We start from the raw sequence: 113305 nt of genomic DNA, 5'->3' as shown, positions 1-113305 counted from the left end.
CAGCCGTCGCGCCAACTGGTAGGCCGTGAACGTCTTGCCGAAGCGCATCTTCGCGTTCCACAGGAACTCGGGCACGGCATCCGAATCCTCTATCCAGCGGGACTGGAAATAATTGTAGGTCTTGTCGACTGCCGCTCGTTGCTCGGCGCGCATCCTGAAATCGAGGTGGTGGGTTCCCGAAAATGTCACGCCCGTCCGCAGTTCGGTTATCGCGGTCTTGACGTCCTCAACGCTGCAAGTCATCCACTCGAGCGTCGGGTTCGCGAAACCCTTCTCCGTAAGTCGACCGCGCACCGCGAAATCGCTAAACGTACTTCCGTCTTCACGATCGGCGAATTCAACCAACTCGATTGTGAAGTTCTCGATCGCGGCAGTCTTGAGCTGTTGTGCGACGCGCGTCTTGGCGTCTTGCGTGGTCTGTCCGACCTTCAGCTGGCCGGCGTGCGGTTCGTCGTCGATCGAGTATGCGTAGATGCGGAGGCGCGAATCGGCCTTCGGCACGAAAAGCTGCTCGTCGGTCTTAGGCATCAGCCTCGTCCCGCCCGATGCCGTCGTGATTAGCGACCTGAGATTTGATGAACGCGACCTCATCGCTGGTCAGGTTGTAGCGTGCGTAGAGCTTGCCATCGTCCCAAACCTGATCGGCATCGAGGTCGGGGACAAATGCATAAACGTCTCTATTCGCGTGCTGGGTCGACTTGCGCAGAGACACCAGGAATCGAACAAAACGCGATCGGAGGTAACCCGCATACCGCGTTGCCTCTTCCTCGGTGGCGAATCGCCCAGCCACGAGATAAGTCTCGGTGCAAGCGGTTCCGGGGCCGGCGATGATCGGCTTGCTGAGGAACTTTGTCTCCACCGCGGCGCTGGTGCCCTGCACCGCTGTCATCAAGACCTTCCAGTCGTCAATCCACGCGCGGTGGTGCGGAACATCCTCACGTTCGACCCAACTAATTTTTTGCGAGCCATAGAGCTTGGTCGCTTCTTTCAGCCCATCCGGCGATGACTTACCGTGGAAGAAAGTTCGCAGACCGAAGGGCTTGCCAGCCGAGACACGAGCGTCCAGCGTCGGTTCGTCTTTGTCGCGAACTTTCTCAAGGATCGACACGGCCTCGTTTCGGCGAACGAGTATGTCGAATGCGTCAAGTTGCCTGGCTACAGACGGCCCAACGGGGGTGCCGTCCCACATCGTCTGGATCGTGCAGCTACCTTCATGTTCACGATCCCACAGGAAGTAGGAGATTCCTCCTCTGATCTTGACGCCGGGAAACGCGTCGTACAGCTTGGGGTAATCGACCAGGTGACGCAGCCTGTGCGAAGTGAGCATCCGCTCGCGGAATTTATCGAGGCCGCGACCTCCGGCAAACCATCGCGACGGAGTGACCATCACTATGAAGCGTGGATCGAGCGCAATGGCGCTGTCGACGAAGTGCTGGTAGATCGGGGCAGCGGAATTATTGTGACCGCCGTCGTCAAGTTGGTAGGGCGGGTTCCCGATGACCACATCGAACTGCACGTCAGCTCCAAACATGCGCGCGAGAAGCGCTTTGATATCGGTTGTGTGGATAAAGGCGTAGGCGTGCGTCTCAAGGTCAGGCGAACGAGAGAACTCCGCCTTGCCCGCACCGCAATAGGCACACTTCGTGCCGACCCACGTGTGCTCCGTGCGCTCAAACCAGATATTGCCCCAGTCTCGGTTGAACGACTTCGCGATCGAATGGACGCCGTTGGCGTACTTCGAGCAGTAGACGCTGCGTCGGGCGAGCAGGCTGGTCAGCGTCGTTATCCCGACACCGAATACCTGCCTGGTGAGGATGTGATCGACGCGCTCCTGCAGGTCGGGGATCTCGTCGGCGAGTCCCACCGCCAGCCGCGCGACGATCTCCCGAAGGAAGACTCCCGACTTGGTGAACGGGTCGAGGAAGGTGACCGCGGAGTCCGACCATATCGAGGCGCCATCGTTCGACTCGGCCCAGGCGAGCTCGAGAGTGTCGAGCATCTGGTTGGCGAAGGCGGGCGGTGTGAAGATCTCATCATTCGAGAGGTTCGCGATGCAGGTGAGCACATCGGGGTTATGACCCGCGAGCGCGAACGTCGCCTGTGCGACCGTCTCGCTCATGCGGCAAGCTCCTGTACCGACATAGCGGGGAAGGTGCGCACCGGCACGAAGACCTCGTGCTCCTCCAGATGAGTGAAGAGCCCGATGCCGGCCGAAGAACGCTGAGTCAGGTCGTCGAACCGGAAGTCTCTGCGCTGAAACTTTCCGCGCCCGAGGTAACCCCACTCGGGAAAAGTGATGTGTTCTCCCGAGGCACCGGTCATCGACAGCGCATCACCTTGCACGATGCCGAGGGCGAGCACACGTTCGGCCGCGTGCCAGAACGCATCCTCCTGGCGGACCTTCACAAATTCGGAGAACACACTTAGGAGCCGCGCGCGACATTCGATGACGTTGTCGGGCAGCAGTTCGATGCCGTAGATACACATGAGGGCGAGGAGCGCGTAGTTGCGTGTCTCGAAGTCGCTGCTGCGGTAGCGACGCTTGACCACCGCGAGTTTGCGCTCGAGTACAGGAACCAGGAAGTTGCCTGAACCACAGGCGGGCTCGAGAAAGCGCGAGTCGATGCGTTCCGTCTCCGACTTGACGAGGTCGAGCATGTCGTTGACGAGCGAGGTTGGCGTGAAAACTTCACCATGATCCGCGACGCGCTGACGCGACCGAACGAGGCGCTCGACTGCTGCCTCAGATATCCGCATAGGTTAGAGAGTACAAGTACCCGGTGACCATCGCTCTGGCACACGACCCCGGGCACCATGAGGCTTGTGGGATGCCCCGAGTCCCATCTGAAGCCGCCACCTTCGTTGGCCGGCGGATCGGCGATCGCAGGCGAATGCTGGCGGTTACGCAAGACGAGTTGGCAGCAAGGAGCGGAATCGATTCGTCGAATATTCGCGCGTACGAAAATGGCCGCACATTGCCGAGTGTTCACTCCCTGGTGAGGATTGCGATCGCCCTCCATGTCGAGCCGGGCACGTTCATCGACGGGCTCTCCATGGATCTGTTCGTGGCGCCCGAAGGCGATCGTCGCCGCAGGACAGCGCAGTAGCTCTGTGATTCGTTACCTCGCCCTAACCGCATCATGAACTAACGGCGCGTCGCCCGAAGGTGACGCGCCGTTAGTGTGGCCGATCGCTGATTGCTATGGCTGGAGTGCGCCGCGCCCGACGGCCGCCGAATACAGTTCCCGCGCGACGCGCTCAGCCTTCGCTGCGTCGGCGGCCCCCACGGTCTTCGCCTCGTATCTATCCTGATTGCGTGCGCGTCGAAGACGGTCGAACTCGCCCGCTGCCCTCTCTGCGGGCGGAAAGTCGAGCACTGCACGAAGGAACCGCCCGAGCGCCTCGTGCTGACCGGGCCCAGTGGTCGTGCGGTAGCCGTAAGCGGCGAGCAGTGCCTCGCCGACGTCATGAGCGGCGTCGTAGGCGACCCCGTACTTGACCACAGCACTGCTCAATCGTTCGAGTTCGGCGAGGCGCTCATCGGCTTGACGGAGGAACGCGGCGGCCCGCTGTGCGTCCGAAGGAACCGAATCGATTCGCCTCGCTGTCACGAGAACGTCGACCGCCGCCTGCTCTGCAGAAGTGAACCGGATCCGTGCCACGGCAGCTCTCCGACGACAGGCACCGCAGGGCTCGCTCGAACACTATTGAGAAAGCCGGAATCCTGCCCGAACTCGTCGAGCCGAAGGATCGTGGGGTTCACCGGTCGATGCACCTCGACCTCGACGCTGGTACATGCGTCGTAGATCGCGTCGACATCCGGCGAACCGATCACCATGACATCGATGTCGTTCGGCGCGGGCCCGTCAACGCCGCGCATCCGGGCCGCGAAGGACCCGTAGATGAAAGCATTGTCGATACCAGGGATGTCCGCGAAGGACGCGGCAAGCAACACGGCTGGACCCGCGCTGACGGTGAGAATGTCGCGCAACGGCCCGACGAGGGGGCTGTCAGCGTTGGCGCGGACGAGACGAGTGCGCCCGATCTCGCGTTGAACGAGGATCCCGGCGTCAACGAGGCGGGCAACCTCGCGGTGCGTGGTCGTATACGCGAGGTCAGAGCGCTCCGCGAGGTCGGTGAGACTCAGTTCCTCGCCGGCAAGCAGCAGAGTGGCGAGAAGGCGCGCCTGACCATCCGACCGAAAGATCGGGGCGAGGAGTGGCGCCTCAGTTCTCATATAACGGAGTTTATCCTCCATTACATCGACACCCAAGAGCCGACGCGCTTCTCGCGGATGCAGCGCGGGCTGACGGTTCACGACCGCGGATGACCCGGCGACCGGCATAACATCCGCTCAGTGACAAATCGGCGCGTCACCCGAGAGGGACGCGCCGATTGTCGAGCCCACTACTAGTTAGAGCTTCGTGACCTGCTCGAAGCTGAGCTCGACCGGCGTCTCACGCTCGAAGAGTGAGACGAGCACGGTGAGCTTGCCGCTCTCGGGCTTGATCTCGCTGATCGAACCGGGAAGGCCCGCGAACGAACCCTCCTTGATCGTGATGGTCTCGCCGATCTCGAAGTCGACTTCCTGCGGAATCGAACGGTTGACGACCTTGCCCCCCTTGGCACCGGTCTTGACCGGGGCCTCCACGATCTGCACGAGGCTCTTCAGCATGTTGAACGCCTCTTCGAAACGAAGCGGCGTCGGGTTGTGCGAGTTGCCGACGAATCCGGTGACGCCAGGGGTGTGACGCACGACAGACCAGCTGTCTTCGTTCAGGTCCATGCGAACCAGAACGTAGCCGGGGATGCGCACGCGGTTGACGAGCTTGCGCTGACCGTTCTTGATCTCGACGACATCTTCCATCGGCACCTCGACCTGGTAGACGTAGTCCTCCATGGCCATGGAGACCTTGCGGTTCTCGATGTTCTGCTTCACACGCTTCTCGAAGCCCGCGTAGGAGTGGATGACATACCACTTACCAAAAGCGGCCTTCAGCTCGCGGCGGAACTCCTCGTAAGGGTCGACCTCGGCCGGCTCTCCGTCGGTGGCTTCATCCGCGGCGCTCTGCTCGGCGAGCTCGGATTCGATCTCGGCCTCGAAAGCGTCGTCGAAGGAAACGACCTCAGCCTCTTCAGGCTCGACGAAACCGACCTCGTCATCCGTCGCCTCGACGGCGGCTTCCGCCTCATCCGACGAATCGACGTCCAGTGCGTCTGTGACGACGGCGTCGGCTTCTGGATCGACAGAAGACTCGACAGCGTCGAGAGCGGCTTCGAGGTCTGCCTCGACGTCGCGCTCGCCATCCTCGTCATCGTCGCCCTCATTGATCACGTGGAGTGCGCGCTCCTCGGAGGACTCGACCGACTCTTCGTCGGCTGCGAGCTCGTTGCCCTCCTGGGCTTCGTCCTCCTCAGAGGACTGTTCCGCGGCAGTCGCGAGGTCGATATCGTCGCGCTCTGTTCCAGACACTGAATCTCATTCCATTTCTTGGGTGGTGCTCTGACGCTTTGCGCCAGCACGTTTCGGGAGTCTCGCCCCCTGGGCGACCCTCCCTGCGAGAGAGCCACATCGGTTGCTAGGTAGGTTTACCGAACGTGAAATTCACCACGAAGGCGAAAACCAGGTCGAGGCCGTAGACCAGCGCCATCATGATGACGACGAAGACCAGAACGACCCCGGTGTAGCTCACCAACTCCTTGCGGGTCGGCGTGACGACTTTCCTGAGTTCGTTGATTACCTGTCGGATGAACAGGGCGAGTCGACCAAAAGGACCACGGCTGTTACCGCGATCCGTTCTGGCGTTCGCGACGATATCCTCACTGGGTTCGTCGATGACTTTTCGCGCCACTGTCACTACCTTCCGGAAACTGTCCTCGTTGTCATCGCTTGCGCTCAGACTTCGAGTCCATCTGCCGATTCGTGCAGGGATGCACGAACCGAGCTGCAGGGCGGACAGGACTTGAACCTGCAACCTGCGGTTTTGGAGACCGCTGCTCTACCAATTGAGCCACCGCCCTTCGGAGCCGAAATAGCCACACTTCGTACGCTCACACGGGGTTGTGCCCCGGGCCCGATCCGCAGATCCGACCACAAATGGGCATACGAAATGATGGCAGATTTCAACTACCTCGAACCAGTGTAGGTCACCGTTTGGCGGACCGCAAAGCTGGGTGCGGGCAGCTCCACCCGGAGCATCCACGCTATCGCTTTAAGCTTGGCTGGTGACTGAACAGCTCCCCCGAATCTCCCGCCGCATCGCGGCCATCGCCGAATCCGCGACCCTCAAAGTGGATGCCAAGGCGAAAGCCCTCCAGGCCGCCGGACGGCCGGTAATCAGTTTCGCGGCGGGCGAGCCCGACTTCGCCACACCGGACCACATAGTGGATGCCGCGGTCGCAGCCGCACGCGACCCGAAGAACCACCGCTACACGCCGGCGGCCGGCCTCCCCGAGCTTCGCGAGGCAATCGCTGCGAAGACCCTCAAGGACAGCGGGCTCACGGTCTCCCCGAGCCAGGTCGTCGTGACCAACGGCGGCAAGCAGGCCGTCTACGAATCTTTCGCGTCGTTGCTCGACCCCGGTGATGAGGTGATCCTTCCGACCCCCCACTGGACCACCTATCCGGAGGTCATCAAGCTCGCCGGCGGAGTGCCCGTCCAGGTGTTCGCTGGCGCTGACCAGAACTACCTGGTCAGCATCGAACAGCTCGAAGCCGCGCGCACCGACCGCACGAAGGTGCTGCTGTTCGTGTCGCCCTCCAACCCGACGGGCGCCGTCTACTCGCCGGAGCAGACCAGGGCGATCGGCGAGTGGGCGCTCCAGCACGGACTCTGGGTGATCACCGACGAGATCTACCAGAAGCTCGTCTACTCTTCGACAGGCTCAGGGCAGGCGACCACCGCTGTCTCGATCGTCGAGGCCGTTCCAGAGCTGGCCGACCGCACGATCCTGGTCAACGGCGTCGCGAAGACCTACGCCATGACTGGATGGCGCGTCGGCTGGATGATTGGACCCGCCGATGCGATCAAGGCCGCAGGCAACCTGCAGTCGCACCTCTCGTCCAACGTGTCCAACGTGTCGCAGCGCGCCGCGATCGCAGCCCTCACCGGCTCGCAGGACAGCGTCGAGCAGATGCGGCAGGCCTTCGATCGGCGTCGCCAAGCCATCGTCGCGGGGCTCAACGCGATCGACGGCATCCACTGTCCGACCCCGCAGGGTGCCTTCTACGTCTACCCGGATGTCTCCGGCCTGCTCGGTCGGGAATGGGGCGGGGTTGTCCCCGGCTCCTCCCTCGAACTCGCCGACCTCATCCTCGACCAGGCCGAAGTGGCCGCCGTGCCCGGTGAAGCCTTCGGACCGAGCGGATACCTGCGCTTCAGTTATGCCCTCGGCGACGATGCACTCGCCGAGGGTGTTGCGCGGCTGCAGCGGGTGTTCGGCTAGCTGCCCTCCCTTCGAGTTGCGCCGTGTGGTGGTTCGTGCGGCGGATGAACCACCACACGCCGCGACTCGACGGGATTCCGGCTGGCTGTGGACGGATGCAGCGAAGCCCCCGGGCAACGGAGCATCCTGTGTCGGATGAAACCGCGCATACCGCTACCCGAGCCCTTCATCACCGCACCATTCACCTCGGAAGAGGCGATCGCGACCGGAATCACGAGAAATCGTCTCCGGGGAGCGGACCTGCAACGCCCATTTCGCGGTGTGCACGTGCCGACCCGTGAGCAGCTCGGAATCGTCGAACTGTGCCGCGCCCTGCAGCACAAGCTGCCGAACCACGCCTACTTCTGCGGCGTCACCGCGGCGGTGATCATGGGCGTGCCACTACCATCGCGACACGAGCGATCGAAAGTAGTTCACGTGGCCGTGCCGCCACCGCATCGCGCGATCTCCGGCCGGAACATCCGGGGGCACACTTTTCACACCTCAGCCATGGAGGTGCGCGAATGGCATGGCCTCCGGATCAGCACCCCCGAACGGACCTGGTGCCAGCTCGCGATGTCGCTCACGGTCGCCGAGCTCGTCGCCGCCGGCGACTTCCTCATCCACTGGCGGCTTCCCTCGACGAACGAAGCGGCTCTTCGGAATGCCGTCGACCGCTTCTCGAATCGTCGCGGCATCCGAACTCTCCAGCTGGCTGTTGGCCTACTCGACGACCGATCGGAGTCACCGCGGGAATCACACCTGAGAGTGATCTTCGTGACGGGCGGATTGACCGGGCTCGCGGTCAACCTACCGATCACGACGTCGGAGGGATTCCGCTACCGCGCGGACCTCGCGTTTCCGGACAAACGGGTGATCGTCGAATATCAGAGCGATTTTCACCGTGATCCGGCTCGGTATCGCGCCGACATGACCCGCATTTCACGGCTGGAGGCGGACGACTGGTACGTCATCCTGGTCAACTCTGACGACCTGGGAAATCCGGCTGAGCTGCTCCAACGCGTGCGCTCCGTTCTCAGCCGACGCTGATGCAGGAATCGAGTTGCGCCGTGTGGTGGTTGGTGCGGCGGATGAACCACCACACGCCGCAACTCGACGGGAGACGAACCGCAATCAGAGCAGTTTGCGCTCCAGCGCCCAGGCCGTGAGTTCGTGGCGCGAGGAGAACTGCAGTTTGCGCAGCACGGCCGAGACGTGGGATTCGACGGTCTTGATCGAGATGAAGAGGTCGGCCGCGACCTCCTTGTAGGCGTAGCCGCGAGCGATGAGTCGCATCACCTCGCGCTCCCGCGCCGACAGCCTGTCGAGTTCGTCACTCGTCTCGGCCTGTTCTCCAGCCACCGCGCCGAAAGCGTCGAGCACGAACCCCGCGAGCCGCGGCGAGAAGACAGCGTCTCCCGCAGCCACGGCTGCGATCGCGCGGCTGACCTCCGCGCCCGAACTGCCTTTGGTGATATACCCGCGGGCGCCGGCACGGATGACACCCACGACGTCCTCCGCGGAATCCGAGACGCTGAGCGCCAGGAAGCGGGTGCTCCCGAGGATGCCGGAACTGCGGCGCAGCACCTCCGATCCGCCACCGCCCGCACCGCCGGGCAGGTGCACGTCGAGCAGCACGACTGTCGGCAGAAGAGAGGCGATCATCGTGACGGCGGAGTCGACATCCGCGGCTTCGCCCACGACCCGCACAGAATCGTCGAGATCCGAGCGCAGCCCTGACCGGAAGATGGAATGGTCGTCGACGATGACGACGGTGGTCGGCTCAGGCATCGGTGCGCTCCGTTTCGAGGTGCAGGTGGATCTCGGTGCCGGTGTCGCCGAGCCCGGGGGCGACCGTCGCGAAACCGCCGGCTCGCGACATCCGTCCGATGATGGATTCACGCACGCCGAGCCGGTCGGCGGGGAGGGCGTCCACGTCGAAGCCCGGCCCACGGTCACGCACGTAGACATCGGATGCCGCGGCCGAGAGCTCGAGATAGACCGAGATCTCCCCGCCGACGTGCCGTGCGGCGTTGACCATGGCCTCGCGAGTGGCAGCGAGCATCGCGGCGTTGGACGGCCCGGTGGACTCCCCGGCAACCACGACCTCCACCCTGGCCGGATAGTCGAGCTCGATCGCCGCGGCGACCTCCCTCACCTCGGCGGCGAAGTCGTCGCCGACGGGAGTGGTGCCGGCGAACAGCCAGTCGCGAAGCTCACGCTCCTGCGCGCGGGCCAACCGGGCGACCTCGCTCGAGGCTCCGGCCCGATTCTGGATGAGCGCGAGGGTCTGCAACACGGAGTCGTGCAGGTGCGCGGCTATCTCCGCCCGCTGAATCTCGCGCACCCGTGCGGCGCGCTGGCCCATCTGGTCTTTCCAGGTGCGGGCCAGCTGGGGCGCCACGAGGATACCGATCGCGAACAAAAACATGAACACCGCAGATACTGTGGTCGCCGCCCTGGGCGGCCAGGCGGCCAGAAGCAGCGCCGTAGCCGTCACCATCAGCAGGAGTGCACTGAGGAACCGGATGACCACGCCGGTGCGCTCGGTGCGTCCGAGGTCCCGACGGTCGAACACAACCGTCCAGAACACGGCGGCAGCCGCCAGCAGCACTGTCGCCGGAATACCCGGATTCAGCGCGAAGCTTTGGTACGGCGTCGCAAAGGAGGCGGCGGTGAAGGTGGCGAGAGTCTCGAATCCCAACAGGATCGCCGCCACCGGGAGAAGCCGCTGCACGCGCGACGACTCCTTCGACTCGGCAGGGGTGAGCGGCGTGAACGCCCACAGCCAGAGGTAGAGCAGGATTCCGGCACCCCCGCAGGCTGCGAGCGCGACAGCGAGTAGTCGGATGCGCCACACCGGCATGTCGAGATGTGCGGCGAGCCCCGCGCAGACTCCGCTCAGCAACACCCGACGCGGACGCGTCAGGTGCGGGCGGAGAATCTCGGTGGTCACCAGTGCATCCAAGCAGACTTCCGTCGTCGCTGACGTGAGACCGATCAAAGCTCAGGGTCGGGTCAGGGGAAAGCCTGATAGCGGCCACGGCCTCCGACACGGGACTATCGATCCATGCCTGCAACAGAAACACCGGATCCGGTACTCGAACCAGATGCGAAGGCCCGCAACCGCTTCTTCGACTGGATGCGCGACCTCGACGTGCCACGCCAGCCTGGCTGGATCGGTGGGGTCTGCGCCGGGATCGCCCAGCGCATCGGCATCGACGCTGTCATCGTGCGCGGCATCGTCGTGGTGGTCGGCGTGCTCGGAGGGCCGGTATTCCTCCTCTACGCGGTGGCCTGGCTGCTGCTGCCCGACCTCGAGAACCGCATCCACCTCGAGCGGATGCTGCGTGGCGTCTTCGACCGGGCGATGCTCGGAATAGTCGCCATCTTCCTCATCGGCTTCCTGCCGGTAGCGCAGGGCTTCTGGGCCCTCGCTCTGTCTTATTGGCCCTACAGCGACTCGGGCATCGCCGCTGTCGGGCGCTCGCTGTGGACTCTCTTGCTCATCGGCGTCGGCATCTGGTTCGCCATATGGTTCGTGCGGCGTGCACATCGAGCACGCACGATGGTTCCGGAGACGATTCCCGCGACGACGGACGACCGCCCCGACACGGTTCCCGACCTGCCAGAGGATGCGCTCGCGTCGGATGCCGCTCTCCTCACCCTCGGCTCGACAGCGGTCGAGGAGCCGGTCGCGCCGCCTGTGCAGCCGGCGTTCGGAGCCCAGGAGGACGAGCTCGCGGCCTGGCGTGAGCAGCAGGCCGAGTGGAGAAGCCAGCACGACGCGTGGAAACGGCAGCAGGCGGCATCCCAACGCGAACTGCGGATGCAGCGATGGGCCGAAGCCCGCGAACGCTCAGCGGCCAATGCTGTCGCCTGGGCCGAGCGGCGACGCCAATATCGTCGTGCCAATCCGCGGATACCGGCCGCCTATGTCGCCATCACGCTCGGAGCCGCCCTCGTCATTGGGGGCGCCGTCGCGGTGATGCTGACCGGCAACGGCGACTGGCTCGGTGCCGAAGCCGTGGTCGGTCTCGGCGCCGCAACCCTCACTGTCGGTGCCGTGATCATCGTCGCTGGGGCGCTCCGCCGGCGCAGCGGGTTCCTGGGGTTCGTCGCGGTGGTCCTGGTGCTGGTCACCGTATTGACGGCATTCGTGCCGCGGGATCGAGAGCTGTTGCCCGCAGTCGCTTATACCCGCCCTCTCTCAGAGCCTGGGCGATATGCGCAGGTGATCGGCAGCATTTATCTGACCGACGATGGTCGTGGAGCGAGGGACGGAGAGGTCATCGACATCTGGCAGGGAAGTGGCACCATCACAATCGACGTGCCGACGACCATGACAGTGCACGTCGAGGCGACGATGCGAGAGGGTAACCTGCAGAAAACGCACTACGTCAACAAGAACGATGGCAGCGTGGAGGTGAAACTCGACCCGACGACATCAACCATGCTTGCCACCGGCGAGAAGCTCTATCGCACAACCGTCGGATCCGGTGGCAGGGATGTGACGGTAAGAATCTGGCAGGGCAACGGCACCGTGAATCTGGCAGCCCAGCCGCCCATCACCACCGACGGAGGAGCGACACAGTGAGCGACACCGAAATGATTCCCGTAGCCTCCGATGCATCCCTGGCGAAGCCGCGCATCCGCTGGGGTGCGATCGCCTGGGGTCTGATCGCGATCGCGATCGCGGTGACGGTGATGGTGATCGTCGGCTCCGCTGACAACCGCCTCGCTTTCGTGGCCTGGATGTCGCGGCTCACGCCCGCGAGCTTCGGACTGCTGGCGGCCTTCGTGGTGGGCGGCCTGGTGCTGCTGCTCGGACTCCTCGCGGTGCTCCGCCGAGGTTCCGCCTCCCGCTAGCCGGTGAGTTGCGGAGTGCGCATCCACCGATCGGTTGATGCAGTTCCAGCCGATACACCGTTGTCGCACCGACCGGCGTGCGCGCACTATGAGTGCATGACATCCTCCGAGTCGCACGTGAGCGTGCGCGACCTTCGCAAGCAGTACGGCAGTTTCGCCGCCCTCGACGGCGTGAGTTTCGATATTCAGCGCGGGGAGACCTTCGCGCTCCTCGGCCCGAACGGTGCAGGTAAGAGCACCACCATCGAGATCCTCGAAGGCTATCGCGATCGCACGAGTGGAGAGGCGAGCGTGCTCGGCATCGACCCGCAACATGGCGGTCTCGGTTGGAAAGCCCGCCTCGGCATCGTTCTGCAATCGAGTGGCGAGAGCGGCAATGTCTCCGTCAGGGAGCAGCTCGCGCATTTCGCCGGCTTCTACCCCAACCCGCGCGACGTGGACGAGGTCATCGCAGCCGTCGGCCTGACCGATAAGGCGAAGACCCGTATCAAATCCCTGAGCGGCGGCCAACGTCGTAGGGTCGATGTCGCGCTCGGGGTGATCGGGCGGCCGGAGCTGCTGTTCCTCGACGAGCCGACCACCGGATTCGACCCGGAGGCCCGACGCGAATTCTGGGAGCTGATCCGTTCGCTCAAACGTGAGGGCACCACCATCCTGCTCACCACCCACTATCTCGACGAGGCCGCGCAGCTCAGCGACAGGGCCGGGGTGATCGCGAGCGGCAAGCTCATCGACATCGGCACGATCGACGAGATCGGTGACGCGGATGCCCGCACCCCCGTAGTCCGCTGGCACGACCAGAACGGTCGGCACGAGGAACGCACCACCGAACCCGCCGGCCTCGTCGCGCGACTCTACGCGGAGACCGGAACCGAGCCGAGCGGCCTGGAGATCATCCGGCCGAGCCTCGAAGACGTGTATCTCGAACTGGTGGGTGCACACGATGCTTCGACAGGCTTGTCTAATGAAACAGGCTCAGCAAACACGACAGCCGCAGCAAAGGAACTCGCATGAACGCCATCGCACTCGGCCTGAGCCGCGCCCGCTACGAGACCCGCATCTATTTCCGCCAGGGCGACACCATCTTCTTTACCTTCCTTTTTCCGATAGTGATGCTGTCGATCTTCTCCGTCGCCTTCAGTGCGGCCGGCAATTTCGGTACCAATCCGGACGGCTCGGGCGGCATCAGCGCCGCGGCCTTCTACGTGCCGGGCATGATCGCTGCCGGCATCCTGCTGAGCGGCGTGCAGAACCTCGCCGTCGACATCGCGGTGGAACGCGGCGACGGCACGCTCAAGCGTCTCGGTGGCACGCCGCTTCCTGTCGTCTCGTATTTCATCGGCAAGTTCGGCCAGGTGTTCCTCACCTCCCTCGCCCAGATCGTGCTGCTGCTGCTCATCGCGCGCTTCGCCTTCAACGTTGCGCTGCCGACCGACGGCGGCAGGTGGCTGACCTTCGTCTGGGTATACCTGCTCGGCATTACGACCTCCGCGGTTCTGGGGATCGCGCTGTCGCGTATCCCGCGCTCCGGCAAGAGCGCGACAGCCGTGATCATCCCGATCGTGCTCGTACTGCAGTTCATCAGCGGGGTGTACCTGCAGTTCTCACAGTTGCCGACCTGGTTGCAGAATGTGGCATCCGTATTTCCGCTGAAGTGGATGGCCCAGGGCATGCGCTCGGTCTTCCTGCCGGAGTCGTTCGCCAAGGTCGAGCAGAACGGTACATGGGATCTCGGACTCGTCGCCCTGGTACTGGCGATCTGGCTGGTCGGCGGACTCGTCGCCGCGCGCTTCACCTTCCGGTGGATCCGTAAGGACTCCTGAACACATCGCACGGATCGAATGGGAAGCTAGGACTGTGAGCGGCAATCGCTGGTGGGACGTGTTCGTCGGAACGGCCATCGTCGTGCTCGCACTGCTCGCCGGACTGACCTTCGCCCCGACGGAAGGCCAGCGGATCGGCGCATGGGTAACGCTCGGAGTTCTCACTCTCGCCTACCTGACGATGGGCCGCACGGCGTTGAGAACAGGACGGTTCGCCGTTCCGTTCTCGCTGCTGCTCATCGTCGCTTCCGGTGTGGTCGTCGGATGCTCGCCGAAAACTGCCGTCATCCAGGCGATCAGTTTTCCGCTCATCTGGACTCTCATCGAATCGACCCGGTTTGCGATCGTCGCAAACGTCGCCCTCGCCCTCGCCGTGAGCGCCGGATTTATCGTCAGCCTCGGTGCGACCGCGGACAACTATCTTCAGACCGCGGTGATCGAAAGCATCTCGCTCGTCGGCAGTCTCGCCCTCGGCCTGTGGATCAGCCGCATTGCGGAGCTGAGCAATGAGCGCAAACTGTTGCTCGAGGAACTGACCGCCGCCCAACAGCAGCTCAGCGCGCTCAGCCGCGACTCGGGCGTGATGAGCGAACGTGAGCGGCTCGCCCGCGAGATCCACGACACGATCGCGCAGAGCCTCACCGGCGTCGTGATGCTGTCGCAGCGAGCGCAGCGCGAACTGGCCGGCGGCAACCTCGCGCCCCTTGCCGAGCAGCTCGAACTGCTCGAGGAAAGCGCGCGGGATGCCCTGGTCGAGACCCGTTCTCTGGTGGCGGCGAGCGCACCGATCGAACTCGGCGCCGGCATCGCGCCAGCCCTCGAACGACTCGCAGCACGTTTTCAGCGCGAAACCGGCATCGCCGTCAGCGTGAGGGCGGATGCCGCTGCCGACCTCGATCGCGACACCGAGGTCGTGCTGCTCAGGAGCGCACAGGAGGCCCTCGCGAATGTGCGCAAACACTCGGGCGCTGTCAGCGCGAGCCTCGACCTCCACACGCTGGACGGGCGAACAACTCTCACGGCGCGCGACGACGGTGACGGGTTCGACCCCACGACGCCGACTTCAGGCTTTGGCCTGCCCGGTATGCGCGACAGGCTCGCACTGGTCGGCGGCGGCCTGGAGATAGTGAGCGCCCCGGGTTCTGGCACCACGCTCAAGGTCTCGCTTCCTCTGGTCGTGACCACGTGATCCGGGTGCTCGTCGCCGACGACCACCCCATCGTGCGCAGCGGAATCGTCGCACTGCTGGAGGCAGCGCCGGATATCGAGGTAGTAGGCGAGGCTGCCAACGGCGCGCAGGCCGTCTCGCTCGCCGCGGAGCTCACGCCCGACCTGGTGCTGATGGACCTGCGGATGCCCGTACTCGACGGGGACGAGGCGACCGCCAGGATCCTCGCCGACCATCCGGACATCCGCATCGTCGTGTTGACCACCTATGAGACTGACGAGAACATCCTCACCGCGATCGAAGCGGGTGCGAGCGGCTACCTGCTCAAGGCGGCGCCGCAGGAGGAAATACTGGCCGGCATCCGCTCGGTCGCCCGTGGTGAGGTCGCGCTCGCACCATCGATCGCCGCCTTGCTCGTGCGCAGGGTGAAGAAACCCCCGACCGCGACGCTGAGCGAACGGGAGACCCAGGTGCTCGCCCTGGTCGCCAGGGGCAACAGCAATCCGTCGATCGCAAAGGCGCTGTTCCTCAGCGAGGCCACGGTCAAAACGCATCTGCTGCACGTCTTCGAGAAGCTGGGTGTGGGCGACCGCACGCGTGCGGTCACCCTCGCGATGGAGCTTGGCCTCCTGCCTCGCTGATCGCCGCTACGCGTTCTGCCGACGAAAGGTGCGCGTCCCGATCCAAATGCCTGCGACCACCAGAACGATCGTCCAGATCACGGCCCACAGCGTTCCGGCGGTCCAGACGCTTCCGACGAACAGGTCGCGAATGCCCTGCACGATGTGCTTGACCGGGATCACGTCCGAAAGCGTCTGCAGCCACTGTGGAGCGAGCGTCATCGGCAGCAGGATGCCACTGAGCAGCAGCAGCGGCAGCGAGACACCGTTCGCCACCGCGGCCAACGAGTCCTCGGTCTTCACCGTGAGGGCCAGGGCGTACCCGGCGGCAGCGATCGCCCCGGTGAGGATCAGGGCCAACACGTAGCCGAGGATGATGCCGAAACCGGATCCGGTCATCCCGAAGAGCAGTCCAAGACCGAGGAGTATCGCGCCCTGCACAGCGACCTGCAGCACATCGCGGAGTACTCGGCCGAGCAACAGCGCGGTGCGCGAGGCCGGGGTCACCCGCTCGGCTTCGATCACACCGTCGCGGTATTCGCCGATCAGCCCGAAGCCCACGAAGAGGGCGCCGAAGATGGCGAGCTGCACCAGCAGCCCCGGAACGAAGAGCGTGTAGGCGTTGGTGGTTCCGAGCTGTGCCGCGATCGGCTTGAGCAGCGGAGCGAAGAGAACGAGGTAGAGCACCGGCTGCAGCAGCCCGATGGCGACCCAGGCCGGCTCGCGCAGTGAGAGCCGCAGTTGGCGGCGGAAGACGATGGAGGTGTCGCGGAAGAAGGTCATGGCAGTCCTTAGGCGTTTTCGCGCAGTGAGCGCCCAGTCATGGTGAGGAAGACATCGTCGAGAGTGGGGCGCCTGACCTCGATCGACTCGAGGGAGACACCGGATGCGTCGAGCGCTCGCAGCAGGTCGGGCATCGCCTTGCCGCCGTCGCGCACCCGAGCGCTCACCAGCAGGCCGTCGGTGGAGGTCTCGCCCTCCGCGACCCTGGACAGCGTGTTCGCCGCGGCGGCGGCATCCGCTACATCGTTGACGACCAGTGAGACCAGGTCGCCGGAGACGCCGCGCTTGAGTGCGTCGGGGGTGTCGCTCGCGACGATCACACCGCAGTCGATCACCAGGATGCGATCGCAGAGAGCGTCGGCCTCGTCGAGGTAGTGCGTGGTGAGGAAGACGGTGCTTCCGCGCTTTTCTCGGAGGTCGGAGATGTGCATCCAGAGGTTGGCGCGAGCCTGCGGGTCGAGACCCGTGGTCGGCTCATCAAGGAAGACGAGCCGCGGGTCGTGCACGAGACCCATTGCAATGTCGAGGCGTCGACGCTGTCCCCCGCTGAGGGTCTTCGTTTTGCGCAGCCACATGCCGTCGAGATCGAGCTGGTCGAAAAGCTCCTGGCCGCGATCCGTCGCCTGTTTCTGGGAGACGCCGTAGAGCATCCCGTGCGAGACAATCTCCTCGCCTGCGATCGCGTTGCTGCTGGTCGAGCCGCTCTGCGAGACGTAGCCGATGCTCTGGCGCACGGCCACCGGATCGGCCAGCAGGTCGTGACCGGCGACTGTCGCACTGCCGGAGGTGGGCTTCAGCAGCGTCGTGAGCATCCGCAGTGTCGTGGTCTTTCCTGCGCCGTTCGGGCCGAGGAAGCCCACGATCTCGCCCTCAGCCACGTCGATGTCGACACCGGCGACAGCCTTGACCTCTGACCTGTCTTTTCCGCGCTTAGTCTGGAATGTGCGCGCGAGTGCAGTTGCGTGAATCATCGCATCTCCTTGTTCAACATTGATTATTCAACTTTGAATATGGCAATGTCAAGTGCTGCCGCTCCCCCGACCGAAGTGACAAGAGTGCCAAATGAAGGCAGTGCCGCCCATTGTGAAGATGTGCGCCAATGATTCAGGGAGTCGAGGACCGTCGGTGCCTTCATTTGGCACTAACCGCAGTGCACGGACCGCGGATGCGGCACCGACGGCGAGGCACAGACGTCGGGCTACTGGTGTGGCCGTCCGGACTCCACGTCTGTGCGATCCAGCTGCGCGAGATAGGCCGCTTGCTCGGCGACCATCTCCCAGCCGGGATCGTTCGCCAGCGGTTTCCATTCGTTCATCCCGCTCTCCCCGCTGAAGATCATCTCGCCGGCGCGAAGTCGTTCGATGAAGGACTGCACCCAGGCAGCCTCCGCCTCGCCCAGCACGGCGGCCATCCCGACGAGGGGTGCGACGTGAGGCGGCGCGCTTCCGGTCTCCTCGAGTATCCGCACCTTCTCCCTCGTCTGGTCAGCGCTTTCCCTCAAACTCGCGACCCTCTCGCTAAGCAGCCCGATCACGTCCTGACGAGTGAAGAAAGGAACCATGAGACTCAGCGCCGCATAGACGGTCGTCTGGTCGAAAGGCAGCACGGTGGTGAGACCACGGCGGATGAGCTGCAGCAGTTCTCTACGGCCTGCTTCGGTCGTCGAATACACGGCGACGGGTCTCGCGCCCTCGTGATGCACGAGGTCGGCTCTATCGAGCATCCTTTGCTTGGTGAGGGTGGTCAGCATCGAATAGATCGATCCGGGGTTCACGTTCGCCCAGGTCTCGATCTGCCAGGAGAGCAGCTCACGTCGCAGCTGATAGCCGTTCACCGGCTCGAAGAGCTGGGCCGCGCCAAGCACCAGAATGCGGGTCGTGTCAGAGGAAGACATGCCCCGATTCTAAATCGTCACACGTGAACACCAACGAGAATCGGCTCCGGCTGCAGGATGACGCCGAAGGCTCCGAGCACCCGCGTCTGCAGGTAGCGCGCGAGTTCGGCGATCTCCGCAGCTGTCGCTCCCCCGGTGTTCACCAGTGCGAGACTGTGTTTGCTCGACACGGCTGCACGCGAACCCGGCAGGCTGAATCCGCGGGTGACCCCGGCGTGCTCGATCAGCCAGGCCGCGCTGAGCTTGATACGGCGATCTGTCGCGGATGCGCGCGCCGGCAGGTCCTGCGGCCGGTAGGCATCGAGCAGGCTCACCACTGGTTCAGCCTCGTTCGACTCGATCGGCCAGCGCGGGGCGTCCGCGGAAAGCTCCCGGGCGAACTCCGCGCTCACGATCGGGTTGGTGAAGAAGGATCCGGCGCTCACCGAATCGGGGTCGGCCGCATCGAGCAGCATTCCCTTCGCAGCCCGCAGCGCGAGAACGGCGTCGCGCACCTGCGACAGCGGCAGGCGATCGCCGAGCCTGGCGCCGAGAGCGGTCGCGAGCTGCGGATAGGCGATCGGGTCGCTGAGGGCATCCGCGTTCTCGGTGAGCCGCAGTTCGATCGAGACGACGAGCCCACGCCGTCCATTCTTGAGTGCCGAGGTGCGATAACCGAGTTCGAGTTCTTCCGCGGGCAGCCGGTGTAGCTCGCCACTGAGATAGTCGAGAAACTCGACGGCGACGAGGCTCGAGTCGAGCTCCTGTCCGTAGGCGCCGATGTTCTGAATCGGGGCGGCACCGCTTGACCCGGGAATTCCGGAGAGCGCCTCGATGCCTGCCCACCCGTGGTCGACAGCGTAGGCGACGAGCTCGTCCCATGGCTCGCCAGCCTGCACTTTCAGGCACACGGTTCCCGCTTCGCCGTCAAGGCGCTCGATGCCACGTGTCACCACGCGGATGACGCTGCCGTCGAAGCCGTCGTCGGCCACGACCACGTTCGAGCCTCCGCCGAGCACGAGCCAGTCGTCGCCGGTCGCCCAGACCCTGAGCGTGGTCTCAACGAGTTCCGCGGCATCCGTCGGGGCGAGAAGTTCGGCGGCCGGCCCTCCGACACGGAGCGTCGTGAGTTGCGACAGATCCACGGCTAGTCCAGGCTCACGCGAACCTGCGCCTTGCCGAGCACCGTCTCGCCCCCGAAAGTGACGGTGAGGTCGATGCGGGCGATACCCGCTTCGATATCGATAGTTCCCACCTTCGCGACCACGTTGACCGTCGCGCCCTCGGCTGCATCGACCGGCACAGGCCGGGTAAAACGCACCTGGTAGTCGACGATCTTCGCCGGGTCACCCACCCAGTCGATCACGGGTTGCACGGCGATGCCCATGGTGAGCATCCCGTGCGCGAGCACCCCGGGCAGCCCGACGGACTGCGCGACATCGTCGCGATAGTGAATCGGGTTGAAGTCCCCGGATGCCCCCGCATAGCGCACGAGAGAGTCGCGCGTCAGCCGAAACTCGGCCTCCGCCACCACCTCGCCCACGCTGATCGAGTCTGTCGAGATCATGCGTCCCCCCTCACCACGAGCGTCGAGATCGCAGTCACGACATGGGCTCCGGCGGCATCCACGATGCTCGATTCGGCAGTGACCATGGAGTGACCGCCGAGCGATTTGGCGCTCGCGACGGTGAGCGTGGCGGTGAGTTCGTCGCCGGCCACGATCGGGCGGGTGGAGGTGAAGCGCTGCTCGCCGTGCACAACACGGGAGAAGTCGATGCCCGCATCCGGTTCTGAGAGCAGTTGGTGGAGGGTGAGTTCCTGAATGACCACGGCGAAGGTTGGCGGTGCGACGACGTCGGCGTACCCTGCAGCCCTGGCTGCGGCGACATCGGTGTTGATCGGATTCGTCGCGAAGACGGCCCGTGAGAATTCACGGATCTTCTCGCGGCCGACGAGATACGGCTCGGTGGGCGGAAAGACACGCCCCTGTAGTTCAGAGTTCACTGGCACCATCCGAGTTTAACGACAAAGCCCCGGTGGCCTGCTGGCCGTCCGGGGCTTTGTGGGAATCCTACGGACTCCTTCAGTACTGCGTGCCTACTGACAGCTGTCGCACTGCAGGTCGTCCATCGGGTCGACGGGAACTGCGTAGCCGCCGACGAAGTCGTTGTCGTTGTCCATTCGGACCTCCGTAAGTCTCTAGTTATTGATCTAAATCCGTTTGCCCCCACGTCACCGGATGTTCAGCCGGCGCCGTCGTGAGTTCCCACTATATAACCCGAATGACACTCCTGTCATTCCACTACATCTAGTGTTTCGGCGTGTCGCCAACTTTTTTTAAGATAGGGCGCACCTCCGACATTCCAGGGCAGAAACGGGTCAAATAGACCGGCTGTGCGGCTCGCCCGTTATCCAAATGAGACTTTTGGCCTATAGTCCACTACTCTGATCGGATGCCTTCTCTACCCGCGAAGCTCGGAGCCATTCTTGGCGCCGGGGCACTTGTCGCGACGATCGCCATTCCCGCCTATGCGAGCGTGCAGACGACAGAGGTTGCACAGCCCCAGTCGACCGACGTGCAGACGGTCGCTCTTGCCTCGACGGTGACGGTGTCCGCGCCGACCCGGGATGGTTATGCGGTGACCGCTCCGCAGCCGGTGATTGTCGCCAGGACTGCGTCATTCGCTTCGGTGAAGTCAATTAATAGGTACACCGGCATCGCGCCGCCCGCGCAGGCTTACAGTGGCGCCGCACTTATCGCCTACGCCGCACAGTTCGTCGGGGTCGTTCCCTACGGCATGGGAAACAGCCCAACCACGAGTTTCTCCTGCGACGGTTACACCCAATACGTGTTCGCCGGCTTCGGCATCAGCCTGCCGCGCGGCGCCGACCATCAAGCTCGTCTCGGCGTGCAGATCGGCCAGGCGCAGGCGGTTGCGGGAGACCTGGTCTACTGGCCGGGGCAGCACATCGGAATCTACGACGGCGCTGGCGGCATGTACAACTCGCCCAACTGGGGCCGCTACGTCGAGCATGTGGGCAGTCTCTGGGGCAGCCCGCAGTTCATCCGCCTGAAGGTCTAGCCTCTTTTCGCAGAACGCTACACCCAGTTAGACCACTCCACCAGGCAGGACCGCTTCCGAAGTCGCATACTGGATTGATGGGCAAATACTGGTTAACGCGACGGCCCGTCCGCGAACGGGTCGATACCGATGGGGGCTTGAGGGTATCCCCAGACGGTCCGGCCTAGCGGCGAGTTCAACACGATGTGGCCGACCTCTCTGGGAGTTGAAAGCTCTCGGGGGTTTCTAGAGGTCCAAGCAAGGTTTTCGAGCTCGTATGTTGGGTCCCGTAGGTTGGTGTGCCCAACTAGCCGAGTCCTCGAGCGGTCGGTGCCATCCGTTAGCCGGTGGGCCGAGGTCGCAGCGAGTCAACGAGCAGATCTAGCAGCCGGTGGATCTGTGCTTCGGCACCAGTTGACCCGGTCGAGAGAAAAATTCCTAGCAGCATCGTCGTGACGTCGTCAGCCGGGATGTTCGTGCGCAGTGTGCCCGAGCGCGCACCTTCTTCCAGGTACGAAGCGATCACGGCGGTTATACGCTCGCGTGTTGTCGGCGTCGCCATCCTTCCCGTGGCCCAGCCTGCTCGAAGGGTATTGATAATTCCACGTTTATGTTCGGCGAATTGGGCGTATCGGTTCATCCACTCACGCAGCGCGACGTCGGCCGGCAAGGTAATCGACCGCTGGAGTGAGTGGGAAATTAGCTGATCCAGTTCGGCCGAATATACGGACTCGATGAGAGCCTCGCGAGTAGGGAAGTGGCGATACAGTGTGCCGATGCCGAGCTCGGCGTCCCGCGCGATCGACTCGAGGGGAACGGAATCGTCTGCGGAGGCGAAGGCGGCTTGCGCGGTCGCAATCAGTTTTTCGCGATTTCGTAGAGCATCAGCGCGAAGGGGAGGAGATTTCTTCGCTTTCTCAAGCTGCGGATCAGGAGATCTAGCGTCAGCGGGACTCGAAATGGAGGTACCTCCGTTAAGTGCTATCGTTGAAGGACGGAGGAACCTCCGTTTGATCGATCTTCGCACATCAGTAGGAGAAAAAATTGACTTCCAACCCCTCCTCGACTACCGCCACCGGCGCACCGCGCGCGGGCGGCGCCGGACAACTCGGTGACCGCAGCGTTTCTCGAGTGGGCTACGGCGCCATGCAACTCGAACGCCTGCACGGAGACCGTCCGGCCGCTATCGCCCTGCTGCGCCGAGCCGTAGAACTCGGCGTCGACCACGTTGACACCGCCGAGTTTTACGGTGACGGGTTTGTCAACGGACTCATCCGGGAGTCGATTCATCCTGAAGACGGTGTGGTCGTGGTGAGCAAGGTCGGAGCGGATCCCGCCTCTGGCCCCATCCCTCTTCGGCCGGCGCAGCGTCCTGAGCAGTTGCGAGCCAGCGTCGAAGCGAATTTGCGCAGTCTTGGTGTGGATCGACTGGCCGTGGTCAACCTGAGGCGCCTCGACAGCGGCCCAGGGCTTCGCGCCGACGGAGACCAGGTCGTCGACCTCGATGACCAGCTCGCGGAAATGGTAGCCATGCGCGATGAAGGAATGATCGACGCGATCGGCCTGAGCAGTGCAGACCTTGACGGGCTGCGCCGAGCCATCCCGGCCGGGATCGTCTGCGTCCAGAACGCCTACAGTCTGGTTGCACGCGCCGACGAGGACATGCTGGCTCTCTGCGCCTCCGAGGGCATCGCCTGGGTGCCTTACTTTCCACTCGGCAGCGCCTTTCCCGGAATGCCGAAGGTGACAGAAGCGCCCACCGTTCGCGCCGTAGCCGAGACTCTCGGCTGCACTCCGTCGCAGGTCGGCCTTGCCTGGCTTCTCCAACACTCCCCCGAAGTGCTGCTCATCCCCGGCACGGCAGATATCAGCCACCTCGAGGCGAACGTCGCCGCAGGCTCGCTCGCCCTTGATGAAGAAAGCCTCGTCGCGCTTGGCGCAGTGCCGTCCCGCTCTGCAGACGTTCCGCTTGGCTGAGGGGAGTCCGACAAGTGTTGAACACAGAAGAGATGAACAGAACCAGCGAAGAGTTGACACGCAACCTGTCACTGTCGGGGCTGACCGCGACGCAAGCCGCCACCGACCTCGGCTTTAGTGAGCCGCGACTGAGCTCATGTCTGGCAGTTGACGGGCAGGCCGACCCGGTGGAGGTGTGGCAGTTGCGCGACTACCTTGACCAAGCCGTGCGTGATGCCGGCAGTAGGCCGGTGCTGTTCACTGTTCTGACCGAAAAGTCTCGGAACAAGGCTCGACTCTGGTTTCGGATGCGCAAGACTCCTCGACATACGTTTCCGGCATCCTGATCTACCAACACGGGGCGGTTGGGAAATGACTCGGTACGGCGGGACCTATCGCAATCGTGTCGGATGGTTCACGATCGTTCGGAGGGATTCTCTGAGCGCTGTTGCCGCCTCGGGCGAGAGTGAGCCGAGCAACGTATGCTCGGCTTGATTGCTTGCCAGAACGCCGTTCTCCAATGTGTTGTTGCCCTTGTCGGTGAGTTCGACGATGTTACGACGTCGGTCATCGGAGTGGGGGTGCCGGGACACGATCCCTTTCCCCTCCAACATATCGAGCAGGGCGACCATCGTGGTGCGATCGACACCGAGGCGCTCAGCAAGTTGCTGTTGCGAGGTCGGCTCACCGCCGGCAATTGCGATCAGAACGGCCAGTTCGCGGCTATTGATCCCGATTGGAGCAAGCGCCCGGTCGTTCAGGTTCTCCATCTGCGCCTGCGTGCGCTTAAGCAGGTAGATCAAGCGGCTCGCCAGTTCTGAGTTCTGCGCGTTCGACATCGTCAAACTATAACGCTAGTGTGATCATCAGGATTGCTGATGATCACCAGTAGCCGCATTTTGATGCAGAAGGAGATTTCATGACGGACAAGCCTGTTGCTGTGATTACAGGAGCGAATCAGGGAATCGGACTCCAAGTCGCCAAAGAACTGGTGGCCAAAGGGTTCATTGGGTTGGTTGGATCTCGCGACCTGGCGCGTGGCGAGATCGCAGCCACACAGATCGGGCCGGATGCCGTCGCCCTCCAGCTCGACGTCACAGACCAGGCCTCGATTGCCGCAGCGGCCGCCCGCATTCGGTCAGAGTTTGGCCGCCTCGACGTCCTCGTCAACAACGCCGGTATTTCACACACCTCACGGCGACCGGGGGAGACCCTCGAGGAATTCAACAAGACGAATCTGGCGAGTAACGTCTCGCTCGACGAGTTGCGCGCGGTATTTGAGACGAATGTTTTCGGTGTTGTTGCTGTGTTCCAGGCGATGCTGCCACTCCTGCTCGAGGCGCCCGCGGCACGTGTTGTGAACGTCTCGAGCGGCGCAGGCTCGTTAACAATGCAATTCGAACCCAGATTTTCCCCACCGTGCCGGCTTCCGCCCGATGTATCACGGGTCCAAGACGGCTCTGAACGCCATGACTGTCGCTATGGCGATAGAACTGGAATCGACAGGAATCAAAGTCAATGCCGCCTCCCCGGGACCCACCAAGACTTACCTCAACAACTTCGAAGGAGTCGAGACCGTCGAGCAAGGAGCGCGCGAAATAGTGCGCCTCGCCCTGATCGGGCCGGATGGGCCAACCGGTACGTTCTCCCATGCAGATCTGGGTACGATCCCTTGGTAGAGATCTGGCAAGCAAGAAACCCATGGTCAACTCTGATTGCCCTTCGGAAGACCACATCTCCGCCAGTGAAGGTGCCGATAATTATCGTCCCTCGTGAGATAAGGATCTCTTCATGATCGACCCAAGAACCTATTCGGCTGGCCTCCCGGTCAGCGCCCCGACGCCAGTGGTTTCCTTCAACCCGGTGACCATTCCTGTGCCTGGCCGCCCCATAGCGCTACAGCTGAAAGTCTCCGCGCCGGCCACCGGGGATGCCCTGCCCGTGGTTGTGCTCTCGCATGGCCACGGCTCCTCGAACTTCCTCGCCTCGAAGTACGGCTATGGGCCAATCGTGGAATTCCTTGCAGCACACGGATTCGTCGTCATCCAGCCAACCCACTTGAGTTCAAAGATGCTCGCGCTGTCTCCCTCGGCAGACGCGCCGCTCTTTTGGAAGTCTCGCGGCGAGGACATCCGCCACATCATCGATCACCTCGGTGACATCGAGGCGACCGTTCCGGGCCTCGCCGGCCGGATAGATCATTCACGGATCGCGGCCGTTGGCCACTCGCTCGGCGGCCACACCGTCGGGTTGGTCTCCGGAATGACCACGACCACCCCAGACGGGTCCGTCGTAAACCTCCTCGACGAACGGATCACAGCTCGGGTGATGATCGCAGCTCCCGGACGCGGGGACGATCTCGCCGCAGCGGCCCTGGAACGGATGCCGGCCCTTGGCACAGTCAACTTCGACACGATGACACCACCGGTACTTGTCATCGTCGGCGGAAAGGACCACAGCCCGTTCTTCTCCGAACGATCCGACTGGCGCTCAGACGCCTACCTCGCCAGCCCCGGACCAAAGACACTTCTGACCGTCACTGGCGCCGAGCACCTGTTCGGTGGTATCTCAGGCTTCGATGCAGACGAGACCACCGACGAGAACCCGGAACGGGTCGCGCTGCTCCGGACCGTGATCTGGGCCTACCTCCGCAGCTCTCTCTACCCACAAGACCTTGCGTGGGAACAGGTAGTGAGGGCTGTTCAAGACTCCGCCACGCCATTCGCCCACGTTCACAGCAAAAAGTAACCCCTCACAAACAACACCGCCCCACACACAGGAGTACCTCAATGTCCCCACTTGCACTCGTCACTGGCGCTTCTTCAGGAATTGGCAAGGCCTTCGCTGAGCGCCTCGCCGCCGACGGCTACGACCTCATCGTGGTGGGGCGGCGCCGAGATCGCCTCGCCGCCCTGGCAGCGTCGCTTCCGGAAGTAGAAGTGCAGGTCGTCGTCGCCGACCTCTCCACGATGGAGGGAGTGGAGAGGGTTGCTGGCCTTGCCACGTCTCAGCCCGTCAGCATGCTGGTGAACAACGCGGGTGTCGCCCACTACATGCCCTTCGAAGAACTCCCTGCGAGCAAGGCACTCGAGCTCACACACGTGAAAGTCATCGCGCCAACGATGCTGACCCGAGCTGCAGTGCCCGGGATGATCGAACGAGGAACAGGAACCATCATCAATGTCGCTGGCATGATCGCATTCGCCGGACCGGCACCCGCATCCCCGCCACAGGGCCGCCGCGCCATCTACGCCGGAACCCTCGCCTACACCGTCGCCATGGCCCAGACGCTGCACGCCGAACTCGCCGACACTGGGGTGAACGTCCACGTCGTGTGCCCCGGCATCGTCGCCACAGAATTCCACACAGTGCAAGGAATGGACCTCTCCGCGGTACCGCGAATGGCTGCCGAAGATGTCGTCATTGCAGCGCTAGCGGGGATTGAAATGGGCGAAGTCGTCAGCGCTCCCGGCGTTGAGGACTACAGCCTTCTCGAGCGTGTCTTTGGCGCGGATGTCGACGCGTTCCACGGTCAGAGCCCTCACCTCGCGACTCGTTATCAGAAGAAAGTGGAGTAGCGGAAACGCACGGGCGAGGCCACGAGGAAGTCCACTATAGGAAGACAAGCGGGCTCGCTCATGGGTTGGCTCGCTCGCGCACGCAATGACCCAGCAATGAGAAATGTGAAGGAGAAGATGCATGGATGTCGATGGCAAAGTGATTGTGGTAACAGGGGCATCAAGCGGCATCGGTGAGGCAGCGGCGAAGTTGCTTGCCAGTAGAGGTGCACAAGTAGCGGTCGCAGCTCGTTCGCAGGACAAGCTCAATGAATTGGCTTCATCGCTGAAAGACGCGTTTGCCGTCACGGTTGACATGACCGACGAAGCATCAATCAAGAACATGATTCAGGAAACGTTGAACCACTACGGTCATATCGATGTTCTGGTCAACAATGCCGGTCAGAGCGTCATCGGTCCTGTTGCTGAGATCAATGTCGAGGACTTCACGACGATCATGGATCTCAACGTCTATGGTCCGCTCCGCGCTTTACAAGCCGTACTCCCTTCAATGAGGGAAAACGGTGGCGGGATGATCCTCAACATCAGCTCGAGAGTGTCGAAGATGACGATCCCCGGCATCGGCGCATACGCAGCCACAAAGTGCGCGCTGAACGGACTCATGCTGACTGCACGGAAAGAACTCGCAGAATCGAACATCATCGTGAGCGTCATGCACCCGGGCGCGACGCAAACCAACTTTGGCAAGAACGCGATCCGCAACACGGACACACCGTTCGGTGGCGGTAGCGGTCAGTCTGATACACCAGAGATGGTCGCCGAAAAGATCGCGGAGGCCATTGAGAGCGAAAAAGCAGAGCAGTACATGAGCGATGAGATCGAACAGGAATACGGTACGAAGAACTAGTCGGCAACTGTCCGTTTGAACGGTCCCGCCATTCATGCGGCTGCGACGACGAAGGTGCTGTATTGGGTGCGGTCCTAGGTCTTGAGCGGCTGCCTGCGAAAGTAGCGTTAGCGGTGGTCGAGTTCGCCACAATGATGCTCCCGGTGAATCCAGAGCGGATGAGTAAGCCGCTACGTAACGAGCTCGACGTCCTTCGTTCCGCGCGACGCGGCGATTACTGCGGCGTGTTCTCGCTCGACGATCAAACGGCGACTCTGCTTTATCGTCAGGATCGCGCGCCGCGCCGATGTCTACCGATGAGATTCAGACAGATCATGGCCGCGTGTGTGCAGGCTCTCCGGTGGCAAAGCTCCGTGTTTCCGGGCCTCTTCTGGGTGCAGCTTGAAGGCAATCTCCCCTCTCGGTGATTTCGGATTACCTGGTGCGGGCTAGACGCAGGTTGCAACACTGAGATTGACGACAAGGTGGTGGTGATGACTTCAAACTCGCTCATGTCACTCAGGTGGACGTGCTCAGCCAGGCAGTGGTTGAGCCTGGAAGTAGTCCGTCGTCGAGCGGCGCGCTAGAAAGCAATAAATCACCCTCCGGTAAAATTACAGGCGAGACTCCGAAATTGGTGATTGACACCCATCCGTTTGGTCGCCGAAACGCTAGCACCGTATCCGCAAACCCTGACGCACTACCCTGAAGCCACTCCAGGGACTCCTCGCTTTGAAGCTCGTGTCGCAGAGCAAGCGCACGTCGGTAAAGAGAAAGGGTGGACTCGGCGTCAACGTCCTGCGCCTCAACCGAAAGCTGACTAAACCACGTGGGTTGCGGTAAGTGCGCAGCGCCACTACTAAAGCCGAACGATGGGCCTGTCTCGGTCCAAGGCAGCGGTACTCGGCAACCGTCACGACCCATATCGGCACCCGGGTTGCGGTGGAACGCAGGGTCTTGACGTCTCGAAGCCGGAATTCTGGCGACTTCGTTCAGGCCGAGCTCTTCGCCCTGATATAGGTACGATGAGCCCGGCAAAGCTAGCTCGAACAGCGTAGCGGCACGGGCCCGACGCAGGCCCAACTCGGAATCAAGGATCGGCTCCTCGCCTCCGGCCAGTAGCCATTCGCGACCCTGCTTAACTGGGCGCCCTTCGAGCGGAGGCAAGCCATACCGGGTCGCGTGGCGCACAACGTCGTGGTTCGACAGTACCCAAGTTGTCGAGGAACCCGACTCGGCGGCGAGCTCAAGGTTGAATGTCACGATGCGTCGGAACGCCTCGGCTTCGAAGTCCGCCTCGAGTAGGTCAAAGTTAAAGGCCTGACCGAGACCCTTAGCACTAGCGTAGCGAGCGCGACGCGACGACTCCACCCATGCCTCAGCGACTGCTGTACGAGGTGGGTCATAGGCATTAAAGACTTCGCGCCACTCTGCATAGATGGCGTGCACATCGTCGCGGTCCCACAAGGGATGTAAACCGTCCCTTGGCATAGCATCGAGTTCGACCTGCGACGGCAATTCCGACGGCAATTCTTTAGCCAGGCCGTGGGCGACGTCAATGCGGAAGCCATCAACCCCGCGATCCGCCCAGAACCTCAGAGTGCGCAAAAAATCATTGCGCACCTCCCGGTTTTTCCAGTTGAGGTCGGGCTGCTCTGTCGCAAAGTAGTGCAAGTACCACTGGCCATCACCAACGGCGGCCCATGCTGGACCGCCAAATACGGAGGTCCAGTCGGCGGGCGGCAACTGCCCGTTCTCGCCGAGCCCATCGAGAAATATATAACGACCACGCGCAGCAGAACCTTTAGGCGACACGATCGCCTCTCGAAACCACTCGTGCCGGTTCGAGGTGTGATTCGGCACTATGTCAACGATAAGGCGAATACCCGCAGCATGCAGCGCGGCAACCATTTCGTCAAAATCGCTGAGCGTGCCAAGTTTGGCGTCGACGTTACGGTGATCGTCGACGTCGTAGCCGCCATCGACCAATGCCGATGGGTAAAATGGGCTGATCCAGACTGCATCAACCCCAAGATCATGTAGGTACGGCACCTTTGTGGTGACACCGGCAAGGTCACCGATTCCATCGCCGTTCGAATCGGCAAATGAGCGCGGATAAATTTGGTACACGGCGGCCTGGCGCCACCAGACGTCTCCATCCGAACGGTCCGCAATGTCGGGGTCAGTATTGGACAAGTTAGTCATGGTGCCTTTCGATTACTGTGCGCCACTGTCCGTCAGTAGTGACGAGCTGGAGCGCGCTGACCGCCGTGGACAGAGGTGCGGTTACCCGAACCGCGGGGCAGCGATCCTCTTTCACATCGCTCTACCCCGACGACACGCCCTCCTGCACGGCTAACTACTCTGCAGACTCATCGCGGTAGGTGGCGAGACGCATCGTTGCCGTGGCGCTGTGCGCGGCCATCCCCTCGGAATCGGAGATGATCTGCACTGCGTTTGCGAGTTCGGGTGTGGCCTCACGGGAGATGCGCTGATAGGTGAGCGGCTTGAGGAAGCGCGACACCGAGAGCCCGGCGCTGTGCTTGGCGCCACCGGCCGTGGGCAGCACGTGGTTCGTACCCGCCATACCCTTATCTGAGTACGCGACCGTGCTCCAATGGCCCAGAAAGATCGATCCGTAGTTGCGGAGGGCATCGTGGTACCAGTCGTCGTCTGCGGTCAGAACCTCAAGGTGCTCCGGGGCAAGGTCGTCCATGAGCGCGACGGCCGTCTCGCGGTCGTTCGCCACGGTCACCACCCCGAAGTCGCGCCAAGCCGGACCGGCGATCGGCTCGGTCACCAGACCAGCTAGCTGACGCTCCACCGCTTCGATCACAGCTCGACCCTGCTTCTCCGACGTCGTAACGAGCGCGGCAGGCGAATTAGGACCGTGCTCAGCCTGACCCAGCAGGTCTGCAGCGACGATCTCGGGATCTGCCGTCTCGTCGGAGATAACGGCTACCTCCGAGGGGCCAGCCAGCAGGTCGATCGCAACGGCACCGAAGAGCTGACGTTTCGCCTCGGCGACGTAGGCATTGCCGGCCCCCACCAGCATGTCGATGGGAAGCTCCCCCAGCAGGCCATAAACCATAGCAGCGAGCGCCTGGACACCGCCGAGCACGAACACGCTGTCGACGCCAGAAAGATGCGCTGCGTACACAACGGCGTCGTTCGCGCCGCCATTCGGCTGCGGTGGCGTACAGGCGATCACCGTGGGAACACCGGCCGCCTTAGCAACGCCCACGGTCATGAAAGCGCTGGCGGTCAAGGGGAAGCGACCGGCGGGAAGGTAGGCGCCTACTCGCGAGACGGGCACGTAGCGGGCACCGGTGATAAGGCCGGGAACGAGCTCGGTCTCAAAGTCGAGGAGATGCGAGCGCTGCTCGGCCGCGAAGGCCGCGGTGCGCTCGGATCCCAGCTCGATGGCCTCGCGCAGGTCTGCCGGCAGGCGGTCGCCGCTCGTCGCGATCTGCTCGGCGCTGAGCTGGATGTCGCCGCCTTGGTAGTTGTCGAGCCGGCGGGCATAGTCGAGAATCGCGTCGATGCCACGGCTCTGGATGTCGGACAGCATGGACGATACGGTCGCGATGACGGCCGGGTCGCGTTGTGCGGCTGGAGCATTTATGAGCGGGGTCTTGAGGTGGCGGAAGGAGCCTTCGAGGCTCTGGAGGAGGGCGGGGCTGTATCGCATGACTGATAGCTAAGCTCGGCCTCTGCTACACCACAAGCCCAGTGGATACGATGCTTGCCATTGGGTTTACCATTGGGTTGTGACGATCGTCCAGCTCGCGGCGTTTCTCGCCGCATTCCGGTGCGGTTCCTTCACCGCCGCGGCCGTCGAACTCGATTCGACCCAGGCGTCAGTCTCGGAACTCGTGGCTCGGCTGGAGCGCGAGTTGGGCGTCCGGCTCTTCACCCGCGGCGCCCGGCGACTCACCCCCACAGAAGCGGCGGCCGCCCTGCGCCAGCACGCCGAGCTTGCCCTGAGCGCGATAGCCAACGGCATCGAGACCATTGCCGCCATCAACTCCCTCGAAGGTGGGACCTGCACGTTCGGAGTGCTGCGCAACGCCGCCTACTATGATTTGTCCGACCTGGTGCAGCGGTTCCACCGCCAGCACCCGAACGTGAAGGTGCGACTGGTCGGTCTCAACTCCGCGCTCGTCGCCGAGTCGATCGCCGCGGGCGAGATCGAGGCGGGACTGCTCGTACTGCCGGTGGACGAGGCTGGCCTGCGCATCACCCCGCTATTTCGCGACGAGGTGCTCTACGCTTCCACCCATCGTTCGCCGAGCGATGGCCCCGTGAGCATCGGCGAGGTGGCCCGGGCGAAGCTCGTTCTTTACGACGCCTACGCGGGGTGGAGCGATCCCACCCGCCGGCAACTGCTCGAGCGCGCCCGTGTGCAGGGCATCACTATTGACCCCGCCATCGAGGTCGAGCACGTCGAGACCGCCCTGAGCCTCGTGGCGACGGGCGCCGCCGACACCATCGTGTCGCGCACGATCGCTGAGTCGTCGACATTTCCGTCAGACATCGACGTGACGCCCTTCGCGGATCCGCTCTACGACACGATTGCCCTGGCCCAGCGAGAGGGCGCCTACCTCTCCCCCGCGACGCAGCGCCTGGCGGAGCTGGCCGAGCGCACGCTTCTGGCTGCTGTCGGCGATCACGTGGGTCGCTCGCAAGCGCACTGACCGCTCAGTCGTTACCTCTCAATACAAGTGGGGCCGTCGGTCGCCGAAGAGATCGTTGTGAGGCGGGAGCGACTTGTCCCCGCGCGCACGAAAGGCGAGAGTGGCGACGGCGCAGCCATATGCATCGGGCACGGCGGCCAGCCAACCATCGTCGTTGATGATCGCGGTCCCCTCCGTCCACTCCACGCCGCGCTCGGTGCCCGATCTGTCGGCGATGACCGTGGCGAGGCGGGAGGAGCGCGCCGCCGCCATCGCCTGGATGGTCTCCGGGGGCCGCTCGCCGTCTGGTCGCGGTACGCGCGGCCAGTTCACCGGCAGCGCGAGCATGTCGGCGCCACACAGCGCGAGCCGGCGGGGCACCTCGGGAAATTCGTTGTCGTAGCAGATGGCAACGGCCAGGCGGCCGAAGGGAACCTCGAAGATCGCCCCGGCACTATCTCCGCTCTCGAATAGCAGGGCCTCGGCACCCCACAAGTGTGATTTGCGGTAGTCGCCGATTCGTCGATCGCGGGTGAACACCGCGGCTGTGTTGTAGAGGTGCTGTCCCGCGCGTTCGGCATAACCGACGACGGCCGTGACCCCTGGCACTAGAGCCGAGGCGAGGTCGGCCCACGCGGGGTCGTCGCGGGCGATGGATGCCTTGGCGGCTTCACCGCGCTCGGTGAAGACATAGCCGCTGGTGGCGAGTTCGGGAAGCACGATGAGTTCGGCGTCGTCGGCGACGGCACTTTCGAGCGCAGCCCGGATGCGCTCAACGTTGCTCGCGACCTCGCCCAGGCGAATCTTAGGCGAGGTCGCGGCGACGCGTAGTGACCAGGTCATACCGGGTGGCGAGGCGATCGGATCAGTCGTCTTCGGTGGCGGTGACCATTACTCCGACGGGAGCGAGGTAGCCATTCGGGTCGATCATCCAGTCGGCTTGGCGGGCCGCCTCCACAACCTCGGGGGCCCAGTCGAGGTAGACCCGGTCGTCTCCCCCGTTGATCACGAGAAGCTCGCCCGAGCCCGTCTCGCCAGCCTCAACGCAGCGGAACTCGCGCCAGCTGCCTTCGGGTACCGAGAACGAGTCTGCCGGTCCGAGCTCGACTGTCGTCGCCGGGTGGCCGTTCAGCGTGATCTCCCACCGGCCCGACTTCACCAGTATCGCCTGCGTGCGGTCGTGGCGGTGGCGCAGTAGCCCTTCGCCCGCCGCGGCGCGAATCCAGGCGACGTTGAAGGAGTGTGGTTCGTGGATGCGCGGTACCTGGCGGCGGTCCTGTGTCATGCCGTAGCCGATCACCAGGCTGAGCTCGCCGCCGCCGCCGGGAAGCGCGGCGCACAGCACCGCATTGCGGCTGTAGACGCGGTCGCCGGTCTGCACCACGCGGGTGCGCAACTCCTCGACCGAATAGTCAGTGAGCTCGTCGATGTAGCGCTGCTGCATCGGCGTGATGAGCGGAACGTTCTCAGGGACGACATCGCCGGCGACGGTGTCGATGAGCTGGTTGTCGGCGGTGAGGTGCAGGCCGTATGACTCTGCCTCCTTGAGCACCGACGGGCCCCAGATGATGCCGCCGGGAGCGTCTCGACCCAGCACCGTGTAGAGGATTCCCTCATCCGGGCCCTCATTGGTGAAGCCGCGGAAGATCCAGGTAGGGATCGAGATGATGTCGCCGTCGGTACTGATGTATTCGCCCTGTTTACCGTCGACGCCCCAGCGCAGCCGGAATTCGCCGCCCAGGTTGATGAAGACCTCTGCGGTGAAGTGCAGATGGAGGTTGTTGGAGATTCCGTTCGGCATGCCGGCCGCCCCGGTGTTGAAGCCGTGGTTCTCGGTAAGGTTGACGACCTGGCTCGCGTTCTGAGAGACCCCCGCCCCGATGAATGCGTAGTTTTCTTTTCTGTCCGATCCCGGGGTGCGGCAATCGATGAATGCCGAGTTGCAGGGGACCCAGTCGCTCTTGCGAATCGTGCGGCGTTCCACTTCGGCCTGATCGATGATCACATCAGTGCGCATTATTCTTCTTCTTTCCGTACCTAGATTGTCAGTAAATATTGGTGGGGCGGACCGGCTCGTCGCCGCGCATGCCGGCGATCTGGGCCCTCAGCGCGATGTCGTCCCAGAGGCGCACCTCTTTGACGAGAACTCCCTTGTGAAAGGTGAACTGGGACATACCGAGCACGTCGACCGGCTTGTTGGTGATGGGCCCGTAGTTCGGCTGGCCGTTATACGAGCCGAGAAATTTCCAGGTGATGGCCACCCGGAGTCCGGCATAGCGCACGTCATAGTTCGTTTGTATGTCGCGCACCTCGAACTGTCCCGCGGGGAATGCTTCGAGGAAACGGAGCAGGGCGCGTCGGTAGCCTTCGGGGCGGATGATCGTTCGGTTGCCGACGGTCTGCAGCACAAGGTCGCGGTTGAAAAACGATTCGACCCTCTGCAGGTCGCGGTCGTTCCAGACCGTCTGGATCATCTCGATTACCGTTTCGACCTCGGAATGGTAATCGTCGGGCCGGGGTCCAGAATCGCCGAGCGCGATCGGATCGACCGGCGCCGGTTCCAACCACGATCCGGTGTAGCCGCGGAACGCCTGGGCACGGGCGAGGGCGTCGAGATCATCCCCGCGTTCAAGGGCACCGGCGAGGGAGTCGCGCACGACCCATTCCTCGACCATGCGGCCTCGGCGGTAGAGACAGTTCGCGATCGTGCGGCTCACCTCGGGCGCCCGCAGATGCCCTGAGAGAACGAGGTGCGAGCTGAGGAACGCATCGTCGCCCCGTGCTTCCCAAATCACATCTTCGGCTTGGCCCGTGCGGTCGGGGGTCGCCGAGATGCGCATCAGAGTGCCCTCGATCACCTCGGCGCGGTTGTCCAAGGTTCCATAGCCGCCGTGCACGATGGAGTCTGGCTCGTAATTCTCGCGGATATAGCTAATCGAGCGATCCACCCAGATGAGGTCGGTGACCTCGCGGATGAAATCGTCGGGGTCGGCATACGGTTGGTAAGCGACCGGATCGAGAGGCACGCTCGCGCTCCTTCTGTTCGTGGCCAAGGCACTGATGTGTCTCAAACGGTGCGGTGATGATCAGCAGTGTATGCGTATGCACAGGACGAACGCAAGGAGCGCAAGTCCGAGGTGGGCGATCAGGCTGAGGGGGATGCCAAAGCGAGCGTTCGACGCTCGACGAAAGAGGTCTCGTACTTGACATGCAAGACGGGAGCGTCGGGCTGCTCGATACGGCGCGCTATCAGCCGGGCCGCCTCGCGCGCCATCGTGGTGAGGTCGTACGCGATCGTCGACAGCTCGATGATCGGCCACGAGGCCGCTGGTAGGTCGTCGAAGCCGATGATCGACACGTCGCCCGGAACTGCCGCGCCCAGTCGGCGTGCGGCGTTCAGCGCCCCGTACGACACGACGTCGTTTGCACAGAAGATAAGAGTGGGGGGCGACAGCTGTCCGAGGAGCGAGGTCGTCGCGTCGTCTCCTGTGCGCGTATCGAACGGTCCTCGCCGAATGTTATGCGGGCTGAGATCGAGCCCGTTCGCCGCCAGCGCCGCGCGAAGTGCGACTTCACGCGACTGCGCCGTGCTCGTGTTGCTCGGACCGAGGATGGCGCCGATGCGGGAATGCCCAAGCGCGACAGCCCGAGAGGCGGCCGCGGCGAAACCGGAAGCTGGCTCGACAACAGTGGCGTCGGCGTCGGCGAAGGATGCCGTGCGGTTGAAGTAGACGAAAGGGAGGCCGCGGTCTCGAAGCCGAAGCGGCACCACCGAATCGACGGTCGTGGTCGCGAGGATCACGCCGTCGACGCCGTTCGCGATCAGCCTCTCGACGATCGTTTCGTTGTCTGCCGTCTCGGTGTGCAGCATGAGCTGGTAGCCCAGCTGCTCGAGCTGGAGGTGCGCCGGGGCGATTATGTGCGCGTAGAACTGGTTCTCGAGATCGGTGACGAGAAGGCCAATGCGACGGGTGCGGCCGGATGAGAGCGCTCGGCCGGCCTCGCTGGGCACGTAGCCCAGGCGGTCGACTGCAGCACGCACCTTGGCCTTGGTCATTTCGGAGACACGCGGATCGTCTCGCAGCGCGCGAGAGACAGTCGGCTGCGACACGCCTGCCAGTCGCGCGACGTCCCGGCTCGTAATGGCCATGCCCACCCTCGAAGTCTATTGGAGGGTTGACCCTCCATGCATACGAAAGCATAATGACAGCATACGTATGCACATCGAAAGGAAGCAGCGATGCCTTTATATCTGAAGAGTGCGCCGACGAAGTCGTTCACCGACAGCACTCAGAGCGACGTGGCCGAGCGAGTGAAGTCCATCATTGCCGGTATCCGCGAGGACGGTGACAGTGCGGTGCGTCGGTACTCCGAACAATTCGACACGTGGTCCCCGGAGGCCTTTCGCCTCGATGATGCCCAGGTCGAGGCGATCATGGAGACGCTCGACCAGCAGGTCATCGACGACATCGTGTTCGTGCAGAAGCAGGTGCGCGCCTTCGCGCAGGCACAACGCGACTCACTCGTCGACATCGAGGTCGAGACACTGCCGGGCGTTTTTCTGGGGCAGAAGCACGTGCCGGTGCAGGCTGCAGGCGCCTACATCCCCGGCGGTAAATACCCGCTCACCGCATCCGCGCACATGACGATCATCACGGCCAAGGTCGCTGGCGTGCCTCGCGTCGTCGCCTGCACCCCGCCCATCCGGGGCGAGATTCCCGCCGCCACCATTGCGGCCATGAAGCTCGCCGGTGCAGATGAGATCTACGTGCTCGGAGGAGTTCAGGCCGTCGCGGCCATGGCCCTCGGAACCGAGACAATGCAGCCGGTAAACATGATCTCGGGCCCCGGCAACGCCTACGTGGCGGAGGCCAAGCGTCAGCTGTTCGGTGAGGTCGGCATCGACCTGTTCGCCGGCCCGACCGAGATTATGATCGTGGCCGACGATGAGGCCGATCCGTTCCTCACCGCCGTAGACCTGCTCTCGCAGGCCGAGCACGGTCCGGAGTCACCCGCCGTTCTCATCACAACGTCGCGCTCTCTCGGCCAGCAGGTGCTAGAGCACATAGAGCAGCTGCTGCCTGGCATGTCGACGAGGGACTACGCCGAGCCAGCCTGGCGCGACTGGGGCCAGGTCATCGTCGTCGACGACATCGACGAGGCCTACGCCCTCGCCGACTTGTTCGCATTCGAGCACGTACAGATCTTCACGAAGGAACCGCGTCTCGCTCTGGAGAAGATGCACGACTATGGCGCCCTGTTCCTCGGCGAGAACACCTGCGTGTCGTACGGAGACAAGGTGATCGGCACGAACCATGTGCTGCCAACCCTCGGCGCGGCCCGTTACACGGGTGGCCTGTGGGTGGGCAAGTACCTGCGCACGGTCACCTTCCAGCAGATTAAGGACACCGCGTCGTCTGCGATGCTCGGCGAGGTGTGCGGCCGGGCCGCTCGCGTCGAGTTGTTCGAGGGCCACGCCCGATCGGGAGATGTCCGCGCCTGGATGCATAGCGGACGAACTTTCCCGTGGATTGAGGAGAACCTCGCCTCACGAGTGCCTGCTCGATGACCGGGCTCGTCGGGCGCACCGCACTCGTGACGGGTGGCGGAAGCGGCCTCGGAGCAGCTATCGCCACCGCGCTGCACGTCGCCGGCGCAGACATCGTGGTCGTTGGCCGCAACACTACCAAGCTCGATGACGTTGTGGGCCGCCTCGGCAGCCGGGCACGATCCATCGCCTGCGATGTGAGCGACCCCGCGTCGGTCGACAGGCTGGCGACAAGCCTCGCCGGCACACCAGTGTCGATCCTGATCAACAACGCCGGCGTTCCCGGCCCGGTCGCCTCGCTCACCGAAATCTCGGTCGAAGATTGGGACTCCGTCTTCACTGTCAATGTGCGCGGCGTCTTTTTGCTCTGCAAGGCGTTCCTGCCGCCCATGGTCGAACGCGGGTTGGGAGATGTGATCAACCTTGCCTCGGTATCGGGCAAACGGCCTCTCCCCCATCGCACGCCTTACTGCGCCTCCAAGATGGCGGTGATCGGGTTGACATCAGCCCTCGCCTTCGAGGTGGGGCGGGCCGGTGTCAACGTGAACACGTTGTCGCCCGGGCCGGTTGACGGTGCGCGCATGCAACGAAACTTCCGGCTCGAGGCCGAACGCGCTGGAACATCGATTGACGAGGCCGAAGCGTCGTTCGTCTCGCGGTCTGCGCTCGGTCGGATGGTGACTGAGGAGGAGGTTGGCCGGGCCGTGGTCGCGATGCTCGGTATGCCAGGGCTCTCCGGCGCCGACGTCGACCTCTCTGCGGGGATGGTCGCCTGATGCGCGTGTCTTTACGCGCGCGGGCCGAGTCGGGCGAGCGTCTGCTGGGCGTCCTGCTGAGGATCCCGGCCGAAGAACTGGTCGAGATGGCAGCCGTCGCTGGCTTCGACTTCGTGCTCGTCGACTGCGAGCACGGTCCCGCCGACATCGTGGCGCTCCGCCAGCACATCGCGGTGGCCGCAATCCACGGGGTTCCCGTTGTTGTTCGCGTCGGCGCGAACGATCCGGGCATGATACTGCGCGCCCTCGACCAGGGCGCAGAAGGTATCCTCGCGCCCCATGTAGACACCGCCGCCGACGCCGTGGCCCTGGTCGCTGCCACCCACTATCCGCCGGTTGGCAGCCGAGGTTTCGCGACCTACAGCCGGGCTGGTCGGTTCGGTGGAGCCGACCCTACGCAACACCGCGACTGGTATCTCAGAAACACGCTCCTCATCGGCATGATCGAATCGCCCGCTGGAGTGGCGGCGGCGGACGCCATCGTGGCTACCGCGGGACTCGACGGCGTGATGATCGGCCCCGCAGATTTGGCCGCGTCATCTGGCCCCGCCGACCTGCCCGTCGCCGAGGCAATCGCGCGCGTAAACACGGCGATCGCATCAGGCGGCGCGCTTCGGATGGATATTGTGAACACCACCGCCGTCGCGAGCAGGGCTTTTGACGACGGGGCGCAGCTCGTGGTCTACAACCTGGCGTCATCGTTGATGGCGCACCTGGCGGGGTTGCTGGCACCGCGCGACTGATTAAGGCGCGGCCAACCCTCGGTCAGGGATCGCCGTCGCGCCATGCGCGCAAAACATCGCCAATGACATCCGCTCGTTCGAGGGGTAGCAGGTGGCCGCTATCGACGGAGATGAGTCGCGCACGCGGCATCGCGGCTACGATTTCACGATGGGACTCGGGCGGACAGATCGTGTCCCGGGTGCCCGAGACGACGAGCGTCCGGATCTGGATGCGGCGCAGTGCCGGCCGCAGATCGGAGCGTGTGCCCTGCATCGCCAGTTGGGCGCTGAGATTCACGGCCCTCGTCGCCGCCCCCATCCGACGAGTCCTCCGCACGAGGTCGGGCCGGTGGGCCAGCGCGTCGGGCGACAAGAGCGCGGAGAGGATTTCGTCCTGCAGGTTTTCGGGACTCTCGCTTGCTTCGATTCGATCGGCCCAGGCCTTCCACGATTCCTGCTGCGCAGGCGTGGGGCCCTTGGCATTGGTCGACATCAAGCACAGGCGCTCGACCCGCTCGGGCACCCGGGCGACGAGCGCCATGGCCACGATGGCCCCGAGGGACAACCCACAGAGGGCGAAAGTCGGGGGGAGGTCGGCGAGCAGCCGATCGACCTGTGCGTTGATCGACCGCTCGCCGAGCACGGGCGTCAGGGTGTTGCCGAGTCCGCAGTCAGCCCAGAGATCGGCCGTGCAGTTCATGCCGGCCAAAAGAACGAGCGGCGTCACCTCACCCCTTGACGGCGCCGTCACTCAACCCCGCGACGAGATATTTTTGGGCGATAAGCGCGATGAAGATCACTGGGATGGTCAGGAGCAGCGCGGCCGCGCCCGACTGTTGCAGCATCGGCAGCGTCTGCCCGAGTTGCGTTGCGATGAAGACGGGAACGGTCTTTGATGAGGTGTCGGTGAGTACCAGGGCGGTTAGGTACTCCTGGAACGCGAAGAGGAACACGAAGATGCCAGCCGTAAGGATGCCGGGTCCCATCAATGGGATCATCACTCGGCGCAGCACCCCAGTTCTAGTGCAGCCGTCGAGCATCGCCGCCTCGTCGAGTTCTTTCGGAATGTCAGCGAAAAAGTTTCGGAGAAGCCAGATCGTGAACGGTTGGTTGATCGCGACCAGTGCTATAGCTAGCGCGAACGTGCTGTCGTAGATGCCGAGCGCCCGGCTGATGTCGTACATCGGCAGCACCACGGCGAAGCGGGGCAGTGCTCGGAAGATGAGCGCGAGTACTAGCAGGATGGCCGATACGTAGCTCGGGAACCGCGAGAGAGCATAGGCGGCGGGGATGCCGATAATCAGCGCGATCACGGTCGAGACTACGGCCACCACGAGGGTATTGGTCAGGTAGTCGGCGAAGTAAGTAGTCTCCCACAGGTCGACGAATGCCTGCAGTGTGGGCTGGTAGCCCCCGAACACCGGCGGATTCGCGAACGCCACGTTTGTGGGTTTTGTCACCGATAGCGTCATCCAGATGATCGGGCTCAGGGTCAGCAGGCAGAGGAGCCCGAGCAAGGTACCTGTGATGATGGGCGGCTTGCGCTTTGACCCGTTCTTGCGGCTCCGGCCCTTGCCTTCGATATCGGCGGTGGCTGTCGTGCCCGTGGAGAGCGACCGTGCGTTGAGCGTCATCGTAGGGCCTTCGCTTCTTTGAAGATCCCCCTGATGAAGGGGATGAGCATGATGAGAATGATGATGATTGTGAGCACGTTGATCGCGCTGCCCAGGCCGAGCTGCTGGGCCCATTAGCGAAGGCCACCGAATAGACGTAGAGCATGATTGACTCGTTTCCGATCGTTTCCGCCTGCGGCGAAAGGGGGATCAGGTTGTCGAACATGCGCAACACATCCATGATCGAGATGAGGGTCACAAAGCCGAGCACCCCGCGGATCGTGGGTATGATGACGTTAAGGTGCGTCTGCAATGGCGACGCCCCATCGATGTTCGCCGACTCACGCAGCTCGATCGGCACGCCCTGCAAGCCAGCCAAAATGATCAGCATCGCGAACGGCAGCATGTGCCACACCGTGTTCGCGATGATGAGGGCGGCGTTGGGCACTTGGTCGGTGAACCACAGCACCTCGCTTCCGCCCATAAGCCCGATGAACCTGTTGACGATGCCGCCAAAGTTGTCGTCGAATAACCAGGAGAAGGCAACGGCGCCCACTAGGTTCGGGAGTACGTAGGAGACGAGCAGGATCCCCAGCACAATCGGGCGCGATTTCGTGAGCCTATCGATTCCGGTCGCGACGATATAACCGAGAACGAGCAGAATCGCCGTCGTGATAATTGTCACGGCGACAGTGAAGAGGACGGCCTTGCCGAACCTCGGATCGGTGAGGGCCCCGATGTAGTTGCCGAGCCCGACGAAGGTTCCGGGCGTCCCGTAGCGGACGTTCTCGAAGCTCCACTGGATGGTGCGGATGAGAGGGAGGACGAGAAGTCCGCCCATCACCAGGAAGCTCGGTGCAAAGAGCATCCAGAATTCACGCGTCTTCATTGGTTCATCTCCATTGATGATGGATCACCGGATACTGCTGCGGGACTCAGCCGGCGACGGCCTCGCCGGCAGCCTGCATCTGCGTCAGTCCGACATCGACCGAGACGGCGCCCGTCAGGACCTGCATCAGGATGGGACGGATCTTGTTGGATACGTCGGACAGGTTCGCCGCCACGACCGGTGGCATCGCCGCTGCGATCGAGTCGTTCGCCGCCTTGCCGTAGGGTGAGTTCTTCGCGGTGACCATGCCCTCGCGAGCCGGATATGCGGCGGGAACCGATGCCTTCGACGCGTCTTCGCTGACGGCCGATGCCATCATCACGAAGAGCATTTTGGGGTCGAGTTTTGTGTTAGAGGGAATCGACCATCCGTCGATCGACAGGCGGTCGTAGGCGTACTTGGCGTTGTCGCTGACCTTGGGCGGGGCGGCGAAAGCAAACGATTTGGCCAAGGTGCTGTTGTTCTCAAGCGTGAGGTCGTTCATACGACCCGAGAACATTATCGACATAGCTGCAGTGTTGTTGTACATCTGCTGTTGAACCTTGGGCTGGTCGAAGGTGGTGACCTGCGGGTCCATATACGGCTGCAACGATTTCATCGCCTGAAGAGCCTGCTTCGCCTCAGGGGTATTCAACGTCACCTTTCCGTTCGACGTGACGAAGTCGGCGCCGAGCGAATTCATCGCGGCTTGGAAGCTCGTTGAGACGTCCGACGTGGCGAGCCAGGGAAGCGCGATCGGATACTGCATGACTCCAGCTGCTTTGATCGCATCGGCCGCCTTGGTCATCTCGGGGAAGGTCGTAGGCACCTTGAGGCCGAGCTTTGTGAAGATGTCTGCACGGTAGGCCATCACGAACATTTGTGTCTGCATCGGCAGGGCGTAAAGCTTGCCATTGAAGGACATGCCCGTTCGCATCGACGCGCTGATCTTATCCAGGCCGTAGTCGTTCGCGTACTTCTTGTAAAGATCGTCGAGCGGACGCAGTTTCTTAGCGGTCGCCAGACTGGGAATCACGAAGCCGTAGGTCTCGACGATGTCGTAAGAGCCGGTATCGCCCGCGAGCGTCGCGGTCGTCTTCGTGACCTGACCGCCGAAGTCGATGGGATCGTGCTTCACCGTGACCTTGCCTTTGGTGCAGCTCGACACCATCGTGTTGGTGAACGGGTCAATAGCGGATGAGTTGTAGGCGAGGACGTTGACCGTCGTCGCGGAACTGGGTGCTGTGTAGTCACAGGTAACCTTTGTGGCATTCGCATTGCCGGTGCGGCTGCCTGCGCTGCATCCGGTGAGAGCGAGTGCGCCGACGGTACCCACAACAATGAGGGCAAAGACGCGCTTTCTAAAAGTTGACATGGCCATACCGTATACGTATGCACTGGGCTAAGGGAAGTCTTCCGTGCGCCTTTGTTGGAAGCGCGAGAAAAAATTGCATACGCATTCCCGGGCGGCTTCACCATATTTGCCCGCCTGAGTCGACCTTCATCCCCATGCCGAGTCACTCCCCGACGCGAATAGTCAATGTGCCTGAAGTGTTGAGCGTGCCGTCCGAGGCCTCGAATGGATACTCACTCCTTGAATCACTGTCCAGGCCGCGATGATCTCGCAACCGGACTCAGCGCACCGACTTCCGCTCGTAGAGCGCCATCGACCAGGCGTATCCGGCGACCGCGATCACGATGGCCCACCCGGTCGCAAACCACACGTCCCCGTCGAGCGGAGTGCCGAGCAGCAGGCCGCGCACGGACTCGATGAACGGCGTGAACGGCTGGTACTGGGCGAACCACTGAAGCCAGTCCGGCATGGAGCCGGTCGGCACGAAGCCGCTGCCGAGAAGAGGCAGGAAGGTCAGGATGAGCGGCAGGTTGCTCGCCGTCTCGACCGACTTCGCCTGCATCCCCATGGCGACTCCGAGCCAGTTGAGCGCGAATGCGAAGAGCGCGATCACGCCAGCGGTGGCGATCCAGTCGATGAGCCCGCCTGAGGGGCGGAAGCCGACCAGGAGGCCGACCCCGAGTACCAGCACAACGGCGATCAGGCCCTGGATGGCATTGCCGAGCACGTGCCCGGCGAGCACCGCAGCCCGCGAGATCGCCATCGTGCGGAACCGCGCGGTGATCCCCTCGGTCATGTCCATCGCGACAGTGATGGAGGCACCGCTCGCACTACCCGCGACCGTCATCGCGAGGATGCCCGGCATGACGTACGCCAGGTACGCTTGCTGCCCGCCGGCCGGATCCACGCCCGGCAGGCCGGCTCCGAGGGTGCCACCGAACACGAACACGAACAAAAGAAGGAACACTATCGGCCCGCCGACGGTGAAGGCTGACAGACCAGGGTAGCGCACCATATGCAGCAGGTTGCGGCGCAGCATGGTGATCGAGTCGGCAACGACGTGCGACTGTCGGCGAGTGGCCGGGGCTGCAGGATGGTCGGTCGTGATGGTGGTCATGATTCGGTTCCTTGTCGGTCGACGCGGCCGGGCTGATCCTTCTGGCCGGTCTGATCTTGCTGGCCGGTGAGGGCGAAGAAGAAGTCATCGAGGTCCGGAGTGTGGATGCTGAGATCGTCGACCTCGAGACTCGCCGCCGCGAGGCGGTCGAGTATCGTGCGCAAGGTCCCGACGCCGCCGTCGCTCGGCACGCTGAGCCCGAGCCCGACGTCGTCGCGAGTGGAGTCGTCGAGCAGGCGGGCTGCCGCATCGAGCGTTGCGGCATCCGCGAATCGAAGCCGGATGTGCCCGCCAGGCACGAGGCGCTTGAGTTCGTCAGGCGTTCCCTCTGCCACGATGCGGCCACCGTCGAGCACCGCGATGCGGTCGGCGAGTTCGTCCGCCTCGTCGAGGTACTGGGTGGTGAGCAGCACTGTCGTGCCGTCCGCGACCAGGGCGCGCACGATGTCCCACATGGTGTGGCGGCTGCGCGGGTCCAGGCCTGTGGTGGGTTCGTCGAGGAAGATCACGCTCGGTGCCGCGACGAGAGTCATCGCGAGGTCGAGGCGGCGTTTCATCCCGCCGGAGTAGGTGGCGAGCGGCTTGCGGGCGGCTTCGACGAGGTCGAACTGCTCGAGCAGTTCAGCCGTCCGCGTCTTCGAGCGCTTGGCACCGAGGTGGCGCAGCCGTGACATCAGCAGGAGGTTCTCCTCGCCGGTGAGCAGGCCGTCGACCGCGGAGAACTGACCGGTGAGACCGATGGAGGCGCGGACGCCGTCCTGATCACGAACGACGTCGGATCCATTCACGAAGGCCGTGCCGCCGGCGGGCCGCACGAGCGTCGAGAGGATGTGTACCGTCGTCGTCTTGCCTGCGCCGTTCGGGCCGAGCAGTGCGGTAACGCTGCCAGCGTTCACGCTGAGGTCGATGCCGTCGAGCACGGTCTTATCGCCATAGGACTTCCGCAGCCCTCGGACGTCGATCGCTGTGGTGGTCATGTGTGTCGTTCCCTTCTGTTGTTCCAACTGTTGTTTCAACCCGGTAGTCGCAATCGCTGGCGCGATCCTCTAGAGCTCCACCGTGCGGGCGCGCTGGATGTTGATGTCGCCGTACTGGGTGCGGGCGTGCACTGCGACGGCCTGTTCTGACTCGTCGGGGCTGCGGTCGCCGTCGAGCTGGTTGCGCACATGTCCCTCCTTCGAGGACAGGTCAAGCCAGGCCGCAACGCCAGGCCGCACGCCGATGGTGACCGCGCCGAACCCGCTCTCCACCTGAATGGAGCCGCTCGAGACCTCTCCCAGCTGGATGCTGCCGTACGCGGTCTTGGCTGCAACGGAGGCAAGCGCCCTCGTGATGTCGAGGTCGCCGTAAGAGAGCTTGGCGTCGAGGTCGCCGCCGGACTCTCCCACCATGATGGAGCCGTGCGACGCCTTGAGAATGGCGTCGCCGGTGACCCTGCCGATCCGGATCTGGCCGTGGTCAGCCGTGATTTCGATCCCGCCATCGGCAGTGCCCAGGGTCGCGTTGCCGTGCCCGGCGCGCAGCCACAGGTCGTCGGTGGTCTCGACATCCACGGGACCCATCGAGCTTTTGATGCGGGTGGCACCGAGGCGTCCGGTGGTGCGCACGCCGCCAACCGCTATCTCGGCGGTGAATCGCGACCCCGTCGGCAGTTCGATCTTCACGTCGACCGACTCGGTCGGACCAATCCAGCTGAGGCGCGGCCGCGGGGCATTGATCGTCAGCCGCTGGCCGTCGAAGTCGACCCTGGTCTCCTCGGCGCCGCGGCGGTCGACCGCCTTCGTCGGATTGGTGGGCGACACGGTCACCACCGTGTCGGTGCGGTCGGCGGCGAAGACCTCGATCGCGCCGACCTGCATGTTCATCGCGAGGTCGATCGGGGTGGGGGTGTTGTAAGTGGGCATGCTGGCGCCTCCCTTTCCTGTGGGCGTGTTGGTTCTACCCCGCGGCTTCGCGGGGCTGGTGGATGTGGTTGGCCGGCCTAGTTAGCGCGCCCAGCCGGCGAAGTTGTCGCCGGTGCGTAGTGTGCGCTGCGCAGATCGTCGCTGCTTGGGTTGGAGAGCGGCTGCAATCGCACGGACCAGCCAGGTGTTGACGGACAGGCCGTCAGCTGCCGCCGCGTCGTCTACGCGCGCTTTGAGGGCGTCCGGCAGGCGAAGCGTCGTGCGCGAGGTGCTCACGTCGTCGAGGTCGACGGATGCCGCGGGCAGGTCGTCGCTGACGGATTCGGTGTTCGGCTGGGTGACGACGAACTCGATCTCGCGTCCGCGCAGCCGCAGGTCAACTGAGCCCGGTGCGAGGTCGCGGGTGATTTCGCCGGCCGCGGCCGACAGGGCATCGAGCAGTACGAGCCGCATTGCGGCATCCAGCCCGGCGGCGAGACGCTCGGCGACGGCGCGAGTGTCTTCGCTGCCGTTCTCTGCGGCATCCGCTAACTGACGCTGTAGGTCGCTGACGTACTGTCCAAGTTCCATGCCATCATAATGACACCACTGTGGTGTCATGTCAAGCTTTTGTGGTGTCATCAGTGACTTACTGGACTCAACAGCCCACAAGCGATGCATTCACGGCGATAGGGTCTTCGGCTGCGGCGGCTGGGTGCCTAGAATTCGGCCCACAGTCGATCGACTGGCATGACGTGGAGTCGGTCTTCGAAGGTGTATGAGCGCTCTCCAAGGTGGAGTGCAACACCCGCGACGAAGCTGTCTCCCAACCGGTCCCTCAGCTTCCGGAGCGGAGCCAGATCCGATCCGGGGACGCGGCTGCCAGCTTTCACCTCGATGGCGACGATAGTTCCGTCGTTTCGCTCAGCAATGAAGTCAACCTCCTCGCCCTCGTAGGTGCGCCAATGACCAATTCCTGCGAGACCATCCATCCAGGATGCCTGGCGACTCAACTCCCCTACGACGAAGGTTTCCAGCAAGCGCCCAAAATCGGTGAGTGCTGAGGCGTCGCGTCTGGCGAGCCGTTCAGAACTGAGTCGAAGCAGATGCGCCGCGACGCCAGAGTCCACGACGTGGAGTTTCGGTTTATTGCTTGAGCGACTAGTGAGAGTGGTGCCCCACGCTGGCAATTGCCGAATAAGGAATACGGCTTCGAGAATGCGTGTGTAACTTTCCACGGTGACAGCAGACAGGTCGATGTCGGAACCCGCGTCGGCGAGGCTCAAAACTTGCGCAGTCTGTCCGGCAAGTCGTCCGAGCAGACGTGGCAGCGAAGCAGCCTGGCGGAGCTTGCCAAGTTCGCGCGCATCGCGCTCCAGCGTGAGTCGGATGTAGTCCTCGAACCATCGGGACCGCGAATTGGAGGAGGGCCGGTCAATTGCAAGGGGGAAACCACCCCGCACGACCCTGCGGATGTACTCATCGCGGGTCGTCGGCGAGGTCGCTGTGGTGATGAGGGACGCAGGATCGTCGAAGAGGTGCCGCAGCAAGTAGTTATTGACGCCGTCGATCTCCGCCTGTGTAAACGGTTGAATCGGGACCCTGCTGAGACGGCCGGTGAGTGACTGTGCAGGGTGGATTTGCCCACGCTGCGTGGCCCTTCAATAAGGACGACGGGCTCTTCGGTCAATCGTTCCCGAACAAGTTGAAGTGCTCTCCGACTCACTGGGGTCTGCGCAGAAGTCGACCTCAGTGCAATCTAACGTCGTTAGGGTTTTTCGCGGGCCTCCACTAGAGATTTTCGAGGCAACCTACGAGAGATTTTCGAGGCAACCTACGAAAAATCAATGTTGTGTCTCTGCCGCTGCTGCACACGACGAGCGATGGTTTCCACTATCGGCTACCCCTATTCCGCGGATTGGATAGGGGCTTGTTTCGCAGCACACGCGGGCGAAGGCTGAGCCTATGAAATCACGGAAAACACTCGACACCGCCAACCGCTTCGACCCGATCGCCATGGCCCATGATGTGGGGGTGCGAAGCCAGCACGCCTACACCGCGGGTTTCGCATCGATCGTTATCTCGCTCGCCGCATGGTTGCTCTCCCGCGGCAAGAACGACGACAAGGCCCAGTCCGACCGGTGGGGCATCTTCATCGGGCACTGGGCGCCCACCTTCTTCGCAATCGGACTCGCCCTGAAAAAAGAGGAGTAACCGCCAGCCAGCCCGGAGTTGGCATACTGTGACGGTGATTCATATCTCAGAAGTCGCCGTATGAGCACCGCCGCCCAGACCACCTCGTCGATCGACTTGTCGAAGCGAGACCTCACGCTCGACCTGGCTCGAGTCTTCTGCGTACTGCTCGTCGTGGTGGTCCATCTGCTGTTCGTCGGGGTGGGGCGGGATGCCTCCGGGGCACTCGTCGTCTCCCGGCCGATCCTGAACCAGCCGTGGTTCGCCGGGGTCACCTGGATCGGGCAGATCATGCCCCTGTTCTTCGTCGTGGGCGGGTTCGCCAGCCTCACGGCATGGAGGAGCCTGGTCCGCCGCGGAGGCGGCGCATCCGAATACGTGCGCAACAGGGTGCTGCGACTCGCCCAGCCCGCGCTCCCCCTCTTCGTGTTCTACGTCGTGGTGCTCGGCATCGCCACCCTCGTCGGCATCGATCCGAAGTTGCTGCAGACAGTCGCAACGGGCGCCGGCTCACCCCTCTGGTTCCTGGCTGCCTACGGTCTCTGTCAGGCCTTCATGCCGATCATGGCCGGATGGCACGCCCGCGCCCCGAAGGCGACTCTGGTCGCGCTGCTGGCCGGCGGGATCGTCGTCGACGCACTGCGCTATTCGACCGGCATCACCGAGATCGGACTCGCCAACCTGTTCTTCGTCTGGCTGCTCGTGCAGCAGTTCGGGTTCTGGTACGCGGACGGATGGTTCGCTCGCCGGTCGTGGTGGCAGCTGTTGGTGATCGCCGCGGCCAGCTACGCCGTCCTCGTGCCCCTCACCACCATCGGCCCGTATTCGCCCGACATGCTCGTCAACCTCAACCCGCCCACCCTGCCGCTGGTCGCCCTCGCGCTCGGGCAGGCCTGCGTGCTGCGGTTGCTTCGCCCCGTCCTGGCCGGGTTGATGCGCACCGGCGGCGCCAAAGCTGTCGTGTTCGTCGTCGGCAGCCGCCTGATGACTGTGTACCTCTGGCACCTGCCGGTGATCATCCTGCTTTCCGGCGCTGCGCTGCTCATCCCGGGCGCCAGTCCGGCACCGGCCACCCCGGCGTGGTGGTGGAGCAGGCCGATTCTCTACGTGCTGGTGCTGGTCGCAATCTTCGGCCCCTCGTTCATCGTCGGACGGTGGGAGGCGCCTCGAGAGGTCACCGCGACGCCACCCGGGTGGGTGGTCGTTATCGCGGCCGTGCTCAACTTCATCCCGTCGTTCCTGGTGATGGAGTGGTTTCTGAACGTCTGGTTCTCGGCAATCGGCGTCGTGTTGACGGGAGCCGCTGTGACGATGCTCGGGCGCTGGAGGGCCAGGGTCAGCCTGCGGTGAGGGCGAATACGACGCCCGTGTTCGTCGCGCGTTGACATCCGCAGTGGCGTTGACTAGAGTGTAAGCACCTACTTAAATAAGGAGTTGCTTACATGTCGATGGCGACCGACGAGCTCAGCCGCGTCTTCAGTGCGCTCGCAGATCCGACACGGCGCGACATCCTGAGCAGACTGGGCGAAGGGCCGACCACCGTCGGCGACCTGGCCGGCAAGTACTCCATGAGCCGTCCGGCCATCTCCCAACACCTCGCCGTGCTCGACGGTGCGGGTCTCATCACCCGCACCGTCAGCGCGCAGTGGCGTGAGTGCAGTGTCCGGGAAGGCGGCCTCGATGACGCCGCCGAATGGGTGGCGAAGCAGCGAGCCGAGTGGTCGCAGCGCCTCGACTTTCTTGAAGAACACATCCGAGCGAAACGAAAGGAACGATCATGATCGATATGTCCACAGGGTTCACCCTCGTCCGCGAGCTGGATGCCACCCCCGCCGAGTTGTGGCAAGCCTGGACCGACCCCGACGAGGTGGCCATCTGGTGGCATCCGGCCGGTGCGCGCACTCCGCGCGAGTCGGTCTCGATCGACGCGAGGGTCGGCGGGCAATACGTGTACACGATGGTCGACGAGACGAGCGGCAACGAAGTCGTGACCGGAGGCGTATACCGCGAGTTGGTCGAGAACGAGCGGCTCGTCTTCACCTGGGGATACCCCGACGGCGACCCCGAGGACACACCGATCGTCACTGTGACCTTCGAGCCGCTCGGCGAACTCACCCGCATGACCTTCGACCTGCGCGGAGTGACCGGAATGGCGGGGGACGGCTTTTTCTACGACGGCTGGGAGAGCGTACTCGACCAGCTGGCAGGCTTCATCGGGCAGACCGAGGTCGCGGGATGAACCCCTGTGGCGGGAGATGCGTCCGAGGAACCTAACCGGATGCCTCGACGGGCGCCTGGAGTTCGCACGCACGACGGAGGTCGTTCGCATATGCCTGCGGCTGTTCCCAGGCGGCGAAATGTCCGCCGGCCGGGTGCTCGGTCCAGGTCTGCAGGTTCACGGAGCGTTCCACGAACTCGCGTGGGGCGGGTTTGATGTCGGCCGGGAACGCGCTGAAGAAGGTGGGTGTGTTCACATACACCCACACCGTTACCGGGGTTCTGATCGCGAGGCCATCGATGGCCAGGCCTGAGTACTTGCTGCGTTAGGCTCGACTCGGTGAGCCGGGAAGTCTGGTCGGCGCAGTTTTGTGCTGCCGACTTGAAGGAGCTTCTCATGCACGCATCGGACCTCGCCTCCAGCGCCTCGCTGGTGGACCGTCAGACGTCCGCTCTTGCCGCGGCGCGGTTGATTGCAGCCCGGAGTCTGCCAGGGCTTGTCGTGATGGACGATTCTGGCGCACCGGTCGCCGTGGTATCGGCCGTCGACGTTCTCGGGTTGTTGGTTCCTGGATACATCCTCGACGACATGGCCCTCGCGGGTGTCTTCGACGAACAGGGATCGGAGGATGTCTGGTCGCACGCCGCCGATCGCACTATCGGCGAACTCCTCGACGATGATGACGTCCACGTCTATGCTCTGCTCACCGTCGAGGCAAACGCATCCCTTGTGGAGATCGCTGCCCAGATGGCGCATTCGCGCGCACAGATAGCACTGGTGAAGAGCAGGGGTGGTGGCGAGCCGGCCTTCGTCACCCTGCCAGCGGTCATGGACGCCATCCTCCGATTTTGCGGTGACGTGGCCGGGACCGACGTATGAGCGTTCAGATCGTTCTCGCCCTGGTCGTCTTCGTCGCGGCGTACGTCTTCATCGCGACGGAGAAGATCTCGCGCGTCACCGTCGCGCTGGTCGGTGCAGCGCTGATGGTCGTGATTGGCGCAACCGACGATCACGGTATCTTCTTCTCCGAAGACAGCGGCATCGACTGGAACGTCATCTTCCTGCTGCTGGGGATGATGATCATCGTCGGCATCCTCAAACAGAGTGGCGTCTTCGAGTTTCTCGCGATCTGGGCGGCCAAGCGGGCCCGCGGGCGCCCCTTCGTGATCATGGTCATGCTCGTCGTGATCACCGCAGTGCTCTCCGCGTTCCTCGACAACGTCACAACGGTCCTGTTGATCGCCCCGGTCACCCTGCTCATCTGCGAGCGGCTGGCCGCCCCCGCCATCCCATTCCTCATCGCTGAGGTGATGTCGAGCAACATCGGCGGCACCGCGACTCTGATCGGCGATCCGCCGAACATCATCATTGCCAGCCGCGCCGGTCTGACATTCAACGACTTCGTCGTCAACCTCGCACCGCTGATCGCGATTCTGCTCGTCGTATTCATCGGCCTCTGCTGGCTGATGTTTCGCAAATCACTGAAATACAACGCGGAACGGGTTAAGCGCGTCATGGCGCTCAACGAAAGGGAAGCAATCCGCGACGTGCCACTGCTGGTGAAATCGCTGGTGGTCCTCGGCCTTGTCCTGGCCGGTTTCATCCTCCACTCGCTCATTGGACTGGAGCCCGCCATCGTTGCACTTCTCGGGGCCGGGTTGCTCGCACTGGTCACCAGACTGGAGCCGAGGAAGATCTTCGGCGACGTCGAATGGGAAACGCTTCTCTTCTTCGCCGGCCTGTTCATCATGGTCGGCTCACTTGTGAATCTCGGCGTCATCGAAGCACTCGGCACAGCGGCCACCCAGGCAGTGGGCGACAACTACTTCGGCGCCGCCGCCGGGCTGCTGTTCGGCTCTGCGATCTTCTCGGGAATCGTCGACAACATCCCCTTCGTCGCGACTCTCGCGCCCCTGACCAACGACCTGGTGCAGGCGGGCGGAGCAGCCGCCCACCCGCTCTGGTGGGCACTCGCTCTCGGCGCCGACCTCGGAGGCAACGCTACTGCGATCGGCGCCAGCGCCAACGTCGTCGCGATCGGTATCGCCAAGCGCAACGGCCAACCCATATCCTTCTGGACCTTCACCAAATACGGCCTCATAGTGACCGCGGTCACCGTCACGCTCAGCCTGCCCTACCTGTGGCTGCGGTACTTCATGTAATCCCGATCGCGCCCATGTTCGCGGCCGAGAAGTCAGGGGCAGCTCGCACTCGTGACCGGAGCCAACAGGGGAATCGGTTGGGAAACGGCCCGCCAGTTGCTGCAGCAGGGCTATTACGTGTTCCTCGGGAGTCGAAGCATCCCGAACAGTGTTGACGCGATTTCGAGACTGCATGAGTTGGGTTTCGACAACGTCGAGTTGGTTCAACTGGATGCGACCGATCAGGAGTCGGTCGAGGCGGCACGACAAGCTGTAGGCGCCACAACAGGCACCCTGGATGTGCTCATCAACAATGCGGGGATGAGCGGCGGTCGCCCTCAGGGTGCCCTCGAGGCGCCAATTGACACCTATCGAGCAGTTTTCGATCTGAACCTTTTCGGAGTGGTCCGCGTGACCCAGGCATTCGTCGATCTTCTTCGAAATTCCTCCAATCCGCGAATCGTCAATGTCTCGTCGAGCCAAGGCTCTTTGACCCTGGCGACGTACGAGGCATCGCTCTACTACTCGGCGAAAGGGGCCGTCTATCAGCCCTCCAAAGCCGCACTCAACATGTATACGATCGACCTTGCCTACGAACTCCGTGATACCGCGTTTCAGGTCAACGCCGTAGATCCTGGCTTTACCGCGACCGATTTCAATAACTATCGGGGTACGGGTTCGGTCGAGGTTGCAGCCGCACGCATCGCTCGAGTGGTAACGCGCGCGCCCAATGGTTCAACCGGAATGTTCATCAGCGAGGAACACGACCCAGAAGCGGTCGGATTCCCTGGTAGGTCAAAGGTGGCTCAACGACAGCTCGTGCACCGTCGTCGTCCCAGCCGAGCCTCACGGCCGGTGCCGCGTTACCATATCTTCATGCGTAGCGCGTCGGCACAGGGGGCCATGACGGCTGGTGGAGAGCGCGTATTGATTCTGTCCGCCGGGGTGGGATCGGGGCACAACAGCGCGGCAGCGGCAGTGCAGCAGGCATGCGCCGGTCGCCCCGACATCGACGAAGTGCGGGTGCTCGACGTGCTGGACGCGAGCAGCGGGCTGTACCGCGACCTGCTGGGAAAGGGCTACTTCGTTCTGGTCGAAGACTTGCCATGGCTGGTGGACTGGGGTTACGACGTCAGCGACCAGCCATTCCGGCGCCGCGGCCCGATTGATCCATGGACGCGGGCGAACGCGTCTCCCGCCATCAGTGCGATCAAACAGTTCCGGCCAACCGCGATCGTCTGCACCCACTTCCTGCCGGCCCAGTTGTTGGCGTCGCTGATTCTCCGCGGCGCGATCGATGCGAAGACCGCTGTCGTGACGACGGACTACGACTTCCAGGGGCTGTGGCTCACGAGCGCATTCCACGCCCTCTTCGTGGCGAGGGAGGAGGGGAGGGTGCAGCTCATGGCGCTGGGCCTACCGCCCGACCGTGTCGCGGTCACCGGCATCCCGATCGCGCCAGAACCGAAGCAGGCACCAGTACGCGATCGCGAGGGGCTTCCGAAGCTACTGATCTCCGCCGGTGCGTCCGGCGGCGACTACGCCGTCGCGGTCGTGCGTCAGACGCTGCACGTGCGCTCGCCGTTCACCGCCACAATCCTGTGTGGACGAAACGACGCGCTGAGGCAGCGCATTGAGCAGCTCGTTGGGTCGGCCGGAGATCGGTACCGCGTGCTCGGGTTCACGTCGGAGATGCCGAAATTGTTGCGCGAGTCTGACCTGTTCGTCGGCAAGCCCGGCGGGCTCTCAGCATCGGAGTGCATGGCAGCAGGGCTCCCGATGGTGCTGGTGAACCCCATCCCCGGTCAGGAAGTGCGGAACGGGGACTACCTGATGGAGCAAGGGGCTGCCATCCGGTGCAACACCCCCTCCACGATCGGATGGAAGATCGAACAGTTACTGCAGGAGCCGGGCCGCCTACAGCGGATGCAGGCGGCAGCGCAGCGGATTGGCCGCCCCAACGCAGCCGCGGATGTGCTGACCGGGCTGCTTGACGGACCATCCCGCCCCCTAGTCGTAACACGCGGTGCCCAAAAGACGATCCTCGCAACCAGCGAGCAACGTCTCATCGCAAGCGATCTAACGGGGCCAACGTCGCTGGTCCGCCTCGTAGATCCAGCGTCCGAGAGCACGGTTGCCCTGCTGCGTGCCGAGGAGCTCGTCGATCTGCAGAAGCGATATGCCGGCCCTGATGGGAATCTGGTGCTGCGGCATGACGAGACACGTGTGACATTTCGGTGGGAAGCGCGGCGGTTGCTCCGCGGCGTGCTGCGCGACGACGACTCGCTTCCTGTTCGCGTTGAGGGCCTTGCGGCGCATCCCCTCGCCGTCGACGAGGATTCTCCTGACGCTTGACTCGAGCTGCGCTTAGCTGACCTCAGCACCGTCCGTATCGGAGGGCTCGCGGAGCCGTATCGCACCGTCCCAGCTGCTGGGGCTGTGCTGGGCGGCCAGCATTGCCCATTCACCCGGGCGTGGCGTCCAACGCCGTGTCGCCGGATCGCGCTGGAGTGTTGGCCCGGCGTCCAGCGCAACCGTCACGACCGCCTCGGTGTGCGCCTGCAGGGACGCCTTCTGGAAGCCCAGCAGCTGAGCCACCGGCCGGGCGAGCGAAACATCCGCGGCATAGATCTGCACAACGGTTGAGCCCTCGCGGTCACCCGTGTTGGTCACGAGCACCTCCGCGCTGCCACCCGTGTCCTTGAACCGGTGGTCGACCAACCGGTGCTTCATCGTCGTGTAGCCGAGGCCGAACCCGAACGGGAAAGCGGCCGCGTGTCCCTCCGCGTCGAGCAGTCGCTGACCCCACCTGTCGTCGTAGACGACAGACTTCGCCGCGCCGTCGAACGGAGGCAGGTGCGCGAGATCCGTCGGCATAACGAAAGGCAGCCTTCCGCCCGGTTCCGCGCCGCCGGTCAGCACGCTCGCCAGGGCGTGACCGCCCTCCATCCCTCCGTACCAGGCAAGAAGCAGGGCCGGCACCCGCTCTCGCCACGCCTCGGTCAGAATCGCACTACCGCCAATGAGCACGACTACGGTGCGCGGGTTGGCAGCGGCAACCGCGCGAATGAGTTGCACGTCTGAGGGGCGCAGATCGAGCGATCTGCGGTCGCCACCTCGGACGAAGCGCGACGCCAGGTGTGCGAGACCAATGAGCAATGCCCGGAGGGGACCCGAACGGAACGCCCGACCGAGCACGCCCACTTCGACTCCACCTGTGACGACCGATTCGCCCTCGTCGTGCTGGTCCAGCCCGACGACGACGATCGCCGTGTCTGCCGCAGCAGCGACAGCAGCAGCGCGCGCAATCCGACCAGATGCGGTCGTGATCCGCACGCGGGGAAGAGCCTCGCGCAGCCCCTGCAGCGGCGAGACCGTTGAGGGGGGCCGAACGCGCGACGACCCGTGGTCACCGAGGTTGGCCTGTGCAGCCAGCCTGCCAATCACCGCGAGGTGCCGGATGCCGGCATCCAGCGGCAGCAGCGGTACCGCGCCGACGGCCTCATTCTTGAGGAGCACGATCGACTCCGCGGCGACCTGGCGGGCGAGCGACCGGTGCGACGGGGAAGCGATGACGGCGGCGCTCGGCCTCGCGACCTCGTGGGCCGCAGCATGCAGCACAGTGGTGCGCAGGATGCGGCGAGCAGACTGCAGCACCGCCCCGCGATCCACGTCTCCCGAGCGCAGCGCCGCCGGCAAATCGCGGGCGCGCAGCAACCGAAGTGGCATCTCTACGTCCATCCCCGCCTTCAGGCTAGCGACCGCGTCGTGGGTGCCGAACACCCAGTCGCTCGTCACGAACCCCGAGAAACCCCACTCGTGCCGCAGTACATCGGTGAGCAGAGCGCGATTGACGTCCATGTACTCGCCACGAACTCGGTTGTAGGCAGTCATCACGGAGTCGGCACCGGCATCCACCACGGCCTTAAAGTGCGGCAGGTAGACCTCGTGCAGCGCGTGCTCGCCGACCCACACGTCGACTTCGAAACGCTCGTTCTCCATCGAGTTGAGCGCGAAGTGCTTCACGCAGGCCATTACGTGCTCGCGAACTCCGCGGGTCATGGCAACCCCCATCCGGCCGGTGAGCACCGGGTCCTCGCCATAGCATTCCTGCGCCCGACCCCAGGCGGGATGGCGAAGGAGGTTCACGCACACAGAGGCGGAGTAGTTCGCGCCCTGCGCGTTGGTCTCCAGGCCGATCGCCCGGCCGACCTGCTCCTCCAGCGAAGGGTCCCAGGTTGCTGCCCGGGCCATCGTGACAGGGAAGGAGGTAGACGCGCCGATGACAACGCCGCGCGCACCGTCGCTGAACCGGATACCTGGGATGCCGAGACGCGGGACCGCGCCGGCGACGAACGACCGCCGCCCGAGGAGCACCGGGATGAGAACCAGGAGCCGCCTGGGAGAGTCGCCGTCGAGCAGTCCGAGGAGCTCCCGATCGGTCATCCGGGCGATCAGTTGGTCTGCGGCCTCATCAGCGTCGAGCTCGCCCGCCCGAACGGCTCGGACTGCCTCGCCGTACGCGCCGCCCTCCGGTGTCATGCCCTAAATTCTCCACCCTGTTTATGCGCGATCGGGCGCCCGGTAGCGTTGAACCATGCACGATGCTAGCTCCAGTGACTCCACGGGTCTCGACTCCACCACTGATCTAGTCGGGCGCTTCGAGGCCGAACATCGCATCCCGGGCACCATGCGGGCAGACGTGCACCTGCTCGGCGACCTGCTCGGCCGAGTGCTGCGCGAGAGCGGATCCGACGGCCTCTATGACGATGTCGAGAGGCTGCGACTCGCGACGATCCAGGCATACACCGAGGAGACATCCGAAGCCTTCTCGCGCGCTGCGGAGATCGTCGAGAGCTTTACGATCCAACGCGCGGACGAGGTCGCCCGCGCGTTCACTGCGTACTTCCACCTCGTCAACCTGGCCGAGGAGCACCAGCGCGTGCGCGTGCTGAGAGAGCGCGAAGACCAAACCAGGAGCAACGACCCATCCGTCTCGATGGGCAGCGCGTTCGCGCAGCTCAGCAAGGAGATCGGTGCGGATGCGGCAACCGAGCGCCTGCAGGCGATGCGGTTCCATCCGGTGTTCACCGCGCATCCCACCGAGGCGCGACGGCGCGCGGTCTCCAGCAGCATCCGCCGCCTCTCCGAGTTCCTCGGCGAGCACGATCTCTCCCACGGCGGCCCCGATGAGGTGCGCATCGAGCGCAGCCTGCTCGAAGAGGTCGACACCCTGTGGCGCACAGCTCCCCTTCGCCTCGAGAAGCCGACGCCCGTGGATGAGGTGCGCTCGATCATGGCGGTCTTCGACGAGACGCTCTACACGTCGATCCCCGAGGTCTACCAGCGCATCGAGGATGTGCTTCGTGGCGACAAGGCCGGCGACGAGACGCCGGTTGTGCGCTCCTTCATTCGCCTCGGCACCTGGGTGGGCGGGGACCGCGACGGCAACCCGTTCGTCACCGCGTCGGTCACCAAGAAGGCCGCTGCGATCGCGAGCGAGCACGTGCTGATCGGACTCGAACGCACCGCGAGCCGGGTCGGGCGCGGCCTGACCTTCGACTCGGCGACGACCCCACCGACGGATGCGCTGCTCGCGCTATGGCAGAGGCTGCGGTCGGCGGATGACGAGGCAGCCAAGGAGATCGCCAAGCGGTCGCCGAATGAGCCGCACCGGCGCATCCTGCTGCTGATCGCGCGTCGCATTGCGGCAACGCGCACCCGTGACGCGGATCTCGCCTACCGCGATCCGGCGCAGCTGCTCGACGAGCTCGAGATCGTGCAGCAATCCCTCGTGAGCGCCGGCGCCATCCGGCACGCGTACGGCCAGTTGCAGCAGTTCATCTGGCAGGTCGAGACGTTCGGTTTCCACCTCGCCGAGCTCGAAGTGCGGCAGCATTCGGCTGTGCATCGCACGGTTTTGGCCGAAATCGAGTCGGGCGAGCCGCTCAGCGATGTGGCCAAGGAGGCGCTCGATCTGGTACGCGCGATCGCGCAGATCCAGAAACGCTACGGCCCGCGCGCGGCGGGCCGCTACATCGTCTCGTTCAGTCAATCGGCCGACGACCTCGCCGCAGTGCATCGACTGGCCCGCGCCGCGGTCGGCCCGAACGGCGCGCCCCCGGTGCTCGACGTCATCCCGCTGTTCGAGACCTTCGCCGACCTGCAGGCGGCCCCGGGCATCCTCGCGGAGATTATCGAACATCCCGAGTTCGCTGCCCGGCTGGAGGCCACCGGTCGGCGCCTCGAGGTGATGCTCGGCTACTCGGACTCCTCGAAAGATGTCGGCCCGGTCGGAGCGACGCTCGCGCTGTACCAGGCGCAGCGGGAGATCGCCGAATGGGCCCGCGAGAACGACATCACGCTCACGCTGTTCCACGGCCGCGGCGGTGCGCTCGGGCGCGGCGGCGGCCCGGCCAACTCGGCGATCCTCGCGCAGCCGCCGCATTCGGTCGATGGCCGGTTCAAGCTCACCGAACAGGGCGAGGTGATTTTCGCCCGCTACGGCGACCACGACATTGCGATGCGCCACATCGACCAGGTCGCGGCTGCCGTACTGCTCGCCTCCTCCCCGTCCATCGAGAAGAGGAACGAGGATGCCGCGGCCCGGTTCGCCGACGTCGCCGCCACCCTGGACGAGACCTCCCGTGCACGCTTCTTCGAGCTCGTGCATGCACCCGGTTTCGCACCGTGGTTCGCGACGGTCACGCCGATGGAAGAGGTAGGACTCCTCGCCCTTGGTTCACGCCCGGCCCGCCGCGGCCTGTCGGTGTCCTCCCTCGAAGACCTTCGCGCCATCCCCTGGGTGTTCTCGTGGACGCAGGCGCGGATCAACCTCGCAGGGTGGTTCGGGCTGGGAAGCGCGCTGGACGCGGTCGGTGACGAAACACTGCTGACTTCCGCTTATGCGGACTGGCCGCTGTTCCGCACCATGATCGACAACGTCGCCATGGGGCTCGCCAAATCGGATGAACGGATCGCGCGCCACTTCCTCGCCCTGGGCGATCGCGACGATCTTGCGGCGCTCGTGCTCGAGGAGATGGATCTCACACAATCCTGGGTCGTACGCATCGCCGGCGGTGGCGAGCTCCTCGCGAACCGCCCCGTGCTGCAGCGTGCGGTGAAGATGCGCAGCCCGTATGTCGACGCGCTGTCATTGCTTCAGCTTCGCGCGCTGCGTAGTCTGCGCGAGGCGCCCGAGGGCTCTGCTGCAGACCCGGAACTGCAGCGGCTGTTGCTGCTGTCGGTGAGCGGCGTCGCCGCGGGGTTGCAGAACACGGGGTAGGGCGCGGCAGCCTCAGAGGGCGGATTGCGGGGTCTACGACCTCGAGCTGATCCGCAAGATGACAGAACAACGGATTTCGAAGTCCTGACACAACATAGCTTGCATAAAGTGCACTAACTTATAAAGCAAATGCCTCTGGTTTATAAGTTCAGCCACTTTCTATAAGACTCGGACAGTCGACATGCGATCCAGCGATTTCACCAGCACTCGGTTCGGCGCGCTCGCCACCAAGCCGCTCAGCGCCTGGCCGCACGCGTACTTCCTGCCCGCACCCATCCCGCGCGAGCTGGCGCTGGAGCCCGAGACAGTTGCCGCCATGTCGCGCGCTGACTTGGCGCTCGGGCGACTCTCTGGCCTCGCCATGATCATCGATAACCCCGCGTTGCTGCTCGGCCCCGCATTGGCACAGGAGGCGCTGGCGAGCTCGCGAATCGAGGGCACTGAGGCATCCCTGAGCGAAGTCCTGTCGGCTGAGAACGAAGACGTCCCGATCGAGAACGAGAACCTCCGTGAAGTCGCGAACTACCTCCGCGCGATCGAACAGGGAACCCAACTGATCAAGACATGGCCGCTCACATTGCGCTTTTTCTGTGCACTGCACGAGACCTTGCTCACCAACGGGAGTGGCGACGAGAAATCACCGGGTGAAATCCGGCGGTCTCCCGTGTGGATCGGCTCGCCCAACGCCCGCCCTGAGACTGCGCGCTTCATCCCGCCTCATCAAGACGACCTCGGCGAGCTGCTCGCCGATTGGGAGCGCTTCGTCAATGACCCGTCGAGCATACCGACGGTGCTGCGCGGGGCGTTGATGCATTACCAGTTCGAGACCATCCACCCCTTTCTCGATGGCAACGGTCGCATCGGTCGTCTGCTCATCGGCTTCGAACTGATGCATGACCATGTGCTGAGCGCGCCGATCCTCCACATCTCGGGGTACTTCGAAACCAACCGCAACGAGTACTACGACCGCCTCCAAGCGGTCCGCGAGCGCGGCGAGATCGACGAATGGATTCAGTTTTTCGCCGCCGCCGTCGAACACCAGGCGAACGAGAGTGCAGACCGCATCCGCAACCTGCTCGACATCCGTGAGCGCTACCGCGCTCAGGTGCGCGGCGACCGGTCGCAGGTGGCCGACCTCATCGACGTGTTGCTCGAGAACCCGGTCGTCACCGTCAACGCGGTCGTGCGCGCGCTCAGCGTTACCCAGCCGACCGGATCAAACCTGCTACACCGAGCCGAAGGCCTCGGCTGGGTGCGTTCGGCCGGACGCTGGGGACGCGGGGGCAAGGAACGGTGGGTGGCTTCTGAAATTTGGCACGCAGTTACGCGCACGGACTTCGACGATGAGGAAATACGATGACCGTAATCTCTGAGTTCGACCGGGAGAACGCTGCTCTCGACACCCTTGCCGAACCGCTCGGATGGCAGCCAGAGCGCGGCGAGCAGATCGCTCCCGGTAGCGGGAGACGTGGGACGAGCTACTCATCCGCCCAGGTCGCTCGACGCGATCATAGAGAACCACCGCATCCACGAGTACCTCGTCGGCGGCTATCCACTCAGCTACATCGATAGCGACGGCCTTGAGCAGAACCCACGAATCCGGCTGCTCGGCACGCCGGATCAGAACCACTGGATGGTCTATGTCTTAGTTACCCGTTCCGGAACTAAGCTCTCCCGCGGTCGAGGCAGGAATCTGGCGACAAGTCGTACGGGACTCGGCAGGGTCCCATCAGCGAGATTGCGAACGACTGGCCTACCCGCCACCTGAGCAGATGTGCGTCGGAGCATTGCAGACATTCCGATCTAGACCGGAGTTTGACAAAATGCGATTATCGAGAAGGACTCTCTGACCAAGAGGATCCCTGATCAGAATCCACTTTTCTGTAGCGGGAGCGGGACTTGAACCCGCGACACCACGATTATGAGCCGTGTGCTCGGCTCATACGGCTTTTTTCGACCTTTATAAGAGGTTATTCACTTGATTTGGCAGGCGCTATGGACTTTATGCGTCTGAATTGACACGGACTCGCTGAGCTTACGCGACTAAAAAGATGCGCCTCTCAAGTAGGTGACCGCGAGATAATCGGCAATCGCCATTGCCGAGGTCGCAGCGGGTGACGGCGCATTTCTCAGCAGCGTGACCGGCCCGATCTGGTCGACGACGAAATCGTCGAGGAGCGCCCCGTCGGAACCCCAGGCCTGTGCACGCACCCCGGATGCCGTCCGGGCCGAGAGGTCGGACATCCGGAGTTCCGGAATAAACCGGCGCGCATCACGGAAGTAGAGCGACTTGACGAGCGATCCGGCGATCTCCTTCGCTCCCATCCGCCAGTGCTCACGCGCGAGTGCGAACGCGCCGGGCCAGGTGAGCGAGTCCCAGGTGTCCCGCACCGACACGTCCCGCCAGCGATACCCTTCTCGCGACAGCGCCGGAACCGCGTTCGGTCCAACCTGGACGGAGTCGTCGACTCCCCGCGTGAAATGCACCCCGAGGAACGGGAACCTCGGGTCGGGTACCGGATAGATCATTCCCCGGACGAGATCTGTCCGGTCGGGGGCAAGGGTCCAGTATTCGCCGCGGAACGGCAGGATCTTCGGCGACGGTGAGGCCCCGACGAATCGGGCGACGACATCCGACTGCAGACCGGCGCAGACGATGAGGCGGTCAAAGCTGCGATCGGTGCGTGCGGCCGACAACCGCACGCGACCTCCGTCCGTGGCGAGTCCGGTCACCTCGTGGTCGAGCAAAATGGTTCCCCCGTCCCGACGCACGTCGTCCGCCATCGCCTCGGTGATCGCGACGTAGTCCACCGCCGCCGTGTGCGGGGAGTGAAGGCCGGCGACCCCCCGAGCATGCGGTTCGATGTCGCGTACTCCCCCGGCGTCCACCCGCCGAAGGCCCGGCACGCCGTTCGCCGTCGAGCGACGTTCGATCTCGTCGAGTCCGCTGCGCTCGGTGTCTGTCACCGCGATGACGAGCTTGCCCACCTCCCGGTACGGCAGTCCCTTCTCGGCACAGAATTCCCTGGTTGCGATCCGCCCGAGCGTGCACAGCCGCGCCTTCAGCGATCCGGGCGCGTAGTACAGCCCGGCATGAACCACTCCGGAATTGTGCCCGGTCTGGTGCGCGGCGACCCGGTTCTCCTTCTCGAAGACGACGACCTCGCGGCCACCGTCCCTGGCGAGCCTCCTCGCCAGGGCGATCCCGACGATCCCGCCCCCGACTATCGCAACCGACTCGGTGCGGCCCGCGGCGCTCAGAGCGTCTCGGCCGGGTGCGGGAGTTCCTCGAGGAGGCGCCCGTATCCGGGTGTGCTGACGGCGACATCCCACTTCGCTCCGGGCGCGATCAGGTCGCGCCACGGCGCGATCTCGACGTAGATCACGCGAAGGGCGTCCAGGCCGTTGAAGTGTAGGTGCTTTCCGTCCGTCGACACCGCGTCGACGGGTACGGCCACCTCGAAGTTCTTCATCAACGCGGTACGGGCGGTGGTGTCGACGCAGACGTTGGTCTGCAGCCCGGCGATGATGAGCCGGTTCACGTCGAGGTTGCGCAGGATGCTGTCGAGCTCGGTGCCGTAGAACGCGTCCCAGCGCAGCTTCTTGATGACGATGTCGCCCTCGTGCGGGGCGACGGCGTCCATGATCTCCGACGACCAGTCGCTGTCGTCGGTGAGGGGATCGAAATCGGCGGCGACGGCCTCGCGGAGCGCGCGCATGCTCGGCGTCGCGTCGGCGCCGTCCGCGCGGCTGACGGCACGGGTGTAGATGACGGGGAGACCCTGTTCGCGAGCTTCGGCGAGCAGGGCGGCACACTCGGCGACCGTCTCATCCATGCGGTAGATGGCTGGCCAGCCATAGCGGTCACGCGACTCCTGCTGGAGGTACATGTTCTGCACGTCGACCATGATCACGGCTGTGCGAGCGGGCATATCGATTCCTGTCGTCAAGTGGCGGTGAGTGAACGGATGCCGGGGCCGGATGAGGGGCGACGAGGTCCGTTTTCCAGTAGCATGCTAATAGTACCGAACAGCATGCTATCGGTCGACACCACCGTGCCTGCGAGGAATCTAGGAGTAAAACGTGGCCAGTTCAGACTTCGATGCGAGCGATCTCAACCTCTTCGTGCGTAAGTGGGTGGTGCAGGTCGAGGAGGTCCTCGCCGATGGTGAACGGGTCACCGAGCGCCCGATCAAGCGCGTCGTCGTCGCCGCGATCGTGAAGAACCCGTACGCCGGACGCTGGTCCGACGATCTCGAGGAACTGATCGAAGCCGGCGAGGTGCTCGGTCGCGTCTTCACCACTCGAGCCCAGGAACTCCTCGACGGGAACCTGCAGGCCTACGGCAAGGGCGGCATCGTCGGGGAGCGCGGGGAGATCGAACACATCGCAGCGCTTCTCCACCCCAAGTTCGGCCAGCCGACCCGCGACATCGCCAAAGGCGTCTCGATCCTTCCGAGCGTCAAGAAGCACGGCGCACAGGGCGCATCGCTCGACATCCCGATCCATCACAAGGACGCCATGATGATCCGCTCGCACTTCGACGCGATCGAATTCCGCGTCGGCGATTCCCCTCGCTCCGACGAGATCCTCGTCGCGCTCGCCGCCTCCAACGGCCCGCGGCCGCACCACCGGGTCGGCGGGCTCTCCGCCGAGGATGCCGCCGGGGTCGACGGCCTCCGCTGAGCCCGGTCCCGCCCCCAACCCGAAGGACGTACGTCATGATCACACTCATCCACGGCGCTTCCCACATCATCGGCGGCAGGCTGGACAACCCGGTTCTCGACGGTGACTCGGTCCTCATCGAAGACGGAGTCACCTCGAAGGTCGGCTTCTGGTCCGAGCTGGATTCCGAGAACGTCGACACGACCATCGACGTGAAGGGGGCGGTCATCTCCCCGGGGCTCATCGACCCGCACACCCATCCGGTGCTCGGTGATTTCACCCCGAGGCAAAACACCCTCGGGTGGATCTCGTCACATCTGAACGGTGGAGTGACGACCCTCATCTCGGCGGGCGAGACTCACTGGCCGGGGCGGCAGCGCACTCCGATCGGGGCGAAGTCGATAGCCATGGCCGCGGCCCAGAGTTCGCTCGACCTGCGTCCCGGCGGAGCGAAACTGCATGGTGGAGCGCTGCTGATCGAACCCGGAATCACTTCGAGCGACTTCGACGAGATGGTCGAGGCGGGAGTGCACCTGGTCGGGGAGGTCGGGCTCGGCTCGAGCATCGACCCCGAGAAGATCCGCGGCCCCATCGAGAAAGCACGGTCGCGCGGATGGGTCATCCCCATGCACGTCGGCGGAGCATCCGTCCCCGGGTCCCACGTGGTCGGAAGCGATCTCGTACTTGCGCTCAAGCCGGACGTCATCTGCCACGCGAACGGCGGACCGACCGCCAGGCCGTTCGAGGAAATCCTCGAGTGCATCCTCCAGACGGAGGCGGCGATCGAGGTCGTGCAGGCCGGCAACACGCTCGCGCTCGTGAAGATCGTCGAATACCTCAACCAGAACGGGCTGCTCGCCCGCCTGCAGTTCGGCACCGACAGCCCGTCGGGCACCGGTATCCTCCCGCTCGGGATACTGCGCACCATCGCGTACGCCACCGCTTTCGGCGGCGTCGACCCGGCCAGCGCGCTGTGCTGCGCGACCGGCGAGGTCGCGGCGCGGTACCACCTCGATGTCGGAGTGATCGAGGCCGGCCGTGCGGCCGACCTCGTGATCCTCGACGTGCCGAAAGGTGGACAGGGCACGACGGCGCTCGACTCGTTCGCGCGCGGGGACATCCCGTCGGTCGCAATGGTGCTGGTTGACGGCGAGATCCTCGTGCACCCGAGCCGCGTGACCCCTCCACCGGCGAACGCACCGCAGATCAGCGGCTGACTGCAGACACCGAGCAGATACCGACTCGGGGTCGCGCCGAACCGGCGGCTACCCCGGGTCGCGCTGGTTTATGCCGGCAGTCGCGACGCGAGCAGCTCGGCGAGGTGTAGTCCACTCGCTCCCGCGAGTTGGTCCGCCTGCGTGCGGCAGGAGAAGCCGTCGGCGAGGAAGATCGAATCGGGGCCGGCGCTGCGCAGGGCAGGCAGCAGTGAATGCTCGGCGACGGCGACCGACGTCTCGTAGTGGCCTTTCTCCATCCCGAAGTTGCCTGCGAGACCGCAGCAACCGGCGAGCTCGGTCAATTCGGCACCGAGGCCGGTGAGCAGCTTCTGGTCGACGGTGAATCCCATCACGGCGTGCTGGTGGCAGTGCGGCTGCACCACGATCTCCACACCGTCGAGACGGGGCGGCGCCCAGTCGATCGGGCCGATGGTCGGCGACGCCAGGAACTCGGCGAGCGTGTAGACGTTGGCCGACACTGCTTTCACCCGGGCGTCGTCGGGGAGCAGTTCCTTCACATCCGAGCGGAGCACGGCCGTGCACGACGGCTCGAGACCCACGATCGGGATGCCGGCCTCTGTGAAGGGGGCGAACTCGTTGATGAGGTTCTCGAGCGCACGGCGGGCACCCGAGAGCTGACCGGTGGTGATCCAGGTCAGCCCGCAGCACACCGCCCGGTCGGGGATCACGACGTCGAATCCCGCGGATTCCAGCACGGCGATGGCGGAGGTCGCGATACTCGGGCTGAAGTTGTCGGAGAACGAGTCGACCCAGAGCATGACCTTGCGGCGCGACGGCGAGACGGCCGGGACACGACGGCGGTACCGGGAGAAGGACTTCCGTGCGAACGGTGGGATCGATCGGTGGGTGTCCATCCCCCCTGCCGAGAGGACGGCCTTCTGGATCGGGCGGATGGACAGCATCGCATTGACCACCGGGGCGAAGGGGGACGCGAGCCGCGCCCACCGCGGGAGCCAGCCCAACAGGTAGTGGGTGACCGGCCGGAGCCTACCGCGGTAACTCTGGAACAGCACTTCGCTCTTGTACGCCGCCATGTCGACGCCGGCCGGGCAGTCGCTCGCGCACGCCTTGCAGCTGAGGCAGAGGTCGAGGGCGTCCCTGACCTCTGTCGACCGGAAGTCGCGATCGATGAGCGAACCGTTCGCCATCTCCTGCAGCACGCGGGCCCGACCCCTCGTCGAGTCCTTCTCGTCGGAGGATGCGATGAAGGAGGGACACATGAATCCTCCGTCCGCCGAGGAGTCCGCCCGGCATTTGCCGACACCGACACAGCGATGGACGGCCTTCGTGAAGTCGCCGTCGTCGTGCGCGAAGGCGAAGCCGTCGCTGCTCAACAGCGGAAGGGCGGCTGGGCGGCGGAGGTCGAGGTCGAGCGGCGCGGGGTGGACGACGACTCCCGGATTCATGATGTCACGGGGGTCGAAGAGGTCCTTGAACTGCCCGAACGCGCGGATGACCTCTGGCGGGTACATGAGGGACAGCAGTTCGCTCCGCGCGCGACCGTCGCCGTGTTCGCCCGAGAGCGAACCGTTGTGTCGTACCGTCAGCCGCGACGCATCCTCGGTGAACGCGCGCAACGCGGCGCCATCACGCTCGAGGGGGATGTCGAGGCGCACGTGCAGGCATCCGTCGCCGAAATGCCCGTAGGTCATCCCGTCGATGCCGTGGTCGACGAGAAGGGACTCGAATTCACGGAGGTACGCGCCGAGGTTCTCGGGTGGCACCGCCGCGTCCTCGAACCCCGGCCACGCCTGCGCGCCCGCCGCGGTTCGGCCGGCGATGCCCGCCCCGTCCTCCCGCATCCGCCAGATCTCGCGGGTCTGTGCGCCTGCCGGGACCACCCGGTGGGAGATCGCATCGGCGTCGGCGGCCATCAGGGCAGCCTGCTGTTCGACGGCACGACGGTCCGAGCCGTGGAGCTCGACGAGCAGCCAGCCGGCCCCTTTCGGCATCTCGACCGCTCCCCCCTCACCGTTGCTCGCCCGCACCGCGTCGACCAACCGCGAATCGAGGCCCTCGATCGCGCCCGGCCGGTAAGTGAGCACCGCGGGGACGGCATCGGCCGCCGCGTACATGCTGGTGAAACCGAGTACGACAAGGACCGGATCGGCGGGGATCTCCACGAGGTCGATCTCGGCCTCCAGCACGATCCCGAGGGAGCCCTCGGTTCCGACGAGTGCCCGCGCGAGATTCCTGCCGTGCTCGGGCAGCAGGTGCTCGAGGGAGTAGCCGGACACCTGGCGACCGAACCTGCCGAGCCTGGTGCGGATGATTCCGAGATTCTCCGAGGCGAATCGCTGCAGACCCGGTACGACATCGAGGTTCTGGCCGGCCGTGATCCGTCTGCCGAGCCCGTCGACGAAGTCAAGCTCCAACACGTTGTCGGCCGTCTTGCCGAACAGGAGGGAGTGCGATCCGCAGGCGTTGTTGCCGATCATCCCGCCGATGGTGACTCGCGACCAGGTGGAGGGATCGGGCCCGAACCGCAGGTTGTCTCCGGCGGTCGCCTTCTGAAGCTGGCCCAGCACCACGCCCGGTTGCACCCGTGCCGTGCGACGCTCGACGTCGATGTCGAGGATCCGGTTGAGGTGACGCGAGAAGTCGATGACGATGCCCGGCCCGATGGCGTTGCCGACCACCGAGGTCCCTCCCCCGCGGGAGGTGATCGGAGTCGACGTCGCCCTCGCGACCTCGGCTGTCGCCAGCACCTCGTCGATATGACGCGGGAAGACGACGACCTCGGGCACGACGCGATAGTTGGATCCGTCGCTCGAGTATTCGGCCCGCCGCCTCGAACCGGAGTCGACAGCCTCGACGCCGCCGGCCCTGAGCAGTTCGGCCAGGTCGGCGGTGTCCGTCGGGTTCACCGCGGTCAGCCGTCGAGGGGAGAGTTCGCCCAACTCTGCAGGGTCTGCCCTCCATCGATGAGGTGCGCGGCGCCGGTGATGTGTGCGGCGTCGTCCGAGGCGAGGAACGTGATGACGGCCGCGACGTCGCGCGGCTGCCCGATTCGGCCGAGCGGGATACGGGCTGCCCGCTGCTCGGCGGTGAGCATGACCATGCCGGGGATCTTCTGCGGGATGCCGAGAGGCGTCTCGATGACGCCCGGCGCGACGGTGTTCACCCGGATGCCGTGCCGGCCCATGTCGAAGGCCGCGACGCGGGTAAGGGACAGGATCGCCCCCTTGCTCGCCGCGTACGCCGCTCCACCGTCGTGGACATCCCACAGCGCATGTGAAGAGGACATCGTGACGACATTGCCCTTCGTACCGTTCGCGACCATGTTCGCAAGGCTCGCCCGCAGCGTGAGGAAGGTGCTTCGGAGATTGGTGTCGAGCACCCGGTCCCAGTCGGCGATCGGCATCTCGTGGATGAAGCTGCGCGGAGCCGCCATCCCCGCGATGAGAGCGGCGACGTCGAGCGGACCGTAGATCTCCTGGGCGCGGGACACCGCGATCTCGGCCCCCTCGTCGGTGGTCAGGTCGGTCGCGAACGCCGTTGCGTCTCCGCCGAGGTCGCGAAGGCGCTGAGCAGCGGCTTCGACGGTGACGGGGTCGAGGTCGACCATCACGACCCGCGCACCCTCCGATGCGAAGCGCTCGGCGGTCGCCGAACCGATGGCCCCACCGGCACCGGTGACGAAGACGACCTTGCCGTCGAAGCGTGTTGGGTCGGCCATGATCAGTTCACCCCGGATTCCGAGGAGGGCGATCCGTACGAGCGCCACGAGTACTGGGGCGTGAACGACAGGTAGTCCTTGGCCGCCGCGTTGGAGAGCAGCGAAACGAACTCTGGAAGATCGCGCGTGAGCGGGACATCGGGGAAATGGGTGGAGACCAGCTCAGACGTCTCGATCAGGCTGAAACTGTCGTCGGCCGCCACGAAGAAGATGCTGTGACCGACGTTCTCCCGCTCGAATACGGCGGCGACCGAGGACGCAGCGTCGCGGGTGTCGAGATAGCTCCAGAAGAGCTTCACGTCCTTGCCGGATTCGACGGTCGCCGGCATCTCGTTCACGAACGACTCCGGGCTGTGGAGAGCCGGGAAGCGCAGGCTGACCGCGGCGAGAGAGCCGCCGGAGCGCAGCACCGCAGCCGTGATGATCTGTTCACCGACCACCTTCGACACCCCATAGGAATCCTGCGGGACGCTCACGATGCCCTCATCGAGAGGAAGGTACGCGGGAGTGATCGGCTGCACGTAGAAGGGATAACCGATGGCGCTGATCGACGACACGTAGGCGATGATCGACACACCGGCGGCCAGAGCGCCGTCGACGACGGACCAGGTGATGGACGTGTTCGTCGTGAACACGTCGTAGCCGGTGTGGTCGCCGGCGCGCGGGTAACCCGCCATGTGCACGACTCCCTCGCACCCCTCGAGCGCCGCCCGGGTGGCATCCGGGTCCTGGAGGTCGACGACGATGCCACTGCCGTCGCGCGCGGCGACCCGGTCGAGCCCGCGCACCTCATGGCCGGCATCCTTCAGCCGCGAGGCGACCTGGGACCCGAGGAAGCCCGACGCCCCGGTTACTGCGATGATCACGGTTCTACTCCTTCACTGCAAGCGGGAGAGCGGGAAGCGCCCTGATGATGTCGGTGGCCAGGTCGAGGTCCTGCAGGCCCCCGGCGACCGTGGAGCGCACGGCGACGCCGTTGAGGATCGCGTCCGCGAAGTGTTTGATCTCCCGACGGAACGGGTCGTCGGAGCTCGCGGTGAGGGTCGCCCGCGATTCCATCCCGAACCGGGTCTCCCGCACGTCGACCCGAGTCGGCGCATAGCGGATGTACGGGTGCGAGAACTCCACGCGGATCTCGCTCGTGTCGGTGGACACCCCGACCCACTCGTCCCACCAGTCGTAGCGCGAACCGGTTCCGATCTCGAAGACGACGGGAACGCCGTCGTCGTATTCGAGCACGGCGAGGAGGTGCTTCTGTCCGTCGCTCGACGCATAGGCGACGCTCGACGGGGCGCCGAACGCCTCGCGGATCACGGAGAGGTCGTGCGCGCCGAGCATCAGCAGCGAGGTGTAAAGCTCGACGTACCCGGCGTGGTCGCCGAGGTGGTCGGCGATCCGGTCGTTCACGTCGATGAGCGACGCAGCGAGCACGCCGTCGGGGATGTCGTCGAACCGCACCTGGTCGTACATGGTCTTGGCGATGTCGAATCGACCGGCGAGGTTGTGCACGGTTCGTACGCGGGCGTCCCCCGCCTCGGCGATGAGTTCGAGCCCCCTGGCGAATCCGGGGTCGAACAGCTTCATGTAGCCGACCATCGACACCGTGCCTGCACCCTCGGCCGCGAGCTGCACAGCGCGTCCTTCTGCCGGGGTGAACGCAAGCGGCTTCTCGATCAGCAGGTGCTTGCCGGCGCGGATGGCATCGAGGCTGACCGACGCGTGGTCGAAGGAGCAGACGATGATGGCGTCGACATGAGGATCGGCCATGAGGTCGTCGCTCGAGGGGTAGATGGAGGGCACGCCGTAGCGTTCGGCGGCGGCGGTCGCGGTGCCGAGCGACAGGTCGCAGACGGCGGAGATCTCGAAGTCCGGTGACTCGCTCAGGAACGGCAGGTGCATGATCTGGGCGATCTGCCCGCAGCCGAGCACGCCGACCCGGATCGGGGCCGAGGAGGCTCGCGCGGTCATCGGGTGCTGCTTTCGGGCCGGAGGGTGAGGCCGAGGGACTCGATGTACGCAACGGATGCCTTCAGCGCGTCTTCCGGTGCTTCGTCGGTACTGTCGAGTTCGATGATCACGATTCCGTCGTAACGATCGGCGAGCAGCTGGGCGGTGACCGCCGGGATGTCGACGATGCCGTCGCCGAGCGGGCGGAAGGACGCGAACCGCGCCGGCCCCGAGATCCCGGTCTGGTCTGCGACGTCCTTGTAGTGCACGTACTTGAGTACCGAGGCATAGTCCCGGATGGCGGCGACGGGGTCGCTTCCCGCCATCATCAGGTGCGCGATGTCGATGCAGAGGCCGGCCGGTCCGTCGTCCAGCTCGTTCATCAGGCGGTCGAGCTGCTCGCGGGTCTCGATGAAGGTGTCGATGTGCGGGTGGTAGGCCACCCACATGCCGCGCTCGCCCGCCCGTTCGCCGATCTCCCGGAGGGATGCGGCGAAACGCCGGTACAGGTCGGGTTCGTGGTCGGCGCCGCCCCGTGCGGGCGGACCGCCGCCCAGCACGAGCCCTGGTGCCCCGAATCCGGCGAGGATGCGGGTGATGGAGTCCATGGTGGCGAGTTCGTACTCCCAGCTCAGAGGATTGACGAACTCGCGATTGCAGTACAGCGAGCTGAGTTCGAGTCCCCGCTCGGCCGCCCTCGAGAACAGGGCGACCCGGGTGAGGAATGCGACGTCCGTTGTCCCCATAGGGACCGGTTTGTCGCCCGTCCCCATGTAACGACGGGAGAAGTCACGCGAGAGGTCATCCCTTGCCAGCGCCTCGACGTACCTGAATCCGTTCCTCTGGATGGCTTCGAGCCCATCCTCCGCTGGCAAACCGGCGAGGTCCCAATTGTTGAGGTGATAGCCGAAGGTGAATTCCTGCGTGTTGGTCACGGTGTCCGTGTCTCCCGTCGTCGAGGTCAATCGATTAGTCGCACTTGGTCATGTACTGGTACTTCAGGGCCTTGGCCGTCGTCACGTTCTCCGGCGTCAGCAGGAAGGTCGGAGTCGCGGTGATGGTCGCGGTGGCCGGAACCTGCTTGGTCGATCCCTTGTGGGCCTTGAGGTACTTCAGTACCTGCTCGACGGCGATCTTCGAGCCCTCGTACGGCGACTGGCCGACCGTTGCGGCCAGCTGTCCCGACTTGATCAGGTCGATCTGCTGGGGGCTCGAATCGAACGAGACCAGCTTGACCGTGTCACCGACACCGGCTGCCTTGATCGCCGATGCGACACCGACGGCCTCCGGTCCACTGGTCGCGTAGATGACCTTCATGTCCGGGTTCCCCTGGATGAGGGCGGCCGCAGCGGTGGAGGCCATCGAGGTGCTGTTCTGCGCGAATTGGGGCGAAAGCACCTTGAGGTCCGGGTACTTCTTCTCTAGGGCCGGCACCATCTCGGTGTAGCGGTCGCTGTCGGTCTTGTTACCGGTCGTGTCGGCGATGAGGCCGACGGTTCCCTTGCCTCCGGTGATCTTGCCGATGAGCGCCTCGAGGGGCTTCGACGCCTCGAGGAAGTCGGTGATCGTCGTTCCGTAGGCGTCGGCCGGCTCGAGGCTCTGGCCCGTAGCCCAGACCGGGATGCCCTTCTTCATGAGCGGACGGACCGTCGCGCCGAACCCGGTGTTCGAGAACGGTGCGATGAGCATTCCATCCGGGTTCGTCGCCGCGGCGGCGGCGAAGGCCTGGATCTCGGCGGTCGCGGAGTTGGAGGTCGGGCCCTGGAACTGGAGGGTCGCTCCCCCGGCCTTCGCGGCATCCTGTGCACCGCACTTGCCGGTGATGAAGAACGAGTCGTTGATGAGGGCGGCGATCGCGACGATGCGCAGCTTCTTATCGGAACTGCCCGAGGTGTCAGCCGACCCGGTGCTGCTGCAGCCGGCGAGCATGACTGCGGCGGTCGCGAATGCGACCACTCCGACCGCTGCCTTGCGGAGAGAGCTCTTCTTCAGGATGCGGTGCGGTGTGAAATCGAATGCGTTCAATTGCAGGACTCCTTATTGTTTGGTGCCGGGTGGGGGTGACGGGTGGAACTGTTGTGGAACACCTTGGGGTTACTTGGAAAACAGCCGGACCTTCGAGTCCGACTTGCGCAGCTGGTCAACCGAGACGGCGATCACGAGGATCACACCGACGACAATCAGCTGGTAGTACGAAGAGACGCCGATTACGACGAGCCCGTTGGCGAGGATGACCGCGAGGATCACACCGCCGAGCAGGCCGACCATCGAGACGATGCCGCCGGCGAGAAGCGTCCCTCCGATCACCGCAGCGGTGATCGCGGAGAGGGAGTCCTGGGTGTGACCGGCGATGTTGGTCGCGGCGAACCGGGTGATGTCGATGAATCCCGCGATGCCGGCAAGGCCGCCGGCGATCATGAACAGCGTGACCAGCTTGCGGTTCGTGTTGAGCCCGGCTCGCTCGGCGGCCGGCCGCGATGAGCCCATGGCGAGGAGGTGCAGCCCGAAGCGGGAGAAGCGCAGGGCGACGAAGGCGATCGCCCAGGCCAGGATCGCGATCACGAACGGAAGCGGGATGCCGAGCACGGTCTTGATGCCGAAGTCGTCCTGCAGCGCAACCGGAACCCCGGTGACATCCGTACCGCCGGAGACGATGTAGGCGACACCGGTGACGATGCCGAGCATGGCCAGCGTGGCGATGAGCGAGTTGACATTTAGTCGCGTGACGATCAGCCCGTTCACGAGCCCGACGATCAACCCCGTGATGATGGCGCCGACGAGGCTCCCGATGATCACGATCCCGATGCCGAACGGGGCGAGCGCGATGGCGATGAGGCCGGCGACCACCGAGGACAGGATCAGGTTGGCGCCGAGCGAGATGTCGAACTCGCCGGAGCCGAGAAGGAACGCGATGGCGATTCCGAGGAGCAGGCCCTCGCCGCTGTCCGACATCAGGTTCTGCAGGTTCGTGCCGCTGATGAAGGTGTGGTTGATCGAGATCGAGGTGAACAGGATGATCAGCAGCACGTCGATCGCGAAGATCCAGAACGTGTTGTTGGTCAAAATCTTGTGGAGCCTGGACTCCGAGGCGGGGAGTGCGAGGCCGCCCGCACCGATTGTGTCCGCGGTCACTTGTTGTCTTCCTTGTCTTCGGGGTCGTGACCGGCGAGGCCGACCATCGCGGCGACGACGTCGCTTCGGGTCAGGCTGCCGATCGGTTCGTCGAGCGCGACCTCGCCGTGCCGGAGCACGATCACGCGGTCGGCGATGTCGAGGATTCGAGGGATGTCGTGGGAGATGATCATGACGCCGGCTCCGGCGTCGGCGGTCGTGCGGATGAGCTGGCAGACGATGTCGCTCTGGATCGTGCCGAGCGCCGCTGTCGGTTCGTCCATGAGGATGCCGGAGCGGCTCCACATGTTGGCGCGCGCCACAGCGACGGCCTGCCGCTGTCCGCCGGAGAGGTCCTTGACCGAGAGGGAGAGGGACGGCAGCCGGATCGACAGGCTCTGGAGGGCCTTCTCGGTCTTCTGCGCCATCTCCAGGCGGGAGAGGAATCCGAACGGTTTGAGGATGCCACCGTGCATCATCTCGTGGCCGAGGAACATGTTCTCGAGCACGGTCAGGTCTGGGGCGAGCGCGAGGTCCTGGTGGACGACGGTGATGCCGTGGTCTTCGGCATCCCTCGTGCTTTTCATGGTAATCGACTGGCCGTCGATCTCGATCGATCCGGTGTCCGGGCTGTAGACGCCGCACAGCATCTTGGTCAGTGTGGACTTGCCCGCCCCGTTGTCGCCGAACAGCGCGAGGACTTCTCCCCTGCGCAATTCGATCGACACGTCGCGGATCGCTTTGACGTGACCGAAGGTCTTGGAGAGACCCTCCGCACGGAACACATAGTCGCTTGGTGAGCGAAGCGGTGACGCCACTTCCGTTTGGGAAGCATCCATATTCTTGCCCTCGTTCCTGACGATGCCGAGCTGATCCGCGGTGCCTCGGAAGGCCACCTAAGCTAGCATGCTAGTGAAGCTAGCATGCTACTTACGAGCCACGCAAGATGTGCGTTGCGGCCGTGTTGCCGCGTGTTTCCGGCCCGTTTCAGACGCTGGTCAGGCCGTCTCTCCACCGTCGACTTCGACGATGGTCCCGGTGACGAACGTGGCGAGATCGGACAGCAGGAACGCGGCGACGTTGGCCACCTCGTCCGGGCTGCCGAGACGACCGAGACAGGTGCGCGCAGCCAGAACAGTCTTCCATTCGTCCTTCGGACGTTTCTGCGGCCCGCCACTCACGAGCGGTGTGTCGATCGGACCGGGCGCCACACAGTTCACCCGGATGCCGTCCGGGCCGAGCTCGCGGGCTGCCGACCGTGACCAGTGGACGAGTCCCGCTTTCGCCGCCGAGTAGGCGGTGAACCAGCCGTACCCCTGGCGACCAGCCGCCGACGCGGTGACCACCACGGATGCCCGGCTCGACTCCCACAGCGCCGGAAGGGCAGCACGGGTGAGCAGGGCGGACCCGACGAGGTTGAGGGAGAGCGTACGGTGCCAGAACTCTTCGTCGCTCTCCTCGATCGACCGGTACGGTGCTCCGCCGGCCGTGACGAGAAGAGAGTCGAGACCGCCGAGCCGCTCCCGCGCGTCTCCGATCGCCGCGTCGCAGCCACCCTGGCTCGTGATGTCCGCCACAACGTCGGCTTCCTCGTTGATATCGACGGACACCGCGACAGCGCCGCTTCGGCGGAGTAACCCGATGCTCGAGCGGCCGATCCCCGACGAACCGCCGACGACCGCCACTCTGAGTCCGGCCAGGCCGGGAAGCGTGACGCCGCCGGTGGCTTCGCCGATCGCGGCGCTCACGCCGCAGCCCCGAGCGGAATCGCCGAATCCCCGGCGGCGACGAGGAGGTCGACGACGGCCTGCGCGAACAGCGGGTCGGATTCGAGCACCACCTGGCAGTGCGCCCCCTCCTGGTCCGGGAAGCCCATGTATCGTCCGCGGAGATCGCAGATCGTCTGGCCTCGTCCCGGACCGTTGCCGGTGTCGACCCAGGCGTTGACGGTCGGGGCGAGCGTCGGAATGAGGGTGCCAACGCCGATCGCGACCGCGAGCACGTCGTGGATGCAGGAGAGGCGCTCCGAGAACGCGTTCTCGGTGAAGTAGTCCATGTAGAACCTCATCACCCGCCCGGCGTAGGCGCTGATCGTTCCGCCGTCGAGCAGCTGCTGCCGCTGCGCCTCGGTCATCAGGGTGCGCATGGTGACGTCGAGCCCGACCATCCGCAGCCGCCACGGCGCTGCGAATACCGCGGCCGCCGCCTCCGGGTCGTGGATGATGTTGGCCTCGGCGACCGGTGTCCGGTTGCCCGGGGCGAGTGCGGCCCCGCCCATGATCGTGACGCCGCGGAGCAGCGAGGGAAGGTCGGGACGGAGCGCAAGGGCGACGGCGAGGTTCGTGAACGGTCCGACGGCGATGAGTTCGATCTCGCCCGGGTGCTCGAGGGCGAGACGGATGATCTGGTCGGCCGCAGACTCCTCGACGAGGGTGGCGACGAACGACGGGTCGCCGACATTGCCCTGGCCGTCGATCCCGTGCACGTGGTAGCCGAAGTTCTCAGGCCCGCGAAGCAGCGGGCCGGCGGTGCCGGACGCGACGGGGATGTCGCTACGCCCGACCATGGCAACGGTGTGAGCCGAATTGACGGCGGCCGTCGCCACCGGCACGTTGCCCCACACCGCGCCGATCGCGAGGAGTTCGATCTCCGGGTGCAGTGCGGCGTAGAGGATCGCGAGAGTGTCGTCGCAGCCGGTGTCGCAGTCGAGAATCACCTTGGTGGTCATGTTGTCTCTCCTCTTCGAACGGCGCTCGGTCCGCTCAGTAGCATGCTAGACCACCGCAAAGTGCTGGAGAGAATGATCGCGGCGGCCTACCTCTGGGTGGGGAGCGGAAGCTGGCGGAGTGCGTTCGAGGCCCAACCGCTCGACGCCGGACCGCCCCCGCCGAGCTGGGCGAGCAGCAGGCTTCCGGTCTCCACGAGGTGGTCGGCCATCGCCGCGGCAGCGGCCGGCGCATCCCCGGCCTTGATCGCGTTCACCACCGGCTCGTGTTCGAGGCCGACGGCCCGCAGCGTGCGCGAATGCTGGGTGGTGAGCACGCCCATGTTCTGGGTGATGTCGCGGAGGCTGCGGACGTACTCGTTGAGGCGAGAGTTCTCGAGGGTGGCGAGGATGCGGTCGTGCAGTGCGTAGTCGCTGCGGAAGAACGCATCCGAATCGTTCCGCACGATGGCCTCGCTCATCAGGGCGAGGTAGCCGTCTAACTTCTCGACGAGCTGGTCGGACAAATGTAGCGCCGCGTGCGACGACGCCGGTACCTCGAGCAGCAGTCGCATTTCGAACACCCGGCGGATCTCATCGGCCGACTGCCCCTGCACGCGGATGCCGCGGTTCTTCTCGATGGTCACCATCCCCGTGTCGGCGAGCCGGAGCACCGCCTCGCGCACCGGAGTCCTCGATACCTCGAACCGGTCGGCGAGCTGGTATATCGAGTGGAGTGACCCTTCTTCGAGCTCGCCGTTCAGAATCGCCGAACGCAGTTCTTTCAACACGAAATCGGAGAGCTTCACTGCGTCCGTCATTGATCCCCCTGGTCATCCGTAGCAGGCTGATGGTATCCATCCTGTGCGCACGCACACCGAGGGACCCGCCCGACAGGTAACATGCTACTCATGCGCGCTGAATCCGGCGCTCATTTCACCTTTCGCAGCCCTCCCCACTACAGGAGTCGACCACCATGCACTTCCTCCTCGACGGCGACCCCGGTCACGACGACATGCTCACTATTTTGCTGGCGGCCAAGCACGTCGAGGTGGTCGCGATCACCACGGTGCATGGCAACCAGTCGCTCGAGAAGACTACGATCAACGCCCGCAAGACGGTCGAGCTCGGCGGACTCCAGCACATCCCGATCGCGAGAGGACTCGACCGACCGCTCGTCAACGAGCCGGTGTACGCGCCGGAGGTGCACGGGAAGACCGGGCTCGACGGGGTCGAACTCCCGGACCCGGTCGTGCCGCTGAGCGACCTCACGGCCGTCGAGATGATCATCGCGATGAGCCACGAGTACGACGACCTCGTCATCGTCGCCACCGGCCCGCTGACCAATGTCGCCGCCGCGCTGCGGATCGATCCGACGCTCGCCGGGCGCCTCGCCTCCATCTCGCTGATGGGCGGTTCGCTGACCTTCGGCAACTCGACGCCGGCCGCCGAGTTCAACATCTGGGTCGACCCCGAAGCAGCCGACATCGTCTTCACGAGCGGGATACCGCTTCGGATGTTCGGTCTGAACGTCACTCGCCAGGCGGCGGCAACGGTGAAGGAACTGGATCGGATCCGCGACCTCGGCACGCCGTTCGCCCGCACGATCGCCGATCTCGTCGAGTTCTACCGGGCCAACCTCGAGAGGGTCTACGGCCTCAAGGGGGCGTCGCTGCACGATCCGCTCGCCATCGCCACGTTCATCCGCCCCGAGTTGTTCACCATGAAGCCGATGCACGTCGGGATCGAACTCCACGGCACCCGCACCCGCGGCATGACGGTCTGCGATTACCGCCACGCCACCGGGGAGAGCGAACTCGGCGGCAAGAACGCGGTTCTGCGCGGCGAACCGGCGAACTGCGATGTTGCGATCGGGATCGATGTGGAGGGCTTCTTCGACCTGCTGACCGACACCCTCGCGATGTACGCCTGAACCACGGATCGAGCTCCCGGTGTCTCGTCCTCCCCTCGACGGTGTCGTCGTCGCCGACTTCTCGCGCGTGCTCGCGGGGCCTCTTGCGACGATGACGCTCGCCGATCTCGGGGCGCGCGTGATCAAGGTGGAGCGCGCGGGAAGTGGAGACGACACCCGGCGCTGGACTCCCCCGGCGTCCCCGCGGGGCGGAACCTACTTCGACAGCGTCAACCGCAACAAGGAGTCGATCGAACTCGACCTCTCGGACGACGGTGACCGATCGGTGGCCGCCAGCCTCGTCGACCGGGCCGACGTCGTCGTGGAGAACTTTCGGTCCGGGACCATGGAGCGACTCGGGCTGGGGTACGACGAGGTGCGATCGCGGAACCTCCGCGTGGTCTATGCCTCGATCACGGGATTCGGACCCGCGGAGGGAGCTGCTCTTCCCGGGTACGACTTCGTGGTCCAGGCGCTCGGCGGGCTGATGAGCGTCACCGGCGACGCCGACGGCGAGGGGATGAAGGCGGGTGTCGCCCTCGTCGACGTGCTCACCGGGAAAGACGTCGCGATCGGTGTGCTCGCCGCTCTCGCCTCGCGGGCGGCGACCGGCGAAGGCGCCCGGATCGAAGTCAACCTGTTGTCGAGCCTGCAGGGAGCCCTCGCCAACCAGGCCCAGGCGTGGCTCGGAGCCGGGTCTCTTCCTGGTCGTCTCGGCAACATCCATCCGTCGATCGCGCCGTACCAGACGCTGCGCTGCTCCGACGGAGCGATCGCTGTCGCCTGCGGGAACGACGGCCAGTTCGCGCGGCTCGCGGCGACGATCGGGATGCCGGAGCTTGCCTCCGATGAGAGGTTCGCCACCAACCCTGTGCGGGTGGCCAATCGGGCCGCGCTCGAGGTGATCCTCGAGTCGACACTCGCCGATCAGCCGGCCTCCCACTGGGAACAGCTGTTCACCGCCGCCGGCGTGCCAGCCGGGCACGTGGCAACGATCGCCGAGGGGATCGACCTCGCCGAATCGCTCGGACTTTCACCGACCATCGAGCTGCGCGACAGCGACGGTGTCCCCGCGGGCCGACAGATCCGGCATCCGATCTCCTGGACCCCTCTTTTCCGCGCCCGGGCCGACGCTCCGCCTCATCTCGGCCAGGACAGCACCCGAATCCGGCGCTGGCTCGATGAGCGGCCGACACCCATCGAGAAAGGATCATCGTGATGGAGACGTCAACGAACCCCACCGCGCGAGCCGACGCCGACCCGAGCGTCGATCCGTTCACCGGCACCATCGCCGGTGTCGTCGAACACTCGACGCCCGACCAGGTCGACCGGGTTGTGTCGGCCGCTCGGTCTGTTGCCGCCGAACTCGCGGCCACCGCGCCCGCTATCCGTCGCCGATGGATCGAGGCCGTCGTCGCGTCGTTGCTCGAGCATCGTCAAGAACTCGCCGAACTCGCACAGTCGGAGACGGCACTGGGAATGGACCGCCTCCGCGGAGAGGTCGGGAAGGCGTGCGACAACGCCAGCTTCTACGGGCTCGTCGCCGTCGACGGGGCCTTCATCGACGCGAGCACCGAGACGATAGCCGACGGATCCCGCCTCTCTCGCTGGAATGAACCGCTCGGACCGATCGCCGTGTTCGGCGCGAGCAACTTCCCGTTCGCCTACGGCAGCTTCGGGCACGACGCCGCCTCGGCGATCGCCGCCGGCTGTCCGGTGGTGGTCAAGTCGCACCCGGCACAGCCCCGGCTCGCCTCGCGCCTCTCAGAGCTCGTCGTCGAGGCGCTTGCGGCCAGCGGTGCCCCGACCGGCACGTACGGCTCCGTGGTCGGATTCGATGCCGGCCTCCGGCTCGTCGACTCCCCCGCCATCCGCGCCGTCGGGTTCACCGGCAGCCAGGCCGGCGGGATGGCTCTCGTCGAGCGCGGATCGCGTCGGGGAATCCCCGTGTTCGCGGAGATGGGGACGGTCAACCCGGTGCTCGTCACCCCGGATGCCGCGCCGCTTCGCGACTCGATAGCCAACGGATTCGTCGCCTCGTTCACCCTCGGTGCCGGCCAGTACTGCACGAAGCCCGGCCTGCTCCTCGTCCCCGCCGGAGTCGGTTTCCCGGATGCCGTGCGCCTCGCCCTGTCCCACGTCGGGCAGCAGACCCTGCTCACCCGCCGGATAGCAGACGCCTACCTCGCCGGAAGCTCGCGGCTCGCATCCGCCGCCAGCGGCGTCCCCCCGGAGCCGGGCGGGCCCGACGGTACATCAGACGCAGGATTCACGGTGACACCGCGGCTGGTCGAAGTGACTCTCGACCAGCTTTCCGCCGGATCGCCGCTGCTCGATGAGTGCTTCGGTCCCGTCGCGCTCATCTGCGAGTACGACGACCTCGACAGCGCCCTCGAGGCGGTCACCCACCTGCAACCCTCGCTCGCGGCATCCGTGTTCGCCGCCTCGGAGTCCGGGGACACCACCCTGCGCGCCGTCCGCACGCTGCTTCCGCAGGTCGGGCGGGTCGCCGTGAATGCCTGGCCGACCGGGGTGCTCGCATCCTGGTCTCAGCAGCACGGCGGACCGTGGCCGGCGACATCGCGATCGGATGCCACGAGCGTCGGTGCGGGCGCGCTCCGCCGGTTCGTGCGGCCGGTCGCAATCCAGAATGGGGACATCGGCGCGCTGAGCCCCGCCCTGGCGGCGGACAATCCGTGGCACATCCCCCGCCGCATCGACGGCCGGTCGATTCCAGCCGCCTGAGCGAGCAGACAGTTCCGACGGAAGACAGTTCCAACGAAAGACAGGACCAACAATGAACAAGAGACTCGACGACGAGCCATCGGACATCATCGACATCGACTCCCTCCTGAGCGACCGGGAACGCGAATTCCGGGCGACGATCCGGCACTTCGTCGACACCCGGGTCAAACCCGGTATCGCCAGCTGGTACGACTCGGCAACATTCCCCGTCGAGATCATCCCCGAGCTCGCCGCTCTCGGCCTGCTCGGTATGCACCTGACGGGCTACGGATGCGCGGGCCGCAGCGCCGTCGAGTACGGCCTCGCCGCACTCGAGCTCGAGGCCGGCGATTCCGGGCTGCGCACCTTCGTCAGCGTGCAGGGCTCGCTGGCGATGAGCGCCATCCACAAACACGGGTCGGAAGAGCAGAAGAACCGCTGGCTGCCGGAGATGGCGGCCGGGCGGGTGATCGGGTGCTTCGCCCTCACCGAGCCGAGCGCCGGATCGGACCCCGGAAGTATGCAGACCACCGCTCGCCTCGACGGTGACGAGTGGGTGATCTCCGGCTCCAAGCGCTGGATCGGGCTCGCGTCGATCGCCGACATCGCCATCGTGTGGGCGGCGACCGGCGACGGAATCCGCGGTTTCATCGTCCCGACGGGCACGCCGGGATTCACCGCGACCCCGATCACCGGCAAACTCTCGATGCGCGCGTCGATCCAGTGCGACATCGAGCTGGACGACGTCCGTGTGCCGTCATCATCGATGCTTCCGGACGCCCGGGGGCTCTCCGGGCCGTTCGCCTGCCTGAACGAAGCCCGGTACGGCATCGTGTGGGGTGTGATGGGCGCCGCCCGCGACAGCTACCTCGCTGCGCTCGAGTACTCGAAGCAGCGGCTTCAGTTCGGCCGACCGCTCGCCGGCTATCAGCTCACCCAGCAGAAGCTCGTCGACATGGTGCTCGAGATCTCGAAAGGCACGCTTCTCGCCCTCCACCTCGGGCGACTGAAGGACGCGGGAAAGCTGTCCCCGCACCAGATCTCGGTCGGCAAACTCAACAACTGCCGCGAGGCCATCGCGATCTGCCGCAAGGCGCGAACGATCTTCGGCGGGAACGGCATCACGCTCGACCACTCGCCGCTCCGCCACGCGAACAACCTGGAAAGCGTGAGGACCTACGAGGGCACCGACGAGGTGTACACCCTGGTCATCGGCAACCACATCACCGGTGAAGCCGCGTTCCGCTGATCGTCTCCATCGTCGCTGGCCACTGAGTGCCCGCCTCCCTAGGAGAACTTCGAGGGTATTTCACCTAGATTGATGTCTAGCCGCATCCTGCATGGGCGGCGCGCAGCCTTACCGGCGACAAGTTTCGATGGCGCCCGACCGCCGCACTGAACTTGGGCGCCTTCTGCTCGAACATGCGCACACCATCACCAAGTCTCTTCTGAGCAAGAGATAGTCACGTGTCCTTTAAGGACTGCGTCGCCGCTGTTATGAGCCAAAGGTTCAACACCTTCTAATGTAGTCAAAATGTGGTCATGATTTTCGCTGCTAAAAAGACGCTGCCAAAAAGACCGAACCTCAAATAACGACTCTGAACAGCACTTTTCTAAGTAGCGGGAGCGGGACTTGAACCCGCGACACCACGATTATGAGCCGTGTGCTCTAACCACCTGAGCTACCCCGCCGGGACGTCGCCCCGTGAGGGGAGACGAGAGCCCCCTGTGGGAATCGGACCCACTACCTCTTCCTTACCAAGGAAGTGCTCTACCAATGAGCTAAGGGGGCGAAAGCGGCATACAGGTCGCCCTGAAGCCGTTTTGGCACCGTTAGAGAATAGCACCCGCACGCGTACCGCCCGCGCGAGCTTAGTCTGCTGCAGTTGCCACTTGAGCCCGAGGATCACCCCGAGGCGTTCAGCGAGAACCAGGCAACGCCCTGGAAAGCGTTCCCCAGCCTCAAAGAGCAGGTCGAAATGCCGTCCACCGCGGGCTATGGCAATTGGCGCTCAAGGGATGAGTCGCTGCGCTCGGAGGTCTTGGAAGATGCGCAAGAACATGGTCTCAGTGTCGACGTACTCGTGGAACCCGGCGCGGCGCGACTTGGACGTGTCAGCTATGACGTCATAGTCCCAGCTGAAGACAAAATCTCCGAACGCCCACGACGACACCTCAGAGTACGGTGTCGGAAGTAGGCCGTGCCTACTAACCATCTCGTCCCACAAGCCCGCCTTGTCGGCCATCACTTCTTCCAGTGACATGGGAAGAGGCGGTGCGACGTCGAGGTCGAAGAACCTGGCTATTTTGGGCCACATCGATGACCAGCGGAACAGGTCCCCATTGGTGATGTTGTAAGCCTGGTTTCGGCTCTCGGGATTAGTGGCGGCCCACACGGTTGCTTTAGCCAGCAGATCGGCGTCGGTCATTTCGATCAGGCTCGTGTACGCGCCTGGCTTGCCGGGGAACCGGAGCGGGATACCAAGCTCCTTGCTGACGGATGCATAGACGGCGATCACCATTGCGAGGTTCATGGGGTTGCCGAGGCCGATGCCGGCAACGACGGACGGGCGAAGCGCTGACCACGACCAGGAGCTTCCCACCTGCTGTCGTTCGAGGAACTGTTGTTGGTCGACGTTGAACTCTGGCGGCATATGGGGCGGATCGTCCTCCCTCGCCGGGGTGGCGAAGGGGCCGAGGTGAGCGCCGTAGACCTTGTAGCCCTGCATCAGGCTGATGTGTTCAAGGCCAGAAGCGACGGGCTCGATGGCGTCGACGACGTTCGTGAGCATTGCGAGGTTGGGGGGCACCAGCTCGGCCCACGTCGGCCGGTCTTGGTATGCGGCGTAGAAGACGTGTGTAACCCCAGTTAAACCGCTCAGTTTCGTGGCAGTCTCGTCACGGTCGAGTAGGTTAACGGCGATATGCCGAACAGGGCCATGGTCTTGACCGCCGCGTCGAGACAGGCCGATGACGTTCCATTCGCCGACACTCACCAGGTGCTCGATCAGATTGCCCCCGATCACACCCTGTGCCCCAACCACCAGCGCTGTTCTCTAACCACCAGCGCTGTTCTCTCATCCACGAGCTGCCTCCATCGTTACATCGCAATTTACCGATGTTCCTTCTTAGCACGCTATCGGTAAATCACGATATTCCGATATAGTTGGTGAATGTCCGACCCCACCGCCGAAGAACTCGTGAGCGCATTCAAAGCGCTCGGGCATCCGACACGATTAGCCATCCTGGGTTGGCTCAAAGATCCCGAGTCCTTCCCCGCTCAGGATCGCCCGGCGACAGAAGTTGGCGTGTGCTTGAAGCACATTCAAGCGCGGGCCGAGGTGTCACAGTCGACAGCATCACAGTTCATGGCAACGCTCCAACGTGCCGGCTTAGTGTCCTGCACGCGAGTGGGCCAGTTCTCCCACTACCGACGAAACGAAGACATCATCGCGGCCATCGGTCGGTCCGTCGCCGTCAGCATCTAAAGGGTCAGAATCCGATCACGGCTATTCATGCGGCGGTTGCTGCCGCGGATGAACCGACCTCGAAGCCACTCAGCGTGATCGACTCGCAATCACGACGACTTACCGGGCTGGTCTCGGAACTGCGCAAGCTCGCCGATCTCGAAACCCAACCGATCGAGCGCGCGCCAGTCGACCTGGAGGAACTCGCGGCAGACGTGGTCGCAGCGGTATCGGAACATCTCGAGACAACGGGCGGCGGTTCCCGAGAGTTTCGCATTGTCTTTCCCCAGGCGCCGTGGCCGATATCCAAGGTCGTCGGTGATGTTGACCTGCTCTTCCTCGCCCAGTACAACCTCGTATCGAATGCGGCGAAGTATTCTCACGCCGACTCCAGTATCGAAATACGCGGAAGTGAGGACGATGGCTGGGCAGTGATCGAGGTCGCGGATAACGGCACCGGTATCCCCGCGAATGAAGCGGATATGGTCTGGGACGAGCTCGCGCGCGGAGCGAACTCCCTGGGCATCCCCGGCCCGGGCCTCGGACTCTCCCTCGTCAACGCGGTGGCGCTTCGGCACGGAGGGCGGGCGACCCTGCGATCCCGAGCGGGGCAGGGAACCAGCGTCGCGATGCAAGCGCTTTCACTCGCACGGCCTTCATACCATAGGGTTTTGGCATGACCAACGGAAACGAATGGTGGCGCTCTGCCGTCATTTACCAGATCTATCCGCGTTCGTTCTCCGACGGGATGGGCGATGACGGACTCGGCGACCTCGCCGGCATCACCGAGAGGCTGCCCGCACTCGTCGAACTCGGTGTCGACGCGGTCTGGCTCTCCCCCTTCTACACGTCGCCACAGAAGGATGCCGGATACGACGTGGCCGACTACTGCGACGTCGACCCCATCTTCGGTACGCTCGCCGACTTCGACGCCATGGAGAAACGGGTGCACGAACTCGGCCTCAGGCTGATCGTCGACCTCGTGCCCAACCACACCTCAGACCAGCACCGCTGGTTCCAGGAGGCGCTGGCCTCAGCGGAGGGCAGCCAGGAGCGCGCACGGTACATGTTCCGCGACGGCACAGGCGACACCGGCGAGCTGCCTCCGAACAACTGGGACTCCGTCTTCGGCGGGCCGGCCTGGACGCGCACCATCCACCCCGACGGCACCCCCGGCCAGTGGTACCTGCACCTCTTCGACACCTCGCAGCCCGACCTCGACTGGGAGAACCCGTGGGTGCGTGAGCAGTTCCGCGACATCCTGCGTTTCTGGCTGGACCGCGGCGTCGATGGCTTCCGGGTGGATGTCGCCCACGGCCTGATCAAGGCGGCTGGGCTTCCTGACTACACGCCACCGGCATCCGGTGGCAGTATGGGCGGCGGAATCGTCGGGCTCGAACCCGAGATCGTTGCGAACGCCGAACTGGATACTCCGACTCCGCCCTACTGGGCACAGGAGCGCGTGCACGAGATCTACCGCGACTGGCACAGCGTGCTTGAGGAGTACGACGGCGAGCGCGTGCTCTGCGCCGAAGCCTGGGTCGAGCCCCTCGCCAAGCTGGCGCGCTGGGTGCGCCCGGACGAGATGCAGCAGGCATTCAACTTCTCCTACCTCGAGACGCCGTGGGAGGCGCCTGCGATGCGCAAGGTCATCGACCTGTCACTCGAGGCCTTCACGAGCGTCGGAGCCCCGAGCACCTGGGTGCTGTCGAATCACGACGTCGTTCGTCACGCCTCACGGCTGGCGCTGACCGCCGAGAATCCTCAGGGCCATGGCATCGGACCGAAGTCCCCCGGCAAACCCGTACGCGAGCTCGGCCTCCGTCGTGCCCGTGCCGCAACGGCTCTCATGCTCGCGCTCCCCGGGAGCGCCTACCTCTACCAGGGCGAAGAACTCGGGTTACCTGAGGTCATCGACCTGCCCGACGAGTCCCGCCAGGATCCGACCTGGTTCCGCACCAACGGCGAGCGCTACGGACGAGACGGATGCCGCGTGCCGATTCCCTGGGAGGCAGAGGCACCGTCCTACGGCTTCGGCCCGACGGGCAAGAGCTGGCTCCCCCAGCCGGCGGACTGGGAACCCTACGCCCGTGATGCCCAGCGCGGCGTTGCCGGCTCGACGTTGGAGATGTACCGGCTGGCTCTCGCGATCCGCACCCAGCACGATCTCGGTATGGGTGGGGCCGAATGGCTGCCCGGTTACGGCGACGACGTGGTGGCGTTCCGCAACGGCGGCGTGACCGTCATCGCGAACACCGGCGAGGCCGTGGTCGAGCTGCCGATTGGGCAGGTGCTGCTGGCGTCCGAACCGCTCGGCGACGGCATCCTGCCGGGCGATACGACGGTGTGGTTGCGTAGCTAACGATTAATTTGCGTTCGCCTTGAGCCAGGCGAAGGGGTCGACGGGCGTGCCGTCCAGGTGGATCTCGAGGTGCAGGTGGGCACCCGTCGAGGCACCGGTATTGCCGACCTGGCCGACAATATCCGTGACCTTTACGGCCTGGCCGACGACGACGCGTACAGTTCCCGTGGCCATGTGGGCGTAAACGCTCTGCACCTTCTGGCCGTTGATCACGTGATCGATGATGACGTGGTTGCCGAGGCCCCCACTGTCCTGCTTCACCAGGCTGACCACGCCATCCGCGATCGCCTGGATCTCGACCCCCGCACCGGGGGTGAAGTCGAGGCCCTCATGGAACGTGGAGCAGTATCCGCAGTTGGCCACCTGTCGGGGCCCGAAGCCACTGGTGACCGGCACCGGGACAGGGAAGGGCCACTGGATGGTGCCGAGCGGGTTGTTCGTGTACTGCGACGAGAAGGCGGCCTTGGCGTACCTGACCTTGATCTGCTGCACCAGCGATACCACGGTGTACGTGTCACGGGCCGGAGCGACAGAAACGGCCTCAGTGCCGACCTCGATACTCTGCGCCTTACTCTGCGCTTTCAGGCTCTGGGTGACCGCCGAAACCGGTTCCTCCGCGGCGGCGCTGAAGAATGCATTGGCCGGAAGAGAGGTAGAAACCAGCAGCGCGGCAGCACCGGTCATAGCGCCCAGGGTCATCAGTTTCGCAAGCACTCTGCGGACTCTGCCCCGGGTGGGAGCGCTGTAATTCGACCGCTTTGTCGAGCGGGAACGACTGATCCTTCGTCCCATGCGCTATCCGACCATGGCGCCGAACGACGCCGGGTCGTGGGCGCACGTCATGGTACTAATCAGGTGTGACATGACGGGCACTCCTCAGGAGAGCGGCCGATCGAGGGGGATCAATCGGCCTGATTCTTCAGCAATTACAGGCGCGTTTCGCGGGTAACAGACTTCCACAGTAGCTAAATAACGAACCGATAAACAGCCCTCGAGAGGGTTTCAGCTTCATGCAGCCGTATTGGAATCGTGAGAACCGACGAAAAAACCTAGTTCGCGTTGGCCTTGAGCCAGGCGAATGGATCGACCGGAACGCCGTCTACGTGCACTTCGAAGTGCAGGTGGGCGCCCGTCGATTCGCCGGTGCTGCCGACCAGGCCAAGCTCATCCGTGACCTTCACCGGCTGCCCGACCACAACATTGATGGAACCGGCAAGCATGTGCGCGTAGAGGCTCTGCACCTTCTGGCCGTTGATCACATGATCGACGATCACGTGATTGCCGTACGCCCCGGTGGTCGACGTCTGGCTGACCACTCCATCCGCGATCGCACCGATAGGAGTACCCGCGCCCGGGATGAAGTCGACGCCGAGGTGATAGGACGAGCAGCCGGAACAGGGCGAAGTGCGAGCGCCGAAACCACTGCTGATCGGAACCTGCTCGGGGAACGGCCACTGGATGGTTCCCAACTGGTCGTTGGTGTAGGCGAAGTTCTGGTTTGCCGACTTCAGGCGGATCTGCTGCACGAGCGAGACGACGGTGTAGGCGTCACGCGTCGGGGAAACCTCGGCGACCGCGGTGTCCACGGCGAGCGACTGGGTCTTCGCCTGCGCCGCCGCAGTCGTGGCTGGCACCGCCGCCTCTGCGACGCTGCCGCGAAATGCATACGCGGGAAGGGACGTGGTGACCAGCAGTGCGCCGACGCCGAGCATCGCGCCGATGCTGGCCAGCTTCGGCAGCAGGCGCTTGCGCAGCTTGCGAGACGGCGTCGGATCGATCACCCTGGCGCGCACGTGCGGAGGTTCAGAAGCGCGGACCTTCGCCGCCATGGTCACGCGAGCTCGCGGCCTCTTTCGACCTGTCGCGGCCCGACCCTGGCGCAGGTCCCGCCGAGACGGGAAGGAGCGGGCGGATGCGGCATCCGTCGACTCGATAACGGCACCCTTGTCGGTGCCGTTCGGTTCAAGGTCCCAGCTGAATCCGCCCACCGTCTATCGGGCCTCTGGTGCTGGGGTCCGGGAGAGCTGACGTGCGGGAGTGGAAATCACTGCTGGTGGTCCTCCAGTAACGAAACGCGGCCAGAGGCGTTTGTTTTGGTTGGCGATCGGGGTGCGGCCATTGGGCCAGCGTCTTAACGAATCTCTCGAGGCTAAGCCACTAGCGGGTGAGAGGCAAACGAAGTACTTTCACGATGCGCCCCCGACCGGGGGTACCTCGTGCACTATCGCGATGCTAATTCCCTGATTGCGCGGGCATGCTCTATGGTGGTCAGGTTACGTTTTCATAACGCGCGTTGATTTGGATTTCCCACTCTATGGCTTCACCCCACGGCAGGCGGTCAGTTCAGCCTCGACGCAACGGTGCCGCTGGCGTGCGGCAGGTAGTTGCTTCCAGCGGCGCAATGATCGTGGCTCTCGGTCTCGCTGCGACGATGGCGATCCCGGCCGCCTCGGCAACGGCGTCGGCGACCGACGCCTCCGCGGCGGTCCCATCTACGACGGCAACGGCGGCATCGTGGATGCCCCGAAACCGGGCACCGACGTCTCCCACCGTCTCATCTGGGGTTCGCCGCAGTTCATCTGGGGTTCGCCGCAGTTCATCCGCGTCGTCGACCGTTAGGTTTACTCTCTCTCGACGCCACAGGTCAGATCAGAACAGCGTTGGCTCGACCGCTTCTGGACGCACCATTTCATCGCGCATGAGCAGGGTGAAGAAGTCAGTGTTGATGAACAACCGCTCGCGGCCGACCTTTACGCTCAACAGCACGCCATCCGCTTCAGGACACGCTTGGTCTCTCTCTCGTCTTTGGGAGGCAACAACGGAAGTTCGTTGTACGCATCATTTGCTGACCATGTCATCTGCAAACTTTATAAGCACGTCGGTGGGATATGTAAAAAAGGGGGCTCTTTTTTTACACGTCAGAGCGTCATGCAAATAATTTTGTCATGTTGTTCACGATCCAAGGCCGCTCTAGAAGACGCTCCAAGCGCAGAAAACGAGCAAGGGCTCCGAGAAGACTCTCGAAGCCCTGACAGTCGTGCGGTGGCAAGTGCGAGATTCGAACTCACGAAGTCGTAGACGGCTGATTTACAGTCAGATCCCTTTGGCCACTTGGGTAACTTGCCATGTGCACCCGCTCGGATGTCACCACCCGGCACGAACGCGCTCACCAAGGATACAGGGTCTGCGCCCTCGGAAGAATCGCTGGCCGTTGCGACGGCAGTAGGATTTCAGCCAGTCCGTCTGCACGACCGAAGGAGGTTCGATGCCCGGCATCCAGGAGGTCGCCGACAGGGCCAGCGTCTCAACCGCGACGGTGTCCCGGGCGCTCAGCGGCAACGGTCATGTCTCCGCCAGCACGCGAGAGCGGGTGGCCAGGGCGGCGGAGGAACTCGGCTATGTCGTCAGCTCCAATGCCTCGAGTCTCGCAACCGGACGCACCAAGAATGTCGGCGTCGTTATCCCCTTTCTCAACAAGTGGTTCTACAGCTCGGTGATCGAGGGCGCGGAGAGCGCACTGATGAGCCACGGCTACGATCTCACCCTCTACAACCTCAGCGGTGGCGGTGAGGAACGCCGCAGCGTGCTCGAGCATTTTCTGCTGCGCAAGCGGGTGGATGCCGTCATCGCCATCTCCCTGGAACTCACGGCCGCTGAGCTCACCGGCATGCTCAACCTCAATAAGCCGATCGTCGGAATCGGCGGACCGCTCACCGGCGTGCGTACGCTCAGCATCGACAACATCACGGTCGCCAGGCTCGCAACCGAACACCTGCTCTCACTCGGGCATCGTTCGATCGCGCACATCGGCGGCAACCCGCAGTTCGAGCGAGACTTCCACCTGTCGACCAACCGCCGCGGCGGTTACGAAGCGGCGCTCGAGGCTGCCGGTGTCTCCCCCGATCCCGAGTTGTTCCAATCGGCCGACTTCACGATCCGTGGAGGGTATGAAGCGGCGAAGCAGCTGCTCGGCAACCCGCGCAAACGCCCGAGCGCGGTGTTTGCGGCATCCGATGAGATGGCCATCGGCACGATTCTCGCTGCCCGCGATCTCGGCCTCCGGGTGCCCGACGACGTGTCGGTGATCGGCATCGACGACCACGAGCTGAGCGAGTTCTTCGGACTCAGCACCGTCGCGCAGTTCCCGGCCCTGCAGGGGCGCCAGGCCGTGGAGATACTGATGGACCAGCTGCATCCCAGCCGCCGCACGCAGGGATCGCTCGACACCCCGCTGCCCTACGAGCTCATCGTGCGGTCGACGACGTCCCGTCCTCGCTGATCACCGCATCAGGGCGCCGATTTGTTGTTCGCGCGCAGGTTGTAACATCCGCGCTGATAACGAACCGGCGCGCGGTTGGACACTCGACCGGTCAGCTCGCGGCCTCTTTCGCGTACTCGGTGGCGTGACGGATGACGTTGGTCAGGTACGCGCCCGAGCCGTTGTAGGCGAGCACGGCCTTGCGCCATCCGGCCTCCTGCCCGAGTTGCTGACCGCCTGCTCGGCAGAGGTAGTGCGCCGCAGCCATGGTGGCGTCATCGATGTTCTGCGGATCTTCGACGCCGTCGAGGTTCGCATCGGTGTGCCAGTTCTGCCAGGAGTTCGGGATGAGCTGCATCGGTCCGACAGCACGATCGATCGTGGGGTCGCCGTCGATCGCACCTCCGTCAGAGTCCGGCACCTTGGCGAAGGAGCCTCCGTCGAGGGGCACGCCGAAGATGGCCGGGGTCGCGTTGCCGGCGGCGTTCAGGGTTCCGCCGAAGATCGTGCCGTGGTGGGACTCCACCTCGCCGATGCCGGCGAGGGTGTTCCAGCCGATACTGCATCCGGTGCCGGCATCCGCCACCTGGATCGCAACACCGGCGTAGGCCCGCAGCGCTCGCTGCGGGATGCCGGTCGCCTTCGAGGTCGATGCGATCCACCTGGGGTCGGCAAGCCCGGCAACCCCCACGCCGACAGGGACGGATGCGCGCACCAGTGGGGCCTCGGAGGCAAACCGCGGCAGATCCTCCGGAGCGGCCCGGTTGCCGTTGTCGCTGCGGGAATGCGGCACACCGAGGATCAGGATGCCTGCGATCACACCGCCCCCCACGGCAAGCGCCAGCACGACGATCAGCACCGTTCGAAGGATTCGCATGATGTCACCCATCATCCCGTGCACCGCCCGTTAAACTGCTGGCATGGCTGATCCAACCTTTGACATCGTGAGCAAGGTCGACAAGATGGAGGCCGACAACGCCCTCCACCAGGCGCAAAAGGAGATCGCGCAGCGCTACGACTTCAAGAACGTCGGAGCCGAGGTCGATTGGAGCGGCGAGAAGCTGCTGCTCAAGGCATCATCCGAGGACCGGGTGAAGGCGGTGCTCGAGGTTCTCGAGGCCAAGTTCATCAAGCGAGGCATCAGCCTGCGCAGCCTCGACGCCGGTGACCCCTACGCGTCAGGCAAGGAGTATCGCATCGATATCTCGCTCAAGAACGGCATCTCTTCTGAGGACGCGAAGAAGATCTCGAAGCTAATCCGCGACGACGGACCGAAAAGCGTGAAGTCGCAGATCCAGGGTGACGAGTTACGAGTGACCTCGAAGAGTCGCGACGACCTGCAATCGACAATGGCCATGCTCAAGGGTGCTGACCTCGACGTCGACCTCCAGTTCGTCAACTTCCGCTAGACGTCCACAGCTGCTGCACGATCGCCGAGGCCTAGATGATCGATAGCGCCACCGTCACCGTGATCCTCGTGATCCTCGCGCTGCTGCTCGATATCTCCATCCGGGTGTTCTCGGTCATCTTCATCCCGCAGAACCGTAAGCCGCAGACGGCGACCGCGTGGCTGCTCGCGATCTTCCTGATTCCCTACCTCGGCATCCTGCTGTTCCTGCTGGTCGGAAGCACCAGGCTGCCGAAGAGCCGACGTGAGAAGCAACGCAGGGTCAACGAGTACATCCTCGAGGCCACAGAGGATGACGCCCAGGTCGTTCGGGACGCTGACTTCCCCGACTGGCTCGAACCGATAGTTGAACTCAACCGCACCCTCGGCTCGATGCCGCTGATGAGCGGAAACACGGCGAAGCTCTACACGGAGTATGCGGAGTCGCTCGCGGCGATGACGGCCGCTGTGTCCAGCGCCAAGAAGTTCGTGCACGTTGAGTTCTACATCCTCGCCTTCGACCGCACCACGACCCCGTTCTTCGACGCGATGCAGGCCGCCGTGAAGCGTGGAGTCACGGTACGGGTACTGCTCGACCACATCGCCTCCGTCCGCTCCCCCGGCTACCACCGCACCCTGCGCAAACTCCGCCGGATAGGGGTGACCTGGAAACTGATGCTGCCCGTGCAGCCGTTGCGCGGCAAGTACCAGCGACCCGACCTTCGCAACCACCGCAAGTTGCTCGTCATCGACGGTGAGGTGGCCTTCACCGGCTCGCAGAACATGATCGATCGCAGCTACAACAAGCGCGGCAACCTCCGTCGCGGCCTGAAGTGGAAAGACCTGATGGTGCGCTTCGAGGGGCCGATCGTCGGCGGTGTGAATGCACTGTTTATCACCGACTGGTACAGCGAGACCAACGAACTGCTGCTGCGGGAGACCATCATCACCGAACCTGAGGAGACGGCCCAGGTGCTGGATGCCCAGGTGGTGCCGAGCGGGCCGGGCTTCGATCTCGAAAACAACCTCCGGCTCTTCAACTCCCTCCTGTACAGCGCACAGGAGAGGGTGATCATCACGAGTCCCTACTTCGTGCCCGACGACTCGATGCTCTACGCCATCACGAATGCCGCCTACCGCGGCCTCGACGTACAGCTCTTCGTCTCGGAGGTCGGCGACCAGCCGGTGGTGTTCCACGCCCAGCGCAGCTATTACGAGGCTCTCCTGCGGGCGGGCGTGCGCATCTGGCTCTATAGGACGCCGACGGTGCTGCACGCCAAGCATTTCACCATCGATGACGACGTGGCAGTGGTGGGCTCGAGCAACATGGACATGCGCTCCTTCAGTCTGAACTACGAGATCTCGGTGATGATGAGAGGTCGGCACATCGTGCAGCAGTTGCGGGATGTGGAGCAGAGCTACCGTGACGAGAGCCGCGAACTGTTCCTCGACGACTGGCTGGAACGCCCGCTGCGGTCGAAGGTGCTGGACAACACCGCCCGTCTCACCGCGGCCGTGCAGTAACGCTACAGCAACTCAGTTCATTTCTTTCCCGGCGGATGTGCCGCCGACGATACGCAACTCACCGACCTGGCCTCCCAGGATGCCGCGAGCATGCTGAGAGAGCCCGCCATCGCTGATGAGAACGCTGGCCTCGTCGAGCCGCGCGATGGTACTCACCCCCACCGTTCCCCACTTCGTGTGGTCCGCGACGACCACCGTTCGACGAGCAGCCGCAACAAACGACCGGTTGGTCTCTGCCTCGAGCATGTTCGGGGTCGTGAAGCCGGCGCCGTCATCCATGCCGTGTACACCGAGGAAAAGCGTGTCGAGATGGAGTTGGTGCAGAGCCGAAATTGCAATCGGACCTACCAGGGCGTCGGACGGAGTGTGATGTCCGCCGGTCAGGATCACCTGGGTCGTCGACTGCGACTCTGCTGCCTGCTGGTAGAACACTCCGGCGATCTGCACCGAATTGGTGACCACAGTAAGACCCGACTGCGTGGACAGTAGCTTCGCGATCCGCCAGGTCGTCGTTCCCGCGCTCAGGCCGATCGCTGCCCCCGGCTCGACAAGGGTCAACGCCTCTTGGGCGATCGCCTCTTTCTCGCGAGCCTCCCGCGCGAGCTTTCGTTCGAATCCTGGCTCATCCGTGCTCAGGCTTCCCGGCAGTTTTGCACCACCGTGCACCCTTTCGAGGATGTGGTCGACCACGAGTGCATCGATATCGCGGCGAACCGTCATCTCGGCGACTTCGAGCAGCACGGCGAGTTCAGCCACGCGCACGGTGCCATACTCGCGGGCCCTCGACACGATCGCGCTCTGGCGAGCTGCGGCGAGCCTCACGGGATACCTGGAAACGCAAGGCCGTCGTAGGCCTCCCCTGCTTCGCACATCCGAGGATCACCCCTTGCTCGCACCCAGGGTCAGTCCCGCGATGAACTGCCGTTGCAGAACCAGATAGATGATCAGGGTCGGGATGACGGTGATCACCGCTCCAGCGGCGAGCAGATTGTAGTCGGAGAGGAACTGACCTTTGAGATTGTTGATCGCGGTGGTTACCGGCAATTTGTCTCCACTCTGGATGAAGATGAGTGGCCAGAAGTAGTCGTTGTAGATGAAAATCACTTCGAGCGTGCCGAGTGCGGCCAGGGCCGGGCGACAGAGCGGCATGATGATGGCGGTGTAGTGACGCCAGACGCCTGCACCATCGACTCGGGAGGCCTCGCTCAACTCGGGCGGAATCGCTTTCATGAAGTTCGAGAGCACGAAGGTGCAGAACCCGATCTGGAATGCCGTATTCACGGCAATCACGCTGAAGAAGGTGTTGAGCAGGCTCCCGGAGTCGCTCAACCAATACGGCAGTGAGAAGTTCTTGAACACCTCGAACAACGGCGCAGCAAGCACCTGCGGTGGCAGAAGGTTGCCCGCCGTGAAGGCGATGAGCAACGTCACGTTGAATTTCCAGTTGAACCGACTGACCGCAAAGGCCATCATCGACGCGAAGAACAGGGTCAGGATCACGGCGGGCACCGTGATGATCAGGGAGTTGCCGAAGTAGGTGAGGAATCCCCCCTGCGTCCAGGCCTGCGCAAAGTTGTCGAAGTTAAATGAGCCGCCGAGGCTGAAGTACCCGTATTTATCGGTGGCCGACTTGGGCCGCAGCGACGTGTAGAGCGTCCAGACCAGAGGCACAAGCCACATGACCGCCATGACAGTGAGAAACAGATAACTGCCCCAGTGCGACTTCTTCCGCGGTATCCTCACCGCCGCACGCGAGGACGAGGCGAGCAGCGATCTGTCGACGGATGTCGCGCTCATCAGAGCCGTTCCTTTCTGAACGTGCGGGAAAGATAGATCACGATAGGAACGAGCGAAATCACGAGGAGCACCGTGGCGAGCGCCGAGCCGACGCCGATCACCTGTCCCTCGCCCACGAGATTTTGGATCACCAGAACGCTGAGCAATTCCAGACCGTTCGTGCCCTTGTTGATTACGTAGACGATGTCGAACGCGCGAAGCGACTCGATGATGGTGATCACCACTATGACGATGTTGGTCGGCTTCATAGCCGGGAACACGACCCGGAAGAAGGTCTGCGGTCCATTGGCACCGTCAAGCGCGGCCGCCTCACGCAGGCTCGAATCGACGCCTTTCAGCCCCGCCAGGTAGAGGATCATGACGTAGCCGGCATGACGCCAGGTCGCCGCGACCATGGCTGCCCACAGGTTGACGTCGGAATCGCCGAACCAATCGACGGCGCGAGGGGTGTTCGCCGTCCCCAGTAGATAGTTGAGCAGGCCGTTGTCCTGGGAGTAGAACAGCTGCCAGATGATCCCGATCAAAGCGAGCGACAGCATCACCGGAATGAAGAAGATGCTCTGGTAGATACGACTGCCGCGGATCTTCTGGTCGAGTACCACCGCAAGCAGCAACCCGAGCGGGGTACCGATCACGCCAAGGAACAGCAACCACAGAACGTTGTGGCCAACCGCAGGCCAGAAGGGTGTGTAATCCGAAAAGATGTAGGCGTAGTTGCTCAGTCCGGCCGGTTTGATGTCGCTCAGCGCCAAACCGTTCCAGCGCACGAACGACAACCCGATAGAGATGAGGGTCGGTATCCACACCAGTAGGAGCTGAATGAGGGTGGGGATACCGACCATGAATCCGAGTACGACGCGGTCACGGGTACTCAGTTCACGAAGTCGACGACGACGCACCCGCTGGCGTCGTGGCGGCGGCGAACCGGTTTCGACCCGCACCGACGTAGCTGACACGATGTAGTCGCCCCGGTTACTGGGCGGCGTAGAGGGTCTTCGCCTGCGACTCGATGTTCTTCAGGTCGACAGTGCCGTCCTTGATGAACGCCTGCATCGCCGGCTCCAAAACGTTCGTCGCCATCGCAGGAAGTGCGTCGCGGTCGAAGAATTGACTGATCGATTTAGCGTTCGAGATCACGTCGGCGAGTTTCTTCGTGAAGTCGCTGTACCCGGAGGTATCAGCATCCTTTGCTGTCATGATGTTGGACTTGTCGACGGCATAATATGCCCCCTGACCCGCACCGGTTCCCATGTAGGCCAGCAGATCGCGGGCAGCCTTGTTCTCTCCGCCACGCTTGGAGAGCATCAGGCCATCGATCGGTGCCTCGACCGCATCCTGACCCTCGACCTTCATCTCGGGGAACGGAAAGAAATCGATGTCGGCGAGGATGGCGGGATCCGTGTACTGCTGGGTGATGAACGAGCCCATCAGCATCATGCCCGACTGCTTGTTGCCGAGCTTCTGCGCGCCCTCCTGCCAGGTCATTCCCAGAGCATTCGGGTCCTGATACGGAAGCATCATCTTCCAGGCATCGAACACGTCGCTGACCTTGGAGGAGTCCCAGCCCTCCTTGTGAGCACAGAGGTCGATGTGAAACTGGTAGCCGTTGAGGCGCATGTTGAGATAGTCGAACGTGCCGCAGGCCGGCCAGGCATCCTTGTCGGTGAACTGGATCGGGATGATGCCGTCGCTCTGCATCTTCTTGGCGAGCGTCTCGAACTCATCCATGGTCTTGGGCACCTGGTAGCCCTTTTCCGCCCAGAACGACTTGCGGTAAAAGAAGCCCCATGGATAGTTGTAGTTGGGTACGAAGTACTGCTTGCCGTCGGTCGCCGTCGAGGCCTTCTTGAGGGCTGGCGAGTAGTTGCCGCCGATCTTGTCCCACACATCGCCGAGTTCTGCGACGAGCCCTTTGTCGGCGTAATAGCGCATGCGATATCCGGCGAACCAGGTGAACGCGTCGTCGGGGCTTCCCTGCAGATAGTTGTTGATCTTGTCTTGGAACCCGTTATGGTCGACGGTATTCGTCTTGACATTGTCCTTGGACTTCTTCTCGAACGCGGACACGAACGCAGAGTAAGCCTTCTTCGGTACCGCATCCGACGCGTTCGAGCCGAACGTCAGGCTGCCCGTCGAAGCACCTCCACCGCCGGATCCTGTCGACGTACATGAGGCGAGAGCCGGCACAGCCATGAGCCCGAGCGCGCTGAATCCGATCCCCTTGAGAAGACTGCGTCGTCCGAGTTGTAGACGCTCTGCGGTGTTACTGACCTCGTGCATTGCCACTCCTTTGTGCATGCGGTGTGAAAAACTGTTGGGTGAACTACTTTTCGTCAACCGAACAAATCCGAGTATATTCTTTCAAATTCGAACGTCAAGCCTGCGCGTTCGTGACGACGTAGCGAACTGTCTCGGTCGTCGACTAATCCTCCGTGCGCGAAACGCGAACCATATCGTCACGCGGCACCACCTTGATGCGCACCCGACCCTCCGGCTCCCCCAGTGCCAGTTCGTGCTGGTCGAGGCGGTGCCAACCGTCAAGGTCGGTGTACTCCACGCCGCGGCTCTCCAGCAGTTCGACGATGGCCGACTCGTCCGGATGCGACGGCGCCCACCAGCTCGCCTGGTCGTTCACGAGATTCTTGATGGTCTCCATCGCATCGCTCTTGGTGTGACCGATGAGGCCGACCGGGCCGCGCTTGATCCAGCCCGTGGCGTAGACGCCGTGAAGCTGCTCGTCGTTATCGTCGAGAACCTGACCTTCGCGATTCGGGATGACGCCGCGCTTCTCATCGAATGGGATGCCGTCGAGCGGTGAGCCGAAATACCCGACAGCGCGGTAGATGGCCTGGATCGGAATCTCGCGAATCTCGCCAGTGCCGCGTACGCCGCCCTCGCCATCCGGCTCGGTGCGCTCGTATCGGAATGACTCGACCGCATCCGAACCGACCACCTCGACAGGCTTGGCGTAGAAGTGCAGATGCAGCCGTCGCGACGCCTCACCGGCGGGCCGTGCACGCCACTGCGTGAACACCTTGTCGATCACGAAGACCTGCTTGTTGCTGGTGATCGCGGCCTTCGATGCCTCGTCGTAGTCGAAGTCCTCATCGTGCACGATCATGTCGACATCGCACAGCTCTCCCAGCTCCCGCAGCTCGAGCGGGGTGAACTTCACCTGCATCGGGCCGCGGCGTCCGAACACGTGCACATCGGTGACGGGTGAGGCGGCCAGACCCTCGTGGACGTTCGCCGGAATCTCGGTTGGGAGCAGGTCATCCGCATGCTTGGCGAGGATGCGCGCCACGTCGAGCGCGACGTTGCCGTTGCCGATGACGGCGACCTCCTTCGCCTTCAGCGGCCACTCCCGCGGATAGTCCGGGTGACCGTCGTACCAGCTCACGAAATCAGCGGCGCCGTAGCTGCCGGGCAGGTCGATTCCCGGGATGTCGAGGTCGGCATCGCGCACCGCCCCGGTAGAGAAGATCACGGCGTTGTAGTGCTTCTTCAGGTCGTCGAGCGTGACGTCACGCCCGTAGAGCACGTTGCCGAAGATTCGGATGCGCCCGGTGTCGAGCACGTCACGCAGCGCGCTGATGATGCCCTTGATGCGCGGGTGGTCAGGCGCAACGCCATAACGGACCAGTCCGTAGGGAGCAGGCAGCTGCTCGAAGAGGTCGATCGAGACGTCGAAGCCGCGCTCCGTCTTGAGCAGGATGTCCGCCGCGTAGATGCCGGCGGGGCCTGCGCCGACGATGGCGAGTCTCAGTTTCGTCATGGTTGTCCTCTCGTTGGTGCGGTCTCGGCGTGCCCGACCTGCACAGCGTTAGTTCGAGCGCTCGACGATCGTCTCGGCGAAGCGGGTGAGTGCCTTCTTGACGGGCCCGTCAGGCAGTGGGACGAGGGCCTCAATGGCCTCCCTCGACCAACGGTGCGCTTCATCGAGTGTCTTGCGGGTGACATCGTGCTCGCGGAGTTCGGCGATGGCGGCAACGAGCTCTCGGTCGTCCGCTTCACCGTAGTGGGCCGCGTTCACGTCGCGTTCGATGCGGGTGAGAAGCCCAGCGGCATCCGAATCCGTCACTGCGAGCTCGCGCAGGTACAGCAACGGAAGCGTCGAGACACCGGATCGCAGGTCGGTGCCGGCGGTCTTGCCGGTGGTCTCGGCCTCCGGGGAAAGGTCGATCACGTCGTCGACGAGTTGAAAGGCGACGCCGACCTTCTCGCCGAAGATCATGACGGGCTCGCGGAACTCTTCCGGAGCGTCACCGAAGAGCACACCCATCTCGGCCGCGGCGGCGATGAGGGACCCTGTCTTGTCGGCGAGTACCTGGATGTAGTGGGCGATCGGGTCTTCGCCATCGCGCGGTCCGATGGTCTCGTGCAACTGTCCGAGGCAGAGCCGCTCGAAGGTGTCGGCCTGAAGGATGATCGCTCGCTCGCCGAGCGTCGACATCAGTTTGCTGGCCCGCGCGAACAGCAGGTCGCCCGTGAGGATCGCCACCGAGTTGCCCCACACGCTCTGCGCGCTGGGGACGCCGCGGCGCATGTTCGCCTCATCCATGACGTCATCGTGATAGAGCGAGGCGAGGTGGGTGATCTCGAGTGCTTCGGCTGCGGTGACCACGCTGGCGTTATTGCCCTTACCGAGCTGGGCGGTGAGCAGGGTGAGGGTGGGGCGCACGCGTTTTCCGCCGGCTTCGAGCAGGTAACGGCTCGTGACATCCGCGAGGTTGTCGGCGAAGGACATCTCTTTCAGAAGGCCCGCCTCGACAGCGTCGAGCCCCTCCTCGATCGCGGCGGCGAACCTGCGTTCGCTGGCCGAGGAGAAGAGCTTCTCGCCGAGACCGAGCGCGGAGGTGAGGCTGTTGCTGCGCCTGGTGAGCGGCACACTGGGGGTCACTGTGGTCAACCTAACCGTCTGGAAGCGATGAAGCCCTAGGGCTTCGTCGCCGCAGCATCATTCGGCTTGGATGCTGCCGGAGTGGACGTCTTGGGTGCGGTCTTCGCGCGGGGTGCGCGGGTGCGCACCGGCTTGCGACCACGGTGCAGTGCGACGACGCCGACGGTGAGATTGCGGTAGGCGACGCGGGTGAAGCCTGCCCCGCGGATCCACTGGCTCAGGGTGACCTGGTCTGGCCATTCCCTGATCGAATCCGCGAGGTAGGTGTAGGCCTCGGGGTTCGAGCTCGCCGCGTCGACGATGGTGGGCATGACGTAGCGCATGTAGGCCGCGTATCCGGCGCGAAACAGCGCGCGCGGCGGCTTGGAGAACTCGCAGATCACGAGTCGGCCGCCCGGCTTGAGCACGCGATACATCTCGGCGAGGGCTTTCTTCGGGTCTTCGATGTTGCGCAGACCGAAAGAGATGGTGACCGCATCGAATTCGTTGGCCTTAAACGGCAGCGCCATCGCGTCCGCTTCGACGAAAGTGATGTTCGGATGTTTCTTGCGCCCGACCTCGATCATGCCGGCCGAGAAGTCGGCGGCCACGACATCCGCCCCCGTCTTGGCCAGTGCGGCGGAACTGGTTCCGGTACCCGCGGCGATGTCGAGGATGCGTTCACCGGCCTGCGGCGCAACCGCCTTCACCGTGGCGACTCGCCAAATGAGGGAATTGCCCATCGAAAGGACGGAGTTCGTGCGGTCGTAATGCTGGGCGACCCCGTCGAACATCTCGGCTACCTCTTGGGGTTGCTTGCTCAAATCTGCCTTGGCCACGCATCCAGTCTAGTTCAGCGTTTCCGGCGGTCAGCGGGCACTCGGAATGGGCGGGATAGTCTGAGACGGTGATCGGTCCAGCGCTCTCCGACCCCGGGATTCCGGTCCCCTCACTCGTCGTTGAAACCACAGAGACCGCCGACCTCGGGCCGCTCGTTCCGCTGCTCGACCGGGGGCATCCGTTGCTCTGGATGCGTCGCGGATTCGGCCTCGTCGGGCTCGGCGAGGCCCTGCGCCTGGAGTTCACCGGCCCGACCCGGATGACCGAGGCAGCAGCAACATGGCAGCGGGTCGTCGCTGCCGCGACGGTCACCGATCCGTTGGCCCGCACCGGCACCGGCCTGCTCGCGATGGGCGCCTTCGCCTTCGCCGACCATTCCGACCAGACCAGCGTGCTCATCGTGCCCTCCGTAATCATCGGCCGCGACAAGGGCCTGAGCTGGGTGACGCGCATCGGCGTCGGCGAGCTGGCGCCGATGTCCATCCCGTCCATCGACCCGGTGGATGAACCGTTCCGCGTCACACTCGAACCGGGCAGCCTGTCCGCCGACGGTTACCGAGCGGCGGTGGCATCCGCTGTCTCGCGCATCCGCGCACATGAACTGAACAAGGTCGTGCTCGCCCGCGATATCGTCGGTCGGCTTCCGGATCACGCGGACCTCCGCTCGCTCATCGCCACCCTCGCCCTCGGCTATCCCGACTGCTGGACCTTCAGCGTGGACGGCTTCGTCGGCTCCAGCCCGGAGACGCTGGTGAGTGTCGATAACGGCTCCGTCTCGGCGCGAGTGCTTGCCGGCAGCGCTGCCCGCGGTACCGACGAGAGTTCTGACCAGGAGGCGGCGACGGCTCTCGCAACCTCGGCAAAAGACCAGGACGAGCACCAGTTCGCCGTGCAGAGCGTGCTCGCCTCACTGCGCGCGCACAGCCCTAACGTCACGGCCAGTGAGGTGCCGTTCACCCTCAAACTGCCGAACCTCTGGCATCTGGCGAGCGACGTCGACGGCGAGCTCACCGACGGCTCCACTTCACTCGATCTGGTCTCGGCCCTGCATCCGACGGCAGCGGTCGCCGGCACGCCGACCGCCGATGCTCTCCGACTCATCGACGAACTCGAGCCATTCGATCGCGGTCGCTACGCAGGACCCGTCGGGTGGGTCGGGGCACGCGGTGACGGCGAGTGGGCGATTGCGCTGCGGAGCGCTCAGGCGGCATCCGGCACCATCACCGCATATGCCGGCGCGGGAATAGTCGCCGAGTCTGCACCCGAGCGAGAGCTGCTGGAGACCCGGATGAAGTTCCGCCCGATCGCGGAAGCGCTCAGCTAGCAGCGAGCCGCGCCTTCTCCGCCTCTACGTCGTAGTCGACCTGCGGCCAGTCCAGCTTCATTCCGCGCAGCGCATCGAGCAGCAGTTGCTGCACGGCAATGCGGGCGTACCACTTGTGGTTGGCGGGAATGACGAACCACGGGGCATCCTCGGTCGATGTCTTCTGCACGGCCAACTGGTAGGCCTCCTGGTACTGCGGCCAGAGCGCACGTTCGTCGAGGTCCCCAGGGTTGTACTTCCACCGCTTCTCTGTGCGCTCGACTCGGTCGGTGAGTCTGGATTTCTGCTCCGCCTCGCTGATGTGCAGCATCACCTTCACGATGGTGGTTCCGCTCGCGACGATCTCCTTCTCGAACTCGTTGATCTGCGTGTAGCGATGGGCGATCGCCCCGGGTTCTGCAAGGTTGCGCACCCGACCGATGAGCACGTCCTCGTAGTGGGAGCGGTCGAAGACGCCCACCATGCCGGGCGGCGGAAGCTTCTTGCGCACCCGCCAGAGGAAGTCGTGGGAGAGCTCCTCCTTCGTCGGCTTCTTGAATGCGTAGGCGCTGATCCCCTCCGGACTCACACCACCGATGACGTGCTCAACGATGCCACCCTTGCCCGCCGTGTCCATCGCCTGCAGCACAAGCAGCAACGATCGCTTGCCTTCATACCGACTCTCGGCCCAGAGCCGCTCCTGCAACTCGTTGAGCTCTGCGCCATTCGCCTCGAGGATCTTCTCGCCGGCCTTCTTGCTTCCCTCGATGCCGGGAGTCGAGGAGGTGTCGACGTCGGCGATCACGAAGCCCTGCCCGACCTTTAAGAGCTCGCTGGGACTGGATTTCCACGCAGAGTGTGCCATGGGCCGATGTTACCCGTGCGCCGCGTTTACCGCGCGCGCAGTCCTCACACTTTCTTGCGCCCTTCCTTTCTCGCCGTCGCCCTCACGTCCCACGTCTCGTGAGTCGTCGGAAATGGCGCCACAGCGCGCAGTAATCAGCCATTTTCGACGACTCGACGGCGCTGAGCGCGCAATACCGCTCAGACGGGCGGGCGGGCGCGTGAGCGTCCGCTTCAGCGCGACAGCGGCACTTCGATGAGCGTGGCGCCGTCGGTCGCCGAGAGCGCTTCGTCCAGCTCCCCGCGATTCGTCGCACGGCGGTACTCCCAGCTGTAGGCCGCGGCGAGCGCGGCGAAGTCGACGGACTGTGGCGTGTAAAGCACGCGGTCGAAGGCGTCCTTGGGGGCGGTCGCAGCGACCTCGAGGCTGTCGAAGATGGTGCCGCCACCGTCATTGCCCACGATCACCTGGATGCGCGGCTTCTCCGCGCCGACACCGAACAGCAGAGCCCCCGCGTCGTGCAACGTGGCGAGGTCGCCGAGCAGAACGCGGGTGACCCCCGCGGCACCGGCTCCGGGCTGGCTCGCCATGGCGATTCCCAGTGCGGTCGCGATGGTCCCGTCGATGCCAGCGAGGCCACGGTTCGCGTGAACCGGGATCTTCTTGCCCGGCAGCACCGCATCCGCGACCCTGATCAGTCGGGATGCCCCGAGCACGAGCCTGTCGTGCGGCCAGCTGGAGCGCCAGACCGCTTCGACGAGCATGCGCCGGGTGACGGGCTCGCGGAAGGCGGCCAGCTGTTCCCGGGCGAAGTCGCCAGGACGATCACCAGACAGCAGCGGAGCGGCATCGGCATCGGCATCGAGGATGCCGCGACTCGCGTGCACCCAACTGCCGAGCCAAGCGCGGGCCTCGGTGGAGTCATCCGGCGCGCCATTGTGGGCGACTGCCTCATCGATGCTGGCAGCACGGTGCCCGGGGTTGTACGCCTCGGCCGCGGAGCCGCGCACGATGTGCACCTCGACGCCGTCCCGCTGCAGCAGCACCGGAACCTCGCGGCTGAGGGTGGGATGCCCGAAGACGAAGGCGCGTCGCACCCGTCCGCCGAACTCGACGTCATTCAACAACTCGCGATAGGCGACGACGAGGTTCGGACCGAACCGCGAGCCGCTCGACACCTCGGCGAGCAGTGGGACCCCGAGGGACCGGGCGAGGGCTTCGGCATCCGGTCCGGCGGCGTGGCCGGCGATGACGACGGTGTTGGGCGCGTGATCGACAGCGACAGGGCTGGTAACACGCGCCGCCGGCCAGGCGTGCGGACCGAGCGGCGGGAGCGTGCCGACCGGGCCGGAGAGCGGCTCCCGAAAGCCCATATTGAGCTGGACAGGCCCCGGACTCGAGGAGTGCCCGGCCGCTGCCGAGTAGGCCTCGTGCGCGAGCTCGCCCGGGTACTCGGGGTCGAAGCCGGTGGCGCTCGGTGCCTCGACCTCGCGCAGCCAGCCGACAGCCGATCCGTAGATGCCCAGTTGCTCAGTGGTCTGGTTGGATCCGATGCCGCGTAGTTCCGGCGGTCGATCCGCGGTCAGCAGGATGAGCGGGACGCCGGAGTGACGCGCCTCCAGGACCGCTGGGTGCAGGTTTGCCACCGCGGTGCCCGAGGTGGTGATGATGACGACCGGGGTACCCGTCTCGACGGCGAGCCCGAGCGCGAGGAATCCGGCGACCCGTTCGTCGATGCGCACGTGCAGTCGTACGAGGCCCGCGTCGTCGAAGGCGGCGGCGGCCAGGGAAAGCGCCTGCGATCTCGAACCGGGGCAGAGCACGACTTGCTGCACGCCACGACGGATCAGCTCGCCGAGAACGGCGACCGAGAAGTCTGTCGCCGGGTTCGAACCCGGCACTAGTTCTTGGTTGTGTCTTGGTCGTCGTCAAGTTCGGCGAGACGCGCCTCGAGCTCGCGGATGCGCTCGTCGCGAGCCTTGTCTTCACCGAGTTGGCGGAGGAAGACCGGGTCGTCGTCCGGCGCGACCGGACCGCTGTTCGCCTGCACCTGCGCGTGGCTGCGTGAGTAGCGTTCCTTGCCGAGCGCGAACCAGAGGATGCCGCCGAACGGTGAGAGCAGCACGATCAGGATCGCCCAGAAGATCTTCGGCAGGCCGCGCACGTCTTCGTCACGCGTCCTGATGCAGTCGATGAAAGAGAAAATCGTGAACGCGAGGGAGATGATTCCTACGATGAGATACACCCTTGCCATGTGCAGATTCTAAGCTGCATTCCTGTGCACCGCCGACGGACCCTCAGGCAGCGGTGCTTAGACTGGTGGCCGTGTATTCGCGCCAGTGGCTTCTGTACTCCCTCATTCGTGTGGGCGTCTTCGCTGTGGCGCTCGTCGTACTCGTTCTGGTCGGGCTGAACTTCATCATCGCCACCATCGCCGCGGCCGTGATCGGCTTCTGCTTCTCGTACATCTTCCTGCGCAACCAGCGCGACGCCGTGGCAAAGAGCATCCAGAACATCCGCACCCGCAAAGACACGGACACGGACAACGACGTCGAGAACGAGATGCTCGACCGCATCGACGAGAACCTAGAAGGCGATGGCGGCCGCAAGCCCTAGCCCGAAGACGAGCACGGTCAGAGTGGTGAGCTTCAGCGCGAGGATCAGCTCTGGCGCCGTCTTCGCGGTCAGGGTAATCACGATCGCCGGCAGCGCCGCGAGCAGGGTGAAGTAGACGAACGGCGCCTTGTCGTAGAAGAGCGAGAAGAACACCAGGATCGCGAACGGGATGAGCATGAAGACCGCGTAGAGGATGCGGCCGGCCAGACTGCCGACTCGAACCGCGAGGGTGCGCTTCTTCGCCAGTTTGTCCTGTTCGATATCGCGCAGGTTGTTCACCATGAGCACAGCGCAGGCGAGGAAGCCGACCGACACCGCGGACAACCAGCTCTCGATGTTGACCGAGCCCACCTGAGTGAACGTGGTTCCCACGGTCGCGACGAGGCCGAAGAACACGAAGACGAAGATCTCACCGAGACCCAAATAGCCGTATGGCCGTTTCCCGCCGGTGTAGAAGTAGGCGGCGACGATGCAGACGACGCCCACGGCGATCAGCCAGTAATAGCCGGTGAGGATCGCCAGGATCAGCCCCGCGATGCCGCCGAGGGCGAAGAACACGAGAGCCACGATCAGCACTGTGCGGGGTTTCGCCGCACCGGAGCCGGTGAGCCGCGACGGGCCGACCCGATAGCGGTCGGTGCCGCGCACACCATCGGAGTAGTCGTTGGCGTAGTTCACGCCGATCTGCAGGCCGAGAGCTACCGCGAGGGCGAGCAGCGCGCGCACCCAGTGCCAGCCAGGACTGGAAATCAGGAACGCGGATGCCGTGCCGAGCGCGACCGGCGCGATGGCGATCGGCAGCGTGCGCAATCGCGCCCCGCCCACCCAGTCGCTGAAGGTCGCCTTCTTCACCGCGTTACGCGGCGGCTGGCCGCCCGGCCGGCCGCCCTTGGAGCGAGCGGGAACCTTCGACGGATCGATGCGTTTCTGGACGGGTCTGCTCGCGTTAGCCACGCACAAATCCTACTGAGGGGCTGACGCCGCGCCTTCCCAGCCAGCTGCCAATTCGCCAAGCGTGACGCGATCCGGCTTGCCGCTTGACAGCATCGGCAGCTCGTCGAGGTGGATGAACGCGGCCGGCGCCGAGGCCCGACCGAGAGCGGCCGCGACGGCGGTGCGCAGATCCTCGAGTCGCGCCGATCCCGTGGAGAACAGCACGGCGACCTCGCCCCACTCTGCACTCGGCGCACGGACAGCCACGGCATCCGCGAGTCCCGCAATCGAATGCGCGGCTCTCTCGATCGCCGCGAGCGACACCTTCACCCCGCCGGAGATGAGGATACCGTCGAGCCGACCGGTCACCGAGAGTACGCCGTCGACGACCTCGCCCGTGTCGCCGGTGCGATACCAGCGATGGCCGTCCGCCTGGTGGAAGCTGGAATCCGTGCGCTCCGGGTCCCCGAGATAGCCCTCGGCCAGCATCGGTCCGGCGAGTTCGACCTGTCCGTCGACGATGCGCGCCTGGGCGGACCCGATGGGCACGCCGTCGTAGACGCAGCCGCCCGAGGTCTCGCTCGAGCCGTAGGTGCGGGTGATGTTGAGGCCCAGCTCGATGGCGCGGGTCAGCAGATTCGGCGAAAGTGCCTGCCCGCCGATCAGCATACGGTCGAAGCGACGGAGCTGTTCGAGCACGCTCAGGTCTTCCTCCCCTACAGAAACGAGGCGCGCCAGCTGGGCCGGAACCAGCGAGGTGAATCGCAGTTCTGCATCCATCAGGGTGCTCGCGGCGGCGAAGTCGCGCGGATCGAAGTGCCCTTGCGGCAGCACGATGGGCTCGGTCTGTGCGGCGAGCGAGCGCACCAGCACGTTGATCCCGGCGATGTAATGGGTGGGCAGCGCGAGCAGCCATTGCCCTGGGCCGCCGAGCGCGGTGTCGGATGCCGCTGCGCTCGCCAGCAGCGCGTCGGAGCTCAGCGCCACCCTCTTGGGTGTGCCGGTGGAACCGCTCGTCTCCACCACGAGCGCGATCCGTTGCTCGACCGCCTGTTGGACCGGAGAGCTCGGGGTGCCCGGCAGGATCGAATCGCCGCCAGCGAGCGCCTCCCGCAGCGCGCGGAACACCAGATCGGGGTCTTCGGCGGGAACGACCCGAAGCTGCCGGGTCATGGCTAGAACTGCCAGGGGTACGGTGACCAGTCGGGTTCGCGCTTCTCGAGGAAGGAGTCACGGCCCTCGACTGCCTCGTCGGTGCCGTAGGCGAGCCTGGTGGCCTCGCCGGCGAACACCTGCTGGCCGACCATACCGTCGTCCACCGCGTTGAAGGCGAACTTGAGCATGCGGATGGCCGTCGGCGACTTGCCCATGATCTCGTTGGCCCACTCGATCGCCGTGGTCTCGAGCTCCGCGTGCGGCACGACGGCGTTGATCGCACCCCTGTCGTAGGCACGCTGGGCGTCGTACTCGCGGGCGAGGAAGAAGACCTCGCGCGCAAACTTCTGCCCGACCTGGCGGGCGAAGTAGGCGCTGCCGTAACCGCCGTCGAAGGAGCCGACGTCGGCATCCGTCTGCTTGAATCTGCCATGTTCGAGGGAGGCGATCGAGAGGTCGCAGACAACGTGCAGCGAGTGGCCGCCGCCGGCCGCCCAGCCGGGGATCACGGCGATGACGACCTTGGGCATGAACCTGATGAGCCGCTGCACCTCGAGGATGTGCAGCCGGCCCGGCCCGCTGGAACCGTCAGCGTACTGGTATCCGTCACGGCCGCGGATGCGCTGGTCGCCTCCGCTGCAGAAAGCCCAGCCGCCGTCTGTGGGGCTCGGCCCGTTGCCGGTGAGCAGCACGACGCCGATCCGCGGATTCTGGCGCGCGTCGTCGAGCACGCGATAGAGCTCGTCCACCGTCTGGGGGCGGAAGGCGTTGCGCACCTCCGGCCGGTTGAAGGCCACGCGGGCAACGCGGCCTGCGGTGTCGTGGTGGTAGGTGACGTCGGTCAGTGCGTCGAAGCCGTCGACCGAAGCCCAGGCGCTCGCATCGAAGAGGTCGGAGACGTGAGGCATGACCTCAGCCTACGAGCCGTCGAGTGCAGCGAACAGCCAGACCAGAACGAGAGGATTGCCGACCACGCTCAGCGCCATCGCCGCCACGCCCCACCAGCGGCCGACGTTCAGGATGACGGCGGCCAGCCCGGCGAGGAAACTCACGATGGTCAGCACGATCACCACCCAGGCCAGCGCGGTCGCAGCGGTCCAGTCCCGACCGCTGCCGACGCCGATCGCCACACCCTCCAGCACGACGACCAGCACCGCGAAGACGAGAGTCGTCAGGCCGAACCAGCGAGGAAGGCGTTGTGACCACGTTTCGGCCGAGGATGTTTCGGCTGGCATTGCATCGATCGACATGGGTTCAGGATATGGCAGCCCGGCTGGTACAGACTGGAGGCATGTTGCCGCCGCTGTCAGACATCCTCGCTTCCGCCCGCGTCGTCTCGCTGCCGCTGCGGCAGAAGTTCCGTGGCGTCGAGACCCGCGAGGTCGCGCTCTTCGAGGGTCCTGAGGGCTGGACGGAGTTCTCGCCGTTCCTCGAGTACGACGACGAGGAGTCGTCGGCCTGGCTGACCGCCGCCATCGACTTCGGGTGGAGGGCAGCACCGCCTATCTTCCGCAGCGGCATCCGGGTCAATGCCACGCTGCCCGCGGTCGACGCGGCCAAGGTTGCCGTCATACTCGACCAGTTCCCCGGCTGCCGCACGGTCAAGGTCAAGGTGGCCGAAGCCGGACAGACGCTGGCGGATGACGTGGCGCGCGTCGCCGCCGCACGCGAGTATCTCGGCGCAGAGGGGCGTATCCGCCTCGACGCGAATGCCGGCTGGAACGTGGACGAAGCGGAACACGCTATCCACGCCCTCGCTCCCTACGACCTCGAATACATCGAACAGCCCTGCGCGACCGTCGACGAGCTCGCCGACATCCGCAAGCGCGTCAAATACATGGGCCTGTCCATCGCCGCAGACGAGAGCGTGCGGAAGGCGAGCGACCCGCTCGAGGTGGCAAGGGCCGGCGCCGCAAACCTGCTGGTGATCAAGGCGCAACCGCTCGGTGGCATCCACCGCGCCCTGTCGATCGTCGATGAGGCCGGGCTCCCCGTCGTGATCTCCAGCGCCCTGGAGACCTCGGTCGGCATCTCTATGGGGCTGTATCTCGCAGCCGCCGTGAGCGAGCTGCCGTACGACTGCGGACTCGCCACGGTGAGCCTGCTTGCCGCCGACGTGACCTCCGATTCGCTGGTACCGGTCGAGGGCGCGATCGATGTTCGACGGGTCGTGCCCGACGCCGCGCTGCTCGATCGCTACGCGGCCGACGCCGAGCGCACCGCATGGTGGCACGAGCGCCTCGAGCGCTGCCACGCGCTGCTGAAGGAATAGTGCTCCGGAGCCGGCGGTTAGGGTTTCATGCATTCGCATAGAAACAGAGGCAGGTAATGGCACAGCAACTCGAGTTCGGACTCGACACTTTCGGAGACGTCACCAACGACGCAGACGGCGGCAAACTCCCCTACGCGCAGGTGCTGCGCAACCTGGTGGCGCAGGGTGTGCTCGCCGATCAGGTCGGTCTCGACTACATCGGGGTCGGTGAACACCACCGCGAAGACTTCGCGGTCTCCGCTCCCGAGGTCGTGCTCGCCGCGATCGCCGCGAAGACCGAGAACATCCACGTCGGCACCGCCGTGACAGTGCTCAGTTCGGATGACCCGATCCGGGTGTTCGAACGGTTCGCGACGCTCGACGGCATCTCGAACGGCCGCGCGGAGGTCATCCTCGGCCGCGGTTCCTTCACCGAGTCGTTCCCCCTCTTCGGATTCGACCTCGGCCAGTATGAGCAGCTGTTCGAGGAGAAGCTCGAACTCTTCGCTGAGGTGCGCAAGCAGCATCCGGTTACCTGGTCAGGAGCCACGCGTCCGCCGCTCACCGAGCAGCGGGTCTTCCCTCCGCTGGCGAACGGCCTGCTGAGGAGTTGGATCGGCGTGGGCGGCAGCCCGGAGTCTGTGGTGCGCACCGCCCGCTACGGTTTCAACCTCATGCTGGCGATCATCGGCGGCGATCCTGCCCGCTTCGCGCCCTACGTCGACCTGTTCCACCGCGCGCTCGCGCAGTTCGAACAGCCGACACCGGCCATCGGCGTCCACTCCCCCGGACACATCGCCGAGACCGACGATCAGGCCCGCGAAGAGCTCTGGCCACACCACTCAGAGATGACCAATCGCATCGGCAAGGAGCGCGGTTGGGGTCCGATGAGCCGCGAATCCTTCGAGCAGGAGGCCGACAGCGGCTCCCTTTACGTCGGATCGCCGGAGACCGTCGCCCAGAAGATCGCCACGACCGCGAAAACTCTCGGCCTCGATCGCTTCGACCTCAAGTACAGCAACGGCACGCTCTCCCACGAGAAGCTCATGACGAGCATCGAGCTCTACGGTACTGTCGTCGCCCCGCGGGTGCGGGAGTTGCTCGCGGAGTAACTGCGGCGGCGCGTGAGCCGTGGGGGTGGGGGGGGGGGGGGGGGGGGGGGGGGCCCCCGCCCCCCCCCCCCCCCCCCCCGGGCCCCCCCCCCCCCCCCCCGCCGCCCCCCCCCCCCCCCCCGCCGCCCGCCCCCCCCCCCCCCCCCCCCCCGCGCGCCGCGCACGCCCCGGCCGCCGGGCCGCCGCCCGGAGACCGGCCGACGCCAGGCTGCTCGCTTCG

Annotated in this window: 110 protein-coding genes, 4 tRNA genes and 3 pseudogenes (1 of these 117 cut by a window edge); 48 read left to right on the top strand and 69 right to left on the bottom strand. The window is 64.5% G+C overall.

Annotated elements, in window-relative coordinates; all coding sequences use genetic code 11:
- The 3 genes in view from ABIB56_RS05330 to ABIB56_RS05320 are tightly spaced (each overlapping or abutting the next) and all read right to left on the bottom strand, a layout consistent with a single transcriptional unit that may run on beyond the window.
- Positions 1–528 carry the beginning of a DEAD/DEAH box helicase family protein gene (locus tag ABIB56_RS05330; protein WP_354567974.1) on the bottom strand. 2007 nt of this gene lie to the left of the window's left edge, so 528 of the gene's 2535 nt are visible here — the first part of the coding sequence; its start codon is at positions 526–528; its stop codon lies beyond the left edge, outside the window.
- Positions 521–2119, bottom strand: coding sequence for an Eco57I restriction-modification methylase domain-containing protein (locus ABIB56_RS05325; RefSeq protein ID WP_354567973.1), 1599 nt, complete (start codon positions 2117–2119; stop codon positions 521–523). Before ABIB56_RS05325 ends, ABIB56_RS05330 begins: the two co-directional genes overlap by 8 nt.
- A complete protein-coding gene (locus ABIB56_RS05320; RefSeq protein WP_354567972.1) occupies positions 2116–2757 on the bottom strand; it encodes an N-6 DNA methylase in 642 nt (213 codons plus the stop codon). The genes ABIB56_RS05325 and ABIB56_RS05320 overlap by 4 nt, the downstream gene beginning before the upstream one ends.
- A gap of 23 nt (positions 2758–2780) precedes the next feature.
- On the opposite strand from ABIB56_RS05320, the gene ABIB56_RS05315 reads away from it, so the two are divergent.
- Positions 2781–3107 carry a helix-turn-helix domain-containing protein gene (locus ABIB56_RS05315; protein ID WP_354567971.1) on the top strand — a complete coding sequence of 109 codons (327 nt, stop codon included), beginning with the start codon at positions 2781–2783 and terminating at the stop codon, positions 3105–3107.
- 93 nt (positions 3108–3200) lie between these two features.
- Here ABIB56_RS05315 and ABIB56_RS05310 read toward each other — a convergent pair whose 3' ends face one another.
- The 5 genes from ABIB56_RS05310 to ABIB56_RS05290 form a co-directional block, all read right to left on the bottom strand.
- Positions 3201–3611 carry a HEPN domain-containing protein gene (locus ABIB56_RS05310; RefSeq protein WP_354567970.1) on the bottom strand — a complete coding sequence of 137 codons (411 nt, stop codon included), beginning with the start codon at positions 3609–3611 and terminating at the stop codon, positions 3201–3203.
- Complete coding sequence (locus ABIB56_RS05305; RefSeq protein ID WP_354567969.1) at positions 3608–4237, bottom strand: winged helix-turn-helix domain-containing protein; 630 nt, start codon at positions 4235–4237, stop codon at positions 3608–3610. Before ABIB56_RS05305 ends, ABIB56_RS05310 begins: the two co-directional genes overlap by 4 nt.
- Positions 4238–4414: 177 nt before the next feature.
- Positions 4415–5473 carry a transcription termination/antitermination protein NusG gene (gene nusG / locus ABIB56_RS05300; protein WP_354567968.1) on the bottom strand — a complete coding sequence of 353 codons (1059 nt, stop codon included), beginning with the start codon at positions 5471–5473 and terminating at the stop codon, positions 4415–4417.
- A 106-nt stretch (positions 5474–5579) separates the two neighbouring features.
- Positions 5580–5852, bottom strand: coding sequence for a preprotein translocase subunit SecE (gene secE, locus ABIB56_RS05295; protein WP_354567967.1), 273 nt, complete (start codon positions 5850–5852; stop codon positions 5580–5582).
- A 96-nt stretch (positions 5853–5948) separates the two neighbouring features.
- A tRNA-Trp gene (locus ABIB56_RS05290) sits at positions 5949–6021 on the bottom strand.
- 204 nt (positions 6022–6225) lie between these two features.
- Here ABIB56_RS05290 and ABIB56_RS05285 point away from each other — a divergent pair.
- Both ABIB56_RS05285 and ABIB56_RS05280 read left to right on the top strand, forming a co-directional pair.
- Positions 6226–7446, top strand: coding sequence for a pyridoxal phosphate-dependent aminotransferase (locus tag ABIB56_RS05285; RefSeq protein WP_354567966.1), 1221 nt, complete (start codon positions 6226–6228; stop codon positions 7444–7446).
- Between the two features lie 135 nt (positions 7447–7581).
- Positions 7582–8475, top strand: a complete 894-nt coding sequence (locus ABIB56_RS05280) for a hypothetical protein (RefSeq protein WP_354567965.1) — start codon at positions 7582–7584, stop codon at positions 8473–8475.
- Between the two features lie 84 nt (positions 8476–8559).
- On the opposite strand, the gene ABIB56_RS05275 is transcribed toward ABIB56_RS05280, so the two are convergent.
- Both ABIB56_RS05275 and ABIB56_RS05270 read right to left on the bottom strand, forming a co-directional pair.
- The gene (locus ABIB56_RS05275) at positions 8560–9216 is read right to left on the bottom strand and encodes a LuxR C-terminal-related transcriptional regulator (protein ID WP_354567964.1); all 657 of its coding nucleotides are present in this window, start codon (positions 9214–9216) and stop codon (positions 8560–8562) included.
- Positions 9209–10381: an ATP-binding protein gene (locus ABIB56_RS05270; RefSeq protein WP_354567963.1), complete on the bottom strand. Its 1173-nt coding sequence runs from the start codon at positions 10379–10381 to the stop codon at positions 9209–9211. The genes ABIB56_RS05275 and ABIB56_RS05270 overlap by 8 nt, the downstream gene beginning before the upstream one ends.
- Positions 10382–10495: 114 nt before the next feature.
- On the opposite strand from ABIB56_RS05270, the gene ABIB56_RS05265 reads away from it, so the two are divergent.
- The 6 genes from ABIB56_RS05265 (at position 10496) to ABIB56_RS05240 (ending at position 15926) form a co-directional block, all read left to right on the top strand.
- Positions 10496–12022 (top strand): PspC domain-containing protein, encoded by a 1527-nt coding sequence (locus ABIB56_RS05265; RefSeq protein ID WP_354567962.1) that lies wholly within the window; start codon positions 10496–10498, stop codon positions 12020–12022.
- Entirely contained in the window at positions 12019–12294 is a 276-nt protein-coding gene (locus tag ABIB56_RS05260) for a hypothetical protein (protein ID WP_354567960.1), read from the top strand. Before ABIB56_RS05265 ends, ABIB56_RS05260 begins: the two co-directional genes overlap by 4 nt.
- Positions 12295–12390: 96 nt before the next feature.
- Positions 12391–13308 carry an ABC transporter ATP-binding protein gene (locus ABIB56_RS05255; RefSeq protein WP_354567959.1) on the top strand — a complete coding sequence of 306 codons (918 nt, stop codon included), beginning with the start codon at positions 12391–12393 and terminating at the stop codon, positions 13306–13308.
- Positions 13305–14117, top strand: coding sequence for an ABC transporter permease (locus ABIB56_RS05250; protein WP_354567958.1), 813 nt, complete (start codon positions 13305–13307; stop codon positions 14115–14117). The genes ABIB56_RS05255 and ABIB56_RS05250 overlap by 4 nt, the downstream gene beginning before the upstream one ends.
- Positions 14118–14151: 34 nt before the next feature.
- Complete coding sequence (locus tag ABIB56_RS05245; protein WP_354567957.1) at positions 14152–15306, top strand: sensor histidine kinase; 1155 nt, start codon at positions 14152–14154, stop codon at positions 15304–15306.
- On the top strand, positions 15303–15926 hold the full coding sequence (locus ABIB56_RS05240; protein ID WP_354567955.1) for a response regulator: 624 nt from the start codon (positions 15303–15305) through the stop codon (positions 15924–15926). Before ABIB56_RS05245 ends, ABIB56_RS05240 begins: the two co-directional genes overlap by 4 nt.
- A 6-nt stretch (positions 15927–15932) precedes the next feature.
- Here the strand turns inward: ABIB56_RS05240 and ABIB56_RS05235 are convergent, their stop codons facing one another.
- The 6 genes from ABIB56_RS05235 to ABIB56_RS05210 all read right to left on the bottom strand — a co-directional run bounded on the left by ABIB56_RS05235 (position 15933) and on the right by ABIB56_RS05210 (position 20571).
- Positions 15933–16688, bottom strand: coding sequence for an ABC transporter permease (locus ABIB56_RS05235; RefSeq protein ID WP_354567954.1), 756 nt, complete (start codon positions 16686–16688; stop codon positions 15933–15935).
- An 8-nt stretch (positions 16689–16696) separates the two neighbouring features.
- Entirely contained in the window at positions 16697–17659 is a 963-nt protein-coding gene (locus tag ABIB56_RS05230; protein WP_354567953.1) for an ATP-binding cassette domain-containing protein, read from the bottom strand.
- Between the two features lie 227 nt (positions 17660–17886).
- On the bottom strand, positions 17887–18582 hold the full coding sequence (locus tag ABIB56_RS05225; protein ID WP_354567951.1) for a PadR family transcriptional regulator: 696 nt from the start codon (positions 18580–18582) through the stop codon (positions 17887–17889).
- A 17-nt stretch (positions 18583–18599) separates the two neighbouring features.
- The gene (locus tag ABIB56_RS05220) at positions 18600–19706 is read right to left on the bottom strand and encodes a UDP-N-acetylmuramate dehydrogenase (RefSeq protein ID WP_354567950.1); all 1107 of its coding nucleotides are present in this window, start codon (positions 19704–19706) and stop codon (positions 18600–18602) included.
- A 2-nt stretch (positions 19707–19708) separates the two neighbouring features.
- Complete coding sequence (locus tag ABIB56_RS05215) at positions 19709–20128, bottom strand: MaoC family dehydratase (RefSeq protein WP_354567949.1); 420 nt, start codon at positions 20126–20128, stop codon at positions 19709–19711.
- The gene (locus ABIB56_RS05210) at positions 20125–20571 is read right to left on the bottom strand and encodes an FAS1-like dehydratase domain-containing protein (RefSeq protein WP_354567948.1); all 447 of its coding nucleotides are present in this window, start codon (positions 20569–20571) and stop codon (positions 20125–20127) included. Before ABIB56_RS05210 ends, ABIB56_RS05215 begins: the two co-directional genes overlap by 4 nt.
- Positions 20572–21014: 443 nt before the next feature.
- Here ABIB56_RS05210 and ABIB56_RS05205 point away from each other — a divergent pair, with 443 nt between their 5' ends.
- Positions 21015–21644, top strand: a complete 630-nt coding sequence (locus tag ABIB56_RS05205; protein WP_354567947.1) for a C40 family peptidase — start codon at positions 21015–21017, stop codon at positions 21642–21644.
- Between the two features lie 319 nt (positions 21645–21963).
- On the opposite strand, the gene ABIB56_RS05200 is transcribed toward ABIB56_RS05205, so the two are convergent.
- The gene (locus tag ABIB56_RS05200) at positions 21964–22650 is read right to left on the bottom strand and encodes a TetR/AcrR family transcriptional regulator (RefSeq protein ID WP_354567946.1); all 687 of its coding nucleotides are present in this window, start codon (positions 22648–22650) and stop codon (positions 21964–21966) included.
- 17 nt (positions 22651–22667) lie between these two features.
- Here ABIB56_RS05200 and ABIB56_RS05195 point away from each other — a divergent pair, with 17 nt between their 5' ends.
- Both ABIB56_RS05195 and ABIB56_RS05190 read left to right on the top strand, forming a co-directional pair.
- Positions 22668–23600 carry an aldo/keto reductase gene (locus ABIB56_RS05195; protein ID WP_354567945.1) on the top strand — a complete coding sequence of 311 codons (933 nt, stop codon included), beginning with the start codon at positions 22668–22670 and terminating at the stop codon, positions 23598–23600.
- Positions 23601–23614: 14 nt separating this feature from the next.
- Positions 23615–23926, top strand: coding sequence for a DUF2316 family protein (locus ABIB56_RS05190; RefSeq protein ID WP_354567944.1), 312 nt, complete (start codon positions 23615–23617; stop codon positions 23924–23926).
- Positions 23927–23971: 45 nt separating this feature from the next.
- Here ABIB56_RS05190 and ABIB56_RS05185 read toward each other — a convergent pair whose 3' ends face one another.
- Entirely contained in the window at positions 23972–24418 is a 447-nt protein-coding gene (locus ABIB56_RS05185; protein ID WP_354567943.1) for a MarR family winged helix-turn-helix transcriptional regulator, read from the bottom strand.
- An 80-nt stretch (positions 24419–24498) separates the two neighbouring features.
- Between ABIB56_RS05185 and ABIB56_RS05180 the strand changes: the two are divergent.
- From ABIB56_RS05180 to ABIB56_RS05160, 5 genes and pseudogenes are all read left to right on the top strand, one after another.
- Positions 24499–24912, top strand: a pseudogene (locus tag ABIB56_RS05180) (SDR family NAD(P)-dependent oxidoreductase); the annotation flags it as partial.
- Between the two features lie 148 nt (positions 24913–25060).
- Positions 25061–25258 carry a Rossmann-fold NAD(P)-binding domain-containing protein gene (locus tag ABIB56_RS05175; protein ID WP_354567941.1) on the top strand — a complete coding sequence of 66 codons (198 nt, stop codon included), beginning with the start codon at positions 25061–25063 and terminating at the stop codon, positions 25256–25258.
- A gap of 112 nt (positions 25259–25370) precedes the next feature.
- Positions 25371–26327, top strand: a complete 957-nt coding sequence (locus tag ABIB56_RS05170; protein WP_354567939.1) for an alpha/beta hydrolase family protein — start codon at positions 25371–25373, stop codon at positions 26325–26327.
- 41 nt (positions 26328–26368) lie between these two features.
- Positions 26369–27157, top strand: coding sequence for an SDR family NAD(P)-dependent oxidoreductase (locus ABIB56_RS05165; RefSeq protein WP_354567938.1), 789 nt, complete (start codon positions 26369–26371; stop codon positions 27155–27157).
- A 121-nt stretch (positions 27158–27278) separates the two neighbouring features.
- Complete coding sequence (locus tag ABIB56_RS05160; protein ID WP_354567937.1) at positions 27279–28004, top strand: SDR family NAD(P)-dependent oxidoreductase; 726 nt, start codon at positions 27279–27281, stop codon at positions 28002–28004.
- A 498-nt stretch (positions 28005–28502) separates the two neighbouring features.
- Here the strand turns inward: ABIB56_RS05160 and ABIB56_RS05155 are convergent, their stop codons facing one another.
- Both ABIB56_RS05155 and hisD (ABIB56_RS05150) read right to left on the bottom strand, forming a co-directional pair.
- On the bottom strand, positions 28503–30188 hold the full coding sequence (locus tag ABIB56_RS05155; protein WP_354567936.1) for a glycoside hydrolase family 13 protein: 1686 nt from the start codon (positions 30186–30188) through the stop codon (positions 28503–28505).
- 154 nt (positions 30189–30342) lie between these two features.
- Entirely contained in the window at positions 30343–31674 is a 1332-nt protein-coding gene (hisD, locus tag ABIB56_RS05150; RefSeq protein WP_354567935.1) for a histidinol dehydrogenase, read from the bottom strand.
- A 79-nt stretch (positions 31675–31753) separates the two neighbouring features.
- Between hisD (ABIB56_RS05150) and ABIB56_RS05145 the strand changes: the two genes are divergently transcribed.
- Positions 31754–32680: a LysR family transcriptional regulator gene (locus ABIB56_RS05145; protein ID WP_354567933.1), complete on the top strand. Its 927-nt coding sequence runs from the start codon at positions 31754–31756 to the stop codon at positions 32678–32680.
- Between the two features lie 18 nt (positions 32681–32698).
- On the opposite strand, the gene ABIB56_RS05140 is transcribed toward ABIB56_RS05145, so the two are convergent.
- The 4 genes from ABIB56_RS05140 to ABIB56_RS05125 all read right to left on the bottom strand — a co-directional run bounded on the left by ABIB56_RS05140 (position 32699) and on the right by ABIB56_RS05125 (position 36809).
- A complete protein-coding gene (locus ABIB56_RS05140) occupies positions 32699–33502 on the bottom strand; it encodes a nitrilase-related carbon-nitrogen hydrolase (RefSeq protein ID WP_354567932.1) in 804 nt (267 codons plus the stop codon).
- 22 nt (positions 33503–33524) lie between these two features.
- Positions 33525–34676 (bottom strand): cupin domain-containing protein, encoded by a 1152-nt coding sequence (locus tag ABIB56_RS05135; protein WP_354567930.1) that lies wholly within the window; start codon positions 34674–34676, stop codon positions 33525–33527.
- 28 nt (positions 34677–34704) lie between these two features.
- On the bottom strand, positions 34705–35685 hold the full coding sequence (locus ABIB56_RS05130; RefSeq protein WP_354567928.1) for a nuclear transport factor 2 family protein: 981 nt from the start codon (positions 35683–35685) through the stop codon (positions 34705–34707).
- Between the two features lie 119 nt (positions 35686–35804).
- Positions 35805–36809 (bottom strand): LacI family DNA-binding transcriptional regulator, encoded by a 1005-nt coding sequence (locus ABIB56_RS05125; RefSeq protein ID WP_354567927.1) that lies wholly within the window; start codon positions 36807–36809, stop codon positions 35805–35807.
- 90 nt (positions 36810–36899) lie between these two features.
- Between ABIB56_RS05125 and hisD (ABIB56_RS05120) the strand changes: the two genes are divergently transcribed.
- From hisD (ABIB56_RS05120) to ABIB56_RS05110, 3 genes are read left to right on the top strand one after another with little or no spacing between them, the layout of a single operon-like run.
- The gene (hisD, locus tag ABIB56_RS05120) at positions 36900–38228 is read left to right on the top strand and encodes a histidinol dehydrogenase (RefSeq protein WP_354567926.1); all 1329 of its coding nucleotides are present in this window, start codon (positions 36900–36902) and stop codon (positions 38226–38228) included.
- Positions 38225–38983 carry an SDR family NAD(P)-dependent oxidoreductase gene (locus ABIB56_RS05115; protein WP_354567925.1) on the top strand — a complete coding sequence of 253 codons (759 nt, stop codon included), beginning with the start codon at positions 38225–38227 and terminating at the stop codon, positions 38981–38983. The genes hisD (ABIB56_RS05120) and ABIB56_RS05115 overlap by 4 nt, the downstream gene beginning before the upstream one ends.
- Before the next feature lie 5 nt (positions 38984–38988).
- Positions 38989–39726: an HpcH/HpaI aldolase family protein gene (locus ABIB56_RS05110; RefSeq protein WP_354567924.1), complete on the top strand. Its 738-nt coding sequence runs from the start codon at positions 38989–38991 to the stop codon at positions 39724–39726.
- A 22-nt stretch (positions 39727–39748) separates the two neighbouring features.
- On the opposite strand, the gene ABIB56_RS05105 is transcribed toward ABIB56_RS05110, so the two are convergent.
- The 9 genes and pseudogenes from ABIB56_RS05105 to ABIB56_RS05065 all read right to left on the bottom strand — a co-directional run bounded on the left by ABIB56_RS05105 (position 39749) and on the right by ABIB56_RS05065 (position 48090).
- On the bottom strand, positions 39749–40432 hold the full coding sequence (locus tag ABIB56_RS05105; protein WP_354567922.1) for an alpha/beta fold hydrolase: 684 nt from the start codon (positions 40430–40432) through the stop codon (positions 39749–39751).
- A gap of 1 nt (position 40433) precedes the next feature.
- Complete coding sequence (locus ABIB56_RS05100) at positions 40434–41339, bottom strand: carbohydrate ABC transporter permease (protein ID WP_354567921.1); 906 nt, start codon at positions 41337–41339, stop codon at positions 40434–40436.
- 220 nt (positions 41340–41559) lie between these two features.
- Positions 41560–42159: pseudogene (locus ABIB56_RS05095) on the bottom strand (carbohydrate ABC transporter permease); the annotation flags it as partial.
- A gap of 94 nt (positions 42160–42253) precedes the next feature.
- Positions 42254–43357 (bottom strand): ABC transporter substrate-binding protein, encoded by a 1104-nt coding sequence (locus ABIB56_RS05090; RefSeq protein WP_502917562.1) that lies wholly within the window; start codon positions 43355–43357, stop codon positions 42254–42256.
- A 463-nt stretch (positions 43358–43820) separates the two neighbouring features.
- Positions 43821–44657, bottom strand: coding sequence for an ABC transporter permease (locus ABIB56_RS05085; protein WP_354567919.1), 837 nt, complete (start codon positions 44655–44657; stop codon positions 43821–43823).
- Positions 44654–45634, bottom strand: coding sequence for an ATP-binding cassette domain-containing protein (locus ABIB56_RS05080; protein ID WP_354567917.1), 981 nt, complete (start codon positions 45632–45634; stop codon positions 44654–44656). The genes ABIB56_RS05085 and ABIB56_RS05080 overlap by 4 nt, the downstream gene beginning before the upstream one ends.
- A 69-nt stretch (positions 45635–45703) precedes the next feature.
- Positions 45704–46561, bottom strand: a complete 858-nt coding sequence (locus ABIB56_RS05075; RefSeq protein ID WP_354567916.1) for a DUF4097 family beta strand repeat-containing protein — start codon at positions 46559–46561, stop codon at positions 45704–45706.
- A gap of 81 nt (positions 46562–46642) precedes the next feature.
- Positions 46643–47131 carry a histidine kinase gene (locus ABIB56_RS05070; RefSeq protein ID WP_354567915.1) on the bottom strand — a complete coding sequence of 163 codons (489 nt, stop codon included), beginning with the start codon at positions 47129–47131 and terminating at the stop codon, positions 46643–46645.
- A gap of 128 nt (positions 47132–47259) precedes the next feature.
- Complete coding sequence (locus tag ABIB56_RS05065) at positions 47260–48090, bottom strand: ATP-binding protein (protein ID WP_354567914.1); 831 nt, start codon at positions 48088–48090, stop codon at positions 47260–47262.
- A gap of 415 nt (positions 48091–48505) precedes the next feature.
- Between ABIB56_RS05065 and ABIB56_RS05060 the strand changes: the two genes are divergently transcribed.
- From ABIB56_RS05060 to ABIB56_RS05045, 4 genes are all read left to right on the top strand, one after another.
- Entirely contained in the window at positions 48506–48754 is a 249-nt protein-coding gene (locus tag ABIB56_RS05060; RefSeq protein ID WP_354567913.1) for a hypothetical protein, read from the top strand.
- Positions 48755–48814: 60 nt separating this feature from the next.
- Positions 48815–50083, top strand: a complete 1269-nt coding sequence (locus tag ABIB56_RS05055) for an acyltransferase family protein (RefSeq protein ID WP_354567911.1) — start codon at positions 48815–48817, stop codon at positions 50081–50083.
- A gap of 92 nt (positions 50084–50175) precedes the next feature.
- Positions 50176–50514, top strand: coding sequence for an ArsR/SmtB family transcription factor (locus ABIB56_RS05050; RefSeq protein ID WP_354567909.1), 339 nt, complete (start codon positions 50176–50178; stop codon positions 50512–50514).
- Positions 50511–50972 carry an SRPBCC family protein gene (locus ABIB56_RS05045; protein ID WP_354567908.1) on the top strand — a complete coding sequence of 154 codons (462 nt, stop codon included), beginning with the start codon at positions 50511–50513 and terminating at the stop codon, positions 50970–50972. Before ABIB56_RS05050 ends, ABIB56_RS05045 begins: the two co-directional genes overlap by 4 nt.
- Positions 50973–51003: 31 nt before the next feature.
- Here ABIB56_RS05045 and ABIB56_RS05040 read toward each other — a convergent pair whose 3' ends face one another.
- Positions 51004–51207, bottom strand: a complete 204-nt coding sequence (locus ABIB56_RS05040) for a hypothetical protein (RefSeq protein WP_354567907.1) — start codon at positions 51205–51207, stop codon at positions 51004–51006.
- 140 nt (positions 51208–51347) lie between these two features.
- Between ABIB56_RS05040 and ABIB56_RS05035 the strand changes: the two genes are divergently transcribed.
- From ABIB56_RS05035 to ABIB56_RS18480, 4 genes and pseudogenes are all read left to right on the top strand, one after another.
- Entirely contained in the window at positions 51348–51830 is a 483-nt protein-coding gene (locus ABIB56_RS05035; RefSeq protein WP_354567906.1) for a CBS domain-containing protein, read from the top strand.
- Positions 51827–53113 carry an ArsB/NhaD family transporter gene (locus ABIB56_RS05030; protein WP_354567904.1) on the top strand — a complete coding sequence of 429 codons (1287 nt, stop codon included), beginning with the start codon at positions 51827–51829 and terminating at the stop codon, positions 53111–53113. The genes ABIB56_RS05035 and ABIB56_RS05030 overlap by 4 nt, the downstream gene beginning before the upstream one ends.
- A 51-nt stretch (positions 53114–53164) precedes the next feature.
- Positions 53165–53746: pseudogene (locus ABIB56_RS18485) on the top strand (SDR family NAD(P)-dependent oxidoreductase); the annotation flags it as partial.
- A 222-nt stretch (positions 53747–53968) separates the two neighbouring features.
- Positions 53969–55447, top strand: a complete 1479-nt coding sequence (locus ABIB56_RS18480; protein WP_502917561.1) for an MGDG synthase family glycosyltransferase — start codon at positions 53969–53971, stop codon at positions 55445–55447.
- A 12-nt stretch (positions 55448–55459) separates the two neighbouring features.
- On the opposite strand, the gene ABIB56_RS05020 is transcribed toward ABIB56_RS18480, so the two are convergent.
- Positions 55460–57634, bottom strand: a complete 2175-nt coding sequence (locus ABIB56_RS05020; protein ID WP_354567901.1) for a glycoside hydrolase family 3 protein — start codon at positions 57632–57634, stop codon at positions 55460–55462.
- 55 nt (positions 57635–57689) lie between these two features.
- On the opposite strand from ABIB56_RS05020, the gene ABIB56_RS05015 reads away from it, so the two are divergent.
- Together ABIB56_RS05015 and ABIB56_RS05010 are read left to right on the top strand one after the other, a co-directional pair.
- On the top strand, positions 57690–60377 hold the full coding sequence (locus ABIB56_RS05015) for a phosphoenolpyruvate carboxylase (RefSeq protein ID WP_354567899.1): 2688 nt from the start codon (positions 57690–57692) through the stop codon (positions 60375–60377).
- Positions 60378–60558: 181 nt separating this feature from the next.
- Positions 60559–61737, top strand: a complete 1179-nt coding sequence (locus tag ABIB56_RS05010) for a Fic family protein (protein ID WP_354567898.1) — start codon at positions 60559–60561, stop codon at positions 61735–61737.
- A 683-nt stretch (positions 61738–62420) separates the two neighbouring features.
- Here ABIB56_RS05010 and lhgD read toward each other — a convergent pair.
- The gene (lhgD, locus tag ABIB56_RS05005; protein ID WP_354567897.1) at positions 62421–63710 is read right to left on the bottom strand and encodes an L-2-hydroxyglutarate dehydrogenase; all 1290 of its coding nucleotides are present in this window, start codon (positions 63708–63710) and stop codon (positions 62421–62423) included.
- Complete coding sequence (locus ABIB56_RS05000; RefSeq protein ID WP_354567896.1) at positions 63635–64309, bottom strand: cysteine hydrolase family protein; 675 nt, start codon at positions 64307–64309, stop codon at positions 63635–63637. Before ABIB56_RS05000 ends, lhgD begins: the two co-directional genes overlap by 76 nt.
- Before the next feature lie 151 nt (positions 64310–64460).
- Between ABIB56_RS05000 and ABIB56_RS04995 the strand changes: the two genes are divergently transcribed.
- Positions 64461–65063: an amino acid synthesis family protein gene (locus tag ABIB56_RS04995; protein WP_354567895.1), complete on the top strand. Its 603-nt coding sequence runs from the start codon at positions 64461–64463 to the stop codon at positions 65061–65063.
- Positions 65064–65098: 35 nt separating this feature from the next.
- Positions 65099–66259, top strand: coding sequence for an amidohydrolase family protein (locus ABIB56_RS04990; protein ID WP_354567894.1), 1161 nt, complete (start codon positions 65099–65101; stop codon positions 66257–66259).
- 68 nt (positions 66260–66327) lie between these two features.
- On the opposite strand, the gene ABIB56_RS04985 is transcribed toward ABIB56_RS04990, so the two are convergent.
- The 11 genes from ABIB56_RS04985 to ABIB56_RS04935 form a co-directional block, all read right to left on the bottom strand.
- Positions 66328–69180 carry an FAD-binding and (Fe-S)-binding domain-containing protein gene (locus ABIB56_RS04985; RefSeq protein ID WP_502917556.1) on the bottom strand — a complete coding sequence of 951 codons (2853 nt, stop codon included), beginning with the start codon at positions 69178–69180 and terminating at the stop codon, positions 66328–66330.
- A complete protein-coding gene (locus ABIB56_RS04980; RefSeq protein WP_354567892.1) occupies positions 69153–69959 on the bottom strand; it encodes an SDR family NAD(P)-dependent oxidoreductase in 807 nt (268 codons plus the stop codon). The genes ABIB56_RS04985 and ABIB56_RS04980 overlap by 28 nt, the downstream gene beginning before the upstream one ends.
- Positions 69960–69961: 2 nt before the next feature.
- Entirely contained in the window at positions 69962–70825 is an 864-nt protein-coding gene (locus ABIB56_RS04975) for an NAD-dependent epimerase/dehydratase family protein (RefSeq protein WP_354567891.1), read from the bottom strand.
- Between the two features lie 4 nt (positions 70826–70829).
- Positions 70830–71927, bottom strand: a complete 1098-nt coding sequence (locus ABIB56_RS04970) for a Gfo/Idh/MocA family oxidoreductase (RefSeq protein ID WP_354567889.1) — start codon at positions 71925–71927, stop codon at positions 70830–70832.
- Complete coding sequence (locus ABIB56_RS04965) at positions 71924–72871, bottom strand: sugar phosphate isomerase/epimerase family protein (protein WP_354567887.1); 948 nt, start codon at positions 72869–72871, stop codon at positions 71924–71926. Before ABIB56_RS04965 ends, ABIB56_RS04970 begins: the two co-directional genes overlap by 4 nt.
- A gap of 4 nt (positions 72872–72875) precedes the next feature.
- Positions 72876–73931 (bottom strand): sugar ABC transporter substrate-binding protein, encoded by a 1056-nt coding sequence (locus tag ABIB56_RS04960; RefSeq protein ID WP_354567886.1) that lies wholly within the window; start codon positions 73929–73931, stop codon positions 72876–72878.
- Positions 73932–74000: 69 nt separating this feature from the next.
- On the bottom strand, positions 74001–75038 hold the full coding sequence (locus tag ABIB56_RS04955) for an ABC transporter permease (protein WP_354567885.1): 1038 nt from the start codon (positions 75036–75038) through the stop codon (positions 74001–74003).
- Complete coding sequence (locus ABIB56_RS04950; RefSeq protein ID WP_354567883.1) at positions 75035–75913, bottom strand: ATP-binding cassette domain-containing protein; 879 nt, start codon at positions 75911–75913, stop codon at positions 75035–75037. Before ABIB56_RS04950 ends, ABIB56_RS04955 begins: the two co-directional genes overlap by 4 nt.
- A gap of 102 nt (positions 75914–76015) precedes the next feature.
- The gene (locus ABIB56_RS04945; RefSeq protein ID WP_354567882.1) at positions 76016–76765 is read right to left on the bottom strand and encodes an SDR family NAD(P)-dependent oxidoreductase; all 750 of its coding nucleotides are present in this window, start codon (positions 76763–76765) and stop codon (positions 76016–76018) included.
- Positions 76762–77745 carry a nucleoside hydrolase gene (locus ABIB56_RS04940; RefSeq protein WP_354567881.1) on the bottom strand — a complete coding sequence of 328 codons (984 nt, stop codon included), beginning with the start codon at positions 77743–77745 and terminating at the stop codon, positions 76762–76764. The genes ABIB56_RS04945 and ABIB56_RS04940 overlap by 4 nt, the downstream gene beginning before the upstream one ends.
- 86 nt (positions 77746–77831) lie before the next feature.
- The gene (locus ABIB56_RS04935; protein WP_354567880.1) at positions 77832–78542 is read right to left on the bottom strand and encodes a GntR family transcriptional regulator; all 711 of its coding nucleotides are present in this window, start codon (positions 78540–78542) and stop codon (positions 77832–77834) included.
- A gap of 155 nt (positions 78543–78697) precedes the next feature.
- Here ABIB56_RS04935 and ABIB56_RS04930 point away from each other — a divergent pair, with 155 nt between their 5' ends.
- Genes ABIB56_RS04930 through ABIB56_RS04915 form a run of 4 tightly spaced genes read left to right on the top strand, consistent with a single transcriptional unit; the run spans position 78698 to position 83606 of the window.
- The gene (locus tag ABIB56_RS04930) at positions 78698–79654 is read left to right on the top strand and encodes a nucleoside hydrolase (protein ID WP_354567879.1); all 957 of its coding nucleotides are present in this window, start codon (positions 78698–78700) and stop codon (positions 79652–79654) included.
- 19 nt (positions 79655–79673) lie between these two features.
- Complete coding sequence (locus ABIB56_RS04925; RefSeq protein ID WP_354567878.1) at positions 79674–80852, top strand: CaiB/BaiF CoA transferase family protein; 1179 nt, start codon at positions 79674–79676, stop codon at positions 80850–80852.
- Positions 80852–82378, top strand: a complete 1527-nt coding sequence (locus ABIB56_RS04920) for an aldehyde dehydrogenase family protein (protein WP_354567877.1) — start codon at positions 80852–80854, stop codon at positions 82376–82378. Before ABIB56_RS04925 ends, ABIB56_RS04920 begins: the two co-directional genes overlap by 1 nt.
- A 52-nt stretch (positions 82379–82430) precedes the next feature.
- The gene (locus ABIB56_RS04915; protein ID WP_354567875.1) at positions 82431–83606 is read left to right on the top strand and encodes an acyl-CoA dehydrogenase family protein; all 1176 of its coding nucleotides are present in this window, start codon (positions 82431–82433) and stop codon (positions 83604–83606) included.
- 369 nt (positions 83607–83975) lie between these two features.
- Here the strand turns inward: ABIB56_RS04915 and ABIB56_RS04910 are convergent.
- The 3 genes from ABIB56_RS04910 to ABIB56_RS04900 form a co-directional block, all read right to left on the bottom strand.
- Positions 83976–84049 (bottom strand) — tRNA-Met (locus ABIB56_RS04910).
- Between the two features lie 28 nt (positions 84050–84077).
- Positions 84078–84149: transfer RNA gene (locus ABIB56_RS04905), tRNA-Thr, on the bottom strand.
- A gap of 220 nt (positions 84150–84369) precedes the next feature.
- Complete coding sequence (locus ABIB56_RS04900; RefSeq protein ID WP_354567874.1) at positions 84370–85401, bottom strand: SDR family oxidoreductase; 1032 nt, start codon at positions 85399–85401, stop codon at positions 84370–84372.
- A gap of 129 nt (positions 85402–85530) precedes the next feature.
- On the opposite strand from ABIB56_RS04900, the gene ABIB56_RS04895 reads away from it, so the two are divergent.
- The 3 genes from ABIB56_RS04895 to ABIB56_RS04885 all read left to right on the top strand — a co-directional run bounded on the left by ABIB56_RS04895 (position 85531) and on the right by ABIB56_RS04885 (position 88186).
- Positions 85531–85845 carry an ArsR/SmtB family transcription factor gene (locus ABIB56_RS04895; protein WP_354567873.1) on the top strand — a complete coding sequence of 105 codons (315 nt, stop codon included), beginning with the start codon at positions 85531–85533 and terminating at the stop codon, positions 85843–85845.
- Positions 85846–85919: 74 nt separating this feature from the next.
- Entirely contained in the window at positions 85920–86504 is a 585-nt protein-coding gene (locus ABIB56_RS04890) for a sensor histidine kinase (protein ID WP_354567872.1), read from the top strand.
- Positions 86501–88186: a glycoside hydrolase family 13 protein gene (locus ABIB56_RS04885; RefSeq protein WP_354567871.1), complete on the top strand. Its 1686-nt coding sequence runs from the start codon at positions 86501–86503 to the stop codon at positions 88184–88186. The genes ABIB56_RS04890 and ABIB56_RS04885 overlap by 4 nt, the downstream gene beginning before the upstream one ends.
- Positions 88187–88189: 3 nt before the next feature.
- Here the strand turns inward: ABIB56_RS04885 and ABIB56_RS04880 are convergent, their stop codons facing one another.
- Positions 88190–88900: a M23 family metallopeptidase gene (locus tag ABIB56_RS04880; RefSeq protein WP_354567870.1), complete on the bottom strand. Its 711-nt coding sequence runs from the start codon at positions 88898–88900 to the stop codon at positions 88190–88192.
- Positions 88901–89235: 335 nt separating this feature from the next.
- The gene (locus ABIB56_RS04875) at positions 89236–90174 is read right to left on the bottom strand and encodes a M23 family metallopeptidase (RefSeq protein ID WP_354567869.1); all 939 of its coding nucleotides are present in this window, start codon (positions 90172–90174) and stop codon (positions 89236–89238) included.
- A 310-nt stretch (positions 90175–90484) separates the two neighbouring features.
- Between ABIB56_RS04875 and ABIB56_RS04870 the strand changes: the two genes are divergently transcribed.
- On the top strand, positions 90485–90805 hold the full coding sequence (locus ABIB56_RS04870) for a hypothetical protein (protein ID WP_354567868.1): 321 nt from the start codon (positions 90485–90487) through the stop codon (positions 90803–90805).
- Between the two features lie 424 nt (positions 90806–91229).
- Here ABIB56_RS04870 and ABIB56_RS04865 read toward each other — a convergent pair.
- Positions 91230–91311, bottom strand: a tRNA-Tyr gene (locus ABIB56_RS04865).
- A 140-nt stretch (positions 91312–91451) separates the two neighbouring features.
- On the opposite strand from ABIB56_RS04865, the gene ABIB56_RS04860 reads away from it, so the two are divergent.
- The gene (locus tag ABIB56_RS04860; protein WP_354567867.1) at positions 91452–92465 is read left to right on the top strand and encodes a LacI family DNA-binding transcriptional regulator; all 1014 of its coding nucleotides are present in this window, start codon (positions 91452–91454) and stop codon (positions 92463–92465) included.
- A gap of 91 nt (positions 92466–92556) precedes the next feature.
- On the opposite strand, the gene ABIB56_RS04855 is transcribed toward ABIB56_RS04860, so the two are convergent.
- On the bottom strand, positions 92557–93321 hold the full coding sequence (locus tag ABIB56_RS04855; protein WP_354567866.1) for a lytic transglycosylase domain-containing protein: 765 nt from the start codon (positions 93319–93321) through the stop codon (positions 92557–92559).
- Between the two features lie 43 nt (positions 93322–93364).
- Between ABIB56_RS04855 and ABIB56_RS04850 the strand changes: the two genes are divergently transcribed.
- Positions 93365–93853: a YajQ family cyclic di-GMP-binding protein gene (locus tag ABIB56_RS04850; protein WP_354567865.1), complete on the top strand. Its 489-nt coding sequence runs from the start codon at positions 93365–93367 to the stop codon at positions 93851–93853.
- A gap of 35 nt (positions 93854–93888) precedes the next feature.
- A complete protein-coding gene (gene cls / locus ABIB56_RS04845; protein WP_354567864.1) occupies positions 93889–95355 on the top strand; it encodes a cardiolipin synthase in 1467 nt (488 codons plus the stop codon).
- Positions 95356–95367: 12 nt separating this feature from the next.
- Here the strand turns inward: cls and ABIB56_RS04840 are convergent, their stop codons facing one another.
- The 7 genes from ABIB56_RS04840 to ABIB56_RS04810 all read right to left on the bottom strand — a co-directional run bounded on the left by ABIB56_RS04840 (position 95368) and on the right by ABIB56_RS04810 (position 102870).
- On the bottom strand, positions 95368–96177 hold the full coding sequence (locus ABIB56_RS04840; RefSeq protein WP_354567862.1) for a DeoR/GlpR family DNA-binding transcription regulator: 810 nt from the start codon (positions 96175–96177) through the stop codon (positions 95368–95370).
- Positions 96178–96234: 57 nt separating this feature from the next.
- Positions 96235–97152: a carbohydrate ABC transporter permease gene (locus tag ABIB56_RS04835; RefSeq protein WP_354567860.1), complete on the bottom strand. Its 918-nt coding sequence runs from the start codon at positions 97150–97152 to the stop codon at positions 96235–96237.
- Positions 97152–98108: a carbohydrate ABC transporter permease gene (locus tag ABIB56_RS04830; protein ID WP_354567859.1), complete on the bottom strand. Its 957-nt coding sequence runs from the start codon at positions 98106–98108 to the stop codon at positions 97152–97154. The genes ABIB56_RS04835 and ABIB56_RS04830 overlap by 1 nt, the downstream gene beginning before the upstream one ends.
- Before the next feature lie 16 nt (positions 98109–98124).
- Positions 98125–99432: an ABC transporter substrate-binding protein gene (locus tag ABIB56_RS04825; protein ID WP_354567858.1), complete on the bottom strand. Its 1308-nt coding sequence runs from the start codon at positions 99430–99432 to the stop codon at positions 98125–98127.
- A gap of 142 nt (positions 99433–99574) precedes the next feature.
- Positions 99575–100927, bottom strand: a complete 1353-nt coding sequence (locus ABIB56_RS04820) for an FAD-dependent oxidoreductase (protein WP_354567857.1) — start codon at positions 100925–100927, stop codon at positions 99575–99577.
- A gap of 48 nt (positions 100928–100975) precedes the next feature.
- Positions 100976–102052: a polyprenyl synthetase family protein gene (locus ABIB56_RS04815; protein WP_354567855.1), complete on the bottom strand. Its 1077-nt coding sequence runs from the start codon at positions 102050–102052 to the stop codon at positions 100976–100978.
- 35 nt (positions 102053–102087) lie between these two features.
- Positions 102088–102870: a demethylmenaquinone methyltransferase gene (locus tag ABIB56_RS04810; protein ID WP_354567854.1), complete on the bottom strand. Its 783-nt coding sequence runs from the start codon at positions 102868–102870 to the stop codon at positions 102088–102090.
- A 68-nt stretch (positions 102871–102938) separates the two neighbouring features.
- Here ABIB56_RS04810 and ABIB56_RS04805 point away from each other — a divergent pair, with 68 nt between their 5' ends.
- The gene (locus ABIB56_RS04805; RefSeq protein WP_354567852.1) at positions 102939–104195 is read left to right on the top strand and encodes an isochorismate synthase; all 1257 of its coding nucleotides are present in this window, start codon (positions 102939–102941) and stop codon (positions 104193–104195) included.
- Here the strand turns inward: ABIB56_RS04805 and ABIB56_RS04800 are convergent.
- The 3 genes from ABIB56_RS04800 to ABIB56_RS04790 form a co-directional block, all read right to left on the bottom strand.
- A complete protein-coding gene (locus ABIB56_RS04800; RefSeq protein WP_354567850.1) occupies positions 104188–105039 on the bottom strand; it encodes a PPK2 family polyphosphate kinase in 852 nt (283 codons plus the stop codon). The two genes, ABIB56_RS04805 and ABIB56_RS04800, sit on opposite strands and share 8 nt — an antisense overlap.
- Before the next feature lie 212 nt (positions 105040–105251).
- Complete coding sequence (menD, locus tag ABIB56_RS04795; RefSeq protein WP_354567849.1) at positions 105252–106919, bottom strand: 2-succinyl-5-enolpyruvyl-6-hydroxy-3-cyclohexene-1-carboxylic-acid synthase; 1668 nt, start codon at positions 106917–106919, stop codon at positions 105252–105254.
- Positions 106919–107272, bottom strand: coding sequence for a PLDc N-terminal domain-containing protein (locus tag ABIB56_RS04790; RefSeq protein ID WP_354567848.1), 354 nt, complete (start codon positions 107270–107272; stop codon positions 106919–106921). The genes menD and ABIB56_RS04790 overlap by 1 nt, the downstream gene beginning before the upstream one ends.
- 71 nt (positions 107273–107343) lie before the next feature.
- On the opposite strand from ABIB56_RS04790, the gene ABIB56_RS04785 reads away from it, so the two are divergent.
- A complete protein-coding gene (locus ABIB56_RS04785; RefSeq protein ID WP_354567846.1) occupies positions 107344–107634 on the top strand; it encodes a DUF4229 domain-containing protein in 291 nt (96 codons plus the stop codon).
- On the opposite strand, the gene ABIB56_RS04780 is transcribed toward ABIB56_RS04785, so the two are convergent.
- From ABIB56_RS04780 to ABIB56_RS04765, 4 genes are read right to left on the bottom strand one after another with little or no spacing between them, the layout of a single operon-like run.
- Positions 107605–108588 (bottom strand): 1,4-dihydroxy-2-naphthoate polyprenyltransferase, encoded by a 984-nt coding sequence (locus tag ABIB56_RS04780; protein WP_354567845.1) that lies wholly within the window; start codon positions 108586–108588, stop codon positions 107605–107607. The two genes, ABIB56_RS04785 and ABIB56_RS04780, sit on opposite strands and share 30 nt — an antisense overlap.
- A gap of 9 nt (positions 108589–108597) precedes the next feature.
- Positions 108598–109740 carry an AMP-binding protein gene (locus tag ABIB56_RS04775; RefSeq protein ID WP_354567844.1) on the bottom strand — a complete coding sequence of 381 codons (1143 nt, stop codon included), beginning with the start codon at positions 109738–109740 and terminating at the stop codon, positions 108598–108600.
- A gap of 2 nt (positions 109741–109742) precedes the next feature.
- On the bottom strand, positions 109743–110630 hold the full coding sequence (locus ABIB56_RS04770; RefSeq protein ID WP_354567843.1) for a 1,4-dihydroxy-2-naphthoyl-CoA synthase: 888 nt from the start codon (positions 110628–110630) through the stop codon (positions 109743–109745).
- A gap of 9 nt (positions 110631–110639) precedes the next feature.
- The gene (locus ABIB56_RS04765) at positions 110640–110972 is read right to left on the bottom strand and encodes a hypothetical protein (RefSeq protein WP_354567842.1); all 333 of its coding nucleotides are present in this window, start codon (positions 110970–110972) and stop codon (positions 110640–110642) included.
- Positions 110973–111013: 41 nt separating this feature from the next.
- On the opposite strand from ABIB56_RS04765, the gene ABIB56_RS04760 reads away from it, so the two are divergent.
- Both ABIB56_RS04760 and ABIB56_RS04755 read left to right on the top strand, forming a co-directional pair.
- A complete protein-coding gene (locus ABIB56_RS04760; protein ID WP_354567841.1) occupies positions 111014–111994 on the top strand; it encodes an o-succinylbenzoate synthase in 981 nt (326 codons plus the stop codon).
- Positions 111995–112050: 56 nt separating this feature from the next.
- Positions 112051–113085, top strand: a complete 1035-nt coding sequence (locus ABIB56_RS04755; protein WP_354567840.1) for an LLM class flavin-dependent oxidoreductase — start codon at positions 112051–112053, stop codon at positions 113083–113085.
- Positions 113086–113305 lie beyond the last annotated feature (220 nt).

This window comes from Glaciihabitans sp. UYNi722 (genome assembly GCF_040549465.1).
In the GTDB taxonomy this organism is placed as follows: domain Bacteria; phylum Actinomycetota; class Actinomycetes; order Actinomycetales; family Microbacteriaceae; genus Lacisediminihabitans.
The sequence above is the reverse complement of the archived record's forward strand: the minus strand, read 5'-3'. Positions and strand labels throughout refer to the sequence as shown.

Bases quoted from the DNA above. Each gene is read 5' to 3' on its own strand.
- ABIB56_RS05325 (WP_354567973.1), bottom strand. From the start codon at position 2,119: ATGAGCGAGACGGTCGCACAGGCGACGTTCGCGCTCGCGGGTCATAAC.
- ABIB56_RS05320 (WP_354567972.1), bottom strand. From the start codon at position 2,757: ATGCGGATATCTGAGGCAGCAGTCGAGCGCCTCGTTCGGTCGCGTCAG.
- ABIB56_RS05305 (WP_354567969.1), bottom strand. From the start codon at position 4,237: ATGAGAACTGAGGCGCCACTCCTCGCCCCGATCTTTCGGTCGGATGGT.
- ABIB56_RS05280 (WP_354567965.1), top strand. From the start codon at position 7,582: ATGAAACCGCGCATACCGCTACCCGAGCCCTTCATCACCGCACCATTC.
- ABIB56_RS05275 (WP_354567964.1), bottom strand. From the start codon at position 9,216: ATGCCTGAGCCGACCACCGTCGTCATCGTCGACGACCATTCCATCTTC.
- ABIB56_RS05265 (WP_354567962.1), top strand. From the start codon at position 10,496: ATGCCTGCAACAGAAACACCGGATCCGGTACTCGAACCAGATGCGAAG.
- ABIB56_RS05255 (WP_354567959.1), top strand. From the start codon at position 12,391: ATGACATCCTCCGAGTCGCACGTGAGCGTGCGCGACCTTCGCAAGCAG.
- ABIB56_RS05250 (WP_354567958.1), top strand. From the start codon at position 13,305: ATGAACGCCATCGCACTCGGCCTGAGCCGCGCCCGCTACGAGACCCGC.
- ABIB56_RS05235 (WP_354567954.1), bottom strand. From the start codon at position 16,688: ATGACCTTCTTCCGCGACACCTCCATCGTCTTCCGCCGCCAACTGCGG.
- ABIB56_RS05230 (WP_354567953.1), bottom strand. From the start codon at position 17,659: ATGATTCACGCAACTGCACTCGCGCGCACATTCCAGACTAAGCGCGGA.
- ABIB56_RS05225 (WP_354567951.1), bottom strand. From the start codon at position 18,582: ATGTCTTCCTCTGACACGACCCGCATTCTGGTGCTTGGCGCGGCCCAG.
- ABIB56_RS05215 (WP_354567949.1), bottom strand. From the start codon at position 20,128: ATGATCTCGACAGACTCGATCAGCGTGGGCGAGGTGGTGGCGGAGGCC.
- ABIB56_RS05205 (WP_354567947.1), top strand. From the start codon at position 21,015: ATGCCTTCTCTACCCGCGAAGCTCGGAGCCATTCTTGGCGCCGGGGCA.
- ABIB56_RS05185 (WP_354567943.1), bottom strand. From the start codon at position 24,418: ATGTCGAACGCGCAGAACTCAGAACTGGCGAGCCGCTTGATCTACCTG.
- ABIB56_RS05175 (WP_354567941.1), top strand. From the start codon at position 25,061: ATGGCGATAGAACTGGAATCGACAGGAATCAAAGTCAATGCCGCCTCC.
- ABIB56_RS05170 (WP_354567939.1), top strand. From the start codon at position 25,371: ATGATCGACCCAAGAACCTATTCGGCTGGCCTCCCGGTCAGCGCCCCG.
- ABIB56_RS05165 (WP_354567938.1), top strand. From the start codon at position 26,369: ATGTCCCCACTTGCACTCGTCACTGGCGCTTCTTCAGGAATTGGCAAG.
- ABIB56_RS05160 (WP_354567937.1), top strand. From the start codon at position 27,279: ATGGATGTCGATGGCAAAGTGATTGTGGTAACAGGGGCATCAAGCGGC.
- ABIB56_RS05155 (WP_354567936.1), bottom strand. From the start codon at position 30,188: ATGACTAACTTGTCCAATACTGACCCCGACATTGCGGACCGTTCGGAT.
- hisD (WP_354567935.1), bottom strand. From the start codon at position 31,674: ATGCGATACAGCCCCGCCCTCCTCCAGAGCCTCGAAGGCTCCTTCCGC.
- ABIB56_RS05140 (WP_354567932.1), bottom strand. From the start codon at position 33,502: ATGACCTGGTCACTACGCGTCGCCGCGACCTCGCCTAAGATTCGCCTG.
- ABIB56_RS05135 (WP_354567930.1), bottom strand. From the start codon at position 34,676: ATGCGCACTGATGTGATCATCGATCAGGCCGAAGTGGAACGCCGCACG.
- ABIB56_RS05125 (WP_354567927.1), bottom strand. From the start codon at position 36,809: ATGGCCATTACGAGCCGGGACGTCGCGCGACTGGCAGGCGTGTCGCAG.
- hisD (WP_354567926.1), top strand. From the start codon at position 36,900: ATGCCTTTATATCTGAAGAGTGCGCCGACGAAGTCGTTCACCGACAGC.
- ABIB56_RS05115 (WP_354567925.1), top strand. From the start codon at position 38,225: ATGACCGGGCTCGTCGGGCGCACCGCACTCGTGACGGGTGGCGGAAGC.
- ABIB56_RS05100 (WP_354567921.1), bottom strand. From the start codon at position 41,339: ATGACGCTCAACGCACGGTCGCTCTCCACGGGCACGACAGCCACCGCC.
- ABIB56_RS05090 (WP_502917562.1), bottom strand. From the start codon at position 43,357: ATGGTGTCGAGCTGCACCAAAGGCAAGGTCACGGTGAAGCACGATCCC.
- ABIB56_RS05085 (WP_354567919.1), bottom strand. From the start codon at position 44,657: ATGACCACCATCACGACCGACCATCCTGCAGCCCCGGCCACTCGCCGA.
- ABIB56_RS05080 (WP_354567917.1), bottom strand. From the start codon at position 45,634: ATGACCACCACAGCGATCGACGTCCGAGGGCTGCGGAAGTCCTATGGC.
- ABIB56_RS05075 (WP_354567916.1), bottom strand. From the start codon at position 46,561: ATGCCCACTTACAACACCCCCACCCCGATCGACCTCGCGATGAACATG.
- ABIB56_RS05070 (WP_354567915.1), bottom strand. From the start codon at position 47,131: ATGGAACTTGGACAGTACGTCAGCGACCTACAGCGTCAGTTAGCGGAT.
- ABIB56_RS05060 (WP_354567913.1), top strand. From the start codon at position 48,506: ATGAAATCACGGAAAACACTCGACACCGCCAACCGCTTCGACCCGATC.
- ABIB56_RS05055 (WP_354567911.1), top strand. From the start codon at position 48,815: ATGAGCACCGCCGCCCAGACCACCTCGTCGATCGACTTGTCGAAGCGA.
- ABIB56_RS05050 (WP_354567909.1), top strand. From the start codon at position 50,176: ATGTCGATGGCGACCGACGAGCTCAGCCGCGTCTTCAGTGCGCTCGCA.
- ABIB56_RS05045 (WP_354567908.1), top strand. From the start codon at position 50,511: ATGATCGATATGTCCACAGGGTTCACCCTCGTCCGCGAGCTGGATGCC.
- ABIB56_RS05035 (WP_354567906.1), top strand. From the start codon at position 51,348: ATGCACGCATCGGACCTCGCCTCCAGCGCCTCGCTGGTGGACCGTCAG.
- ABIB56_RS05030 (WP_354567904.1), top strand. From the start codon at position 51,827: ATGAGCGTTCAGATCGTTCTCGCCCTGGTCGTCTTCGTCGCGGCGTAC.
- ABIB56_RS18480 (WP_502917561.1), top strand. From the start codon at position 53,969: ATGCGTAGCGCGTCGGCACAGGGGGCCATGACGGCTGGTGGAGAGCGC.
- ABIB56_RS05020 (WP_354567901.1), bottom strand. From the start codon at position 57,634: ATGACACCGGAGGGCGGCGCGTACGGCGAGGCAGTCCGAGCCGTTCGG.
- ABIB56_RS05015 (WP_354567899.1), top strand. From the start codon at position 57,690: ATGCACGATGCTAGCTCCAGTGACTCCACGGGTCTCGACTCCACCACT.
- ABIB56_RS05010 (WP_354567898.1), top strand. From the start codon at position 60,559: ATGCGATCCAGCGATTTCACCAGCACTCGGTTCGGCGCGCTCGCCACC.
- ABIB56_RS05000 (WP_354567896.1), bottom strand. From the start codon at position 64,309: ATGCCCGCTCGCACAGCCGTGATCATGGTCGACGTGCAGAACATGTAC.
- ABIB56_RS04990 (WP_354567894.1), top strand. From the start codon at position 65,099: ATGATCACACTCATCCACGGCGCTTCCCACATCATCGGCGGCAGGCTG.
- ABIB56_RS04980 (WP_354567892.1), bottom strand. From the start codon at position 69,959: ATGGCCGACCCAACACGCTTCGACGGCAAGGTCGTCTTCGTCACCGGT.
- ABIB56_RS04970 (WP_354567889.1), bottom strand. From the start codon at position 71,927: ATGACCGCGCGAGCCTCCTCGGCCCCGATCCGGGTCGGCGTGCTCGGC.
- ABIB56_RS04940 (WP_354567881.1), bottom strand. From the start codon at position 77,745: ATGACCACCAAGGTGATTCTCGACTGCGACACCGGCTGCGACGACACT.
- ABIB56_RS04935 (WP_354567880.1), bottom strand. From the start codon at position 78,542: ATGACGGACGCAGTGAAGCTCTCCGATTTCGTGTTGAAAGAACTGCGT.
- ABIB56_RS04930 (WP_354567879.1), top strand. From the start codon at position 78,698: ATGCACTTCCTCCTCGACGGCGACCCCGGTCACGACGACATGCTCACT.
- ABIB56_RS04920 (WP_354567877.1), top strand. From the start codon at position 80,852: ATGGAGACGTCAACGAACCCCACCGCGCGAGCCGACGCCGACCCGAGC.
- ABIB56_RS04915 (WP_354567875.1), top strand. From the start codon at position 82,431: ATGAACAAGAGACTCGACGACGAGCCATCGGACATCATCGACATCGAC.
- ABIB56_RS04895 (WP_354567873.1), top strand. From the start codon at position 85,531: ATGTCCGACCCCACCGCCGAAGAACTCGTGAGCGCATTCAAAGCGCTC.
- ABIB56_RS04885 (WP_354567871.1), top strand. From the start codon at position 86,501: ATGACCAACGGAAACGAATGGTGGCGCTCTGCCGTCATTTACCAGATC.
- ABIB56_RS04860 (WP_354567867.1), top strand. From the start codon at position 91,452: ATGCCCGGCATCCAGGAGGTCGCCGACAGGGCCAGCGTCTCAACCGCG.
- ABIB56_RS04855 (WP_354567866.1), bottom strand. From the start codon at position 93,321: ATGCGAATCCTTCGAACGGTGCTGATCGTCGTGCTGGCGCTTGCCGTG.
- ABIB56_RS04850 (WP_354567865.1), top strand. From the start codon at position 93,365: ATGGCTGATCCAACCTTTGACATCGTGAGCAAGGTCGACAAGATGGAG.
- cls (WP_354567864.1), top strand. From the start codon at position 93,889: ATGATCGATAGCGCCACCGTCACCGTGATCCTCGTGATCCTCGCGCTG.
- ABIB56_RS04835 (WP_354567860.1), bottom strand. From the start codon at position 97,152: ATGAGCGCGACATCCGTCGACAGATCGCTGCTCGCCTCGTCCTCGCGT.
- ABIB56_RS04825 (WP_354567858.1), bottom strand. From the start codon at position 99,432: ATGCACGAGGTCAGTAACACCGCAGAGCGTCTACAACTCGGACGACGC.
- ABIB56_RS04820 (WP_354567857.1), bottom strand. From the start codon at position 100,927: ATGACGAAACTGAGACTCGCCATCGTCGGCGCAGGCCCCGCCGGCATC.
- ABIB56_RS04800 (WP_354567850.1), bottom strand. From the start codon at position 105,039: ATGGCACACTCTGCGTGGAAATCCAGTCCCAGCGAGCTCTTAAAGGTC.
- ABIB56_RS04790 (WP_354567848.1), bottom strand. From the start codon at position 107,272: ATGGCAAGGGTGTATCTCATCGTAGGAATCATCTCCCTCGCGTTCACG.
- ABIB56_RS04775 (WP_354567844.1), bottom strand. From the start codon at position 109,740: ATGACCCGGCAGCTTCGGGTCGTTCCCGCCGAAGACCCCGATCTGGTG.
- ABIB56_RS04770 (WP_354567843.1), bottom strand. From the start codon at position 110,630: ATGCCTCACGTCTCCGACCTCTTCGATGCGAGCGCCTGGGCTTCGGTC.
- ABIB56_RS04765 (WP_354567842.1), bottom strand. From the start codon at position 110,972: ATGTCGATCGATGCAATGCCAGCCGAAACATCCTCGGCCGAAACGTGG.
- ABIB56_RS04760 (WP_354567841.1), top strand. From the start codon at position 111,014: ATGTTGCCGCCGCTGTCAGACATCCTCGCTTCCGCCCGCGTCGTCTCG.
- ABIB56_RS04755 (WP_354567840.1), top strand. From the start codon at position 112,051: ATGGCACAGCAACTCGAGTTCGGACTCGACACTTTCGGAGACGTCACC.